The sequence below is a fragment of the Bartonella sp. AA83SXKL genome (assembly GCF_042196965.1).
Classification (GTDB): Bacteria; Pseudomonadota; Alphaproteobacteria; order Rhizobiales; family Rhizobiaceae; genus Bartonella.
Genome location: NZ_JBHIRG010000007.1, coordinates 1 through 115,320, shown reverse-complemented (window position 1 = coordinate 115,320; position 115,320 = coordinate 1). Strand labels below are relative to the sequence as shown.

The 115,320-nt window shown below is 35.9% G+C and carries 96 protein-coding genes, 4 tRNA genes and 2 pseudogenes; 35 read left to right on the top strand and 67 right to left on the bottom strand.

Features of this window, described 5'->3' with window-relative positions:
• On the bottom strand, window positions 1-794 hold a 794-nt coding region (locus tag ACFINO_RS05320; protein WP_375655196.1), incomplete at its 3' end, for a tyrosine-type recombinase/integrase.
• Window positions 795-1,048: 254 nt separating this feature from the next.
• Here ACFINO_RS05320 and ACFINO_RS05315 point away from each other — a divergent pair.
• Together ACFINO_RS05315 and ACFINO_RS05310 are read left to right on the top strand one after the other, a co-directional pair.
• Window positions 1,049-1,516, top strand: a complete 468-nt coding sequence (locus tag ACFINO_RS05315) for a hypothetical protein (RefSeq protein WP_375655195.1) — start codon at window positions 1,049-1,051, stop codon at window positions 1,514-1,516.
• A pseudogene (locus ACFINO_RS05310) lies at window positions 1,476-1,839 on the top strand (XRE family transcriptional regulator). Before ACFINO_RS05315 ends, ACFINO_RS05310 begins: the two are co-directional and overlap by 41 nt.
• 100 nt (window positions 1,840-1,939) lie before the next feature.
• Here ACFINO_RS05310 and ACFINO_RS05305 read toward each other — a convergent pair.
• The 4 genes from ACFINO_RS05305 to ACFINO_RS05290 all read right to left on the bottom strand — a co-directional run bounded on the left by ACFINO_RS05305 (window position 1,940) and on the right by ACFINO_RS05290 (window position 5,197).
• Window positions 1,940-2,015 (bottom strand) — tRNA-Thr (locus ACFINO_RS05305).
• 196 nt (window positions 2,016-2,211) lie between these two features.
• On the bottom strand, window positions 2,212-3,570 hold the full coding sequence (gene accC / locus ACFINO_RS05300; RefSeq protein ID WP_375606916.1) for an acetyl-CoA carboxylase biotin carboxylase subunit: 1,359 nt from the start codon (window positions 3,568-3,570) through the stop codon (window positions 2,212-2,214).
• 14 nt (window positions 3,571-3,584) lie between these two features.
• On the bottom strand, window positions 3,585-4,082 hold the full coding sequence (gene accB / locus ACFINO_RS05295; protein WP_375634155.1) for an acetyl-CoA carboxylase biotin carboxyl carrier protein: 498 nt from the start codon (window positions 4,080-4,082) through the stop codon (window positions 3,585-3,587).
• A gap of 242 nt (window positions 4,083-4,324) precedes the next feature.
• Window positions 4,325-5,197: a DsbA family protein gene (locus ACFINO_RS05290; RefSeq protein WP_375655194.1), complete on the bottom strand. Its 873-nt coding sequence runs from the start codon at window positions 5,195-5,197 to the stop codon at window positions 4,325-4,327.
• Between the two features lie 345 nt (window positions 5,198-5,542).
• On the opposite strand from ACFINO_RS05290, the gene glpD reads away from it, so the two are divergent.
• From glpD to cobT, 3 genes are all read left to right on the top strand, one after another.
• A complete protein-coding gene (glpD, locus tag ACFINO_RS05285) occupies window positions 5,543-7,072 on the top strand; it encodes a glycerol-3-phosphate dehydrogenase (protein ID WP_375655193.1) in 1,530 nt (509 codons plus the stop codon).
• Window positions 7,073-7,770: 698 nt separating this feature from the next.
• Complete coding sequence (gene dusA, locus ACFINO_RS05280; protein WP_375634149.1) at window positions 7,771-8,751, top strand: tRNA dihydrouridine(20/20a) synthase DusA; 981 nt, start codon at window positions 7,771-7,773, stop codon at window positions 8,749-8,751.
• A gap of 391 nt (window positions 8,752-9,142) precedes the next feature.
• Window positions 9,143-10,129 (top strand): nicotinate-nucleotide--dimethylbenzimidazole phosphoribosyltransferase, encoded by a 987-nt coding sequence (gene cobT, locus ACFINO_RS05275; RefSeq protein ID WP_375634147.1) that lies wholly within the window; start codon window positions 9,143-9,145, stop codon window positions 10,127-10,129.
• 48 nt (window positions 10,130-10,177) lie between these two features.
• Here cobT and ACFINO_RS05270 read toward each other — a convergent pair whose 3' ends face one another.
• From ACFINO_RS05270 to topA, 7 genes are all read right to left on the bottom strand, one after another.
• The gene (locus tag ACFINO_RS05270; protein ID WP_375608344.1) at window positions 10,178-10,669 is read right to left on the bottom strand and encodes an Lrp/AsnC family transcriptional regulator; all 492 of its coding nucleotides are present in this window, start codon (window positions 10,667-10,669) and stop codon (window positions 10,178-10,180) included.
• A 21-nt stretch (window positions 10,670-10,690) separates the two neighbouring features.
• Complete coding sequence (locus ACFINO_RS05265) at window positions 10,691-11,320, bottom strand: uracil-DNA glycosylase family protein (protein WP_375655192.1); 630 nt, start codon at window positions 11,318-11,320, stop codon at window positions 10,691-10,693.
• A gap of 28 nt (window positions 11,321-11,348) precedes the next feature.
• Entirely contained in the window at window positions 11,349-11,912 is a 564-nt protein-coding gene (locus ACFINO_RS05260) for a thermonuclease family protein (RefSeq protein ID WP_375655191.1), read from the bottom strand.
• Between the two features lie 332 nt (window positions 11,913-12,244).
• Window positions 12,245-12,412, bottom strand: a complete 168-nt coding sequence (rpmG, locus tag ACFINO_RS05255; RefSeq protein ID WP_004864083.1) for a 50S ribosomal protein L33 — start codon at window positions 12,410-12,412, stop codon at window positions 12,245-12,247.
• A gap of 102 nt (window positions 12,413-12,514) precedes the next feature.
• Window positions 12,515-13,687, bottom strand: coding sequence for an MFS transporter (locus ACFINO_RS05250; RefSeq protein WP_375655190.1), 1,173 nt, complete (start codon window positions 13,685-13,687; stop codon window positions 12,515-12,517).
• A gap of 276 nt (window positions 13,688-13,963) precedes the next feature.
• Window positions 13,964-16,240 carry a ribonuclease R gene (rnr, locus tag ACFINO_RS05245; RefSeq protein ID WP_375655189.1) on the bottom strand — a complete coding sequence of 759 codons (2,277 nt, stop codon included), beginning with the start codon at window positions 16,238-16,240 and terminating at the stop codon, window positions 13,964-13,966.
• A gap of 3 nt (window positions 16,241-16,243) precedes the next feature.
• Window positions 16,244-18,817 (bottom strand): type I DNA topoisomerase, encoded by a 2,574-nt coding sequence (topA, locus tag ACFINO_RS05240; protein WP_375634137.1) that lies wholly within the window; start codon window positions 18,815-18,817, stop codon window positions 16,244-16,246.
• 263 nt (window positions 18,818-19,080) lie between these two features.
• On the opposite strand from topA, the gene ACFINO_RS05235 reads away from it, so the two are divergent.
• Window positions 19,081-19,287, top strand: a complete 207-nt coding sequence (locus ACFINO_RS05235; protein WP_005773510.1) for a hypothetical protein — start codon at window positions 19,081-19,083, stop codon at window positions 19,285-19,287.
• Here the strand turns inward: ACFINO_RS05235 and dprA are convergent.
• Genes dprA through ACFINO_RS05215 form a run of 4 tightly spaced genes read right to left on the bottom strand, consistent with a single transcriptional unit; the run spans window position 19,217 to window position 23,316 of the window.
• Window positions 19,217-20,452: a DNA-processing protein DprA gene (gene dprA / locus ACFINO_RS05230; RefSeq protein ID WP_375655188.1), complete on the bottom strand. Its 1,236-nt coding sequence runs from the start codon at window positions 20,450-20,452 to the stop codon at window positions 19,217-19,219. The genes ACFINO_RS05235 and dprA overlap by 71 nt on opposite strands.
• Complete coding sequence (gene plsY, locus ACFINO_RS05225) at window positions 20,409-21,041, bottom strand: glycerol-3-phosphate 1-O-acyltransferase PlsY (RefSeq protein ID WP_375634134.1); 633 nt, start codon at window positions 21,039-21,041, stop codon at window positions 20,409-20,411. Before plsY ends, dprA begins: the two co-directional genes overlap by 44 nt.
• A gap of 11 nt (window positions 21,042-21,052) precedes the next feature.
• Window positions 21,053-22,354 (bottom strand): dihydroorotase, encoded by a 1,302-nt coding sequence (locus ACFINO_RS05220; RefSeq protein ID WP_375634132.1) that lies wholly within the window; start codon window positions 22,352-22,354, stop codon window positions 21,053-21,055.
• Window positions 22,351-23,316, bottom strand: coding sequence for an aspartate carbamoyltransferase catalytic subunit (locus ACFINO_RS05215; RefSeq protein ID WP_375655187.1), 966 nt, complete (start codon window positions 23,314-23,316; stop codon window positions 22,351-22,353). Before ACFINO_RS05215 ends, ACFINO_RS05220 begins: the two co-directional genes overlap by 4 nt.
• A gap of 125 nt (window positions 23,317-23,441) precedes the next feature.
• Between ACFINO_RS05215 and ACFINO_RS05210 the strand changes: the two genes are divergently transcribed.
• Window positions 23,442-25,061: an acyl-CoA dehydrogenase family protein gene (locus ACFINO_RS05210; RefSeq protein ID WP_375655186.1), complete on the top strand. Its 1,620-nt coding sequence runs from the start codon at window positions 23,442-23,444 to the stop codon at window positions 25,059-25,061.
• On the opposite strand, the gene ruvX is transcribed toward ACFINO_RS05210, so the two are convergent.
• Entirely contained in the window at window positions 25,046-25,525 is a 480-nt protein-coding gene (gene ruvX / locus ACFINO_RS05205) for a Holliday junction resolvase RuvX (RefSeq protein ID WP_375618120.1), read from the bottom strand. The genes ACFINO_RS05210 and ruvX overlap by 16 nt on opposite strands.
• A 147-nt stretch (window positions 25,526-25,672) precedes the next feature.
• On the opposite strand from ruvX, the gene gatC reads away from it, so the two are divergent.
• Together gatC and gatA are read left to right on the top strand one after the other, a co-directional pair.
• Window positions 25,673-25,960 carry an Asp-tRNA(Asn)/Glu-tRNA(Gln) amidotransferase subunit GatC gene (gene gatC / locus ACFINO_RS05200; RefSeq protein ID WP_375655185.1) on the top strand — a complete coding sequence of 96 codons (288 nt, stop codon included), beginning with the start codon at window positions 25,673-25,675 and terminating at the stop codon, window positions 25,958-25,960.
• Window positions 25,961-25,991: 31 nt separating this feature from the next.
• Window positions 25,992-27,476: an Asp-tRNA(Asn)/Glu-tRNA(Gln) amidotransferase subunit GatA gene (gene gatA / locus ACFINO_RS05195; protein WP_375655184.1), complete on the top strand. Its 1,485-nt coding sequence runs from the start codon at window positions 25,992-25,994 to the stop codon at window positions 27,474-27,476.
• A 94-nt stretch (window positions 27,477-27,570) separates the two neighbouring features.
• Here the strand turns inward: gatA and ACFINO_RS05190 are convergent, their stop codons facing one another.
• The 5 genes from ACFINO_RS05190 to ACFINO_RS05170 all read right to left on the bottom strand — a co-directional run bounded on the left by ACFINO_RS05190 (window position 27,571) and on the right by ACFINO_RS05170 (window position 32,427).
• Window positions 27,571-28,281, bottom strand: a complete 711-nt coding sequence (locus ACFINO_RS05190; RefSeq protein WP_273791026.1) for an ABC transporter ATP-binding protein — start codon at window positions 28,279-28,281, stop codon at window positions 27,571-27,573.
• Window positions 28,268-29,050 (bottom strand): ABC transporter ATP-binding protein, encoded by a 783-nt coding sequence (locus ACFINO_RS05185; RefSeq protein WP_375611930.1) that lies wholly within the window; start codon window positions 29,048-29,050, stop codon window positions 28,268-28,270. Before ACFINO_RS05185 ends, ACFINO_RS05190 begins: the two co-directional genes overlap by 14 nt.
• Complete coding sequence (locus tag ACFINO_RS05180; protein WP_375655183.1) at window positions 29,047-30,105, bottom strand: branched-chain amino acid ABC transporter permease; 1,059 nt, start codon at window positions 30,103-30,105, stop codon at window positions 29,047-29,049. The genes ACFINO_RS05185 and ACFINO_RS05180 overlap by 4 nt, the downstream gene beginning before the upstream one ends.
• On the bottom strand, window positions 30,105-31,181 hold the full coding sequence (locus tag ACFINO_RS05175) for a branched-chain amino acid ABC transporter permease (RefSeq protein WP_375655182.1): 1,077 nt from the start codon (window positions 31,179-31,181) through the stop codon (window positions 30,105-30,107). Before ACFINO_RS05175 ends, ACFINO_RS05180 begins: the two co-directional genes overlap by 1 nt.
• A gap of 112 nt (window positions 31,182-31,293) precedes the next feature.
• On the bottom strand, window positions 31,294-32,427 hold the full coding sequence (locus tag ACFINO_RS05170) for an ABC transporter substrate-binding protein (RefSeq protein WP_375655181.1): 1,134 nt from the start codon (window positions 32,425-32,427) through the stop codon (window positions 31,294-31,296).
• 323 nt (window positions 32,428-32,750) lie between these two features.
• Here ACFINO_RS05170 and ACFINO_RS05165 point away from each other — a divergent pair, with 323 nt between their 5' ends.
• The 4 genes from ACFINO_RS05165 (at window position 32,751) to ACFINO_RS05150 (ending at window position 35,691) form a co-directional block, all read left to right on the top strand.
• Entirely contained in the window at window positions 32,751-33,326 is a 576-nt protein-coding gene (locus ACFINO_RS05165) for a cold-shock protein (protein ID WP_273791031.1), read from the top strand.
• 251 nt (window positions 33,327-33,577) lie between these two features.
• Window positions 33,578-34,090: a DUF192 domain-containing protein gene (locus tag ACFINO_RS05160; RefSeq protein WP_375655180.1), complete on the top strand. Its 513-nt coding sequence runs from the start codon at window positions 33,578-33,580 to the stop codon at window positions 34,088-34,090.
• A complete protein-coding gene (locus ACFINO_RS05155; protein WP_375655179.1) occupies window positions 34,087-34,860 on the top strand; it encodes an alpha/beta fold hydrolase in 774 nt (257 codons plus the stop codon). The genes ACFINO_RS05160 and ACFINO_RS05155 overlap by 4 nt, the downstream gene beginning before the upstream one ends.
• 618 nt (window positions 34,861-35,478) lie before the next feature.
• Window positions 35,479-35,691 (top strand): DUF3126 family protein, encoded by a 213-nt coding sequence (locus ACFINO_RS05150; protein WP_375621268.1) that lies wholly within the window; start codon window positions 35,479-35,481, stop codon window positions 35,689-35,691.
• Window positions 35,692-35,735: 44 nt separating this feature from the next.
• Here ACFINO_RS05150 and radC read toward each other — a convergent pair whose 3' ends face one another.
• Genes radC through sfsA form a run of 3 tightly spaced genes read right to left on the bottom strand, consistent with a single transcriptional unit; the run spans window position 35,736 to window position 38,087 of the window.
• Complete coding sequence (gene radC, locus ACFINO_RS05145; protein ID WP_375613419.1) at window positions 35,736-36,530, bottom strand: DNA repair protein RadC; 795 nt, start codon at window positions 36,528-36,530, stop codon at window positions 35,736-35,738.
• Window positions 36,531-36,547: 17 nt separating this feature from the next.
• The gene (gene map / locus ACFINO_RS05140; protein WP_375655178.1) at window positions 36,548-37,378 is read right to left on the bottom strand and encodes a type I methionyl aminopeptidase; all 831 of its coding nucleotides are present in this window, start codon (window positions 37,376-37,378) and stop codon (window positions 36,548-36,550) included.
• Complete coding sequence (sfsA, locus tag ACFINO_RS05135; RefSeq protein ID WP_375655177.1) at window positions 37,371-38,087, bottom strand: DNA/RNA nuclease SfsA; 717 nt, start codon at window positions 38,085-38,087, stop codon at window positions 37,371-37,373. Before sfsA ends, map begins: the two co-directional genes overlap by 8 nt.
• A 302-nt stretch (window positions 38,088-38,389) precedes the next feature.
• Between sfsA and ACFINO_RS05130 the strand changes: the two genes are divergently transcribed.
• The 4 genes from ACFINO_RS05130 to ttcA all read left to right on the top strand — a co-directional run bounded on the left by ACFINO_RS05130 (window position 38,390) and on the right by ttcA (window position 41,977).
• Window positions 38,390-39,220 carry an RNA methyltransferase gene (locus tag ACFINO_RS05130; RefSeq protein ID WP_375655176.1) on the top strand — a complete coding sequence of 277 codons (831 nt, stop codon included), beginning with the start codon at window positions 38,390-38,392 and terminating at the stop codon, window positions 39,218-39,220.
• The gene (gene murI / locus ACFINO_RS05125) at window positions 39,220-40,047 is read left to right on the top strand and encodes a glutamate racemase (protein ID WP_375636756.1); all 828 of its coding nucleotides are present in this window, start codon (window positions 39,220-39,222) and stop codon (window positions 40,045-40,047) included. Before ACFINO_RS05130 ends, murI begins: the two co-directional genes overlap by 1 nt.
• Before the next feature lie 169 nt (window positions 40,048-40,216).
• The gene (gene rpsD / locus ACFINO_RS05120; RefSeq protein ID WP_273722651.1) at window positions 40,217-40,834 is read left to right on the top strand and encodes a 30S ribosomal protein S4; all 618 of its coding nucleotides are present in this window, start codon (window positions 40,217-40,219) and stop codon (window positions 40,832-40,834) included.
• Window positions 40,835-41,101: 267 nt separating this feature from the next.
• Window positions 41,102-41,977, top strand: a complete 876-nt coding sequence (gene ttcA / locus ACFINO_RS05115; protein WP_375634106.1) for a tRNA 2-thiocytidine(32) synthetase TtcA — start codon at window positions 41,102-41,104, stop codon at window positions 41,975-41,977.
• Between the two features lie 539 nt (window positions 41,978-42,516).
• Here the strand turns inward: ttcA and rimO are convergent.
• On the bottom strand, window positions 42,517-43,830 hold the full coding sequence (gene rimO / locus ACFINO_RS05110; protein WP_375655175.1) for a 30S ribosomal protein S12 methylthiotransferase RimO: 1,314 nt from the start codon (window positions 43,828-43,830) through the stop codon (window positions 42,517-42,519).
• Window positions 43,831-44,291: 461 nt separating this feature from the next.
• Window positions 44,292-44,996: a transcriptional repressor LexA gene (gene lexA / locus ACFINO_RS05105; protein WP_375655174.1), complete on the bottom strand. Its 705-nt coding sequence runs from the start codon at window positions 44,994-44,996 to the stop codon at window positions 44,292-44,294.
• 1,206 nt (window positions 44,997-46,202) lie between these two features.
• Here lexA and ACFINO_RS05100 point away from each other — a divergent pair.
• From ACFINO_RS05100 to ACFINO_RS05060, 9 genes are all read left to right on the top strand, one after another.
• Window positions 46,203-46,278 (top strand) — tRNA-Lys (locus ACFINO_RS05100).
• Between the two features lie 539 nt (window positions 46,279-46,817).
• A complete protein-coding gene (locus ACFINO_RS05095) occupies window positions 46,818-47,717 on the top strand; it encodes a septal ring lytic transglycosylase RlpA family protein (protein ID WP_375655173.1) in 900 nt (299 codons plus the stop codon).
• Window positions 47,718-48,805: 1,088 nt separating this feature from the next.
• A complete protein-coding gene (locus ACFINO_RS05090; RefSeq protein ID WP_375655172.1) occupies window positions 48,806-49,969 on the top strand; it encodes a D-alanyl-D-alanine carboxypeptidase family protein in 1,164 nt (387 codons plus the stop codon).
• A 28-nt stretch (window positions 49,970-49,997) separates the two neighbouring features.
• Window positions 49,998-50,642 (top strand): dTMP kinase, encoded by a 645-nt coding sequence (gene tmk / locus ACFINO_RS05085; protein ID WP_375634099.1) that lies wholly within the window; start codon window positions 49,998-50,000, stop codon window positions 50,640-50,642.
• A complete protein-coding gene (locus ACFINO_RS05080) occupies window positions 50,639-51,682 on the top strand; it encodes a DNA polymerase III subunit delta' (RefSeq protein WP_375655171.1) in 1,044 nt (347 codons plus the stop codon). The genes tmk and ACFINO_RS05080 overlap by 4 nt, the downstream gene beginning before the upstream one ends.
• A gap of 76 nt (window positions 51,683-51,758) precedes the next feature.
• Window positions 51,759-53,318 carry a methionine--tRNA ligase gene (metG, locus tag ACFINO_RS05075; protein ID WP_375655170.1) on the top strand — a complete coding sequence of 520 codons (1,560 nt, stop codon included), beginning with the start codon at window positions 51,759-51,761 and terminating at the stop codon, window positions 53,316-53,318.
• Window positions 53,308-54,081, top strand: coding sequence for a TatD family hydrolase (locus ACFINO_RS05070; RefSeq protein WP_375618142.1), 774 nt, complete (start codon window positions 53,308-53,310; stop codon window positions 54,079-54,081). The genes metG and ACFINO_RS05070 overlap by 11 nt, the downstream gene beginning before the upstream one ends.
• 10 nt (window positions 54,082-54,091) lie before the next feature.
• A complete protein-coding gene (locus tag ACFINO_RS05065; protein ID WP_375636739.1) occupies window positions 54,092-54,901 on the top strand; it encodes an MBL fold metallo-hydrolase in 810 nt (269 codons plus the stop codon).
• Window positions 54,902-55,009: 108 nt separating this feature from the next.
• Window positions 55,010-55,369 (top strand): hypothetical protein, encoded by a 360-nt coding sequence (locus ACFINO_RS05060; protein ID WP_375634657.1) that lies wholly within the window; start codon window positions 55,010-55,012, stop codon window positions 55,367-55,369.
• A gap of 258 nt (window positions 55,370-55,627) precedes the next feature.
• Here ACFINO_RS05060 and ACFINO_RS05055 read toward each other — a convergent pair whose 3' ends face one another.
• From ACFINO_RS05055 to pcsA, 3 genes are read right to left on the bottom strand one after another with little or no spacing between them, the layout of a single operon-like run.
• Complete coding sequence (locus tag ACFINO_RS05055; RefSeq protein ID WP_375634091.1) at window positions 55,628-56,041, bottom strand: DUF6163 family protein; 414 nt, start codon at window positions 56,039-56,041, stop codon at window positions 55,628-55,630.
• On the bottom strand, window positions 56,038-57,084 hold the full coding sequence (locus ACFINO_RS05050; protein WP_375634658.1) for an enoyl-CoA hydratase/isomerase family protein: 1,047 nt from the start codon (window positions 57,082-57,084) through the stop codon (window positions 56,038-56,040). Before ACFINO_RS05050 ends, ACFINO_RS05055 begins: the two co-directional genes overlap by 4 nt.
• A gap of 21 nt (window positions 57,085-57,105) precedes the next feature.
• Window positions 57,106-57,924: a phosphatidylcholine synthase gene (pcsA, locus tag ACFINO_RS05045; protein WP_375634087.1), complete on the bottom strand. Its 819-nt coding sequence runs from the start codon at window positions 57,922-57,924 to the stop codon at window positions 57,106-57,108.
• A 185-nt stretch (window positions 57,925-58,109) separates the two neighbouring features.
• Here pcsA and ACFINO_RS05040 point away from each other — a divergent pair, with 185 nt between their 5' ends.
• The 4 genes from ACFINO_RS05040 (at window position 58,110) to sodC (ending at window position 61,469) form a co-directional block, all read left to right on the top strand.
• Window positions 58,110-59,336: a UbiH/UbiF family hydroxylase gene (locus ACFINO_RS05040; protein WP_375655169.1), complete on the top strand. Its 1,227-nt coding sequence runs from the start codon at window positions 58,110-58,112 to the stop codon at window positions 59,334-59,336.
• Between the two features lie 509 nt (window positions 59,337-59,845).
• The gene (locus tag ACFINO_RS05035) at window positions 59,846-60,190 is read left to right on the top strand and encodes a hypothetical protein (protein WP_375611907.1); all 345 of its coding nucleotides are present in this window, start codon (window positions 59,846-59,848) and stop codon (window positions 60,188-60,190) included.
• Window positions 60,168-60,491, top strand: coding sequence for a hypothetical protein (locus ACFINO_RS05030; protein WP_375634660.1), 324 nt, complete (start codon window positions 60,168-60,170; stop codon window positions 60,489-60,491). Before ACFINO_RS05035 ends, ACFINO_RS05030 begins: the two co-directional genes overlap by 23 nt.
• Before the next feature lie 453 nt (window positions 60,492-60,944).
• Window positions 60,945-61,469: a superoxide dismutase [Cu-Zn] SodC gene (sodC, locus tag ACFINO_RS05025; RefSeq protein WP_375655168.1), complete on the top strand. Its 525-nt coding sequence runs from the start codon at window positions 60,945-60,947 to the stop codon at window positions 61,467-61,469.
• Between the two features lie 547 nt (window positions 61,470-62,016).
• Here the strand turns inward: sodC and ACFINO_RS05020 are convergent.
• The 9 genes from ACFINO_RS05020 to ACFINO_RS04980 all read right to left on the bottom strand — a co-directional run bounded on the left by ACFINO_RS05020 (window position 62,017) and on the right by ACFINO_RS04980 (window position 74,413).
• Window positions 62,017-62,955, bottom strand: a complete 939-nt coding sequence (locus tag ACFINO_RS05020; protein WP_375655167.1) for a COG2958 family protein — start codon at window positions 62,953-62,955, stop codon at window positions 62,017-62,019.
• 293 nt (window positions 62,956-63,248) lie between these two features.
• Window positions 63,249-66,002: a DEAD/DEAH box helicase gene (locus ACFINO_RS05015; protein ID WP_375655166.1), complete on the bottom strand. Its 2,754-nt coding sequence runs from the start codon at window positions 66,000-66,002 to the stop codon at window positions 63,249-63,251.
• Window positions 66,003-66,024: 22 nt separating this feature from the next.
• A complete protein-coding gene (locus ACFINO_RS05010; protein WP_375655165.1) occupies window positions 66,025-67,665 on the bottom strand; it encodes a site-specific DNA-methyltransferase in 1,641 nt (546 codons plus the stop codon).
• Between the two features lie 83 nt (window positions 67,666-67,748).
• Window positions 67,749-68,150 carry an SUF system Fe-S cluster assembly protein gene (locus ACFINO_RS05005; protein WP_273787976.1) on the bottom strand — a complete coding sequence of 134 codons (402 nt, stop codon included), beginning with the start codon at window positions 68,148-68,150 and terminating at the stop codon, window positions 67,749-67,751.
• On the bottom strand, window positions 68,143-69,387 hold the full coding sequence (locus ACFINO_RS05000) for a cysteine desulfurase (RefSeq protein ID WP_375643116.1): 1,245 nt from the start codon (window positions 69,385-69,387) through the stop codon (window positions 68,143-68,145). Before ACFINO_RS05000 ends, ACFINO_RS05005 begins: the two co-directional genes overlap by 8 nt.
• Window positions 69,388-69,397: 10 nt before the next feature.
• Entirely contained in the window at window positions 69,398-70,660 is a 1,263-nt protein-coding gene (gene sufD, locus ACFINO_RS04995) for a Fe-S cluster assembly protein SufD (protein ID WP_375655164.1), read from the bottom strand.
• Between the two features lie 11 nt (window positions 70,661-70,671).
• A complete protein-coding gene (sufC, locus tag ACFINO_RS04990) occupies window positions 70,672-71,427 on the bottom strand; it encodes a Fe-S cluster assembly ATPase SufC (RefSeq protein ID WP_375613438.1) in 756 nt (251 codons plus the stop codon).
• Between the two features lie 159 nt (window positions 71,428-71,586).
• Complete coding sequence (gene sufB / locus ACFINO_RS04985) at window positions 71,587-73,098, bottom strand: Fe-S cluster assembly protein SufB (RefSeq protein WP_375634078.1); 1,512 nt, start codon at window positions 73,096-73,098, stop codon at window positions 71,587-71,589.
• Between the two features lie 139 nt (window positions 73,099-73,237).
• Window positions 73,238-74,413, bottom strand: coding sequence for a cysteine desulfurase family protein (locus tag ACFINO_RS04980; protein WP_375634076.1), 1,176 nt, complete (start codon window positions 74,411-74,413; stop codon window positions 73,238-73,240).
• A gap of 160 nt (window positions 74,414-74,573) precedes the next feature.
• On the opposite strand from ACFINO_RS04980, the gene ACFINO_RS04975 reads away from it, so the two are divergent.
• The 3 genes from ACFINO_RS04975 to ACFINO_RS04965 all read left to right on the top strand — a co-directional run bounded on the left by ACFINO_RS04975 (window position 74,574) and on the right by ACFINO_RS04965 (window position 77,504).
• Entirely contained in the window at window positions 74,574-75,254 is a 681-nt protein-coding gene (locus ACFINO_RS04975) for an alpha/beta hydrolase (RefSeq protein ID WP_375613441.1), read from the top strand.
• Window positions 75,255-75,575: 321 nt separating this feature from the next.
• A complete protein-coding gene (gene tyrS, locus ACFINO_RS04970) occupies window positions 75,576-76,829 on the top strand; it encodes a tyrosine--tRNA ligase (RefSeq protein WP_375634074.1) in 1,254 nt (417 codons plus the stop codon).
• Window positions 76,830-77,018: 189 nt separating this feature from the next.
• Window positions 77,019-77,504 (top strand): peroxiredoxin, encoded by a 486-nt coding sequence (locus ACFINO_RS04965; protein ID WP_375643119.1) that lies wholly within the window; start codon window positions 77,019-77,021, stop codon window positions 77,502-77,504.
• A 338-nt stretch (window positions 77,505-77,842) separates the two neighbouring features.
• On the opposite strand, the gene prfB is transcribed toward ACFINO_RS04965, so the two are convergent.
• From prfB to ACFINO_RS04950, 3 genes are all read right to left on the bottom strand, one after another.
• Window positions 77,843-78,971, bottom strand: a protein-coding gene (gene prfB / locus ACFINO_RS04960) for a peptide chain release factor 2 (RefSeq protein ID WP_375634070.1) whose coding sequence is annotated in 2 segments (ribosomal slippage) — window positions 77,843-78,901 and window positions 78,903-78,971 — 1,128 coding nt in all. Because the reading frame shifts where the segments join, the coding sequence is not laid out codon by codon here.
• Window positions 78,972-79,141: 170 nt separating this feature from the next.
• Complete coding sequence (locus tag ACFINO_RS04955) at window positions 79,142-81,607, bottom strand: penicillin-binding protein 1A (protein ID WP_375634069.1); 2,466 nt, start codon at window positions 81,605-81,607, stop codon at window positions 79,142-79,144.
• 168 nt (window positions 81,608-81,775) lie between these two features.
• Window positions 81,776-83,005 carry an N-acetylmuramoyl-L-alanine amidase gene (locus tag ACFINO_RS04950; protein ID WP_375634067.1) on the bottom strand — a complete coding sequence of 410 codons (1,230 nt, stop codon included), beginning with the start codon at window positions 83,003-83,005 and terminating at the stop codon, window positions 81,776-81,778.
• 586 nt (window positions 83,006-83,591) lie between these two features.
• Between ACFINO_RS04950 and ACFINO_RS04945 the strand changes: the two genes are divergently transcribed.
• A complete protein-coding gene (locus ACFINO_RS04945) occupies window positions 83,592-86,222 on the top strand; it encodes a ribonuclease E/G (RefSeq protein WP_375636720.1) in 2,631 nt (876 codons plus the stop codon).
• Between the two features lie 88 nt (window positions 86,223-86,310).
• Here the strand turns inward: ACFINO_RS04945 and ACFINO_RS04940 are convergent, their stop codons facing one another.
• The 24 genes and pseudogenes from ACFINO_RS04940 to ACFINO_RS04825 form a co-directional block, all read right to left on the bottom strand.
• Window positions 86,311-86,922: an invasion associated locus B family protein gene (locus ACFINO_RS04940; protein ID WP_375634064.1), complete on the bottom strand. Its 612-nt coding sequence runs from the start codon at window positions 86,920-86,922 to the stop codon at window positions 86,311-86,313.
• 1,505 nt (window positions 86,923-88,427) lie between these two features.
• Window positions 88,428-89,267 (bottom strand): hypothetical protein, encoded by an 840-nt coding sequence (locus tag ACFINO_RS04935; RefSeq protein ID WP_375634063.1) that lies wholly within the window; start codon window positions 89,265-89,267, stop codon window positions 88,428-88,430.
• A 260-nt stretch (window positions 89,268-89,527) separates the two neighbouring features.
• A complete protein-coding gene (gene mfd / locus ACFINO_RS04930; protein WP_375655163.1) occupies window positions 89,528-93,028 on the bottom strand; it encodes a transcription-repair coupling factor in 3,501 nt (1,166 codons plus the stop codon).
• Between the two features lie 5 nt (window positions 93,029-93,033).
• Window positions 93,034-93,321: a succinate dehydrogenase assembly factor 2 gene (locus ACFINO_RS04925; protein WP_375655162.1), complete on the bottom strand. Its 288-nt coding sequence runs from the start codon at window positions 93,319-93,321 to the stop codon at window positions 93,034-93,036.
• A 65-nt stretch (window positions 93,322-93,386) separates the two neighbouring features.
• Window positions 93,387-94,067 (bottom strand): ABC transporter ATP-binding protein, encoded by a 681-nt coding sequence (locus tag ACFINO_RS04920; RefSeq protein WP_273791269.1) that lies wholly within the window; start codon window positions 94,065-94,067, stop codon window positions 93,387-93,389.
• Window positions 94,067-95,335 (bottom strand): lipoprotein-releasing ABC transporter permease subunit, encoded by a 1,269-nt coding sequence (locus tag ACFINO_RS04915; protein ID WP_375618168.1) that lies wholly within the window; start codon window positions 95,333-95,335, stop codon window positions 94,067-94,069. The genes ACFINO_RS04920 and ACFINO_RS04915 overlap by 1 nt, the downstream gene beginning before the upstream one ends.
• Before the next feature lie 11 nt (window positions 95,336-95,346).
• Window positions 95,347-96,672, bottom strand: coding sequence for a proline--tRNA ligase (gene proS / locus ACFINO_RS04910; protein ID WP_375655161.1), 1,326 nt, complete (start codon window positions 96,670-96,672; stop codon window positions 95,347-95,349).
• A gap of 202 nt (window positions 96,673-96,874) precedes the next feature.
• Window positions 96,875-98,551: a ribonuclease J gene (locus ACFINO_RS04905; protein WP_375618170.1), complete on the bottom strand. Its 1,677-nt coding sequence runs from the start codon at window positions 98,549-98,551 to the stop codon at window positions 96,875-96,877.
• 45 nt (window positions 98,552-98,596) lie between these two features.
• Window positions 98,597-99,406, bottom strand: coding sequence for a biotin--[acetyl-CoA-carboxylase] ligase (locus ACFINO_RS04900; RefSeq protein WP_375655160.1), 810 nt, complete (start codon window positions 99,404-99,406; stop codon window positions 98,597-98,599).
• On the bottom strand, window positions 99,406-100,860 hold the full coding sequence (gene nuoN / locus ACFINO_RS04895; protein WP_375643139.1) for an NADH-quinone oxidoreductase subunit NuoN: 1,455 nt from the start codon (window positions 100,858-100,860) through the stop codon (window positions 99,406-99,408). The genes ACFINO_RS04900 and nuoN overlap by 1 nt, the downstream gene beginning before the upstream one ends.
• Window positions 100,861-100,877: 17 nt before the next feature.
• Window positions 100,878-102,347, bottom strand: coding sequence for an NADH-quinone oxidoreductase subunit M (locus ACFINO_RS04890; RefSeq protein ID WP_375655159.1), 1,470 nt, complete (start codon window positions 102,345-102,347; stop codon window positions 100,878-100,880).
• On the bottom strand, window positions 102,347-104,311 hold the full coding sequence (gene nuoL / locus ACFINO_RS04885) for an NADH-quinone oxidoreductase subunit L (RefSeq protein ID WP_375655199.1): 1,965 nt from the start codon (window positions 104,309-104,311) through the stop codon (window positions 102,347-102,349). The genes ACFINO_RS04890 and nuoL overlap by 1 nt, the downstream gene beginning before the upstream one ends.
• Before the next feature lie 6 nt (window positions 104,312-104,317).
• On the bottom strand, window positions 104,318-104,626 hold the full coding sequence (gene nuoK / locus ACFINO_RS04880) for an NADH-quinone oxidoreductase subunit NuoK (protein ID WP_273791275.1): 309 nt from the start codon (window positions 104,624-104,626) through the stop codon (window positions 104,318-104,320).
• Between the two features lie 14 nt (window positions 104,627-104,640).
• Window positions 104,641-105,261 (bottom strand): NADH-quinone oxidoreductase subunit J, encoded by a 621-nt coding sequence (locus ACFINO_RS04875; protein ID WP_375611880.1) that lies wholly within the window; start codon window positions 105,259-105,261, stop codon window positions 104,641-104,643.
• A gap of 94 nt (window positions 105,262-105,355) precedes the next feature.
• Entirely contained in the window at window positions 105,356-105,847 is a 492-nt protein-coding gene (nuoI, locus tag ACFINO_RS04870) for an NADH-quinone oxidoreductase subunit NuoI (protein ID WP_375634047.1), read from the bottom strand.
• 14 nt (window positions 105,848-105,861) lie between these two features.
• Complete coding sequence (gene nuoH, locus ACFINO_RS04865) at window positions 105,862-106,908, bottom strand: NADH-quinone oxidoreductase subunit NuoH (RefSeq protein WP_375655198.1); 1,047 nt, start codon at window positions 106,906-106,908, stop codon at window positions 105,862-105,864.
• A 22-nt stretch (window positions 106,909-106,930) separates the two neighbouring features.
• Complete coding sequence (gene nuoG, locus ACFINO_RS04860; protein WP_375655197.1) at window positions 106,931-109,000, bottom strand: NADH-quinone oxidoreductase subunit NuoG; 2,070 nt, start codon at window positions 108,998-109,000, stop codon at window positions 106,931-106,933.
• A 68-nt stretch (window positions 109,001-109,068) separates the two neighbouring features.
• Window positions 109,069-110,373 (bottom strand): NADH-quinone oxidoreductase subunit NuoF, encoded by a 1,305-nt coding sequence (gene nuoF, locus ACFINO_RS04855; protein ID WP_375634679.1) that lies wholly within the window; start codon window positions 110,371-110,373, stop codon window positions 109,069-109,071.
• 129 nt (window positions 110,374-110,502) lie between these two features.
• Window positions 110,503-111,193: pseudogene (gene nuoE / locus ACFINO_RS04850) on the bottom strand (NADH-quinone oxidoreductase subunit NuoE).
• The gene (locus ACFINO_RS04845) at window positions 111,193-112,383 is read right to left on the bottom strand and encodes an NADH-quinone oxidoreductase subunit D (protein WP_375613457.1); all 1,191 of its coding nucleotides are present in this window, start codon (window positions 112,381-112,383) and stop codon (window positions 111,193-111,195) included. The pseudogene nuoE and the gene ACFINO_RS04845 overlap by 1 nt, the downstream one beginning before the upstream one ends.
• A gap of 120 nt (window positions 112,384-112,503) precedes the next feature.
• Entirely contained in the window at window positions 112,504-113,115 is a 612-nt protein-coding gene (locus ACFINO_RS04840) for an NADH-quinone oxidoreductase subunit C (RefSeq protein WP_375643143.1), read from the bottom strand.
• Window positions 113,116-113,129: 14 nt separating this feature from the next.
• The gene (locus tag ACFINO_RS04835) at window positions 113,130-113,711 is read right to left on the bottom strand and encodes a NuoB/complex I 20 kDa subunit family protein (RefSeq protein WP_375634040.1); all 582 of its coding nucleotides are present in this window, start codon (window positions 113,709-113,711) and stop codon (window positions 113,130-113,132) included.
• On the bottom strand, window positions 113,702-114,067 hold the full coding sequence (locus ACFINO_RS04830; RefSeq protein WP_005773599.1) for an NADH-quinone oxidoreductase subunit A: 366 nt from the start codon (window positions 114,065-114,067) through the stop codon (window positions 113,702-113,704). Before ACFINO_RS04830 ends, ACFINO_RS04835 begins: the two co-directional genes overlap by 10 nt.
• 294 nt (window positions 114,068-114,361) lie before the next feature.
• Window positions 114,362-114,438 (bottom strand) — tRNA-Asp (locus ACFINO_RS04825).
• 173 nt (window positions 114,439-114,611) lie between these two features.
• Between ACFINO_RS04825 and ACFINO_RS04820 the strand changes: the two genes are divergently transcribed.
• A tRNA-Val gene (locus tag ACFINO_RS04820) sits at window positions 114,612-114,687 on the top strand.
• A gap of 89 nt (window positions 114,688-114,776) precedes the next feature.
• Here the strand turns inward: ACFINO_RS04820 and ACFINO_RS04815 are convergent.
• Window positions 114,777-115,169, bottom strand: a complete 393-nt coding sequence (locus ACFINO_RS04815) for a helix-turn-helix domain-containing protein (RefSeq protein ID WP_375655158.1) — start codon at window positions 115,167-115,169, stop codon at window positions 114,777-114,779.
• Window positions 115,170-115,320 lie beyond the last annotated feature (151 nt).

Here is a 115,320-nt window from a genome sequence, read left to right as displayed (position 1 = left end):
ATATTCTCAGCAGGAATAGTCCATACATCATCTTCAATCTGATCTTCACGAATATGACGCAAAGGGTTGGTACGAACCCCTGTAAGGATAAGCAAACGCAAAGCCAGTTGTGTGGGGTTTGTTGTTTGGCAAAGCGTTTTATAAAAAGCGGGAACATCTTTCCAATCCATTGCAGGTAAGTTTTTGATTTTATGGCGTTGTTTGCCTAAGAGAGCGCGTGCTTTTTCTACTGCTTGTAAATCAACATCTAAACCCAAAGCAGCCGCATGTTTGAGACAAAGATTGAGACGAATGAGAGCTCTACGCGCTGTAACAGCTTTTGTATGCCAGATAGGGGCAATAGTGTTGCGTATCTCAGTTTGTGTAATCTCAGAAACCGGCAGACAACCTAATTTAGGGAGAATATGAAGGCGTAATGGTAAAAACCAATCTCCATCTTTACCATCATTCTTGAGTTCAGCTTTACGACTTTCAAAAGCATCTAAGGCAATGTCTTTTAGGTAATGGAGATTACTTATTGCCTCACGCTTTTGTTTCTCACGTTCTTTAATGGGATCACGCCCCTCATGCAAAACAGAACGCCATTGATTTGCTAATTCACGGGCTTTTTTTAAAGAAACATTTCGCAACGCCCCCAAGCCCATTTCACGACGGCGCCCATGAATGGTATAACGATAAATCCATTGAGCACCTCCATCTTTACGCTTATGAAGTAACAAGCCGGCACCATCATTATATTTACCAGCTCCCAATGTTGCGACAGCCCTTGCATTAAGACGATTCATAAGAACCATTTTTACTCCTTTCTGCTATAGTTTTTACCCACACATCAACCCCGCTTGTGACGTGCAAGCAAGTGATTTTGATTGATTCAAGATACACAGATTTAAGATGAGAGAATCTTACGTTATTCAGGGGTCTAATTCAATATGAACAGAGCTAGATTATCATTATAAATCAATATCTTGTATCGGGTTATCAAGCGGGGGATATTCTCCCTGATTCTGTTTGGTGTTTAAATCACTATCCGAGGAGTGATCCAGAGGGAATGCTTTACGATCCGTGGAAGAATATTTGGGTTGATATTTATCTTCAATCAGGGACAGATGAAAATACGAAGTCTGCCTATGGTGTTCCGATTACAACCAATCGTAGCTATTCTGACCATCACGTGGATTTTTCGTCTGTTAATAAGAGATTTTTGACGAGTGATGAGTTCGCGTCTTGCATGTATGGAATCAATTCGGGAACCAGTATTATAGGCAATAAAGCGCCTTCTCCCAAAACTTCTGGAGGACACGTTGATACAGAAAATCGTCGTATGATTTCGTATATCGGTTGTGAGGATGGTTGCGGTTATGTGTGGCAATTTTTGTCTGGTTGTTATCCCGTGACGAAATGGCATACAGGGGAACAAGGAAGCAGTTTACGTGTAGACGTAAATGTTATGTTGGGAGGAGGCGATTGGTCCGGTGATGCTAGTAATGGTGAATTTGCGCGGAATTTTGCGCATTGATCACTCCGAACGCCTCTTAGATATGGCTAAGAAATTAGACATATCTGTAGGATTTTTATCTTCTGTCGAGATTGGCAAAAAATCTGTTCCTGTAGGACTGGAGGAAAAGATCATAGAGCTTTATGGTTTATCAAGAGAAGGCTTTACTCTTAAGAAAAGCAGCCTATGCTTGTCGCAAAACTTTTACAATCAAGACTTCTGATCCGTTGAGGCGTGAAGCTGTTGGTGAGTTTGTTAGAAATTTAGAGAATTTTTCACAACAAAACTTAGCAGAATTAAAAGACCTTCTTGAGAAAGTTTGCAAAAAAAGAGGCGTCCTATAGAGATAGGTTGAAAAATCCTATTCCCTAACTTTTATTTACGCGTCCCTCACTGTAAAAAATATATGGAAAATCAATAAATTATTTTGGATAAAAAAGAGCATGGTGCCCCCAGAGAGACTCGAACTCCCGACCCCCTGATTACAAATCAGGTGCTCTACCAACTGAGCTATAAGGGCATAACCATGTAGGAGTTAGCACAAACTAACAAAAAGGAAAACAGAAAATTATTAAATTTTATGCATATTAAAAGAAAACTATATAAAAAATAACCAATTTATTTCCTTTTTTCCACTTTTTACAGCAAGGTTGGAACTATCCTTATGTTGATATCTTATAGAATCTTTTATAAGAATGCACCGTTTTGCTATCGAATTACGAATCTGAAGACTTTGATTGATGAGCAAGGTAATTTTCTAGCCAGTGAATATTATAATTACCATCAGCAACATCTTGATTATTAATAAGATCGCGAAAAAGAGGCAGTGTAGTTTTTATCCCATCGACGACAAATTCATCTAAAGCACGCCGTAAACGCATCATACATTCTAAACGGGTACGTCCATGAACAATCAGCTTTCCAATCATGCTATCATAGTAAGGAGGAATACGGTAACCTGAATAAGCGCCTGAATCAACACGAATCCCTAAACCTCCAGGTGTATGAAAATGTGTAATGGTTCCAGGTGATGGCGTAAAGTTAATAGGATCTTCTGCATTAATACGGCATTCAATGGCATGACCAGAAAAACAGACTTCATCTTGTGTCACTGAAAGCTTACAGCCTGATGCAATATGGATTTGTTCGTGGACTAAATCTATACCTGTAATTGCTTCAGTTACAGGATGCTCAACTTGTAAACGTGTATTCATTTCAATAAAATAAAATTCGCCATTTTCATAAAGAAATTCAATAGTACCAGCTCCACGATATCCAAGTTGGGCACAGGCATTTGCAACAATACTTCCAATTTTTTTCCGTTCAGTTTCATTAAGTGCAGGTGATGTAGCTTCTTCCCATACTTTTTGATGCCGTCGTTGAAGTGAACAATCGCGTTCTCCTAAATGAATAGCATTTCCCGCACCATCACCTATGACTTGAATTTCAATATGACGGGGTTTTTCTAAATATTTTTCTATGTAAACAGCGTCATCACCAAAAGCAGCTTTCGCTTCTGAACGCGTTGTTTTGAGAGCTATAGAAAATTCTTGTTCAGAATGAACGACTTTCATACCACGTCCACCACCACCTGCAGAAGCTTTTATAATAACTGGATAACCAATTTCACGAGCAGTGCGTAAAGCATCTGATTCTTCAGTGACTGCTCCGTCTGAACCGGGAACTACAGGAATACCAAGTTTTTTGGCGGTTTTCTTTGCTTCGATTTTATCGCCCATGATTCGGATGTGAGTAGCTGTTGGACCTATGAATGTAATATCATGGGCTTCTAGAACATCTGCAAATTTTGCATTTTCAGAAAGAAAGCCATAACCTGGATGAACAGCATCCGCTCCTGTAATTTCACAAGCAGCAATAATTTGCTGAATACTCAAATAAGAATCACGAGCGGGAGGAGGGCCAATACAAACACTTTCGTCAGCAAGACGAACATGCATTGCATCTGCATCAGCGGTAGAGTGAACAGCCACGGTTTTTATGCCAAGTTCTTTACATGCACGTAAAACGCGAAGAGCAATTTCTCCTCGATTAGCAATGAGGATTTTTCGAATCATGGTTGCCCCTCGCTTTATTCAACAATAATAAGTGGTTCACCAAATTCAACAGGTTGACCATCTTTGACAAGAACAGTGGTTACCGTACCTGAGCGCGGTGATGAAATTTGATTCATTGTTTTCATGGCTTCAATAATAAGTAATGTCTCCCCTTCAGAAACATTTTGCCCTACTTCTACAAAAGGTTGCGCGCCTGGTGAAGGTGCAAGATAAGCTGTTCCAACCATTGGAGAGGTTATTGTGTTTTTTGATCTATCTTCTTGGATAGATTGTATAGGAGATTCAGCTGTTGGAACTGGAGAAGATGTTACAGAAAAAGTAGGAGTAGAAACAGGAGCATAGATTGCTTGCTCAGAAGAAGTTAAGGTATTTTGGCGTGAGACACAAATACGAAGCTCCCCTTGTTCAACTTCAATGTTCGTTAAATTTGTATCATTCAAAATTTCAGCAAGATCACGAATAATTTTCGTATCAATTGCGTTTTTTGCCGAATCCATTTTTTTTGTTGCCATTTTATTTCTAACTCCTTGATCAATGAAGATCGTCATTATCTCATTTTATGACCGAATATCTCTAGATTAGGGATGACATCTTTTGAGGCTTTAAAGATTTTTATTTCCTTTAAATCATTATACTTTGCAATTTAAAACTTGTATCTGCTTTACGCAAAATTGCACTTATAAGCCTGTTATCAAAAAAGAGAAAGCATAAAATTACCTCATTTACAGTATTCTTCCTAAAACGGATCAGGTATTCACTGTGTATTATCTATCGCTTGTTTTAGAATATCCTGTTTGGCAGCGCCGATGAATATTTTATCACCAATGATGTAAGAAGGTGTTCCCGTAATATGAAGTGCAGAGGCAATTTGAATGTTTTCTTTAAAAGCGTTTTGCAGAGTGGGATCTTGTATTGCATTATGTAGTTTTTTTTCATCTGCTCCTAATGAAACAGCTACTTTAATAGCTTTAGCTTCATTTGCACGACCCTGATACATTAAAAGCGTTTTGTGAAACTGAGGATATTTCTCTGGAAATTGTTTTCGAAATGCGTAGGCAACAGTATGGGCTGCCATAGAATCAGAGCTTAAAATTGGTAAGTCCTTGATAATAACCTTTAAATCTGGATATTCTTTTATCAAGTCTTCTATATTTGAATAGGAAATTTTACAATATCCACAGTTGTAATCAAAAAAATTGACAAGCACTCTTTTACCATTTGGGTTTCCCAAAACAGCGTCATGAGGAGAATGAAAAATCTCTTTTTCTAATGAATGAATGACTGAAGTTTGTTTTTGGTTTTCGTATTCATTCTGTTTTTCCATCTTATCTTGAAGAATAAGCTGCATTTCAATCATAATTTCTGGATGAGTAAGAAGATACTCTCTGACGATTTGTTGAATATGATGAGAATCAGTATGTGGTATCATTTTTTCTTTAAGCTTAGATAAAAAGCTAGAATCTTCTAAAAGTTGTGATTTAAGCTTTTCTAAGCTTAAATCATTTGCTGTTTTTGAGCGTGACGTTGCGTTTGATAAAGAAGGTAAAAAGATTAAAATACTCGACATAACTATGACTAAAATTTTTGAAAGAAGTGTTATTTTCGAGTTTTGAGAGTGATAATTCATTTGGATACCTTCACATTTTCTAGGGTGTCATTGAGTGAACTATATGAAAAGTGCTATCTATGTGCAATGAAGCATTTAGTTATAGTGTATCTTTAAGAATGAGAAAAAACATCAATTTTTCTCTAAAAAGATTTCATATGATGAACCTTGGCTTGGCAAGGATTATGTTTTGTAAAAGATAAAAAAATTCTCTTTAATTTGTCAAATGTTGTTTTGATGTATAAGGATATCAAAAGCTTTTTGTGCGTGTTTATTTTAAGAAAAAGTACGTTGATAATACAATGAAGAACACTTGTATTATTTTTTCCTGTTGCTTTATTGAATACTGAGAAACAAAATTAAATAATGAAAAGTGAAATTATGAAAACTACAACACATTATGAGCTGTTTATCATTGGAGGAGGGATAAACGGCTGTGGATTGGCAAGAGATGCAGCAGGACGCGGATTTAAAGTGGGATTGGCTGAAATGAACGATCTTGCATCTGGGACCTCAAGTGCGTCAACAAAGCTTATTCATGGTGGGCTTCGTTATCTTGAACACTATGAGTTCAAACTTGTTCGTGAAGCATTGAAAGAACGCGAGATCATTTTACGTATGGCTCCACATATTGTGCGTCCTTTGCGTTTTCTCCTTCCTTATCATAAAGAATTGCGCCCTGCTTGGATGTTGCGTTTTGGACTTTTTATTTATGATTATTTAGGGAATTGGAATCAGAAATTGTGGCGCAGTAAAACGATTAATTTTTCACAAAAATTTTGCTCTACACTGAAGAAAGAATATCAGAGAGGTTTTGAATATTCTGATGCAAGAGTAGATGATGCGCGTTTAGTTATTGGCAATGCTCGTGATGCAGAAAAGTGGGGAGCTGATATAAAAGTACGAACAGAAGTTCTCTCTTTAAAAAAAGAAGACAATAAATGGCGTATATTTCTTCAAGACAAGTTAAGTAGCAAAGAATATAGTGTCACAGCTTCTTATATCGCGAATATGACAGGACCTTGGATTGATCATGTTTTGGCAAGCATATTAGATTGTAAAGAACATCCACCAGTACGGCTTGTTAGAGGTTCTCATATTTTGGTTCCCAAGCTTTATACTCATGATCGTGCTTATATTTTTCAAAATGGTGATGGGCGTATTATATTTGCTATTCCGTATCAAGAAGAGTTTACCTTACTTGGAACAACAGATTGTAATTATCAAGGAGATCCGGCTGACGTTCATATTACTGATACAGAAATTGATTATATTTGTGCAGCAGCCAGTGAATATTTCATACAACCAGTGTTGCCTGAAACGATTGTCTGGTCTTACTCTGGAGTTCGTCCACTCTATGATGATGGAGCTTCAAAAGCACAAAAAATTACGCGCGATTATGTTTTAAAAGAAATGGGAACAGGAACGACACCAAAGATACTTAATCTTTATGGTGGAAAGATTACAACTTATCGTAAGTTGGCTGAAGATGCGATGAAATTTGTTGAAAAAGAGCTTGGTAAAAAGGGAGCATCATGGACGGCTAAGGCAGTACTTCCAGGGGGTGATTTTCCCTATAACAAATTAGATACAATCGAAAATAGGATTGCTCTTTTAATGCCAGATTTAGATGCTTTTACACATCGCAGGCTTGCACGCTCCTACGGTACGGAAGCATTGGTGATCTTTGCACATGGTAAGGCAAATAAAGGAAAAAATTTTGGACATGGGCTTTATGAAGTAGAAGTAAAATGGTTGATGGAAAAAGAATGGGCTAAAGTATGTGAAGATGTGTTATGGCGTCGTTCAAAACTGGGGCTCCTATTTAATGAACAAGAGGTTGATACTCTTTCTTCCTATATGCAAAGCCAACAAGAGATTGAACAACGTTTATGATCATTTCATTTTACAAATTGTATCTGCAATATTGTAAAATATTTTCCTTCGAGAGATACTGATATTAGTTATAGATATTAAAAAGGCAATGGTTGTCTATACCCTGATTTTAGTTTTTTTTTTGCAAGAATCACAAAATGGCAAAATTAGATAGAATATTTAAGATGAAATTTGTCTATCTTATAAAGTGAAATCTAAGAATATCACCAAAAAGAACTCATTGATAAAAAATAATTTATAATTAGACTCGTGTGAAATAAGGTTTTTTCTTCTTTAGGAGAAGATAAAGCTACTTTCTGTATCGTTTATTTGCACAATGAGTTAAAAAAATCTAAAGAAAATTAAATCGATCATGAAAAATTGTATAATGTGTTAGTTTAGCATTTATTATCTTAAACGCTGTACTAAATCATGTAAGGGGAGAGGCTTGAAGAGCGTAAGAAGAACTTATAAATGAGTTTTTTATATTATAGTAAAAATCTTCTTTTTTCATGTTTATATACCTGAACACTAATCTATGAGAAATGCGATATTGTGTTTTGGCATGATTGATTGTAGTAAACCTTGATATCAATTGGAAATAATGAGCTGTTATTATACTCATGATAGTATAAGAGAATAAAATTTTCCGTAAACTAAAAGTAAGTATTTTTTTATGTATAAAGAGAGAGCTATAGGGACATGAGAGTAATACCCTCATGATATTTTACAACCTTCCATCGCCTATAAAATTTGCAGTAGCACCAATGTTGGACTGGACAGACCGACATTGCAGGTTTTTTTATCGTCTTTTAACGAAAAAAGCTCTCCTTTATACGGAAATGATGGTAGCAGATGCTGTCATTCATGGTGTTCGTGAACAATTGTTGGCTTTTAGCGACAAAGAACGTCCAGTTGCATTACAATTAGGGGGGGCAGATCCGAAAAAGTTAGCAGAAGCTGCACGAATTGCTGAGGATTTTGGCTACAACGAAATAAATCTCAATGTTGGTTGCCCATCAAATCGTGTTCAAGCAGGGGTCTTTGGAGCTTGTTTGATGCTACATCCAGACATTGTGGCAAATGCAGTAGAAGCAATGAAACGAGAGGTTACTATACCTGTAACTGTCAAATGTCGGATTGGAGTGGACGAACAAGATGAAGAGTTAGCGTTAGATCTTTTGGCTAATCAGGTTTGGAATGCTGGATGTGATGCGCTCTGGATACATGCACGCAAGGCATGGCTACAAGGATTGAGTCCGAAAGAAAATCGCAATATTCCGCCCCTTAATTATGAAAGGGTTTACAAATTAAAAGGTCAATATCCTCATAAATTCATTGGGATAAATGGTGGAATTAAATCGATTGATGAGATCAAAGAACACTTAACTTTCTGTGATGCTGTCATGGTTGGTCGCCAAGTTTATCATGATCCAACTTTGTTAAAACATATTGATTTTGAACTCTATGGTGAGTCGCAGAATAGTCTAAGTGAGAGTGATCTTATTGAGGTTATGTGTGATTATGCGGCTCGACATATTGCATCGGGGGGACGGCTTTCTCATGTGACGCGTCACATGATTGGTTTATTTCATGGGCGGGGTGGGGCACGTCGATGGCGGCAAATACTATCAAATGATGCGACAAAACCAAACGCAGATATATGTACTTTAAAAGAAGCTTTTTATGCTCTCATTTAATAACAGTCAGACAATTAACATATATTAAAGTTGAGATCCTTTGCGTTTTGATTTCTTTGCGATAATTTTGATCCCTTCAATTTTATAAGTTTTTGAAAGTTTATAACTTTTATTATGAATAAGAATGTTAGAATTTATATATTAAACGGCATGCTGATTATGCCTATTAAATAAAAAATAGCTTAAGGGTATCACTGTAAAGTAGTCATAAGATATTAATAACATTTTGAATCTTGCACGTTTGTTATTGGGGTAGAAAATAGAATGTAGAAATTATTGCTTTCATAGTATTTAACATTTTTAAAGCACTGTTAAAAAAACAATAAATTATTCATATCCTGTATATATGACGTGATTTTCATAAACATTGTAGATTTTAAAAGGTATCCTTATGATCGCTAGTCCATTTGATGATTTTCGTGCTTTGCTTACAAATTTACCTGTTGCTGATGAGTTTTCTATAATTTTGGCAAAAAAATGGCAAAAAAACTTAACAAAAGAGCAAGGAACATTGGGAAAACTAGGAGATATTGCTGTTTGGTATGCGGGGTGGAGGGGTACAGAAAAACCTATCGTAACGCGACCTTTGGTTGCTATTTTTTCTGGAAACCATGGTATTGTAGAGGAGAATATTACACCATTTCCACAATCTATGACACAAAAAATGGTAGAAAATTTTGCCTCTGGTGGAGCTGCTATCAATCAAATTTGTATTGCTTATGATCTTGGATTAAAAATTTTTGATTTAGCATTGGAATATCCAACAATGAATATTACGAAGGATGCCGCAATGGATGAGCGGAGTGCAGCTGCTACAATGGCATTTGGAATGGAATCCATTGCGGGTGGGACAGATCTTTTATGTATTGGAGAAATGGGAATTGGAAACACAACAATAGCTTCAGCTTTATGCTTAGCATTGTTTGGAGGGGAAGTGGAAGAATGGACAGGAAATGGTATGGAATCAGAAGGTGATTTTTATCAGCGTAAAATTGCAGCGGTTAAGACAGCCATTTCTTTGCATAAGGATTATTTTAATGATCCTTTTGAGATAATGCGTCGCTTAGGAGGACGTGAGATTGCTGCTATGGTTGGTGCTATTTTAGCAGCAAGAATAGAAAAAATACCCGTTATTTTAGATGGTTTTGTGGCAACAGCAGCAGCAGCGGTTCTTTATAAAATGCATCCAAAAGCTCTTGATCATACCCTTGTTGGACATGTTTCTTCTGAGACAGCTCATCGTAAACTTTTAAAAAAAATTGGCAAAGAACCACTTCTAGATTTGGGGATGCGTCTTGGTGAAGGGACAGGAGCAGCTATAGCAGCTGGTATTGTCAAAGCTGCTGTTTTAACACATGCACAAATGGTGGTTTTTTAACAAGAAAGTTTGAATGCCTAAAAGATCATAAGACGGATATAAAAAATCTTAAGAGCTTTGTTCATGCGTCTTGTCGTGTAATTTAATATAATTAAGTGGAAGTTCTGTTGTATATTTAATCTGTTCCATTGCGAAAGAAGAAGAGACATCACGGATGTCAATTTTAGAAATTAATTTTTTATAAAAAAGATCATAAGCTTCAATGTTGGGCACAACAACACGCAATAAATAGTCAATATCTCCACTCATTCGATAAAATTCAATGACTTCACGGAATTCTTGCACAATTTTTGAAAAACGCTTAAACCATTCATGACTATGTGTATTTGTGCGAATAGACACAAAAACAGTGACGTGTGCGTTTACTTTTTCTGGAGAAAGAACAGCAACACGACGTTGAATGACGCCATCTTCTTCAAGTTTTTGAATTCTACGCCAGCAAGGAGTGGTAGAAAGCCCCACTTTTTTAGCAATATCAGCAACAGAAAGTGTCGCATTTTCTTGCAAAAGATGTAAAATTTTTCGGTCAAGACGATCCATATTTTTTCTCAATATTTTAATTTATAAAAATTTACGCACTAAACGACGCAGATATACAATAAGCTCATCGTTAAACCATGGGTTTTTCTGTAACCAAGAAGTATTTCGCCATGACGGATGAGGCAAAGGCATAACATTATAGCCTCGAGGTTGAGGAATGGAAAGAATATTTCTCCAATCACCAACAGTTGCAGAAACGGTTTTATGTTTTAATTCTGTAATGTGCCACTTTTGCGCATAACTGCCAATAGCAAGAACAAGCTTTATTTGAGGCATTGCCTGAAATATCTTTTCATGCCATATTTCTCGACATTCCCGTCTTGGTGGTAAATCAGCTTTATTTTTGTCATAACCTGGAAAACAAAATCCCATAGGAACAATAGCAAAAAGAGATTTATTATAAAATTCTTCTTTCGTGACACCCAGCCAATTACGCAATTTTTCACCAGAGCGATCATTAAAAGGGATAGAAGTTTCATGGACACGCAACCCTGGTGCTTGTCCTGCAATTGCAATCGAAGCAGTATTGGATAAATAAACGACAGGGTTTGGTTCATGAGGAAGAGGAGGAAAATAATGGGGTTGTTGGACGCAAACACGACAGGAATAGATCTCTTTTTCAAGTTTGATAATTGGGCTACATTGTTTCATTAGTAAATAAAATTAAAAAATATTTTTCTTATTCTGTGCGAGGATTTGCTTTGCGCCATTCTTTTGGTCGTTGAAAACTTGATACCCATATTCCTTTCTTTTTCTTCCTAGCTTCTTGCTCTTCTTTGGGGTATTCATAATAATTTACAGCCCAACCATTATGTACAAGTGTTGCGTTGATATTGCTAACTTGTTTTGTTTTACATGTTGCAAGAATACGGCGATATTTATCTGTTTTTTGCCAGTGACATGTAACAATTTGATTTTTTAATAATTGTTCTAAATATTTCTTTGCTTCAAGCCCACAAGGGTAGCGTGCTTCCTTTTTTCCACAAAATTGGTGGAGTTCAGGAGCATCAATTCCAGCTAGTCGAATCTTAATTGAAGAAATCATAATGGTATCGCCATCAATGATTAAAGCATTTCCTTTAACAGAGTTTTGAGAAGAAAATTTTTCTTTTTGAGGCAACCGTTGAGTCTGCTTAAAATAAGTTGACATAATGATAAGAATGCTAGCAGCGACAAAAATACTGAAACCGATAAATTTTAGATTAAAGATTCTTAGATCAAAATGAGAAAAAGATTTTTTCATGAAATAAAGAAACTGCTAACATTACTATAACTCTATTTTAGTATTGTTTATAATTCATCCGAGAAGCTTTATTCATATGACGAAACAATGTCTCGTTTTAATGACAAAATTTTCGTTAGATATCACAATAATCAAATACTCATGCAAAATATATGTAAGCAACTTAAATAATAAATCAACTTATCCAAATCCGTACAAAACATACAAAGTTTAAAGTAAACTTTTTAAACTTAAGGAAATAAAAAAAACACCCCTCAAAAAATAACTTTGAAGAGCAATACTCCCACATTTCTTTTGGAGTATAAAATCTATCAATTTAATAATAATTTTATTTATTTAATTTTTGTTTCTTTAAATTCAACGTGCTTTTTTACAACTGGATCATATTTACGCTTGCTCATTTTATCTGTCATTGTACGGCTGTTTTTCTTTGTTACATAGAAAAAACCAGTATCTGCAGTTGATAAAAGCTTGATCTTAATGGTTGCTGCTTTAGCCATAATGTAAATACCCTATTTATACTGAAAAAATATTATTTCTGTCAAAATTTATTTCCGACATCATCAGATTTTCCGGCAACACTACGGATGTTCTCAAAAAAGTCAAGAGCTGATTAATTTTCTCATAAGTTGGACAAACACCAAAATGACATATAAACCGAAAAAAACAGCCATGGCTATTGAAAAACCAAAGGGTTTAAAGATATCCATGGATTTTCCGATAAAGGTCGGTCCGATGAGTATACCAATTCCATAACAAAAAATAAAAGCAGAATTAGCAGCAGCAAGTTCTTGCCCCTTGAGACGGGCTCCTAAATGTGCAAGACTAATTGTATAAAGGCTCGCTGATACACCACCCAGAAAAAACAAATCAAGCATCAGAATCCATGGATATTGAAGAATCCATGGTACTATAAAAGTTCCTATAAAACCTAGAATAGCGCAACTCATCAGTGGGTAGCGTCGATCTTTGGCGTAGTCGCTTATAATGCTGATAGGAATTAAGAGGAAAATATTCCCAAGTGCAAGGGTTGCCATAAAATGTGCTGCTTCATTCTCATTATAACCAATGGATAAACTAAAGGGTATTATAAGAGTTAATACGCCCATTTGAATGGCCCCGTAAACAAGGACCGCCATCATTGCACTTGGAACGTGAAAAAGATAACGAAAAAATGGCATATATTGATTTTTTTGAAATTCTGGACTTAATTTCCAAGCGGTAAGAATTGGTATAGTAGCAAGCATAATAAGGCTATATCCAACAGCAAAAGGAATAAATCCTTGTGTTCCCACTTTTGCTAGCAGCGTTAGACCTATTATAAACCCTAATCCTAAGACAATAGCATAAATAGAAAGGATCAAACCGCGTTTTTTGGGGGGAGCATAACTGTTGATCCAAAACTCTGACAGGATAAACATAACTGTCATGCTGAAATGTAATATAAACTTTAAAATAAACCAAACCCATATGGGATCAAAAAAATAGAATCCTAAAAAACTTAAAGATCCTATCGCCATCATAAACAATATTGTTTGAGCGATTCCTAAGCATAAGGCGATTCGAGACGTAAAAATAGCTGCAATAATTGTGGCGATTCCACCAACTGTTCCACTATAGCCGATTGTACTGTTGGAAAGTCCTTTCTCTGCCATAAGAAGAGAAACAAGTTGTGTTCCCATTGCCAATGCTGTTCCAACAGTGCCAATGGTTGCAATAGCGGCAATAATTGCACGCAAAGAATTATTTTGAGAGTCAAAAGGTTTTTTTTTCATGAGAATGGCTTAAGGTACTCTTGTTTATTTAAACAATGAAAAGATGAGCTGAAATGAAAGGAAGCCAAAACTATACTTTGCAGTTTCTCTCATTTTCTAAGTATAAAAAACTGCAAGATTTTTATATGGTTATTATAGACTTAATAATAAAATTTATCCTCTTGTATACTAGAGAAAGAAGATTGTATATATAAAATAATATAAATATTATATAATATAAGTCATTTCTTAAATTGAATTTATTATTCATATTCTATTTAATTGAGGGCAAGAAGCTTATTTTTTTCTTTTCCCATAAAGAGTATACTTTTGTTTTTTTAATTTGTTTTTATGGTAGGATGTCGGTGAAAATTTTATTGGACGAGGTTTTGTTAACAGTTCAAAGCATAAAGCGCCAGCAAAAGGTTGTACCGTTATAAGTTTTACTTCTACAACATCACTGAGCTGATAGCCTTTATGGCTACGCTGTCCTACAAGAACATGTTGTGCTTCATCAAAATGATAATAATCATTTTTAAGTGTAGAAATATGGACAAAACCATCTGTATTGAGTTTATCAAGTGAGATAAAAAGACCTGCTTTTGTAACTCCGGAAATGCGGCCTGTAAAAATACGACCGATTTTATTCGTTAAATAGTGAGCAACAAGCCGATCTATCGTTTCTCTTTCAGCCATCATTGCACGGCGTTCGTATAAAGAAACTTGCGTAGCAATTTCTGCAAGATTTTGTTCTTGTGTATCTGTTAATTGATCATTTCCTAATTTGAGAGCTTTAATGAGTGCTCGATGAATAATGAGATCAGCATAACGACGGATTGGTGATGTAAAATGTGTATAGTTCTGCAAATTCAAACCAAAATGGCCACTATTTTTAGGGTTGTACTCTGCTTGTGATTGTGAACGCAAAATAACTTGATTGACTAGTTCTTGTTGTTGAGTATGAGCGACCTTTTCTAAAATTCTATTAAGGCGCGCTGAGGTAAGTTCGCTTCCGCGGGAGAGTGGTATCCCCAAACTTTGAAGAAAGCTCCGAAGTATTTCTTGCTTAGCAAGAGAAGGTTTTTCATGAATACGATAAATGAGCGGCTGGTGATGTTGTTTTAATGTTTCAGAAGCTGCAATATTGGCTTGTATCATAAACTCTTCAATTAAACGATGCGCTTCTAATTGTGTTTCACTCACAACATCTTTTATGCATCCATTTTGATCAAGAATAATCTTTTTTTCTGCAATTTCTAATTCTAGTGGTTGGCGACGATTTCGCGCAGCTTTAAGGCATGCATAGGCTTCCCATAAGGGGTGCAAAATGCTCTCAAAAAGAGGGGCTATTTTTTCATTTATATTACCTTCAATTGCCAATTGTACTTCTTGATAAGAAAGTTTGGCTCTTACACGAATCATAGTACGATGAAAACTATGTTTTCGTTTATTACCGTTTGCATCAAAAATCATACGAACGGCTAAAGCTGGTCTTTCTTTTCCTTCACGCAGAGAACATAAATCATGAGAAAGGCGTTCAGGTAACATTGGCACAACGGTATCGGGAAAATAAACAGAATTTCCACGTTTCAATGCTTCTTTATCTAAAGCGCTTCCTGTTTTGATATAATAAGAAACATCTGCAATGGCTACAATAATAATCCAACCATCATTATTTGCTGGATCCTTATCCTTGGTTGCATAAACTGCATCATCATGGTCTTTTGCATCTGGTGGATCAATTGTAATAAAGGGTAATTGTTGCCAATCTTCACGATTATCCATATTGGCAGCTTTGATATGTTTGGCTTGCTCAAGAACACTTTCAGGAAAAATATAAGGAATTCCTTTCGAAAGAAGCGCTATCATTGAGAGTGTTTTCTCACTCTTAATGTGCCCTAAAACATTCTTTATTTTTGCGTTCTTTAATCCGTAACCAGTATTTTTTTTTATTTCGACTTCAACGAGATCACCAATTTGAATCTTCATTTCTGGAGACATTTCAACAATGAGTTCATTGGTTTTGCGGTCTATAGGATCAAGGCGCCATTGATTATTTTCCAATTTTCGTACAATAGCAAATGCGCTTTTGGGAGATACGTCAATTTTACGAATAATTCGTCCCGTATAAGGATGACTTGAGCTTTCAGAATTTTTATTTCGAAAAACTTTTACAAGAATATGATCTCCAACACCAATATTACTTCCTTTTATGTGATGAAAAGAGTGTATTTCAATATTGGGCTTTGGAGAATCTTCCCATTCAAGAGGTTGTGCAATAAAACTTCCATCTTTATCACGTCCACTAATTTTCACTAAAGTAACAGGGGGTAATTTTCCTTTGTTTATTGCTCTTTTTTGGTGTTTAGATATGAGATTTTGATCCTTTAACTCACGTAACATATCTCTAAGCCAGATACGAGAATCGCCTTTTAAGTTAAAAGCTTTAGCGATTTCTCGTTTACTTGAGTGGTTAGGATTCTCAATTATAAAGGAAAGGATTGCTTCCTTATTGGGAAAAGTTTTCCCCTTGAATGAAGAGAGATATTTTATGTTTTTTTCACCTTTAGCCAAAATTTATGTCTCTTTTATTTTTGCTTTTGTTTTAGAAGAAGCTCTTTTTGAAGTTGTTTTTTTACTCGATGCTTTAGCCGATATAAGTTCTAGTGCCTCTGGAAGAGTTACACTAATGGGATCTTTATCTTTTGGCAATGTTGCATTAATTTTACCCCAATTGACATAAGGACCATAACGCCCGTTGCGCACGGTAATGGTTCCTCCTTCGGGATGCTCTCCTAATGTTGCCAATGCTTCAGGTGTTGTTCTGCTTTGCCTGGTTTTGTTTTCTTGTTGTTCTGCTAATACTGTAACAGCGCGATTGATACCAATATCAAAAACTTCATCTGCATGAAGAAGGCGCGCAGATTTTCCGTTATGGCTAAGATAGGGACCATATCGTCCAATCGTAGCCGTGATTGTTTTTCCAGTTTCAGGATGAATGCCAATTTCACGGGGAAGGGATAGTAAAGCCAAGGCTTTATCAAGGGTTACATTTTCTGCCTGCCATTCTTTTGGTAATCCTGCACGCTTAACTTCTTTGCTTTCACCAAGTTGAATATAGGGACCAAACCGGCCATTACGAAGAGAGATCTCTTTTCCTGTTTCAGGGGCAATACCAAGTATGACAGGTTCATCATTGCGTACAGCTTCATTCTCTTCTCCAGTATCTGTACCAAGTTGGCGTGTGTATTTACATTCGGGATAATTGGAACAGCCAACAAAAGCACCATAACGCCCAAGTTTTAATGATAATTGACCATTTTTACAAAGAGGACAGGAACGTACATCACTTCCATCTTCGCGTTCAGGAAAGGCGAGAGGTGCTAATGTTACATTTAAAGCATCAAGAACATTAGTTATACGGAGTTCTTGAATATTGATAATAGATGCATTAAATCCATCCCAAAAATCTCGCAATACGTCTTTCCAAGAAAGTTTGCCATCAGAGATAAGATCCAGCTTTTCTTCAAGATCTGCTGTGAAACCATATTCTACATAGCGATTAAAAAAATTTTCAAGAAAGGCTGTAACAATACGTCCCTTGGCATCGGGAATAAGCTTTCGTTTATCAATGACAATATATCCACGGTCACACAATGTCGCCAATGTGGATGCATAAGTTGAAGGACGACCAATTCCTAACTCCTCAAGCTTTTTAATTAATGAAGCTTCAGAATAACGAGCAGGGGGCTCTGTGGTATGTTGTACAGATTCAACTTTTTCTTTTGTAAGTGCTTCACCAGTGTTTATTTGTGGTAAACGTGTTGTTTCATTTTCTTCATTATTTTCTTCGTCTCGTTGATCCGTGTAGACGGAAATAAAGCCATCAAAGCGAATAACAGATCCTGTTGCCCGTAGATTTGCACAGTTTTCTCCTGTCTGTGCTTCAATTTCAACAGTTGTACGTTCAATTTCAGCAGAGCGCATTTGGCTGGCAATAGCACGCTTCCATATCAGCTCATAGAGCTTTGCTTGATCGCTATCGAGAAAATTACGGACTTGACTAGGATTGCGTTGAAAATCTGTTGGACGGATCGCTTCGTGTGCTTCCTGTGCATTTTTTGCCTTTGTTGAATAAAAACGTGGCTTTTCAGGAATATAGTCTTTTCCGAAAGTTTCATGAATAACTTTTCTTGCTGAATCAATAGCCTCAGGTGCTATCTGCACACCATCGGTACGCATATAAGTAATAAGCCCTGCCGTTTCACCATTAATTTCAATGCCTTCATAAAGTTTTTGGGCAATTTGCATAGTGCGAGAAGCTGAAAATCCTAATTTTGAAGAAGCTGCTTGTTGTAGTGTGGAGGTTGTAAATGGAGGAAAAGGATTTCTCTTTGTAGGTTTTGCTTCAACACTGAGTGTATGGTATTGGGCTTGCTCCAACATAAAGCGAATTTGGTCTGCTTGTTCTTGAGATTGAATATCAAGCTTGCCTATTTTTCTTTGATTAAACATTGTCAATCTTGCTTGGAAACTATCATTTCGGATGGTTTTTAACTGTGTTGTAATGGACCAATAATCTTCTTTGATAAAATGTTCTATTTCTGATTCACGATCACAAATAATACGCAAAGCAACCGATTGAACGCGTCCTGCTGAACGCGCACCAGGGAGTTTACGCCATAAAACAGGTGAAAGTGTAAAACCAACGAGATAATCAAGAGCGCGACGTGCAAGATAAGCATCTACAAGTGATGTATCAATATCACGTGGATTGTTCATAGCATCAAGCACAGACTTTTTGGTGATGGCATTGAAGACAACTCTTTTAATAGGTTTATCTTTTAAAACTTTTTTTTGACGGAGAACATCCAGAATATGCCATGAAATAGCTTCCCCTTCACGATCAGGGTCTGTTGCTAATATAAGGCTATCAGCTTCTTTAACGGCTTTTGCTATTTCATTTAAACGTTTAGCGGCAGCAGAATCTATATCCCATTTCATAGAAAAATCTTGATCCGGTAAAACAGAACCATCTTTTGCAGGCAAATCACGAACATGTCCAAATGATGCGACAACTTTGTATTGAGACCCAAGATATTTATTAATTGTTTTTGCTTTTGCTGGAGATTCAACGATAACGATATTCATAATTTTACCCAAATATTGAAATAAATTTTTTTTATAAACGCCTTTTACGCGAATAGCTAATGCCAATTGCTTAAGAGCACATAAAAAAATATTAGCCATATAAAAAACATGAATATTGTACAACTTATGATTGTCATTATTAGAGTACACCCTATATAGAATTACACGATTTATTTTCCACTGTTATTACAAAAACATACGGCGAAATACTAAGATAACGTCTATTGAGAGGTAGGAGGGGAAATGCTCAAGGATAGAGGATTATGTTTATAAATCATTTAAAAGTTATCCAATATATTACAGACATGTCAAAGCAAATGAATCAGATGGCGCGTCAGGCGCACAGTCCGCTTTTAGCATTGCTTTTGGATATGGTTGCCAAAGAAGGGCAAAGCATTATTAATAGTGCTGAGGCTCTTGGGGAAGATCAAGATTCGACAATGACACACAACCACCAGAGTGTCGAATAAGCTTTCCAGCAAGCTCGAGTTCTACCAACAAGAGGTAGAGAGTTGGGAGTGAAACACCGGAGTGGATACTGAGTGTGTCTAAGTCGATTGGCGTTGTTGAAAGAGCGGAGAAAACTGCTGCACGTGCTGCATCATCATCATCTGCTAAAGAGAGGCTGCTGTTTTTTTCATCTGCTAAATTAAAATTCTCCTTTTCAAGTTGTAAAGAGGATGATTCCTCAAAAAAATTGAGTTGCGAATTTGGAAGCGGTAAAATTAATGGCGTAAGTGTTTCTATAATGTCAGAAGGATGTGTGGTGAGTAGAGCACCGTCTTTGATAAGATTGTTTGTACCAACAGATCTTGGATCAAGTGGAGAACCGGGAATGGCAAAAATTAACCGTCCCATTTCAGCTGCTTGACGTGCGGTAATTAAGGACCCTGAGCGCAGGGCTGCTTCTACAACCAAGAGACCAAGTGATAGAGCTGCAATAATACGGTTTCTTCTTGGAAAATCGATAGCACGCGGCTTCCAAGAAATGGGCATTTCGCTGATGATGGCTCCACCGTTGGCAATAATATCTTCATGCAACTTTTTATTTTCAGGAGGATAGATATGATCAATTCCTCCAGCCATGACTGCAACAGTTCCTGTTTTTAAACTTGCTTGATGCGCAACGCTATCAATTCCACGAGCGAGCCCAGAAATTGTTACAAAGTCTGCTTCTCCGAGAAAACGTGCAAATTGAGCCGTAAGCTTTTTTCCAGCAGCTGAAGCATTTCGAGAACCTATAATTCCAATAGAAGTTTTTTGAAAAATTGAAACATTACCTTTGATAGCAATAAGCGGCGGAGGGGCTTCTGTAACCTTAAGAAAAGATGGATAATCTGGTTCTCCCATACCGATAAACCGGACACCTAATTTTTTAGCTTTTTGTATTTCTTTTTCTGCATCTTCTAAGCTTGCTATTTTAATAGATGCAGAACCACCACCTTTTCTACTAAGCTCTGGCAGTGCTGCCAGAGCATTTTCTGCTGTTTTATAATGATCAATGAGATTGCGAAAACTAACAGCTCCAATATTTTCACTACGCAATAACCGTAACCAGCTTAGACGTTGACGATCAGTAAGCAGGATTCCTTTATTTATCTCCGTGTTGCGTACCAATCTTACTTTCTTCCCCAATTAATAATCTACCGATATTTGCAGAATGTTTTATAAACACAAATACGCTCATCACAATCAGCATACAATAGAAATAAGAAGCGGAAAAATAAAAAACAAATATCGGTGTGATCGTAACAGCAATAAGCGCAGATAATGAAGAATAACGCATGAGGAGAAAAATCGTTATCCATACAATAATAAAAATAATTGCTGCAGGCCAATAGATTCCTAAGCAGACTCCTAGATAGGTAGCAACACCTTTGCCACCTTTAAATTTAAGCCATACGGGGAAAAGATGTCCTAAGAAAACAAAAAAGCCTGCTAGAGAAACAAGGATACTATTGTCTAGCGGATCACTAAAAAACTTTATAACGAAAACAACGATAGTTCCTTTCAACATATCACAAAGAAGTGTTAGAGCAGCAAGCTTTTTATTTCCTGTTCTTAAAACATTTGTTGCTCCAATATTGCCGGAACCGATTGTTCTTATATCACCAATTTTGAACAATTTCGTTAAAAGAAGACCAAATGGAATCGAGCCAATGAGATAAGATATGAGGAAAATAAACCATGGAGTGGATTGAAAAAATATTTCTGCTTCATTCATTAAGAATCTCATTAAATTTGTTGATCAAGTTTAAAAACGTTTTTCCCTTTCACAAAGGTCTGGAGCACGCGTCCTTGAAAACGTGCATTCTCAAAAGGGGTATTTTTTGAACGTGAATAGAGCTTCTCTTTCGAAACAACCCATGGTTCTTCAAGATCAACCACAATAAGGTTTGCATGAGCCCCTTTTTTGAGTGTTCCTGCATTGAGTCCAAAGAGCTTTGCAGGCGCCGTTGACAAAAGTTCCGTTATCCGTAGAAGAGATAGGCTCTCATTATGATAAAGGCGTAAGGCTGCGCTCAATAAGGTCTCCATACCAATAGCGCCAACTGCCGCGTCATTAAATGGTAAATGTTTTGTGTCGATACTCTGAGGATCATGAGAAGAGACAATAACATCTATAATCCCATCCTTTATTGCTTCAATCATTGCTATACGGTCTTCTTCTGTACGCAATGGGGGCATTAAGCGAAAAGAGGTGCGATATTCACCAATGTCATTTTCATTGAAAGATAAATGATTAATAGATACACCCGCTGAAATTTTCTCACTGCGTTTTTTACCTAAACGAAGTGCATCAGCAGAGAGTGCTGTCGATATTTGAGCAGCATGATAGCGTGTTTGCGTTAATACTGCTAATCGCAGATCTCTTTCAAGAGGGATAACTTCTGCTTCGCGAGGGATGCCAGAAAGACCAAGCCAACTGGCAAGCAGTCCTTCATTCATCACACCTTGCCCTGTAAGATCTTTATCTTGCGTTTCATGTATCAATGGAACATCAAAATCACGTGCATAAGTCATTGCACGCCGCATAACAGATGAATTTTGAAGTGTTTTTTTCCCCTCACTAAAAGCAACGGCTCCTGCATCTTTGAGCAAACCAAATTCGGTTATTTCTTGTCCGTTGAAACCTTGTGTGATTGAAGCAACGGGATAAATATTGACCAATGACATTTCCTGTGCTGTATGCGTAATAAATTTAACGAGTGCTACATTATCAATAACTGGATGCGTGTTTGGCATCATAAGAAAGGAAGTAATACCACCTGCTGCGGCCGCGTAACTTGCTGATGTAATTGTTTCACAATGTTCATTCCCTAATTCTTCAACAAAAACGCGCGCATCAACAAGTCCAGGGAGAATTGCTTTGTTTTGTGCGTTAATAACTTCTGCTTCTTCAGGGAATCCCTGATTCAGAGCTTCTTTTCCAGCGGCTATAATTCGTCCATTTTTAACAATAACTGTACCAATTTCATCGATTGCGCGCGAAGGATCAATAATACGAGCATTCTGAAAAACAATTGGTTTTATCATTTTTTTTCTCCACTGATCTTTGCGCGTGAATCTAATAAAGCCTCCATGACAGCCATACGCACTGCAATTCCCATTTCTACTTGTGTCTGAATCATACTTTGTGGTCCATCTGCTATATCGGATGCAATCTCTACACCACGGTTTATTGGTCCAGGGTGCAGAATAATAGAATCATTTTTGGCATAGGCTAAATTTTCTTTATGTAAGCCAAAATAATGGAAATATTCACGCGTAGAAGGAATAAAAGAGCCTGTCATCCGTTCATGCTGTAAGCGCAACATCATGATAACGTCAGCATTTTTAAGACCTTCTTTCATCGTGTTAAAAACCTCAACACTCATATGAGCAATTTCTGCGGGTAAGAGTGTTGAGGGAGCAACAGCACGAACACGAGCACCCAAAGCATTGAGACACAGGATATTGGAACGGGCAACACGTGAGTGTAAGATATCTCCGCAAATCGCAACAGTTAATCCTTCAATACGACCTTTTGCCCTTTTAATGGTTAGAGCATCTAATAAAGCTTGGGTTGGATGTTCGTGGGCACCATCACCTGCATTAATAACACAACAATCAACTTTTTGCGCTAATAAAGCTGCCGCTCCTGCACTGTTATGGCGAAAAACCAATATATCTGGCTTCATCGCATTGAGAGTTGTAGCAGTATCAAGTAATGTTTCTCCCTTTTTTACAGATGAGTTGCCGATCGCAAGACTCATCACGTGTGCACCTAGCCTTTTACCCGCTAATTCAAAAGAAGATTGTGTTCGCGTAGAGGCTTCAAAAAAGAGATTAATTTGAGTCCGTCCATGCAAAGTAGATTTTATTTTATCAATTTTGTTAGAAAGGATAACATTTTCTTCTGCACGATCAAGCAATGTATTAAGATCTTGTACACTCAGATCTTTAATAGCTAAAAGATGTTGATGAGGGAAAAGTGGAAAAAAATTATTTTGCATCATAGCATTCTTCTTTATCTCTCTCTAAACAGGTTAAACAAGCATTTGTTTGAATATGATAAATGTTTCTTAACTCTAAAAAGACAAATAGTCTATGATATGAATGATTTGAATGTAGGAATATACCTATGAGTGCTGTATCTGCGCAAAATACTCGTCGAAAAAATACATTTCTTAGCGATACGCTTATGTTTCGTATTGCTTCTACTTTGCCTAAGTTTTTGTTAGCAAGTTTTGAAGAAATAGGGGATTTTGCCGCGAGTCGAGAAGCATGGAAACTTTCTTACTTAGCGAATCATTATAAGCCTTTACTATGCTATAATGATGAATGGGGGCAACCAACAGAAAGATTAGAGATCCATTCTTCCTATCAAGCTCTTCAACAATATTCTAGACAAGCAGGTTTGGTTACCTCGCTTTGGGAAAATACGAGCTCAGAAAATGGAGTACGCTATCAAGCGCGTGCGATTCGTTTAGCTTTATCTGCTGGTTTAGAAACAGGACATTTGAATGAAGTTATCATAACGAGTGCAGCTATTGCTGTTTTAATTAGTGATATTGAGCTCTTCAAAAAATGGCAAAATGTACTTTTATCACGCCAATATGATTCCTCATCAAAGCCTATTCATCATAAAAAGGCTGCTTCTCTAACTTGTGCATTTGACGATATTGAAAAATACGCTTTCAATTTTCCAAGTGTTAAGAAAATTTCTTTCGATGAAAGTATGGAACGTGATCTATATCGTTTAAATGTTGTAAAAACCAACGTTATTAATCCTACCGCTGACGGATATCTTGTTAGTGCAGATTTAGATGGTCATTTAAGTTGTTTTTTTATTCCACGCATACAAGAAAATGGCGCATTAAATGGATCTATATCGATTCGTCATTTAATTCAGCGTTCTGGAGAACTTTTAACACCAGAGGGGGTTGTCGACTTCCAAGGCAGTTATGGCTGGCTTTTGGGAAATGCTGGAGAAGGGCTTAAAGTTATTAAAGATATCGAGACGATGATGCGTTTCGATCAATCTGTCATATCGGCAGGTGTTTTACGAGCGGCTCTTCAATTTGGTATGGATTTTTTCCGGAAAAAAATGCCCAATCAGCCTTTACCTCCACTGACAGAACGTATTTTTGCAGATATTGCATTAGATATAGCTGCCTCACAAGCATTGGTTTTGCGTTTAGCGAGAGCATTTGACAATGCAGCAAATGACCGTTCTGAAGCAGCTTTTGCCCGCATTATGACACCTATTATTGCTTATCATGTAAGTCAATTGGTTGTGCCTATTATTGGTGAAATTATTGCACAACTTGGTATTGAAAGTTTTATAGAGAATAATCCATTATCACAAATGTTGCATAATGGGCCTGCGCGAATTGTGAGAAATAGTTCTGCTAATCAATTGGTAAAGGATGCCATTCTTATTGCTGAAAAAGCACCGGGATTGTTTCAGAAATTGTTGGAAAAAATTGCTCTTGATATTGGACCAGCGGGACCACGAGCAATTGAAATTATTAAGTCAGCAGGTGATATGGCATCAGCAAATGAAGGTGCAGGAAGATTTTTTGTTGAACAAGTAGCTTATGCAGCAGCAGCAGCAGCATTACGTTCTACAGACATAGAACATGTTGCGAATGCCTATATGGAAAGCCGCCTTGGGGGACAATGGAGATCTTCTTACGGGATGCTCATTGCACGATATAATGCAGGGCATTTGCTCAATGTCCTCTATCCTTCCATATGATGAAAGTTTTGAATTCTATTAAGAGCACCTTGCAATATAAAAGCGGCGGCTGCCGAATCAATACGGCTTGCTCGTTTAGCGCGCGATACATTCATTTCTAAAAGAGACCGTTCCGCAGCAATTGTTGATAAACGTTCGTCCCAAAAAACAAATGGAATTTTTGTATAAGCTTTCATATTGCTCACAAAAGCTCTGGTTGCTTGAACACGAGAGCCACTGCTTCCATTCATGTTAAGAGGTAAGCCAATGATAATAACGCCTACATTTTCACGGTCAAAAATTTTAATAAGTGTGTAAGCATCTTCTGTAAATTTTTTTCGCTGTAGTACAGGACGCGGATTTGAGACAATCAGCCCCCTATCAGAAATCGCAATTCCGATAGTTTTTGTCCCTAAATCTAAGCCTGCTATTGTTTGTCTAGGCAAAAGATGTGTTATAACTTCATCTATATTAATAACAGTCATAAAGGTATAATACGTTTTTTAATGTTTCAGATCTATAGTTATATTCTTTATTCATGTTATCTAATATTCTTGCACTTACAAGTGCAGCCTTGTATAGCCAGAATAAAGATCAATAAATAAACAAAAAAGCAGAAAGGCGTAAAGAGTATGTCTGTTGATCAAGAGACAGTCAAGCGGATAGCACATTTAGCAAGGATTGCCCTCCACGATGATGAGATAGAACCTGTGACAAAAAAAATCAATGCTATTTTAGGTTTTGTAGAGCAATTGAATGAAATTGATGTCAGTGGAGTTGAGCCATTAACATCTGTGATGCCGATGACACTACGAATGCGTGAAGATAGTGTTACAGATGGCGATAAAGCAGCAGATATTGTAGCTAATGCCCCTGTTACAGAAGAAAATTTTTTTCTTGTCTCAAAAATTGTTGAGTAACTTTTTATATTTTTGAAATTTGAGAACCAATATGACTGATTTAACAACTCTCACAATTGCGCAAGCTCGTGATGCTCTAACAAAGAAAAATCTCACAGCAACAGAATTAACGGAAGCTTATTTAAAAGCAATAGAGTTGGCAAATCCAACTTTGAATGCTTATGTAACAATAACAGCAGAACAGGCAATGAAAATGGCTGCTGAATCAGACAGTCGCTTAGCGAAAGGACAGGGAGGGCTTTTGGAAGGAATTCCCTTGGGGATTAAAGATCTTTTTGCAACCTATGGTGTTCATACTCAAGCCTGTTCAAATATCCTTGATGGTTTTAAACCGCACTATGAATCAACTGTCACGGCTAATTTATGGCAAGATGGTGCTGTGATGTTAGGAAAACTTAATATGGATGAGTTTGCTATGGGCTCATCCAACGAAACATCATATTATGGTCCCGTTATTAGTCCATGGAGAAAAAAAGGCTCAAATGAAAAACTCGTACCCGGTGGTTCTTCAGGGGGATCCGCAGCCGCTGTTGCTGCACAAATTTGTGCTGGTGCAACTGCAACCGATACAGGTGGCTCAATACGTCAACCAGCAGCTTTTACTGGAACTGTAGGAATAAAGCCAACTTATGGACGTTGTTCGCGATGGGGCGTTGTCGCGTTTGCTTCATCTCTTGATCAAGCTGGACCTGTTGCTAGAGATGTTCGTGATTGTGCTATCTTACTCAGATCAATGGCCTCTTTTGATGAAAAAGATTCTACTTCCGTCAATTTACCAGTTCCTGATTATGAAAGTTATCTTGGTCAATCAATCAAAGGAATGAAAATCGGTATTCCAAAAGAATATCATGTGGATGGAATGTCTCCAGAAATTATTGAGCTTTGGCAAAAAGGAATAAATTGGTTAAAAGAAGCAGGTGCTGAGATTAAAGATATTTCTTTGCCCCATACAAAATATGCTCTACCTTCTTATTACATTATAGCTCCTGCAGAAGCCTCTTCTAATTTAGCGCGTTATGATGGTGTGCGTTTTGGTTTGCGCATGCCTGGAAAAGACATCATTGAGATGTATGAAAATACGCGTTCTGTTGGTTTTGGTGATGAAGTCAAACGGCGCATTCTGGTTGGGACTTATGTTCTTTCATCAGGTTATTATGATGCCTGTTATTTAAGAGCTCAAAAAGTAAGAACACTCGTAAAACGTGATTTTGATCAATGTTTTGCTTCAGGCATTGATGCTATTTTGACACCAGCAACACCAACATCTGCTTTTGGTATTGCTGATGAAAAAATAAAAAATGATGCTGTAGCAATGTATCTTAATGATATTTTTACTGTACCAGTTAATATGGCTGGATTACCAGGAATTTCTGTTCCTGCTGGTCTGTCATCAAATGGTTTACCTCTAGGATTGCAATTGATTGGTAAACCTTTTTCTGAAGAAGTCATTTTTCAGATAGCGCACATTATTGAACAAGAAGCAGGAATATTCAGTGCAGAAAAATGGTGGATGTAATAGTCAAAATTCACAAAGGAGCATTTCTCATCCTTAATGAGAAATGCTTTTTTAAATGGTGGAGGGATGAGCTCTATTTCCTTAATTCGTAGTCTTACCCACCAAGATAGGCTTCTTTAACACGCGAATCAGAGAGCATAGTTTTTCCTTCACCGTGAAATAAAATATGTCCTACCTCTAAAATATAAGCATAGTCAGCTATGGAAAGTGCAGCAAATGCATTTTGTTCAATAAGAAGAACAGTTTTCCCCATATCATTAATTTTTCGAATAATCGAAAAAATTTCTCGAACGAGAAGTGGTGCTAACCCCAACGAGGGTTCATCTAATATGACCATATCAGGATTGCTCATAAGTGCACGGCCCACAGCAACCATCTGTTGTTCACCACCTGACATTGTTCCTCCCAACTGTTTTGCTCTTTCACGTAGGCGCGGAAAAAGATCAAATATCCATTCAATATCACGGGAAATTCCCTGCTTATCGTGACGAATATAAGCGCCTAGATGAAGATTCTCTAAAACAGTGAGATGGGGCATGATACGTCGTCCTTCAGGGCTTAGAGCAATCCCTAATCGCAAAATCTCTTCTGGTGATTTTTTAATAATAGATTTGCCATTATAGGTAATTTCTCCATAAACAGAGCGATTAAGCCCTGTAATAGAACGTACAATACTGCTTTTTCCTGCACCATTGGCTCCAATTAAAGTGACAATACTGCCCCGCTTTATGGACATAGAAAGATTTTGGACAGCTTTAATGGCGCCATAATGAACGTAAAGATTTTTTATTTTAAGAATATCCATAAACATCTCCGCCAAGATAAGCTTCAATAACTTTAGGGTTATTACGAATTTCATCTGGTGTACCACTGGCAATGCAACAGCCATATTCCATAACCAAAATATGTTGGCAAAGCCCCATAACCACTTTCATATCGTGCTCAATAAGAAGAATTGTAAGATCAAAGTCTTTTTGCACTTTTGCTATGAATTTTCTAAGATCTTCACTTTCTTGTGGATTCATGCCAGCAACAGGTTCATCAAGAAGAAGCAATTTGGGCTTTGTGGCTAACGCACGTGCAATTTCTAGACGTCGTTGCACACCATAAGGTAAAGCTGTTGCCGATTGATTGGCAAGATGATCAAGTTGTAGCTGTTCAAGGAGCTCCAAGGAATTTTTATAAACTTCCTTCTTTTCTTTTATTGCTTTTGAAAAAAAGAGAGCTGAAGAAAACCAAGGATATTTTTGTCGAACATGCGCTCCTACCATAACATTCTGCAAAACCGTTAACCCTGAGAAAAGACGAATATTTTGAAATGTTCTGGCAATATGGCTTCTACAGATAATATAAGGAGACGCTCCAGAAATTTTTTTCTCATCAAAAAGAATAATGCCGCTTGTAGGAGCATAAAATCCAGAAATCATATTGAAAACTGTTGTTTTTCCAGCACCATTGGGACCAATTAATCCAGTAATACTTCCTCGTTTAATTGCCATATTAACATTATTTACAGCAACTAATCCGCCAAAACGCATTACAATATTATTGAGTGAAAGGATATTGTCGTTCATAGCTTTCCCTCAGTATTAGAAAGCTTTTTGCGTGTCAAAAAGCTATAAATTCCATTCCATGAAAACTCTCGTTGTCCCATTAACCCTTTTCTCCAAAACAAGATAATTACCAGCAATAAAAGAGAAAAAACAACCATACGAAGCCCTGGGGTTTCTGGAATATGTATAAAACCTAAGTCAAATGGACTTTCAATAATACGAAGCCATTCAAGCATGACTGTAATAATAATGCTGCCAATAATGCTCCCTGTAATTGAACCGAGACCACCAGCAACAACAATCATTAAAATATTAAAAGTCAGAAGAAAATTAAACATTTTTGGATCAATGGTTGAAATAAGAGCCGCCATTAATGCGCCACCTATACCTGCAAAAAACGCTCCAACAGTAAAGGAAAAACTACGGTAGAAAAAAGCATTAATTCCCATAGTTTTCGCAGCTATTTCATCATCACGAATAGCACGTAATACGTTACCAGTATTACTTTGCAGTAAGAGGACAATAAAGAGAACTGTAATTGCTAGCCAACCATAGTTCCACCATAATGTTGCATTTTGAGGTATTCCTTTGATTCCCAAAGAGCCATTTGTGAGCGATGTTGCGTTCGTAATGACAATGCGAATAATTTCCGCAAAACCTAATGTTGCAATTCCAAGATAATCGCCACCAAGACGCAATATTGGTAAAGCAATTAATAAACCTATAACAGCAGCACACAAACCACTTACAACAACAGCGATAAAAAAAGGTAACTGCAAATGATATAATGGTTCAGCAATAGGCTCAAGAATCCACATCATTTCTTTTTGTTCAGGGGAAAGAAGTAAAATTGCGCAAACATAAGCACCAATAGCCATAAATCCAGCATGTCCAAGAGAAAACATACCTGTGAAACCGTAAATCAAATTAAGCGAAATTGCCAATATCGCATTAATAGCAATCAGATTGATGATACGAAGCGTATAGTCATTAAAATGGCTATCAGCATAAAATAAAAAACCTATGAGAACTAAAACACTTATACACGATAAAACAGTTGTCGCTGACTTTGCCATTAGATTTTCTCCTGATTTCTTTTACCCATTAATCCTGTGGGCAATATCAATAGAATCAGAATCAATAAAATGAAAGCGAAGGCATCTCGATATCCAGATAGCGCGGGGAAAAATGCGATAATCATAATTTCAATAAACCCTAATAACAATCCTCCCAACATTGCTCCTGGTATCGAACCAATACCTCCGATAACAGCAGCAATAAATGCTTTGAGACCAGGAAGAACACCCATATAAGGCTGAATTTGAGGATAACGTAAAGACCACATAATGCCAGCTATGGCGGCAAGAGCTGAGCCTATTCCAAATGTAAACGCAATAACTTTATTGACAGACACACCCATCAAACGTGTTGTTTCAATATCATGGGAGATTGCGCGCATAGCAAGACCCGGTTTTGTTTTATGGATAATCCATAATAGTAATAAAATAAGAATTAATGACACAAAGGGAACGATCAGAGACATGGGAGCAATTCTGATGATACCATCTGCTCCTGATCCTAGATGCCATAAAAATGGTGTTACAAGAAAGTCTGGCTGTTGTACACCTTTCGGAACACCACTAAAGAGTACAGTAGCAAGATTTTCAATAAAAAAAGAAACACCAATTGCACCGATAAGTGCCGAAATACGCGGAGCATGGCGTAGAGGTTTATAAGCAAATTGATCAACAGCAACACCCACAGCACTTGTAATAAAAATGGAAAAACAAAGAGCTAAAACCCAAATCGGTGTAAAGTCTTGCGGGGAAATTTTAAAATAATAAACAAATCCTAGCGCAAGAATTAAAAAAGCAGCAATCCAATAAATTGGAGGACGCCTTTTAAAGCCTATAAAGACCGAATAATAAACAAGAGCAACAAGGAACAAAAGAAGAAAAGCTGCCCAAGCAGGCATAAAGCCAATTGTGGAAAAGAAAACAAAATATGCTCCCAGCATAAAGATATCACCGTGAGCAAAATTAATGAGTCTCAGTATACCGTAGACCATGGTGTAGCCAATAGCAATAAGCCCATAAAGAGATCCCAATGCCAGTGCATTAAAAAAGTACTGGATGAACATTTCAGTGCTCATCTCTCATCCTTCCACATTTGTTAATTTACATAGGACAATAAGAAATTTCTAAATTTGGTTGAGAAAAAAATCCTCAACCAATTCTTGCATTTTAGTAAGTAAAACTTTTTAATTAAAAAGCAGGTTTAACTTCTTCTAAATAAACACGTTTTCCATCCTGTATTTTAATGATACCAATAGGAATTTTAGGGTTATGATTTTCATCCATTGACATATCCCCAAAGGGGGTAGGAAAATCTTTTAATTGGCTAAGTGCGATAGTAATTTTTTCACGATCAGTGCTACCAGCATTTTCAATAGCCTTCATGAACATCATATAACTCGTGTATCCCAAAACAGAATTGATATTTGGCTCTTTGTCTGGGTAAGCTTTTTTCCATTCTTTTGTGAATTCTTGCGCAGCTACTGACATATTTGGCATATCCTCACTATAGGGAAGTGTCGTATGTAAGAAACCTTCTGCAGCTTTTCCTGCAATCGTAATGGTTTCTGGATTATCCATAGCATCTCCACCCATAATTTGAAACTTAGCCCCTAATTCTCGTGCTTGTTTCATGATGATAGCACCTTCAGAAAAGTAAGATGGAATGAATAAGATATCAGGTTTCTGGGCGATAATTTGCGTGAGAACAGCTGAAAAGTCCTGATCTCCAGAATTATAATTTAAATTTGAGATAACTTCACCACCTAATTTTTTGAAAGCACGCGTAAAATAACTTGCAAGACCAATAGCATAATCGCTTGAAATATCTTTAAGGATAGCAGCCTTTTTTGCGTGTAAAGTTTGGCTTACATAAGTTGCGATTCCTACTCCTTGATAGGAATCAATAAAGCAAGCACGAAAGTAATATTTTTTACCCTGTGTAACAAGGGGACTTGTTGAGGACGTTGTAATGGTTGGAGTCTTTGCCTTTTCAGATATTTCACCACCTGCTAACGAGAGTGAAGAACCATAGCTACCAATGATTCCACTCACTTTTTCACTTGCTGTTAAACGCATAACAGCATTAGCCGCTTCTACTTTATCAGATTTGTTATCAATAATAACAAGTTCCACTTTACGTCCTAAAATTTCTGGAACTTTTTTATGGGCTAATTCTATACCTCTAATTTCAAGCTGACCTCCAAATGCATTTTGACCACTTAATGGAAGATAAACACCAATCTTAATAGGTTCACTCGCATAAACATTTGCTGTAAATGCCATAAATGCTGCGATTATCGTAAGGATTTTCTTCAATTGCATTGCGCATTTTCCTTAATTGAATTGTCGTTTTTTCACCTTATATTGAACTTCTTCATCATGCAAGTTACACATTAATCAAAATATCATTATGTAAAAAAACTTTTATATGACCTCTTTTGTAGGGCACCCCTTGTAAGGTATGTAAAGTGTACAATCAAATAGTTTTATAAATATTCATGTTGATATTCTCTGACATTAACATAGAAGATACGACAATGTGGGGAAATCTTATCTTGGGGCTTGCGTGTTGATACAAGAGCAATGTTTACTTAAACTTAGAGAATCAATATCGTACAATTTATAAGCTACAGGATCACGTTATTATGACGAGTAAGGATGCATTAAAGGATTGTTCCCCATCTGAGGATAGTATAGGTGCTTGTGGGGAGATTATCGAAATCAGTGGTGTCATTAAGTGGTTTGATGGTAGTAAGGGGTATGGATTTATTGTACCTGATTTACCTCATTTTCCCGATATATTATTGCATGTTACGGTAATGCGAAGGGATGGTTTTCAAACAGCTTTAGAGGGAGCTAAAGTCATTTGTGCTGTGGAAAAAACTGAACGAGGGTTAAAGTGCGTTCAGGTGAAATCCATAGATTGTTCTTCAGCAATTCATCCATCAGAAGTTCCTGCCCGTACCCATGTTGTTGTTACTCCAGAAAGTGGACTAGAACGAGCAATTGTTAAATGGTTTAATCGTGACAAAGGATACGGTTTTCTTAGCCGTGGGCAAGGAACAGAAGATATTTTTATTCATATGGAAACATTGCGCCGTTTTGGTTTAGCAGAGCTTCGTTCTGGCCAAGTTGTTCTTGTACGTTTTGGTAAAGGAGAAAAAGGTTTAATGACAGCAGAGATTTATCCGGACATAGGCATTCCTTTAGCTACGCATTGAATTTCACGAGTGAAATCAGTATGTTTTCTATATTTTTAAAGATGGTTATTCCGTAAATTGCTATAGAGGTAGATTTTTAAAGAAAATATGGCTCTCGTGAATCCATAAACCAAATGAAGAAAATTTCGCATATTACGTTGAAAGAAACTAGAAAATAACAAGGAAGCAATCCTCTTTTTTTTTGACTTTTAAACTCTGGTACCTTTTATTTTAGAAACAAAATTTAAAATTTTTCTGTGGTGGAGACAAGAATGTTAAAGCCTTTTAAAAAGGGGCATATTGTTTTATTGGTGATGCTTTTTATGTTAGATATGCGTGTTGTTGTAGCAAAGGAGCCCATAGAGATTCCTGTGCATCCAATTCCTTTAGAAATACATACAAAGCAAGGTTCGGTTTTTTATAAGGTAGAGATTGCTTTTACGCCATCTCAAGCAGCAGCTGGTTTAATGTATCGAACTGATTTTCCACGCGATCGTGCAATGCTCTTTAAGCAGCTAAAAAGTTCTCGATCGGGAGATGAGCAGAAAATTTTTATGTGGATGGCAAATACGCCTTTACCTTTAGATATGATTTTCTTAAACTCTGAGGGAATTATTGTATCGATTATTGAAAATACTTCTCCACTTTCAACAAAGACCATTTCATCAGAAGTTCCTGCAGCTTTTGCACTTGAAATTAACGCTGGTGAAGTTTCTAAAAAAAAGATACAAAAAGGACAACGTGTTATTCATCCTGTACTTTGTGGAAAGTGCAATAAAAAATGACCGCTGAAGATATTCGTTTTTTTGAATATAATGGTTTGCAATTTGCTTATCGAGAAGAAGGGCAGGGCGCGCCTATTTTGTTGATCCATGGTTTTGGATCTTCTGCACGGGTGAATTGGTATGCAACGGGTTGGTTTCGTATTCTCACTGAAGCAGGATATCGTGTTATTGCTCTTGATAATCGCGGTCACGGAGATTCAGTTAAAAGTTATGATCCTGTCTTTTATACACCTCAAGCTATGGCTGGCGACGCAGTAAAGTTACTGCAGCATTTAGAGTTATCTAAAGCCCATGTTATGGGATATTCTATGGGGGCTCGTATTAGTGCTTTCATGGCTCTTTTGCATCCAACATATGTACACAGTGTTATTTTTGGTGGTTTAGGTATTGGTATGGTGACGGGAGCAGGAAATTGGGAGCCTGTTGCTGAGGCCCTTTTAGCAGAAGATATTTCCACTATTACCAATACGCGCGGTTTAATGTTCCGTAAATTTGCAGATCAAACGAAAAGCGATAGGCGTGCTCTTGCTGCTTGTATCATTACATCAAAACAGGAGTTAACGGTGTCTGAAGTTTACAAAATCAAACAACCAGCACTTGTTGCCGTTGGTTCATTAGATGAAATTGGCGGTGATGCAGAGCCATTGGCAGCCTTGTTGCCTTGTGGTGAAGTTTTATCAATTCCTGATCGAGATCATATGCTTGCTGTAGGCGATAAAGTTTATAAAAAAGGCGTTATCGATTTTCTTTCTCGTTATCCTATAAAATAAGAACTCTTCATAGCTTTTAGAATTTACAGAAATACCCAATATTTTTATTTCGTATAAATTGAAAAAAGCTTATTAAAAAATCTTTCTGTTGTGACATAAGTTTTTATAAAAAATGAAAAGAAAAATAAACTCTTATTAGCTTATTTTGTATATTTTCCAGAGACGTAATTCTTCTAAGATTAGATAATTATAATTTAAAGGTTATTAAAAAGAATTATTTTCGAATGATGTAATAAATATTTTTTGCTAAAAAATGTAGTTTTAAATAAAAAAATATTTTTATTTGTATTTTTTATAAAATAAACAAAATTATAAATCATTGATCAATTTATTTTTACGAATATGCGTTTTAAATACAGATGCTAAAATTGGAGATAAAGTAAAATTATTAAAAATATACAGTTTTTTTGCCATTTTTTAATCTATACGGGTATATTTAATAATGATAGACTCCTTTTGTAAACGTTCTTTATGAATGTATAAAGAACGTTGTGAATATATGTAATATTAAGTAAATATTCAGATTATGCTTTTTTACTGACTTTACAGAATCATAAGAGTGTCTTATTTGCACGACACGCAATTATTTTAATCGTTTCAAAAAAACAGGAGAGCATAGTGAATGCTGATGAAATAAAAAAACTTGATAATTATTTTAAAAATATATTCCAAAACTCAGCATTGCAAGTCAGAGCACGGCCTAAAAAGAGTGATTCTTGTGAGGTTTATATGGGAGATGAGTTTTTAGGCATTATCTATCGAGATGAAGATGAAGATGAGCTCTCCTATAATTTCTCAATGGCTATATTAGATATTGATTTAGAAAATTGATTCGTTATTCATAGTTGAATGAAGTCTTTTTTATCCCATAAGATTTATATAAGTTTTAACGCTTTAAAACTCGTATGGTTATTTCGTGCAATAATAAGATGGTCATGGATAATAATTCCTAATGCATTTGCGGCATCTTTTAATCTATATGTCATTGTTATATCTGCATTAGAGGGGGTGGAATCGCCAGAAGGGTGATTGTGGACTAAGATAAGTCCTGATGCGGATAACTCTAAAGCTCGAGAAATAACTTCACGAGGATAAACAGGGGTATGATCAATGGTTCCAGTTTGTTGTACCTCATCAGCAAGTAAGCCGTTTTTCTTATCAAGAAACAAAATACGAAATTGTTCACGTGTTTCGTGAGCCATAACAGCTTTACAATACGCTAACACTTTATCCCATGATGAAAAAATATCGCGCTTAAACAATTGCGCACGAGCAAGACGTCCAGCAACATCTGAAATAATTTTTAAATCAACTGCAGTGGCGGGACCACATCCTGGAATTTCTTGAAGTCGGTGAATATCCGCTCCCAACACATCAGCTAATGAACCAAAACGTGCTATCAAATTTTTAGCTATGGGTTTTGTGTTTGCACGGGGTATTGTGCGAAAAAGCAATAATTCAAGATATTCATAATCTTCAATTGCATTTCCTTTTGACTTTAAATAGCGCTTCCGAAGACGTTCACGATGGCCTTGATAATGTTTATGAAGCTGTGCGTTTTTCTGAGGCTCTTCACTTTTTCTTTCTGATACTGGGGTGAGTGGAGAACTCGATGTTAATGCAAAGTGATTACTTTGAGTATCTTCCTTTTGATTTAATTTTTTAGCCATAACATCTCTACATTGCGTTAGGTATGCGAATTTGGAATATAAAAAATATTTTTAGGAGATTGTGTAAATATTTCATACCCTTCATTTGTAACACCAATTGTATGTTCATATTGTGCTGTCAGAGAGCGGTCACGGGTAACAGCAGTCCAACCGTCAGATAAAATCTTAACTTGTGGTTTACCAAGGTTAATCATAGGCTCAATTGTAAACATCATACCTTGTTTTAATTCAACTCCTTCTCCAGGATTTCCATAATGGAGGATATTGGGAGCATCATGAAAAAGCTGGCCGATACCATGTCCGCAAAAATCTCTCACAATTGAACAGCGTTCAGATTCAGCATACTGTTGAATGGCTGCCCCAATATCACCTGTCGTTACTCCAGGCTTAACGACAGCGATTCCTTGCATAAGACTTTCATAGGTTATTTTTAGCAAGCGTTCTGCTGCACGCCTAATTTTTCCAACAGGATACATTCGGCTTGAATCCCCATGCCAACCATCAAGGATAAAGGTTACATCAACATTTACAATATCACCTTCTTGCAAAGGTCTTTTATTGGGAATGCCATGGCAGACAACGTGATTGATAGATGTACAGCATGAATGGCTGTATCCATGATAATTTAGATCAGCAGGAAGTGCTCCTCGCTTAGCTCCAAAAATAAATACAAAATCATCTATTTCTTGCGTAGTAACGCCCGGCTTAATAATATCTGTAAGCGCATCAAGGCATTCTGCAGCAATACGACCAACTTCACGCATTTTAGCAAAAGCATAATCATCGAAAATGCGGATTTTTCCATTAAATTTTAAAGGGATTTTATTATATTCGATATACTCAGTCATTGTTTCTTCTATTTTCTATTTTTACTCTCTGAATCGGAAAAATGCCTTCTACACTTACATGACACTTTACAGCATAACATTCTACTCCTGATTTTAATGCTAAATCAAACTTACGTCCATAGAGTGGATCAAGATCATGACAAATTGTAAAAGCTGAGCAATCTTCTCGTTGAATAATATAAAGCATAGCAGCTCGTTTTCCTTGTTGTACAACTCCTACGAGCTCATCAAGGTGACGTGCACCACGTTTTGTTTCGCTATCAGGAAATTCTGCTAATCCTTTCTGACGAATAAAATGAACATTTTTGACTTCTAGGTAACAATCAGGAAGAATGTCATCACGTAAAAGAAAGTCAATTCGTGATTGTGTCCCATAGCGTTGTTCTTTTAAAATTGTTTTATATCCACTTAATTCTGGTAGTAATCCGTTTTGAATTGCTTCTAACGCAAGTTTATTGGGTAAAGAAGTATTAATGCCAACCAAAGTATTATCGGCTTCAATAATTTCTAATTGATAGGCATATTTTCGTTTGATGTTGTTATGATAAGAAAGCCAAATATTGGTGTTGAAAGCTGTTAATCCAAGCATTGATCCTGTATTAGGTACAGACACGGTGAGGACATGCTGATCATCTTGTTGAACATCCGCAAGAAAACGTTTATAACGACGGATAAGCTTTGCAGGAAAAAGTTTGGGAATAAAGTGCATATCCCTTTTTTAGGATTTATGATTTCATAATTCAACTGAGATTATGATTTACAGGGGCTGTTCCCTATTAAAAAAGATAAAATTGATGTAAAAAACGCTACGATATCTTATATAAATTGTTATAAATTCCATCGTTCACTTTAATGGCTTTTAAAATTTATTATTAGGTTTAGAAACTATTATCTTTGAATGAAAAGATAGATTATCTATAATTTATTATTAAACAGCATTAGAGTATTGTGAAAAAGGTTTCGTAAAAATAGTGGAGAGGGAGATAGTTTAAGTGAAACTAGGTAAAATTGATGGCAGGAACGAATAGGAATCGTGAAAATTTAACAAATGGTCCCATTATTATTTTAGTTGAACCGCAGCTTCCTGAAAACATTGGTATGGTCGCAAGGGCAATGGCAAATTTTGGGCTTTCTAAGCTTCGATTAGTCAAACCTCGAGAAATGTTTCCAAATGAAAAAGCTAGAGCTGCTGCAAGTAAAGCTGATCATGTCATTAACAATGCTGTAATTTTTAACACATTGCGTGATTCAATTGCAGATTTACACTATGTTTTTGCCACAACAGCACGTGAAAGATGTGGATTTAAAACTGTAAAAAGTGCTGTCGAAGCAGCAAGCGTATTACGTCAGCGTGAAAGTATCGGACATAAGACCGGGATTGTCTTTGGAAGAGAGAGATGGGGACTAGAAAATGATGAAATCAGCCTTGTTGATGAAATTATTACTTTTCCAGTTAATCCTGCTTTTGCGTCACTTAATATTGCGCAAGCGGTTCTTTTAATGTCTTACGAATGGATGAAAACTGGTTTAGAGAATGTCAGCGATACGGCATTTCGTGCAGCAGAGATGGAACCTGCAAATAAAACAATTTTCCATGGTTTTTTATCTCAGTTAGAAGAGGCTTTGAATATCCGTGGGTATTTTAGACCACCAGAACGTAAAGAAGTAATGCTTGCAAATTTGCGCTCTGTTTTTACGCGCGCTAACTTTAGTGAACCTGAGGTTCGTTTATTGCGAGGCATTATATCTTCTTTGGATCATTTTTCGCCACAATATCCACGGGGGAGTAGAACACCGGAAGAGCGTGATCGTAAAAAAATTAAAAATAAGTGTGGAAACTAATGGATGAACGACCTGTTCTTTTTTTTGATAGCGGTATTGGTGGTTTAACAGTGTTCAGGGAAGCGCGTGTTCTTATCCCTGACATGCAATTTATCTATGTTGCTGATGATGCAGGATTTCCTTATGGAAATTGGAAAGAAAATATTTTGAAAGAGCGTATTTTGAAGATTTTTACAAATCTTTTAACACGTTACAATCCAGCTTTATGTGTGATTGCTTGCAACACTGTTTCTACACTGATGATAGCAGATTTACGACAGAATTTTCCTCATATCCCTTTTGTAGGAACGGTTCCTGCAATTAAATCAGCTGCTGAACAAACAAAATCTGGTTTTATTTCCGTATTAGCGACTCCTGGAACAGTTAAACGTGCTTATACAAATGAATTAATTAACTCTTTTGCTAGACAGTGTCATGTTCAGCTTGTGGGAAGTAAAAAGCTGGCTGGACTTGCTGAAGATTATTTACGGGGAAAATCTATCGATTCAGAAGAGTTAAGAAAAGAAATCCTGCCATGTTTTGTGGAAAAAAATGGACAATATACGGATGTTATTGTTTTAGCCTGCACACATTATCCTTTTTTGATTAATTTCTTTCGTGAACATGCTTTATGGTCCGTTGAGTGGATTGATCCGGCGAAAGCGATCGCCAAACATATCAGATCTTTATTACCATTGTCGGGAAAGATACACCATCAATATATAAAGAAATATCAAGATTTTGCGTTGTTGACATCGAAAAATATCACTTCTTTAACGGAGAATTTGTTTAAAGGATTTGGCTTAAAACTCATGAAAGGAGTTGACTTTGGGTTACGAGACCAATAATGATGATCTAGCTATTTTTTCAAGAAAATAGCATTAATTGACGTGTCCCGTGGATAACTTTGCATATTGATATGTTAAGGTATTCTGTCAGTCTTTAGTATTTAAAGGCAGAGGAGGGCGCGTTTCCTTGGGGTCTTAAGATCTCGTGTTTTATTTATAAGGAAATGCGATGAGTAAACGCGAAACAACAAAGTATAAAATTGACCGTCGTATGGGAGAAAATATTTGGGGGCGTCCAAAATCTCCTGTCAATCGTCGTGATTATGGTCCAGGTCAGCATGGACAGCGTCGTAAAGGAAAACTTTCTGACTATGGGGTTCAGTTGCGCGCTAAACAGAAATTGAAAGGGTTTTATGGAGATATTTCAGAAAAACAATTTCATAAAACCTATGAAGAGGCAGCTCGTCGACGGGGCGATACTGGCGAAAATCTTATCGGTCTGTTAGAATCACGTTTGGATGCTGTTGTTTATCGTGCAAAATTCGTACCTACGATTTTTGCTTCTCGCCAATTTATCAATCACGGTCATGTTAATGTCAATGGGCGGCGCACAAACATTCAATCTTATCGTTGTAAACCAGGTGATGTTATTGAGGTTCGGGAAAAATCGAAACAACTTGTTTTAGTGTTAGAATCAGTGCAATTGGCAGAACGTGATGTCCCTGATTATATTGAAGCAGATCATAAACAGATGAAAGCAACCTTTACACGTATTCCTGCTTTTGCAGATGTTCCTTATGCTGTGCAAATGGAACCTAATTTGGTTGTTGAATTTTATTCTCGATAATTTTTCTGTAAGAGAAATTGTTTCTCTCTTCTATTATAATAACTTCAAAATATTGTGTTATTCTTACAATATTTGAAGTTAATAAGTTCTTTTTGTAAATGGTTCTATATTAAGTTTATTGCTATGTTTTATAGTCATAAATTTGTATAGTTCCATTTCTTTTTTGTGTATCTAATTTATAAATTCAAAAAACATAAATATAAGCTTGCTTTAATATTTGTTTTTATCTTTGCAAAACGAGCCGTTTATTGTGCAGGATATAGTATTATGAATGATGTTTCAGTTGAATATCAGGCAATAGAAGAAAACAAAGGGAGAGATGATCCTTTAATAAGCGAAGCAGATAATTGTCATCCAATGTTTCGTGTTGCTCCTTCAAGCGTAGAATTTAATAAATTGCGCAAACGACTTTTACGTCATATGCGACAAGCTTTGGATGATTTTTCTATGCTCTCTACAGGGAAAAAATGGCTTGTTGCTTTATCGGGTGGAAAAGACTCTTATGGTTTATTAGCGCTTCTTTTAGACTTAAAGTGGCGAGGTCTTTTATCCGTTGAAATTCTTGCCTGTAATCTTGATCAAGGGCAACCAGGATTTCCTAAGCATATTCTTCCAGATTTTTTAAGTTCTTATAAAATTCCATATCGTATTGAATATCAGGATACTTATTCCATTGTTACAGATAAATTGGCAGAGTCGCAGACATATTGTTCACTTTGTTCTCGATTACGACGTGGTAATCTCTATCGTATTGCACGTGAAGAGGGATGTTCTGCATTAGTTTTAGGTCATCATCGTGATGATGTTTTAGAAACATTTTTTATGAATTTGTTTCATGGTGGCCGATTAGCTGCTATGCCTGGAAAACTTAAAAATGATGAAGGAGATCTTTTTGTGTTACGTCCTCTTGTTTATGCTGCTGAGGAAGATATGGAAAAATTTTCTCAAGAAATGCAATTTCCAATTATTCCTTGTAATCTTTGCGGTAGTCAAGATGGATTACAACGTAATGCAATGAAAGAAATGCTGAAAAATATAGAAAGACAAATGCCAGGACGTAAAGATACGATGATTCGCGCTTTAACAAATGTACGCCCAAGTCATTTGCTTGATAAGAAATTCTTTGATTTTAAAACGTGTTAATAAAAATTAGATATTTTAAAAAATAAGTTCAAAGAATTTACGATAAGATACTTATTTATAATGATAATTTATTGTTTTTTAATTTAAATACCGTCAGATTGTTTTGTTTCAAATTCTCTTATATTGCATCTATAAAAAACATCTGCCTGCATATCACAAAGGAAATTCTTGTGTGCATAAAACACTCTTGAAAAAAGTTTCCTTTCACTAACCAATGACTGTCGTAATATGAAAAATGGGAAAATAGTACGGTTGTCGATTTGCTCTTTTGTTAATTAAAGATGGTGAACCTTGTGGATTTTATTCTTTTGCGCCGCTGTCACCGCCATTTAAAGCTCATTTAAGGCATTAAATTAAGAGAATATATAACTGCTTGGTATTTGGGGAGTGTATAGCAAACATTCAGAGCAAGGATTGCTCGTAAATTCTCATGAAGTGAGCTATATAAGTGATCAAGTTCGATTGTGAGTAGCTGATCTTTTTATAAACCGATGCTAATAGAAATCTTCATCATTGAGGACAGGGAAGGAGTTAAATTTTTAAACTGCTATACCATAAAGGTCATAGGCATCCGATTGTTCGATTTTAACGGTGACAAATTCACCAACACGCAGTGGGCGTCGTGATGATATATGGACAACACCATCTATTTCTGGAGCATCGTACTGACTACGTCCTTTGGCAACTTTTCCTTGACTTTCATCGATAAGCACTCGGAGTCTTTTTCCAATTTTTTTCTTTAAAAGATGTGTAGAAATTTGTTGTTGTCTTGCCATAAAACGATGCCAGCGGTTTTCTTTCACCTCTTCAGGAATATTTTCTAATCCCAAATCATTTGCGGCAGCTCCTTTTACTTTTTCATATTTAAAGCACCCCGCGCGTTCAATTTTTGCTTCTTCTAGCCATTCTAGAAGTATATTAAAATCTTCATTCGTTTCACCAGGAAAACCAACGATAAATGTTGATCGCAAAGTAAGATCTGGACATATTTTCCGCCATTTTTCAATTCTACGGTTTGTTTTTTCCATAAGTGCGGGACGCTTCATGTGATGCAAAACAGTCGGTGATGCATGCTGAAAAGGTATATCCAGATAAGGAAGAATTTTTTTTGCAGCCATAAGTTCGATAACTTCATCAACATGGGGATAAGGATAAACGTAATGCATACGTATCCAAATACCCATATCGCCTAGTTCACGACAAAGATCAAAGAATTTCGTTTTGATTGTACGATCTTTCCAAGAATTTTCGAGATATTTAAGATCAACACCATAAGCACTCGTATCTTGTGAAATAACCAAAAGTTCTTTTACACCCGCTTGCACGAGTTTTTCAGCTTCACGAAGAACATCGCTGATGGGACGTGAAGTGAGATCACCACGCAAAGTAGGGATGATACAAAAACTACACCGATTAGAGCATCCTTCAGAAATCTTTAAGTAGGCGTAATGGCGAGGTGTTAAACGAATACCTTGGGGAGGAACTAAATCAAGAAAAGGATCATGAACAGGAGGAATTGCTGTATGAACAGCTTCTATAACGCTTTCATAAGCTTGCGGTTTTGTAATAGCCAATACATTAGGATATGTTTGGCGAATAGCATCAGGATCAGCACCAAGACACCCTGTTACAATAACTTTTCCATTTTTTTTAAGAGCTTCATCAATATTGGCTAATGATTCTCTCCTTGCCGAGTCAAGAAAACCACAGGTATTCACAATAACGACATCAGCTCCTTGATGTTGACGTGAAATATCATACCCTTCAGAGCGAAGGCGTGTAATAATTCGCTCAGAATCTACGAGTGCTTTTGGGCATCCGAGGGAGACAAAACTAATACGAGGTGCTACCATAATGATCCTACAATTACTATGAATGATTGAGTTACGCTTTTATTAACTTAAAAATAATGTTCTTTATTTTTATACCTATGCAATACAATCTGTTACAAAGTTATTTGATTTTTTTCTACAAAATTTTATATGTTTTTATGCATGCATACAATTTTGTCTTATTATATCGTAAAATTCCGTCATTGAGGATGATGATATAAGGCTGCTTCCTTCAAAGCATTTAAGTTCTTTTCAAAGTACGTGGTGAATATTTTAAAACTTACTTGTCAAGCCTTGCGTAAGAGAAGGACATGGAGGGGAAGGGGAAAGTGAAACCCGCTCGATAAGGATCTGGATTGTTTATAAACCTAATTGGGGGCATCCTTTGGCTGTGGAGAAGAAGTCAATTGCGTGTGGCACAATAAAAAAATGCTCAACAGTTTCTTACTGCGATATCTATCGCGTACTATAAGGTTCATTTTTTAATATTTTCGAATAAGACCGGTAAGTTTGCCTTGTATTTCTACACGCTCGGATTCGTATGTCCGTACTTCATAATGAGGATTTGCAGCTTCTAATGCAATAGAAGCTCCTTTGCGTCGATAACGTTTTAATGTGGCTTCTTTTTTATCAATAAACGCAACAATAATTTCACCTGTTATTGCTGTATTTTGACGTTTCACAATGATCGTATCTTTATCAAGGATACCAGCCTCCATCATAGAATCATCTTTAACTTCTAATGCGTAGTGCTCACCTGTATTAACCATATCGAGTGGAAGAGAAAGGCTGTTTATTTGTTGCAGTATAGCAGAGGCGGGTACGCTTGCAGAAATACGTCCCATAATAGGAATGGTGATATTTTTTTCTTCTTCTTCATCAAAGGGACGCAAGCTTTTTGATATTTCTCTTTTCTTTCTTTCTATCATACTGGGAGAAATTTTACGTGCTAAAGAAAGGTTAAATGTTATTTTTTCAGGGAGTCGAATCACCTCCACAGCACGAGCACGATTGGGCAAGCGACGTATAAAACCTCGTTGTTCTAAGGCTATAATGAGCTTATGAATACCAGACTTTGAAGAAAGTTCTAATGCATTTTTCATTTCTTCAAAAGAAGGAGGAACACCAGTTTCTTTTATATGGTTATGAATAAACAAGAGTAGCTCATATTGTTTACATGTTAACATTCAATATTCCAATCAAAATAATAAAAATTAGTAAAGTAAAAATACATTTATATATAGCACTTTTACAATTTTTATCGCCAAATCAAAATTATTTTCTTTGTTTTTGATCTTATATTTAATAAATAAATATTTTTATTTATAGATATATTTAAATTATTATTTATATACTGTATATATACATTAATATTAAATAATGTATAAATATACTTTATAGTTCTGACTGAATTATCCAATACTAAATTTTGTGACTAGTATTATCCTTTTCTTCTAAAAATATATCTACGTATTTTGTAAATTTTAATATAAAAAAGTTAACTAGAAGGCATTCTATATATTCAGAACACTTAAAATCAGTTTGCATACTGCATATTATTTCTGCTTTTTTATTCTTAGTAAAATTATCTACAGCTCTAATAGTGAGCATAATTTATAGTCATTCGGGATATTTTCAATGAGACTAAATTTTGCTTCATATCTAATTTATTCTATAGGATAAATTGGCTTTTGTTATTATTCATTATACATGAACAAAAATCATACTCTCAAAGCCATTGTTGCTCATTGTTCCATTTTCAAGTCTAACGTGTCAACCGCTATATACTATTTTCATAACCCCTAATGTTGCGATAATTTTTGGTTATTAAAAGGAGGCATAAAAGGTATTTTCATTTCTTTTTTATAGTTTTATTCTCTCACTTATATCGGTCAAGAAAATGCTTTTTATTGTTTCAATATAAAAAAGATTTGAAATGAGAAAAACTTACAATATTTGAGACTTTTCACTCAAGTGAAAAATGATAAGTTATTATAAATCAATATATTATCTTATAAAGCTGTATTCATATTTGAAAATTGAACACTAAAATATAAAGATATAAAAATAATATTATAATAAAAGGTATTTTTTCTTCTCTACCCATTATGCTCAACAACCCATGTGAGGGGAAGGGGGTATTTCTCATAATTTTAACGCTTCGAATCTATGCAATATTTTGCAGTGAAATTTTTCCTTTATTGAAACTTCAAAAAGAAGATTAAAGAGTACTTATACAATGATGAAGTAAAGGGGCGAAAACGGAAAATTATTGATAACTGAAGAAAATAATAATATTTTTTCCAAAAGGTGTTGACCAAATGGAAAGTCAACCGTATGTTCCCTTCACTTTCTGCAAACTAGATAGTATGCAAACTAGATAGCTTGTGTGAGAGCGCGTAGCTCAGCTGGTAGAGCAACTGACTTTTAATCAGTAGGTCCAGGGTTCGAATCCCTGCGCGCTCACCAAATTTAAGTAATATCAATAGGCTATAAAAAATTTAAGAATCTTTCTTGTTTTGATTCTTTTTGAAGTTTTTATTGATTCTATTTTTATCAGCTGTTTTGGAATAGAGCGATGTTATGCTTTCTCCTTTCCAACAAAAAAGAGCTTTAAGCTTACGGATAGGGTTGTACCTGCGTTGGCAGCATATGTGGTTTCTAATTTTCTCAATCCATAGGTGTTTTTTTTAATACCCACTGCATTACATGATTCGCAAAACAGTTGCTAAAATCACCACTTATTCACATTTATATTATGAAATGAATTTTCTATAAGATGTTGATTTGTTTAACTTTTAATCTTTTTAACATCTACTAGACTACATTTATTTCGTATGAAAACCATAAAAAGGTTAACAATACGTTAATTTTTTGATAAAAGGGGACAATTCAAGAGTGGTATATACGCGAGGGGATCATTTAAAAACGTAAATTCTTCCGTTGCGTACAAAAAGCGTGACGTGGTTTTTACAGTAGTACTTAACAGAAATAAGTGGACTGAATAGATGCCTTCAAATAGAAAAAAGAAAATTACTTTTATGACTAAACCAACACTTCAATTGTTTTCTATGATTGTCATTTCTCAGTCACTTGTATCTTGTTGCGCAAGCCAAACTATGAATTTTTCAATAAAAGATTCCTATCACAATAAACCAATTAACGTAAACACTTCTATACTACCTCAACAAGTCTCCAATAAGAAGAATCAATCGGAAGAAAAAAAGCGTGGACGAGCGATTGTTGGTAAACCTTATCAAATAAAAGGAAAGTGGTATTATCCTCAAAGTGATCCAACTTATAAACGTGTTGGCGAAGCATCTTGGTATGGTTCAGATTTTCATGGACGTTTAACTGCCAATGGTGAAATTTATGACATGAATCTTTTGACTGCTGCTCATCCTACAATGCCTTTACCTAGCTATGCTCGTGTTACTAATTTGAAAAATGGATCTTCAATCGTTGTTAGAGTGAATGATCGCGGACCTTTTATGAAAGACAGAATCATTGATTTATCAAGGCAAGCTGCGACAATACTGGGGTATGTAGATAGGGGGATCGCAGATGTTAAAGTAGAATATGTTGCTGAAGCACCTGTTGGATATTATGATGGTGCATATTTAATGTCCTCTTATACTCCTGGAAATGCTGCCCCATATTCATTAGCGTCGGAAAATGTTGCGAAAAAAAGAGAAACTGTTTTGTTAAAAGAGCAGCGCAATACAGGGAACAAAAAAGAATTAGCTAAAGCAGCTGCTGTTGAACAAGAACAACGTAATAAAACTGTTGCAGTTAAATTGCCAGAAATTGGTCCTATCATGGTTGATAAGCCGATACCATTCGATCAAGTTGCTTCTATAAATAAGCTAAACAAAAAAACAAAGGTTAATTGGCTACAACTGTTTTAAGAAAAAATGCATTGATTTTTTATCTATATAATTTTCTAGTAAAAAAGGTAAGAAATTACGGATTTAGTGTAGGATTTTTATCTTAAAGCGCGTTGTCCTTTTCAAAAAGCGTGGTTGGGTGCTATTATTATAAATTCAGTACGGACTTTCCACTCCATTGCTGGTCTATTCGTTGTTTTATGATATTGCTTGCTTAATAAAGCGTGTACTTTTCTTGCTGTAATAGCTTTTGCTGGACGAAGGTAGATTATTGTATAAGTCTGTTTTTGTAATCTCTAAAACAACTGTACAATCGATTTGAGAGGAATAAAAAGCTTAACAAGTAAAAAAATATTTTCTTTTGATTCGTCCTTGCATCTTTCTAAAGTATCTACAGTAATATCTTATGAAAAGATTATGCATTATCTCATGCTTTTGTTTATCATGTTCTTTAATGGAGTAAGTTCCCTCACGAAAAACAGAGCGTCTCAAACAAAATACACTTACATTGCCAATTCATGGACTTATTTAAAAGAGACATACTTTAACACGCTACAAGCCTATTTTACGACAGCGCCTGTGAATGGTATAACTGTTAACGCCTTTAGACATCAGCATCTTTACACTTATGAAGATATAAATCGACACCATCATACACTTTGCAAGTCCCCAATGTTTTGTGCGATAATTCTTAACACTTGAGAGGTTGATAAGAAGTATTTTTACTCTCTTTTTTAATAATTTTTATCCATATACGAACCCTACTTATGACCCATAAGTAAGCGATTTTTAATGAATTCAATATGAGAAGAGGGGATGAGAGAATCTTACACTATTTTGAGTTAGCTTCAATTTTAAAATGATAATTTATCATAACAAATCAAAATACTATCAATAAAAATAGGAAAAAATCTTTTGTCTCTCATACATTTAAAATGTTAAAGTGAACCTACATGGAAGATAAAAAACGTGTCATATTATTTTTTCTAAAGCTAAATGAAAATAAAATCTTTTTATGAGTTGTAAATAATTCCTCAATTTTCAGAAATCAAAAAGTTTTTTCCTATATAAGATTCTTTATGTTGATCTTTGGGATGGGAGGAGCAGCTATGTATACAGCATTAAGGATCTTATTGATATTATGGGGAGTATTGGCATTTGATAAGTGGGGGAGAGCACAAGATTTTCAAACTCCCACATCCCAATTGTTATTACTCGATGATGATACAGAGACAGTACTCTATGAAAAACAAAGTGCTATTCCTTTTTTTCCTGCTTCATTAGTAAAATTGATGACAGCAGAAGTTGTATTTCATCAATTAAAAAAAGGATTATTAAAAAGTACGCAGAAATTTAAGGTCAGTGAAAATGCTTGGCGCAAGGGTGGAGCACCTTCTGGTACAACCACTATGTTTGCAAAAATAAAAACAGAAATCAGTGTTTCTGATCTGTTGCGTGGTTTAATTATTGTCAATGGAAATGATGCTGCTATTATTCTTGCTGAAGGAATATCAGGACATGAAGATCATTTTGTAAAACTGATGAATCAGCGCGCAAAAATGATTGGATTATCTCAGAGTCATTTTGTTAATGCAACAGGGCTACCCGAAGAGGGACAATTTGTAACTGTGCGTGATATGATTATATTAGCACGTCATATTGTTCAGGAATATCCGGATTATTATGCACTTTATTGTGAGTCTCATTTTACATGGAATAATATTTTTCAACGTAACAAAAACCCTCTTATTTCTAAGGAAATTGGTGTAGAAGGATTTGGTTTTGGTTACAGTGAAAAAGAAGGTTTTTCAATGGTTGCCACTATTTCTAAAAATCATCGACGTCTTTTTTTAGCAATCAATGGTTTGCAAGATGGTAAAAAATATACAAAAGAAATAGAACGCATTCTTCAATGGGGAATGACGGCTTTTGATCTCAAAACGATTTTCACAAAAGGAGAAATAGTTGGTCGTGCTGCTGTTTATGGTGGTAAGAAAAATTTTGTTCCACTCATTGTTAAAACACCAATAAGTTTTATGCTTTCGAATGAAAAAAAAGTAAATGTTAAAGCAAAAATTAAATATCATGGTCCATTGAAAGCTCCCATCGTTTCTGGGCAATCAGTTGGCGTTATTCAAATTTTAGAAGATAAAAAGGTTCTTCTGGAAAAACCAGTTTTTGCCGGAATGAATGTTTGGGAAGGAAGTTTCTTTGCAAAAGTAAAAAATGCATTCTATGAAATAACAATTGGATGGTTACGGAAATATTTATAGTTACGCGCTAATAAGGTTAAGATCATACGTGTCAGGTTATTTTATTACATTCGAAGGAGGGGACGGGGTAGGGAAAACGGTGCAGATTTCTTTACTTGCTGAGTCTCTCTCTCACCAAGGTTATGATGTTGTCACAACACGAGAACCAGGAGGAACGCCAGGAGCAGAAGCAATCCGGCATATTTTGTTGTCGGGGCAGGCGCGACAGTATGGACCGTTGATTGAAGCTGTTTTGTTTACAGCTGCACGTGTCGACCATGTTACTGAGGTTATCGCACCTTCTTTGCAAAAAGGTAAAATCGTTTTATGTGACCGCTTTATTGATTCTACACGCGTTTATCAAGGACTCAATAATAGAGTCAGTTCTTCTTTTCTTTCTGTTTTAGAGTGTATTGCGCTCAATGGTATTTTGCCTCATTTAACATTTTTATTAGATATGCCAGCAATGTGTGGTATGAAGCGTGCAAATTTGCGAAGAAAAAAAACAGAAGAAATTGATTATTTTGAAAAAGATCAGTTGGAAATTCAAGAACAAAGGCGTCAGGCTTTTCTTCAATTGGCCAAACAAGAACCCCATAGATTTCGAGTCATTGATGCCACTGGCTCAGTAGAAGCTATTGCTCATCAAATAAAAAATATTTGTCATCAGGTATTGTTGGATCAGCTTTCATGAGTAATTTAAATACCTTACGCCAATATGATGATATTGATACAATTTTATCACCATCCCAGAACAATGTTATCTTTGGTCATGAGGATGTGCGTCATTTTTTGACACAAATGCTTAAAGAAGAGCGTTTGCATCATGCATTATTATTTGAAGGAGAATATGGGATTGGAAAGGCTACATTAGCCTTTCATCTTGCTTGGAACATTTTAAGTTTTCAACAGAGTGCTTTCTTGAAACCCGATCCTTATTCTACCCCATGGCGCCAAATTACACAAGGAAGTCACCCTGGTCTTTTGTATATTTCACGTCGATTTGATGTGAAAACGCAAAAGTTTAAAACAGGAATACTCGTTGATGATATCCGTGATATTATGCATTTTTTAAGCCGAACATCACAAGATAATGGATGGCGTATTGTTATTATTGATTCTGCAGATGATATGAATAGAAATGCAGCGAATGCAATTCTCAAAATACTTGAAGAACCACCTACAAAAACGTTATTTGTTATTATCGCACATTCTTCAGGAAAATTGCTTCCAACAATCCATTCACGGTGTCAAAAAATTTCTTTTCGTCCGTTGAATAACGATGAAATGAAAAAAGTTATTACACATATTTTCGCCCATCAGGATTTACCTGATGAAAAAACAATTGAAATGATTATTAAAAAATCTAAAGGAAGCCCTCGAAAAGCCGCTTTACTTATTTGCCATGGCGGTCTTGAAATTATTAAAACAATTGATGCTCTCCTAGAGAAACCTGTTTGTAACGCAACAATTGTACATACTCTTGCACAAACATTTTTATCTACTTCTTCTACATTCCAATTTCAACAATTTTGTGATGAAATTCTTAATAAAATTCAAAAAAAAGCTATCATGCTCGTTGAAAAGGGAGACTTATTTCTCTCAAAAAAATATGCGGAAAAATGGCAGGAGATTCATCAAGAAATAGAGGAAATACAACTGTTTAATCTCGATAAAAAGCAGTTTGTTATTAACTTACTTTTTAAAGTTCATAAGATCATTCATGAGAATTAGTTTTTCCGTGACAATGCGATGAACAAGCGTTATGTCATTATATCTTCTATTTATAGCGTTTTACAACGAGTATGACATGCGTGACACATATTACATAACAACTCCCATTTTTTATCCTAATGGTGCTCCACATATTGGACATGCTTATAGTGCCATTGCAAGCGATGTTTTAGCCCGCTTTCAACGGTTAAACGGAAAAAATGTATTTTTTCTTTCTGGTACAGATGAGCATGGTCTCAAGATGCAACAAACAGCAGCAGCATTAGGCATGACACCTCAGCAACTTGCAGATCGTAATAGTGCGGTGTTTCAAAAAATGCTTGCAGTATTAAATTGTTCTAACGATGATTTTATCCGTACGACAGAAGAACGCCATTATCAAGCTTGTCAAGAAATTTGGAAAAAGATGGAAGCAAATGGCGATATTTATCTCGGTCGTTATACGGGGTGGTATTCGGTTCGCCAAGAAGCCTATTATGAAGAAAAAGATACGGAAATTGGAGCAGACAACATCCGTCGTGAGAAAGAATTAGGCTCTCCAGTTGAATGGAATGAAGAAGAAAGTTATTTTTTTAGACTTTCTCATTATGAAAAGGCTCTTCTTGAATATTATGAAAAACATCCTGATTTTATTGCTCCATTTGAGCGGCGTAATGAAATTATAAGTTTTATCAAATCAGGTTTAAAAGATATCTCTATTTCACGCGCAAGTTTTAACTGGGGAATTGCTGTTCCTGAGAATCCAAAGCACGTGATGTATGTCTGGGTTGATGCGCTTACAAATTATCTATCAGCAATAGGTTTTTTCAATGAAAATTCAAAAAAACGTGATTTTTGGCCTGCAAATACGCATATTATTGGTAAGGATATTATTCGTTTTCATGCAGTCTATTGGCCGGCATTTTTAATGTCTGCTGGAATTGAATTGCCTAAAAATATTTTTGCACATGGTTTTTTACTTAATCGTGGTGCAAAAATGTCAAAATCTATTGGAAATGTCGTTGATCCTTTTGAAATGGTTGATCATTATGGTCTTGATCAGGTCCGTTATTTCCTTCTCCGTGAAGTGCCATTCGGACAAGATGGTAGTTATAGTCATGAAAGCCTTGTGAACCGTATTAATGCTGATCTTGCTAACGATCTTGGTAATTTAGCACAGCGCTGTTTGTCTATGATTGCCAAAAATTGTAATGCACAAGTCCCGAAACCAGCTTCATTTTTAGCTCAAGATAAACAGCTTTTAGAACAATCTCTTCAAGTACTTGAAACTGTACACCAAGCTATGTCTTCTTATAGTATGCATTTAGCACTTTCAGCTATTTTTTCAATTGTAGCAGATGCCAATCGCTATTTTGCCAACGAACAACCTTGGAGTTTACGTAAAAACGATCGAGAGCGATTTTCTACAGTTCTTTATATAACTGTAGAAATCTTGCGGAGAATAGGAATTATGCTTTTGCCTTTCATCCCCCAATCAGCAGCGAAACTTCTTGATAGCCTTGCGGTTGCTGAAGATAATCGGTTATTGTATCATATAAGTCATTCAAAAATTCAAGAAGGGCTTGATCTTCCACCACCAGAACCAATTTTTCCTCGTTATATCTTGAAGAAAGAAGACACTCATCATGTTGATTGATACACATTGTCATCTTGATTTTGAAGACTTTTCACAAGATTTGGATAATGTTATCCAACGGGCTTTAGATGCTGACGTTAAACGTATGATAACAATTTCAACCCATGTTCATAAGTTAGATAAACTGTTAGCCATTGCGCAAAGCTATGATCAAGTCTTTTGTTCCGTTGGAACACACCCCAATCACGCGCATGAAGAACAAAATATTACAGCGGAAGAGCTTATACAGCTTTCGAATCACCCTAAAATTGTTGCGTTTGGGGAAGGGGGACTTGATTATCATTATGATTACTCTACACCAGAAGAGCAAAAGAAAGTTTTTCAAGAACATATCATTGCTTCTCGAGAAACACAGATTCCTCTTGTTATACATTCACGCAATGCCGATATCGATATGGAGAAAATATTACGTGAACAGATAAAAGAAGGAGCTTTTCCCTTTATCCTTCATTGTTATTCGTCTGGAATGCAACTTGCTCGTGCTGGAATTGAACTTGGTGGTTATATTTCTTTTTCGGGTATTCTTACTTTTAAAAACGCACTTGAAATCCGTGAAATAGCAAAAATTGTGCCCCATGAGCATTTGTTAGTGGAAACAGATGCTCCATTCTTAGCACCTAGTCCCCATCGGGGCAAAACAAATGAACCATCTTTTGTATGTTATACAGCAGCTGTTTTGGCTGAAACAATTGGCTTAAGCATTGAAGAAATAGCTCAAATAACAACGCGTAATGCTTTTCGTCTATTTAGCAAAATGAAATAAGGCAAAAGATATGTGTGATCAATACCGATTTACAATATTAGGTTGTGGTCCTTCTCCAGGAGTGCCAAGACCTAATGGTGATTGGGGAACATGTGATCCGAATAACCCTAAAAATAAACGCTACAGAAGTTCTTTATTAGTTGAACGTATTAAACCTTCTGGAGACAAAACAACGATCGTTATTGATACAGGTCCAGATTTTCGCTCACAAATGATCGATGCGCGTGTAAGCCATCTTGATGCTGCTCTTTACACGCATTCTCATGCAGACCATATCCACGGTATTGATGATTTACGCAGCTATGCACTTGCACAAAAATGTTTAATAGATATCTATGCCGACAGATTTACACTAGAGCATCTCAAAAGTGCTTTTGGATATTGTTTTCAAACTCTAAAAGATTCATCTTATTCTCCCATTTTAAAAGAACATCTTATCAATGAAGATAGCCAATTTATTATTCAGGGGCAGGGCGGAGAAATAAGTGTCAATACACATTTACAACACCACGGAAACATTCATTCCTTAGGTTTTCGGATTGGGAATGTTGCCTATTGTACGGATGTTAGTAAATTTCCTGAAAAAACTTTATCCAAATTAATGGATTTAGATGTTCTCATCATTGAAGCTCTTCAATTTAAATCCCATCCGAGTCATTTTTCTGTTGATCAAGCATTACAGTGGATAGAATATTTAAAGCCAAAACAAGCAATACTCACACATATGGACAGATCGCTGGATTACAATAAGGTAATAAATTACGTTCCATCCTATGTAAAACCTGCATATCAAGGTCTTACTTTTGAAACAGATGCGTAAGCTTATTATGCGCAATATTTTAAGTTAAATAAAACACTTTTAAATTTATCCTTTATTTTATTTCATTTTTGACATCTTTAGTGTTTTTATGTCAAAAATGAGGCTTTTATGTATAAGAATTTTAAGCGGGGTGTATGTATTGTGGTTTTAGCGGTTTCCTTGACAGCATGTGGGGGGCGTTTAGAAAAAAATATTGCAACGACAACATTACATGACGGATCAATGAGTTGTGCCGATATTCAACGGGAGTTTTTTGCTAATAAACGTCAGATTAATGATACAATTACAGAGCGTTCTAAAGCAAGAAATAAAAACGTGGCTTTAGCAGCGGTAAGTGTTGTATTTGTACCTGCTTTGTTTTTTATGGATACTAAATCCAGTGAAAGTAATGAAATTTCGGCTTTAAATAATCGTAATGCTGTTTTAAGTGATCTTGCACGTATGAAGCGTTGTAAAATAGTACAGTAATTTTTCTTAATTTTTGGTCTTTAAGGTATATACCTTAAAGACCAAATTTTATTTTAAAAGTAAATTGTATGATATAAATATTATGATGATATTTTAAAGTAGGGTTTTCTATATCATATTATCGCATAATATATATTATGGAACTTTATGAGGAAGTATAACTAGCATCAGCGTTTTGAGGAACGAAGCTTTAAAATGAGCTACTTAAGTTAACTAAGATCGAAAATCGAGCCTGTTATTCTGGCTCGAAAATTTTAATCACAATGTTTTTTTATTTTTTACTCTTTTAAAAAAAATAATTACAATTTGTAGTACTATAAAAGCTAAAAACAATATTCCATGAAATAATGGTACAAATGGCTGATAAATAAAATCGGAATAATATATTGTTATTGCTTCAATCAACGCTGCAATACACCACACAATGATACCCCATAGTGAATACATCCAAAGTCCAACTAAGGCAATAGGATAGAGAATAGCCAATATAGCTGATGTAAATTGCCACTGCCAAGGCATAAGATCAAAACGCCATAGAATACCTGGAAAAACACCAACAAGGCGTATCCAATAACAAATACCTAGAACTAAGCAAATAAGTGCCAAAAAACGTAAGTAACAGTTATAGATTAAATTGATTTTTGAAATCTGTTTGTGAGAATTATTTTTCACAATAATAACTCTTGTTCAACAGGTTGGAAGTAAGAATCTACCATTTCATCTGTCACATTTGAAAGTTTATCTGGTTGCCATTGAGGTCTTTTATCCTTATCGATTAACATAGCACGTATACCTTCATAAAAATCATGTGAATGAAGCATATGATACGCTATGCGGTTTTCAATTTTCATACAATCTTCCAACGTTTGAGATGAATTTTGTTTCATTTGTTTCCAGATAACTTTTAAACTTGTCGGAGAACGTGACTGCAAAATATCATAACATTCTTTAGCAAATAAAACATCTTCATTGCTTTTTTTATGTAGCAACTCAAGACATTCTTCTAAGGTATGGGCACTAAAACAAGTGTTAATAATACAACGTATTTCATGACTTGTTTCATAGTCTTTTGTAATTGCTCGCTCGTTTAAAGCTAAAGTAGGATCTCCTTGCTCAATAACAGCTTTTCTAATCATATCGAATTCAGTTTCAGCAACGGCGTGTGTTGCTAATCCTAAATTTAAGCAATCTCCCCACTTTATACATGCGCCCGTTAATGCAAGATAGATACCAAAATGATTGGGAAGAGATGGTAAGAAAAAACTTGCACCTACATCTGGAAAAAATCCAATCGCACCTTCTGGCATAGCAAAAACTGTATTTTCTGTAACAATTCGATGCGAGCCATAGAGAGAAATACCTACCCCACCTCCCATCCAAATACCGTTTAAGAAAGAAATGTAGGGCTTTGAAAAATGTTTGATATAAGCATTTAAACTATATTCATTCCTAAAGTATTGACAAGAAGCAGTACTTTTCCCCATATGATAGATTTCTACAACATCTCCACCAGCACAAAAAGCACGCCCCTCCCCTTCAATTAAGACACAAAAAACATTATCATCTATTTCCCATGTTCTGAGAGCTTTTTTTAAAGCTGAAACCATTCGTTGATTAAGAGCGTTTAATGCTGAAGGACGTGTGAGCTTTATAATACCAGCACGCCCTTCTTTCGTAAAAGAAATATCATCATCTGCTCCAAAATTAATTTGCATCTCACACCCTTCTTAAAACAATTATTTCATTGTTTTTTTTATACTTTTTTCCCCAAGTTTAGGAAATGTTTGCATGATTGCGCCAATACAATATATATAAATTCCTGTTACCGAAATTCCTATTTTAACCCAATAGGGAGCCTCTAGTTGATAAAAGAAGGCAGAAACACCAAAAAAACACCATAAGAGAAAAATGGGAAAATTAATTCTACGTAAACGAAGGACTCTTACTGGATGAATAAAATAAATTGGCAAAAAAGATATAATCGCCGATAAAACAATAATGATAAAAGTAATCCACTCTCCTGGTCTGACGACAAAAAGCGTAAAAATCATCATATTCCAAACAACAGGAAATCCTTTAAAAAAGTTTTCTTTGGTTTTCATACTAGTATCTGCATAATAAATAGCAGATGAAATAACAATAATTGCACTCAATGAAAATGATAACCCTACACCCATGAAACCACTTTGATAGAGTGCAAAGGCAGGAATTAAGACATAAGTCACGTAATCAATAATATTATCTAACAGCTCTCCAGACCATGTTGGAAGAACGTACTTAACATCAAGTTTGCGTGCAATTGGTCCATCTATACCATCAACGAGAAGAGCAAGCCCAAGCCAACAGAACATAGCTGTCCATTCTTTTTGAGAGGCTGATATAAGAGAAAGAAACGCTAAAAATGATCCCGAAGCTGTTAGTAAATGAACGGAAAAGGCCTTTGCTTGTGGCATTGTTACTTTTTTATGGCGTAATAATTTAGCATTTGTTTTGATTTTCTTTGTTAATTTACGTTTCAAGGTTTTCTTATCCTCGTTTTTAAAGTCTTCAACCATCTATCAATACGCCATTTTTTAACGATGATATAACTCAGCATTTAAAAAAATCATAAAAAGGTTACTTTTTTATATCGCATTATTTATTACATACTATAATAATAGAAGAGATTCATATAATAAAAAGAGAGAGATCATTTGGAAATGTTAAAATATTTTCTCAATGAATAAAGGTTCAAATCGTTGTGATATTTGAAAAGGAAGAGCATAAAGATATTGCTGTTATTGGTGCAGGTCCTGTCGGAATGTTAGCCGCGCTGAGTCTTGCACAGAAGGGGCTTTCTGTTTTTCTTGTTGGTCCCCCTGCTCATACAGATGAGTTACGGACAACGGCTCTTATGATGCCTGCAATACGCATGCTTCAAAAACTCAATATTTGGGATAATCTTCAAAAACATGCAGCTGCTTTATCGTCCATGAGAATTATAGATATAACTTCTAGAATTGTGCATGCTCCTACGGTGCATTTTTTTTCTACTGAAATTGGCGAAAAAGCTTTTGGCTATAATATACCTAATGTAAAATTGAACAGTGCTTTAGTCGACGCTGTTACACATACGCCCAATATTACAAGATTTGTTTCTGCAGCCAAATCTGTTCATCACACAAAAAACCATGTATGCATTACTCTTGCTGATCATAGAATCATTCAAGCACCACTTGTTGTTGCAGCTGATGGACGTCATTCTCTTACACGTGCCGCAGCAGGGATAAGTGTCAAACAGTGGAATTATCCACAAAAAGCACTTGTTCTCAACTTTTCTCATGAGTTTTCTCATCAAAATACATCAACTGAATTCCATACAGAACACGGTCCATTTACACAGGTTCCACTACCAGGACGAAGATCTAGTCTTGTATGGGTTGTTCATCCTTCCCGCGCTGAGGAATTATTAAATATAGAACCAAAAACAATTGCAAAAATGATCGAAAACCAAATGCAATCAATGCTTGGAAAGCTAAGCTTAGAAACATCAATTCAAGCATGGCCGCTTTTCGGACTTCTTTCTCATCATTTTGCTGCTAATCGAACAATTTTAGTGGGTGAAGCCGCTCATGTTTTTCCCCCTATTGGGGCACAGGGATTGAATTTAGGATTCCGTGATGTCCAAACTTTAATTGATATTTTACCCAATAAAATATCCAATTCTAACTCTGAAATGATTGTTGCACATTACAACAAATGCCGCAAACCAGATATATTAATCCGAAGTGGAGCTGTTCATACACTGAACTCTGCCCTACTTTCTCATATGTTGCCTGTTCATATCATACGAAGCATTGGGCTTGGTTTGTTGCATAGTTTCCCACCATTACGTAATTTATTTATGCGCGAAGGAATGTATCCCGGTTATGGATTTAAGGAAATTATGCAAATATTTCCAACAAAATCATCAAAACAGCTCTACTAAGCAATAATGGATAATAACGTAAAATAATAAATTGCATTTTGCAATTATATCTATTACTGATATAAAAAATATTTTTGTTCTTTATAAGAAGTAACAAATTATATTAAAATAATTAATTATATTTATTTTATTTATTTATAATAATAACATGTTATAATTAATATAACTGTAAATTATTTTTTATTAAAAATTATTATATATATTTAGTATGTTGATATGAAATAAGAGAAAACTGAATTATATAATACAAATTAAATTATAAAGATATCTTGCTAAATCATAGCTTTTAAATTTAGAACTATAAATAAAATGAAAAATAATACCGTTTTGAAAAATTTATTTTAAATTAATTATTAATAAGAAAATAAATAATAAAAAAACAGTTTTATTTAATCAATATATTTTTAAAAATTTTTATTGTTAAGTATAATATTAAAAATAAAATCATCTTTGGAACCTGTTAGTAACACAGAGGTTAATGAAGTGTTGTTTCAACAAATGGTAACAAGATGACACTAAATAATTTTTTGAAATTAAGTACTTTTTTTATAATGATTGCATGTGTCTCGTTGATAGTCACGACTTCAATAAGTGAAGTTTTTCACCTTCCTTATTGTCAAACCTTTACCTATAGCTCTACTCAAAAGGTCACTAAAATAGGTCAGAACTCATTTACTGCCTCACAAGTTAAAAATTGTCTTATGCAAAATGGTTTTGAGAATATTAAACGATTGCGCTTAGATGACAATGGTATCTGGCGTGCTTTAGTAAAATTTAAAAAGTCCCATTTTTTCGTATCCGTTGACTATTCAGGAACAGTTAGCATTCAAAATGAAAGAAAAGAATATGATTGATTTAAAAACTTACAGCAACGTTTCTTTTCACAGCTGTAAGAAAAAAAAATTAAAAAAGTACTGCCATTCTATTAAAGAATTTGCTTTCATTGGCGGTTTAAATGGTAGCATATCAGGAGCTATCGCGGCAATTCTTGCAGCTTATGGTTATATTGCTCTTCCTGGATTTGGTCCAGTTATCGCAATGGGTATAGGAGTAGCACTTTCTTCTGGAATAATAATAGGAGCACTGATAGGATCAGGAATGGGAGGGAGTGTCGGTATATGCTGTATTTTATTGGGAAATTTATATGAATCATAATAATTTTTTCTCTTATAAATTACATAATGCATAGAAATTTCTCGTCATTTTTTCTATGAAAAACAATTAAATCATCAACAAATTATATGTTCTTTTTTTGATGAAACGATTATCATATTATAAATGAAATAACATCTAACTTACTAAAATTCCTTATTTAATTTCTTATTATACCTCAAAAAGTAGATTTTTTAAAAACATCTCTTGAAGAAATGTAAGTGAGATATAATTATCCATCCATAAAAGCTGTATTTTTTATAGATCAAAAAATAAAAGTTATGTTCAGAAATATATATAAACATACTTTAATTTATTTGCTCTTTATAAAAACTAATATTTCTATGTAAATTATTTTTCTTAAATTTCAATTTAAGACACTTATATAACATATAATTAGTATAGATTATTATTTATAGATAATAATCTATTTAAAGATAAGTATAAAGGTATTTCATGAAAAAAATATTATTATTATTGTTTTTTATGGCATTTTTAATTCATAAAAATTCTGCATTAGCACTATCAAAACAAGTAAATATTTATAAATTAGAAGATAACAATTCCAAAAAGGCTATTGGTAGCATTAAAATTGAAGAAACCACATACGGTTTGATTTTCATCCCTAATTTATCTACTTTATCAGAAGGAATGCATGGTTTTCATGTACATGTAAATCCTTTATGTGATACAAAAGATGGTATAATTGGTGGAAGCGCAGGTGGACATTATGATCCGGAACATACCGGAAAACATTTAGGACCTTATAATGTCAATGGTCATCTTGGTGATTTACCAGCACTTTATGTTGATAAGCAGGGATATGCCATAATGAGCGTTCTTGCTCCACGATTAAAAAAAATCTCTGAAATTAAAGGGCGCTCTTTAGTCATTCATTTAGGGGCTGATAATCAATCAGATAAACCATTACCGCTTGGCGGAGGTGGAGCACGTTTAGCGTGCGGTATTATTGAAAAATAAAGAGAGTATTGTGGCAGACTGCGACAGTACACACTCCCTTTACCATAAGGTGTGAGAGAAATTTATTTTTTTAATCTATTTCAAGAAATTGAGTAAACTATGTGAATATTTTATAAAATTAATGTTTTTTTGAATGTTTACTTCGGATAACAAAAAGCTTAATAATCATCAAAATGAACAGTAATGGAAATTAAAGAAATAGTAGTGTAAATTCTCCGTAAGAAGACTTCAATATGAGGAAGTAATATTTTCTATGCTTGATGTAAACAAAGCAAAAAAGTCGAATTTCACCCTCTATAATAGCAAATTTATAATAAATTATAATCATTAAGTCTAGTATCTAATGGAATCACGCTCAATGCACAAAATAGAACAGGACTAAAACAGAATTTTTACTCTTCCCCTACTCAACCCTACTCATGAGGTACGTGAGAAAAATTTTAATTGATACAATATCAATATAATAAGTCAAACAAAATAGTTAGAGTAATTTTTCATCACTCTGAAAAAAGGCTTTTAAACAATAGAGTCTTTTTAAAAATACCCCTTATAGATACATATGATCCCAATCTAGTGGACGCATCTCACCAGTTTGATAAAATTGACGAATGAGCTTAATATAATCAAGAAAATCTTTGTTTTCCTCCACTAATCTATTAGCAGTATCCCAATCAATATCACTACGTTCTTTGGCAGGAATTAAGATCTCACTCTCGGAAGAGTTTTCCTTATTAAGTCTTATAAATCCAATTCCATGCAAACTTGAAAGCATCCGAAGCTCTTTTAATGTATCAACTCCTTCAATTTCACTAGCAACTAAATAACTCAAATTAGCCCATGAAGAATTACTAACTGTTTGAAAAAATGCTTTTCGTAAATTTGAACGATTGATGAGAATTTTTACTTCAAAAGACCAAAGCTTTGTCTTTTTATCAAAATATTGCAAAACACAGTCTTTGATTTCACGATTCCATTCCTTGCTTAAATCTTGCATCCCTACGAGATCTGGATAAAGCCATTTATTTCCGCCTGCACCATGTTTATTACGAGAACATTTCTCATTAATGCGTTTGCTATAAACTGCAAGTTCTGACCATAAAAATTTAGATAATAACGGATAAAGATCATGCTCTTTAACAGAGCCATCTTCTGTTCTACTCTTTGCTTTGTCCTCTATTGCATCAATTTCAGCACTATCTGTTTGTTTAGTAAAATAATATTGTCGCGGTCGTCCTTCAGTGGTTTTAATTTCTGGATAACGCTTTTGTAATTGAGGGCGCTGCGATCCTATTTCAGCAACAATTTGCTGAATAAGAGCTGCATCACTATTAAGGGGATTGATTATCGCCGTTGAATGCTTTTGTTTTTGACGGCATTTTTCTGGGTAATTTTCAAATATCCATTGAGCAATTTCTCGAGCTGTAAACTTTTTTGTCGGGTTTTTCTTTAAAAAATTAAAAACAGTGTTTGTTAAATTTAAAGTCATATGAAAAACTCCCCCTTTTATCCTCTGGGTATTTCATTATATTCAGGCGTTTTAAATGAAAGAACAATAAACTGTTTAAGTTTTTTAAAAAAAGAACATTTATTAAATTACTCAATAAAATTAAAATATTTTTTTAATTTATAACTATAACTCAAAGATCTTTTCACATAACGAAAATAAGATTGTACTTTTATAAAAAATTGTAAATGTACTACAAATCACCATAAAAAAGCATAATCTTGTGTAACTTTTCTATACATTTTTCCTTTTATTTTAACGTCGTTAGAAAAAAGTTAAGAGCTCTCAAGTATAGATTCTGAAATGGTAAACTCCGCACACAAACCTTCAAAACTACTATTTGCTTTAATAACATCATGGGGAATAAGAACATAATACCATTTTTTATCGCCATAAGTCGCCGCATAGCGCGTTGCATGACAACACCATTGAACTGCAGCTTCTCTCTTTTTTAAAACAATAGGATTTTGCATTTCAGAGGCTTTTTTAGGCTCACAAAGATATTTGGCATCCTTCGTTTCTACAACAAAGTCTGGTTCATAGATTGATCCTTTATCATATTCTATCTTGAAAAAACCTCGAGCGGGTTTCATCCATTTCAAGACTTGTGCATCATCCTCTAATATTTGAGCAAATCGTAATTCCCCTTCTACTGAATCAAACTTTTGTAAAGGATAACAGCATTTTCTAAAGCCGCTGAATACAAGTTTTTTAATATCGCTTTTAATGGCAGGAATATTACGAAAATCAAGAGGAGACGTCCCTTGCGGTAACACATAATGGATAGGTGATAAAGCTGTAAAACCTCGTGTAACTTTAACCGCATAATCTTTTTGCGTTTCCCATTGATGTTCTCTTAATTGCGCAACAATAAAACTAGTAAGCTTGTGCTGATAGTGAATTAATACGTTCTCAACAGCTGTATCATTGGGTAAATAAGATCGGAAATGTTCTACCATCTGACTAGCTAATTTTCGTAATAAGAGCGTATGGTTATCATAATCGACAAAGTCATTATCAATCAAACCACGAATGATGTAGTTTTCAAGATAAGGCTCTTTGACATATTCATTCTTAGATGTGAGAAAAATGCTTTTATGGGTACGCAATTCTCGAATTAAAAGTTCTTTACTAACAGGTTGAAAATTTAAGCTTTCTAGATTTTTTAAATCAAAATCATAAAAACCATAAGTAACATCACGCGAAGGTATGAGTATAATATTTGGAATATCTATTATCAGTTCTGTTAATTGTTTTGTCAGAATTGTCACCACTTTTGATACAAGAGACTTTTGTGATGAAGGCTTAATATTCATAACTTTATTAGCAATTTTTTCTTGTATCTGTGCAGAACAAAGCATTTGAGAACTTGGCAATTTATCATTCTCTTTGATAAGATCCCACGCGATCGCTGCAATATCTTGCTCTTCAGGTGTTAATGTAGGGGAATCTGTATGACGTAATATGATACCTTGTAAATCAGAAGATGCTCCATTTATATCGGAATTACGTATTACCATCGTTTGCATCAATAAAGCTTCTACTTGACTTGGAACTGTCACTATATCGGTCTTTTCAAAGGGGATATTCCCTCCTGTTCCAATCTCAATATGCTTTTTTATAATTGAGTTTGGATCGTTTGCACGATCAATAATATCTTGAAAACGATCATGCGCAATAATTGTTAAACGATCAATAGCTTCCACGCTTGTTCTATACCCATAAGGCAAACGCAATCCACGCCCAATTGTTTGCTCTGTTAAAATTTCTGAAGCCGATGCACGCAACGGTACAATAGTATAGAGATTCGTAACATCCCACCCCTCCTTTAATTTATTAACGTGAATAACAATTTCTGTTGGGTCATGAGAATCTTCAATTGCAATCAGCTTTTGAATATTTTGATCTTCTTCTATATTCGACTGTTTTGTATGAATCTCTATAACTTTTCCCTTATAAGCTCCTGCAAAAAAATCATCTGATTCCAATAAATCACACAATTTCTGTGCATGATTTGTATCTTGAGCGACAACTAAAATAAAAGGCTTAACAAACTTTTTGTTATAATCTTTGGCATAGGCAATTAAATCTGCTTTCACGTTTTCATGGGCATGAATTGCATCTTGTAATTTGATATGTTCTAATTGTTCAGATGTATAATTTTGAGGTTGAAAATCTTTACGTGTAGCAACAGCAGGCTCTTTTACAAAACCATCTCTCATAGCCTCTGCAAGTGAATAACTATAGACAACATTTTTAAAATCTACGGGTTTTGCACCTATTGTTTTTGGTGTCGCTGTAAGCTCTATTCCTAAAACAGGTTTTAACTCATTAATTGCTGCCGCACCAGCAGAAGCTCGATAACGATGTGCTTCATCCATTAACAAAACTAAATCAGGAAGATTTGCGAGATAATCAAAATAACTTTCACCAATCGTTTCTTGTAAGCGTTTAATTCGCGGAATACTAGATTTTAGTGCGCCTTTTTTATTATCTGTTGTATTAATTTTAGAAATATTAAAAATATTGATAAAAGCCGTATCTCTATTCTCAAACAAACGCTTTTGTCCTTGAAAATGGTGTTCATCAACGCGAATACCTTTACCACTTTCATAATCTTCACCTGTAATAATAATGGGTCTATTGGCAATAAATTCACTCATTCCACTGAAAACATACTTCGGACTTTGGGGACTAAAATCCTGTTTTAACTTTTCATAAATAGTCAAATTTGGCGCTAAAACAAAAAAATGGTGACTGCGACCTGTTAAATAAAGATAGCTGATAAAAGCCCCCATAAGTCGCGTTTTCCCAACACCCGTTGCTAAGGCAAAACAAAAAGAGGGAAAGTTTCGTTCAAAATCTTGTACAGAAGGATAAAGATTTTTTATCACTTCTAACTCTGCAACCAAATCAGCATTTTTAGAAAGCTCTATATTTTCTAAGATTTTTACCAAAATATTTAAAGATTCACGTTGAGGATTACGTAACGATAAGCGAGCAGAAATCCTTTTTTCAACAGTGTTCATGAAAAACTCCGCTTTTTATATATTATTCAAATAGATCTAATTCTGCTTGCGCAATATCTTTATTTTTGTTGTTTTCTTTTACCACAATCACTGGTTCAAGATTGGCTACATTTAAACTGTAATCGTCCCTTCCCCATTCGCATTTTTCTAATATTGCACGGGGGATTTTAGTGAGTGTCAGATTTTCAAAGGATGCTGATTTTGTATCAAAGGCTGTACCACAAATCAGCAACGTGCGATGAGAGCCTACCTCTTCACTCATTATACGGAGTTGTTCATGGGTCATAGCGCTTGTTGTGACATAAATATAATCTGTTTCGGTTGAATACCCTTGCATCCAATAATGATTTTCATCAGGTGCATAGGTAAATCCCATATGTTTGCACATTGCTTCTGAAAGCATCGCAGCATTATATTCGCGACCGATAATCCATTGTCCCCATGGATCTTTTTGCAACAGAGAAGGTGCAAGGCGATAATAACGGAATCCACCACCACCTTGCCAATTGACACTTTTGGAAATTCCCCCTTGATCAGTTCCATCAATGACTTGTTTTAAACGAGGGATAATGTGGGTGTGACAATGCTCACCAAGTTCAATCATAATCCACTTCCTTCCCATTTTATGGGCAACAGCACCGGTTGTGCCAGAACCAGCAAAAGAATCCAGTACAAGATCACCGGGATTAGTGGCAAGTTGAATAATGCGTTCCATTAAACGTTCCGGTTTAGGAGTTGTAAAGACACTATCAGAATTGAAGACTTTGGCTTCTTTTTTTGCATCTTGATTATGGCCAACTTCCTGATAAGGCCAAATGGTCATTGAAACCATACCATTTTTTACCTCTGATAAAAAACGTTTCATAGAAGGAACATTACTTCCTGTTGGACCAAACCAAATACGATTATCATTCAATAATTCAAAGAATTTTTTTTTATTCATAGCCCAACTTCTACCATTAGGAGGCATTACCTTGCGTCCAGAAGGTGTGATGATTTCATAAATATCCTTAGGTGTTACTCTTTTTACAGATAAATCTCCAGATTTCCAAGGACCGCGAGGATCATTATCAGGATTTTTATAGCGCGCATCCATATCGTTTGAACGAGGAAGCAATTGAGGGCGCCAAATCGTTTTGTCTTTGGCATAAACCATTATAAAATCATGATTATCAGAAAGCCATTTTGTATCATTTTGTGGAGCATATTTCTTTTGCCAAATAATATTGTTGATGAAATTTTGGCGACCAAAAATTTCATCCATCATCACTTTAAGATAGGCTTGTTCATCATCATCAATTGATATCCAGATACTTCCATCATCCGCCAGTAAATGATGTAACAATTCTAGCCTGTCTCTCATAAGGCTTAGCCATAGGGAATGCTCCAAACCATCTTCATAATGTTCAAAGGCATTGCCTGTATTATAAGGTGGATCGATATAGATACATTTTACTTTTCCCGTATATTCTTGCTCAAGTGCTTTGAGTGCGAGTAAATTATCACCAAAAATGAGTTTATTATCAAAAATATCTTGGGTAGATACTTGGTGCGGAGCGTGATAAGATTTTTCAAGATCTTCCAATAAAATACGAGGCTCTAGTTTTGGGCGTTTTTCTTTTCCAATCCAAGTGAGTTCTAGTTTTTGTTTATTATAACTCATGCGATCGTCCTTAAATTTAAACGCTTATGAAAAGTAAACAGCTTATTCATGAATGGCTAAATTAGAGTCTCTTAACAATACTTTTAGTACCATCCGACAGCAATTTGAGCTTCTTCTGACATACAATCAGGTGTCCATGGTGGATCAAAAGTCATAGTGACTTCAACATACGAAACCCCTTCAACTGCACTGACTGCATTTTCTACCCACCCCGGCATTTCACCTGCAACAGGACATCCCGGTGCTGTAAGAGTCATTTCAATTTTTACTGAACGATCATCTTCAATATCAATACGATAAATCAATCCTAGCTCATAAATATCAGCAGGAATCTCTGGGTCATAAACTGTTTTAAGAGCAGCAATAATATCATTTGTCATACGATCAATTTCGTCTGCTGGAATTGCTGATATGTAAGATTTTTTATTTTCGCTTACAGTTTCAACGGATTCTGTAGAATGACGCTCTTCAATTGATTCAGCCATTAAAAAATGTCCTTGTTTCTTGCAATGCTTCTACTAATTGATCTATATCCTCTTGAGTGTTATACATGGCTAACGATGCGCGGCAAATAGATGTTAGACCAAAGCGCTGTAATAAAGGCTGTGCACAATGGGTTCCCGCACGTATCGCAACCCCTTTTCTATCAATAAACATAGCGATATCATGGGCGTGAATCCCTTCAATTGTAAATGATATAATAGCTCCTTTATTGGGAGAATGACCATAAATACGCAATGACTCAACCATTTTAAGTTTTTCCTGCGCATAAGCTAAAAGGGACCTCTCATGGGCATGAATCGTGCTACGACCTTTCTCTTGTATATAATCAATAGCCGCAGTTAATCCAATAGCTTCAACGATAGGAGGAGTGCCTGCTTCAAAACGGTAAGGAGGAGCATTATAAAAAACCTTATCGGTTGTTACCTCCTCGATCATTTCCCCTCCCCCTTGAAAAGGACGCATTTCTTCTAATCTATCTTCTTTACCATACAAAACACCAATACCAGTGGGACCATAAAGCTTATGACCTGTAAAGACATACCAATCACAATCGAGATCTTGTACATCAACGGTTAAATGTACTGCTCCTTGAGAACCATCAACAAGAACCGGAATAGAATTTTGATGTGCTAGTTTAATAATCTCTTTAACAGGAGGCACAGTTCCTAATATATTGGACATATGCGTTATAGCAACAAGCCGCGTTTTTTCGCTTAAAGCCTTTTGGAAATCTTCAATGTGCAGAACACCATTTTCATCGACAGGAACAAAAATAAGTTTAACACCTTTTTGTTCACGGAGAAAATGCCAAGGAATAATATTTGAATGATGTTCCATGATCGTTAGAACAATCTCATCACCTTCCTTGAGTTTGGGCATAGCCCAACCATAAGCAACAGTATTAATAGCTTCTGTTGCATTTTTTGTAAAAACAATTTCTTCAGTTTTTTGAGCATTTAGAAAAACACGAACGGTTTCACGAGAATTTTCATATGATTGTGTTGCTATATTGGCTAAAAAATACATTCCCCTATGCACATTAGCATAACTATAGTGATAATAATTATTCATTGCATTGAGTACTGACATTGGTTTTTGGGCAGAAGCACTACTATCAAGATATGCTAATCGCTTTCCATAAACTTGATGGTGCAAAATAGGAAAATCACGCCGAATTTCTTCGACATTATAAGTAAATGTTTGTACGTTATTTTCCATTTTTTCTACCTTAAACATTTTTTTCAAGCCATTTACTAATGATATTCTCCAAAACGATTTGAATATTATCTTGCTTGATGTCATCAATGAGCTCAGAGATAAATCCTTTAATCAAAAGCGCACGAGCCGTTTTAAAAGGGATACCACGTGTCATAAGATAAAAAAGATAATCATGATTAATATTAGCAACTGTTGCACCATGACCACATGCAACATCATCAGCAAAAATCTCCAGTTCAGGCTTTGCATTAAATTCTGCATCATCTGAAAGAATAAGGCTATTACAATCCATGCGTGCATCTGTTTTTTGCGCTTTTTGAGAAACACGTATTATTCCTTGGAAAACACCAACAGCCTTATCTGTAACCACATTGCGTATAATTTCGGTTGATGTTGATTTTTCTTCCACATGACGAACAGTCATTGTAAGATCACTATGTGTTTGTCCTGATAATAAATTTATGACGCGTAATTGAAAATCAGATTCTTCTCCCTGTAATTCAATATCGATTTCTTGGCGATTTAATTGACTCCCTATATTAATGACATAAAGCGATAACTTCGCTCTTTGATCAAGAACAGCACAAAATCGACCAAATTGTGTAGAATTAAAATCACGATTGCGAATGAGAATCCACGTAACATCACTATCAGCAGCAACATTTAATGAAAATATTGAACTGACAAAGGTATCTTTATCATTGCCAACCTGATGTTCAATAAACATAACTTGACTATTTTTATCAACTTTTATATCCGAAAAAATATGAGATTGTCCCCCCATTTGTATATTTTGTAATTCAATGGGGATATTTAACTTTGTATTTTCAGGGATGTGAAAAAGCCAACCATCTGTAACAAAAGCTGTATTTAACTGTCCAATAAAATCTTCATCAGAAATGTTTTGATTTATCTGTACAGAATTATCTTCTAATGCGTCTGAAAGGCGTTTTACTGTAATATTGTCTACCTTTGACTCTATCGATGTTTTTCCATTGTTTATGGAGAAAACAGCACTTTCTGAAAGCAATGCATCAACCAATTGATTGTCTTGAACTTTTGAAAAATTGCTAATAGACTTCAGTAAGGTACGCAGATTGGTATAATGCCAACTTTCTATTTTACGGGAAGGAAGCCGTGTCGTTTGAAACTGCTCAATAGTTTTCTTGCGGATTTCCTGTACAGCTTTATCACCAGGTAAGTCGTTTACATACTGATTAAAATTACTGAGGATATTTTCTTCAACCGCTAACAAGTTTTGCTGTGCATTCATATTTAATAACCTCAAACCGCTTCCCTGATAAGATCAGCATACCCATTTTCCTCTAAATAAAGCGCTAAGGATTTATCACCGCTTTTGATAATTTGTCCTTTATAAAGAACATGTACCGTATCAGGAATAATATAATTAAGCAGCCGTTGATAATGGGTAATCACCAAAAATGAACGTTTTGAATCCCGAAGTTTATTAACACCATCTGCAACAATTTTTAGTGCATCAATATCTAAACCAGAATCCGTTTCATCTAAAATGCAAAGTGTAGGTTCAAGAAGTGCCATTTGTAAAATTTCAGCGCGTTTTTTTTCTCCACCTGAAAAACCTACATTTAATGGACGCTTTAGCATATCCATATCTATTTCAAGTTTGGCTGAAACTTCTTTAACACATTTTATAAATTCAGGAATTTTAAGTTCTTCGTCACCTCGCGCTTTGCGTTGAGAATTCATCGCAACTTTTAAAAATTCCATTGTTGCTACCCCTGGTATTTCCATTGGGTATTGAAATGCAAGAAAAACACCATATGCAGCACGTTCTGCTGGATCCATTTCTAAAAGTGATTGTCCATTATAGAGAATATCTCCTTCTGTTATTTCATAATCATCACGACCAGCAAGCAAATAAGATAAAGTTGATTTTCCGGCTCCATTTTGTCCCATGATAGCAGCAACTTCTCCATCTTGAACTGTCAAGTTTAAACCACGAATAATTTCTGTATCGGTTTCAGCAATACGGGCGTGCAAATTTTTGATCTCTAACATAATTTAATCCTGTTTTGGCTGTTTTTCAGATATCAATGCGTATTATTTTACCTTAGCATCCATCTACTTTTGTAATTACCATAGAGGTCATTTTTAGCATTATGTGCTACCGTTACAGCCTTTTTACATAAAGTCTTCTATTTATCTAATTAAATAAAATTATCCAACACTACCTTCAAGGCTAATACTAATAAGCTTTTGTGCTTCGACAGCAAATTCCATGGGAAGTTTTTGAATGACCTCTTTTACAAAACCATTTACAATTAATGCGATAGCTTCTTCTTCGGGAATTCCTCTTTGCATAACATAAAAAAGTTGGTCATCAGAAATTTTTGATGTTGTGGCTTCATGTTCAAACTGAGCTGTTGCATTTTTTGCTTCAATATAAGGAACTGTATGCGCACCACAATCATTTCCGATTAACAAACTATCACATTGCGTAAAGTTACGCGCATTTTGTGCTTTTCGATGAGCTGTGACTTGTCCCCGATAAGTGTTATTTGAAAAACCTGCAGAAATACCTTTGGAAATAATGCGACTGGATGTATTCTTTCCCAAATGAATCATTTTTGTACCAGAATCAATTTGTTGATAACCGTTTGCAACAGCAATAGAATAAAATTCTCCACGCGCATTATCACCACGGAGTAAGCAGGATGGATATTTCCAAGTAATCGCAGAACCAGTCTCAACTTGTGTCCATGAAATTTTAGAGCTATCACCTCGACAATCTCCACGCTTCGTCACAAAATTATAAATACCACCCTTTCCATCTTTATCGCCAGGATACCAGTTTTGTACTGTAGAATATTTAATCTCTGCATTTTCAAGGGCAATAAGCTCAACAACAGCAGCATGAAGTTGGTTTTCATCACGTTGGGGTGCTGTACACCCTTCAAGATAAGAAACATAGGAATCTTCAGCGGCGATAATCAATGTTCGTTCAAATTGGCCAGTGTTGCGTTCATTAATCCTAAAATAAGTTGAAAGCTCCATAGGACAACGAACCCCTTTGGGAATATAAACAAATGAACCATCTGTAAAGACAGCTGCATTTAAGGCCGCATAATAATTATCACTTATAGGTACAACTGTTCCTAAATATTCTTTAATAAGCTCAGAATGTTCAATAATTGCCTCTGAAATAGAACAAAAAATCACACCAGCACGTGCCAGCTCTTTTTTGAATGTTGTTACAACAGAAACAGAATCAAAGACTGCATCAACAGCCACCTGCCCCGATACAGACATACTGTCATCAAAAGTGGAGGGATCAGACTGTTTTCTTACTCCTGCCAAAATCTCTTGTTCTTTAAGGGGAATGCCAAGTTTTTCGTACGTTGCTAATAACTCAGGATCCACTTCATCCAAAGATTTTGGTCCTGTATGATTTTTGGGAGCAGCATAATAATAAAGCTCCTGAAAATCAATTTTAGGATATTCAAGACGCGCCCAATGAGGCTCTTGCATTGTCAGCCAACGGCGGTAAGCTTTTAAGCGCCATGTTAGCATCCATTCAGGCTCATTTTTTTTAGCGGAAATAAATTTGATAATATCCTCATTTAAGCCTTTTGGAGCTTTATCGGTTTCAATATTGGTTTCAAAACCATATTTATATTGGTCAACATCTATTTCACGTACTTGGCGTATCGTTTCTTGTACTGCCGGCATAAATTTTCTCCATTTTTTGGCGTCAAAAACCGGTAACTAAAGTCTTGTTTTTTACAAGATTAAAGTAAGCAAGTTATCTCCTAGGCTATAGGTAAAGTGCAAAAATTTCAATCAAACTTATTTTATTTTTAAAATAATTCTAATTTTTATAACTTTCTGATGATAAATCTTCCCCTTTTTTCCTGCTTATAATTTGAGAAAAAAACGACAGAAAATCATCAATATCTTCAGAAGTTGTGCCACGCCCTAGCGAAATGCGAATGGCACCATTTGGAACATGATACCCCATTGCCTCCAACACTTTGCTTTGTTTTACTTTTCCCGAAGAACAGGCAGAGCCGGATGATAAAGAAAACCCTTCTAAATCAAAAGCAATTTGCATCGTTTCAGCTTTTAGATTTTTCACGGTAAAGTAAGTTGTATTTGGCAAACGTTGAACTCTTTTGCCAAAAATCTCAACATTTTTACTTATTTTTTGTAGTCCATCTTCTAATTTATTGCGTAAATATATTAACTGTTTTATTTCCTCCTGTGTGAAGCAATCAGCCATTGCTGCCCCAAAAGCAGCAATAAGGGGCAATGCTTCTGTTCCTCCACGGAGACCTTTTTCTTGTCCTCCTCCAATAATAAGAGGGTGTGGCATGAGAAGATTACCACATGAAACAAAAGCACCAATTCCTTTAGGACCGCCAATTTTATGGGCAGACAGTATAAAAAAGTCTCCTCCTAACTGATGAATATCCACAAAATTTTTATCTACATATTGTGTCAAATCAACTATAAGAGTGCCTCCTAAATCCCGAACAATAGCGGCGATTTCTGTTAACGGTTGAATAACACCCGTTTCACTATTTGCAGCTTGAATAGCAACAAGAGGTAAACCTTTTGTTTTATCGTGAACCGTTAAGAGTGATGTTAATTTATCTTGTTGTATGAGCCCATCTTGATCAACATCAATGACGCTTATCAATTCTTTAGAAAAACGTCCTCCCTCTGCAACAGAGGGATGTTCAGTCGCTCCAAGGTAAAGATGAGAAAATTTAACTTTTGCTTTCCCCATATTGTAAAAAGGTGTTAACAAAGTCATTGCGGCTTCACTCGCACCAGAGGTAAATACCACGTGATCTGGATCTGTTTTAAGATTTTCAGCGATTTGCCGACGGGACTTTTGCAACAAAGTTTTAGCAGCACGCCCTTCCTTATGAACCGATGATGGATTACCAAATATCTCTAAAGATTCCAGTAACGCTATCCGTGCCACTTTTTTGAGCGGTGTTGTTGCGTTATGATCAAAATATCGGCGTTTTATAACCATTTTACATCGCAATCATTAATCTTATGAATTGATTGAAAAAATAGCGCATTTTTCTTGAAAAGTGCACTAAAAAAAGAATATCTAATAATTATTTAAGAGATTCTATGGTAAAAGTCGACCAGGGTCAAAGAGAGCCTTTTATTGCATTAAGGAGCATTTTATGCCAGAAATTATTTTTAACGGTCCCGCGGGGCGGCTCGAAGGGCGTTATCAACCTTCACAACAAAAAAATGCACCCATTGCGATCATTTTGCATCCTCATCCCCAATTTGGTGGAACTATGAATCATAAAATTGTCTATGACCTCTTTTATATGTTCCAACAACGTGGCTTTACAACTTTACGTTTTAACTTTCGTGGTATTGGTCGTAGTCAGGGTGAATTTGATTATGGAATAGGAGAACTTTCAGATGCTGCTGCTGCTCTCGATTGGGTGCAAACACAACATCCAGACTCTAAAAATTGTTGGGTAGCAGGATACTCATTTGGAGCATGGATTGGTATGCAGCTTTTAATGCGCCGACCGGAAATTGAGGGATTTATCTCAGTTGCCCCTCAGCCTAATGTTTATGACTTTTCATTTCTTGCACCTTGTCCCTCTTCTGGACTTATCATTCATGGCGGTATCGATAAAGTTGCCCCTCCAAAAGATGTTCAAATACTTGTCGATAAATTAAAAACACAAAAAGGTATCATCATTACACAAGAAATATTGGAAGAGGCTAATCACTTTTTCAGTGGATGTCATGAAAAACTTATTGAACGATGTGCCCACTATTTGGATAACCATATCTCCAATGAACTTCTCGCTCCTCCTCCTGAAATACTTTCACTAACTTAGGAAAATACGATAGATTTATAAAAAATTAGCAAAAGCCGTTTCTGATCATAACAAAGTAATTTTTTCAGTTTGCATTTAAAATTTTTCTAAATTTTATTTCAGGATAGAAATGAGAATAACAGCATACCTGTTTTCTATCACTGAAAAGTCTCTTTTTAGCGTAAAAAGGAAATAATACCTGTATTATTATCTTTATATTACCAATATGTCTCTTTCTCTTGTGAGGTGTGTGTCAGTTATGATAGATAACGCATTAATAATTCATTATATAATCGCCTATTATATAAAATAATGCACTCTTATAATTAGGAAATTAAATCTGTGTTTGCCTTTAAATCTGATTTTTTACACATTATGAGCGAACGTGGTTTTATCCACCAAATTTCAGATGAAAAAGGCTTAGATGATCTTTTTTCAAAAGAAACTGTAAGCGCTTATACTGGATTTGACCCAACAGCATCGAGTTTACATGCTGGAAGTCTTCTTCAGATTATGATGCTTTATTGGTTACAAAAAACGGGTCATCGCCCCATTGCTTTAATGGGCGGAGGGACCGGATTGATTGGTGATCCTTCCTTCAAAGACGAAGCGCGACGCCTTCTGACACAAGATGATATTGCTGCAAATATTGATGGTATTAAAAAGGTATTTGCTAACTATTTGACATTCGGTGACCGAGAAACCGATGCTTGTATTGTGAATAATGCTGAATGGTTATGCAATTTAAACTACTTAGAATTTTTGCGTGATGTAGGAAAGCATTTTTCTGTCAACCGTATGTTGTCATTTGATTCTGTCAGACTCAGACTTGAGCGTGAGCACTCTTTGTCATTCTTAGAGTTTAATTATATGATTCTGCAAGCTTATGACTTTGTTGAACTTTATAAACGTTATGGGGTGCGTATGCAAATGGGGGGCTCTGATCAGTGGGGCAACATTATTAACGGAATCGAATTAGGACATCGTTTAGGAACACCGCAATTATATGCGTTAACATCACCATTGCTGACAACCTCTTCCGGTGCCAAAATGGGTAAATCATTGAATGGGGCTGTATGGCTGAATGCGGATAAGCTTTCACCTTATCAATTTTGGCAATACTGGCGCAATACAGAAGATGCTGATGTAACACGATTTCTAAAGCTCTATACTCCATTGCCGATGGATGAGATTCTTAAACTTTCTCTATTACAAGGAACTGAAATTAACGAAGCAAAAAAAATTCTTGCAACAGAAATTACAGCAATGTTGCATGGACGTGTTCTTGCTGATGCAGCAGCAGAAACGGCTCGCAAGACGTTTGAAGAAAAAACTCTGGGAGAAAATCTTCCAACTGTTGAAATTAATGCCTCAGAATTAAAAAAAGGTGTTGGATTGCTCACTCTTTTAGTACAAGCAGGACTCGCTAGATCTAATAGTGAAGCACGCCGACACATTCAAGGTGGAGGTGTCCGTGTAAATGATCAAATTATTGAGGATGAAACACATCTTATTATTGAAGGGGATGTCAGTGCAGAAGGAACCATTAAACTTTCTTTTGGTAAGAAAAAACATGTTGTGATGAAACCAGTATAATCTTTTGCTGTTTTGTTTATGTTGTTCACGTCGAGCTTGTTCTTTCAATTCAATCGTTGTGATAGGGCGAGTTTTGTTAGGAAAATAAAGGTCTCTTCAAAACAATAATATTTCGAGAGTTGAATAGTTCTTTTCTTCTGTGTACTCTGATATCTTATACCTGTTACACAAAAAAGAAAGATGAAAACAATGACAAGACCAATGAAAGGTGCTCTTGCTCCTGATTTTACTTTGCCGCGCGATGGAGGAGAGACAGTGTGTCTTTCTGACTTTAAAGGAAAGCCTGTTGTTTTATATTTTTATCCAAAAGATGACACCAGTGGTTGCACAAGTGAAGCACTTGATTTCACAAAATTAAAGATGAAATTTGATGAAATCGGTGTTGCTGTTATTGGAATCTCTCCAGATAATGTAAAAAAACATGATAAATTTAAAATAAAACATGAACTTGATGTCATCTTGGTTTCTGATGAAGAAAAAACGACCCTCGAAGCTTATGGTGTTTGGGTTGAGAAAAGCATGTATGGACGCAAATATATGGGAGTTGAACGGAGCACTTTTTTAATTGATGTAAATGGAATAATAGTAGAAGAATGGCGCAAAGTAAGCGTATCTGGGCATGCTGAAAATGTTTTAGCTACTGCAACACTTTTATATCATAATGGTAACTTGTAAATTGAGTGTTTGATTTACCTTCAAAAGCAAAAGTTATTCCCCCTAATTGATTTTAGTTTTTCAATGGATTCAATTTTTACAATATATTGATTTATAAGGATAATGAATTGTTTTACATTTATATTAGTCCCCTGAATATCGCAAAATTTTCTTATTTCAGATTCTTCCTATCACTTGCAATATCATAAGCAGAATTAGCGTGTGAGAAAAAATTGAAGAAAGAAACAAGAAAATCCTCCTTTAAACCTTTAAAGTATCAAAGGCTATATAACATCACAGCATCAATAAAACGAACAGCTTAAGAAAAAATCTATATGGCTTGAAGGAAGGATATATAATTAACGAATATCCTCAATTTTTTTGTCTTGTCCATAAATGCGCCGTGCGAGTGCTGCCTCTATAAATGCATCTAAATTACCATTAAGTACGGATTGTGGATCCGTATTTTCAATTCCTGTACGCAAATCTTTGACAAGCTGATAGGGTTGAAGAACATAAGATCTAATTTGATGTCCCCATCCGATTTCTGTTTTAGAAGATTCAGCAGCATTGGTTTCTTCTTCTCTTTTTTTAAGCTCTTCTTCATAAAGCCGTGCACGCAACATCGACCAAGCCGTAGCGCGATTTTTATGTTGAGAACGTTCTGTTTGACATTGAACAACAATACCCGTTTTTATATGTGTGATGCGAACAGCAGAATCTGTCGTGTTAACATGTTGTCCTCCTGCTCCAGATGCACGATATGTATCAATACGCACATCTGCCTCTGAAACATCAACTTCAATATTGTCATCAATAACTGGATAAACCCAAATGCTCGCAAAAGAAGTATGGCGCTTTGCATTCGAATCAAATGGAGAAATCCGCACTAAGCGATGAACGCCTGATTCTGTTTTTAACATTCCATAAGCATTATGCCCTTTTACAAGAATAGTCGCTGACTTTATTCCTGCTTCTTCTCCATCATGAATTTCTAAAATTTCAACCTTCATTTCATGCTGTTCAGCCCATCGCATATACATACGTAAGAGCATAGAAGCCCAATCTTGGCTTTCTGTTCCCCCTGCTCCAGCATGAACTTCTAAATAGGTATCATTCGGATCTGCCTCTCCTGAAAGAAGTACGTCAATTTGCCTTTTATCTATCTCATTTTTAAGATTACGTATTGATCTTTCTGCATCAGCGATAATTTCAATATCACTTTCTTCTTCGCCCATCGCAATAAGCTCAATGCATTCTTCAAGTGTTTTTGTAAATGATAAAAGACCATTGATTGAATCATCGAGACGTTGACGCTCACGCATCATATCCTGTGCTCGTTGTGCATCATCCCATAATGATGGATCTTCCGCTTTTTGATTAAGATATTCAAGACGCTTTAGTGATTGATCCCAGTCAAAGATGCCCCCTTAGCAATTGTATTGCTTTCTGGATTTCATCAACTAATGTTTCTATTTCTGCTCGCATAATTTAACACCGTATTTTAAAAAACTCTTTTTGGTTGTGTCTCTTAGCATTTTATACAAATTTAATAGCTGCTATCAGAAAATGGTACAATTCTATCACTCTATTTACAGAACTGACATTGTAAAAAAGAGATAAAAACCATGTCTCATGGTGAAAGGAGATTTTGTTGATTAATACAGCCCACCTGTCCCACTTTCAAGGGCTTTATTGACTTGTGGAGAAGTCGTTACTGCAGGAACACCTTCTTGAAAAGAATTTGTACTCCCAATAACTTGATATATATCAGCAGGACCAGTCCCTGGTTTAAATGCTTCTATAATGACATCTTGATCTCCTCTTTCCGCAAGCATTCCTGTTTTCCGATTAATTGGCATTAAAATCATACCCTTTGGCATCTTAAAGGGAACATCTGGCTTTCCTTTAAGAGCATCTGCCATAAACTCACCAAAAATAGGTGCAGCTAATGAACTTCCTGTTCCATTATATCCTAACGGAGCTGGTTGATCATAACCGACAAAAATACCAACGACAATGTCAGGAGTAAATCCCATAAACCAGACATCCTTAGAGTCATTGGTTGTTCCTGTCTTAGCGGCAATATGTCGATTAAGATAACGTAAACGTGCTGCAGTACCACGCTGAACAACCCCTTCCATCATGGAGGTAATCTGATAAGCTGTCATAGGGTCAAGAACTTGATCTCGCTCATCAATCAATGTGGGTTCACGTTGATTATTCCATGAATTCGTATTACAATTTTCACAAATACGATCATCATGACGATAAATTGTCTTTCCATAACGATCTTGAATTCTGTCTATCAGAGAAGGCTTAATAGAGCGTCCCCCATTGGCAATAACTGAATAAGCTGTAACCATTCGTAATACTGTTGTTTCACCAGCCCCTAAAGCCATGGGAAGATAAGGCTGCAATTTATCTACGATCCCAAAGCGTTCTGCATATTCAGCGACAAGAGGCATTCCCATATCATTGGCAAGCCGTATTGTCATAAGATTACGAGAACGCTCAATACCATAACGCAACGTTGAAGGTCCTGCAAAGGTACCTCCATAATTTTTGGGTTGCCAAACTTCACCATTATATTGACGAACTTCAATGGGACCATCTAAAACAACGGATGCTGGTGTATATCCGTTATCAAGAGCTGCTGCATAAACAAAAGGCTTAAAAGCAGATCCCGGTTGGCGATAAGCTTGGGTTGCACGATTGAATTCAGATGCGGCAAAAGAAAATCCTCCCACCATAGCAAGAACGCGCCCTGTATGAGGTTCCATAGCAACAATTGCACCTTCAACCTTTGGAATTTGTTGTAAACGATAAGTGTTATTTGTATTGGATAGTTTTTCAACAAAAATGACATCCCCAACTTGCAGAACATGAGATAAGCTCTGAACAGTTTTTCGATAACCATTTTCTTTTACAACATGGAGTGCCCATTTTGAATCAGCTTCAGATAAAACAGCAATTTCCCGTTTTTTTGATAATATACCTGAAGCTTCGCGCTGTGGCTGTAAACCAATCTCTACTTTGTTGGGATTAGTAGAAAGAACAACAGCTAAACGCCATTCAGGAACATCACTTAGCCCTGTGATATCTGCAAGTTCTGTCCCCCAATCCCCTTTCTCATCAATATGCGCATAAGCTCCACGCCATCCTTGCGCATGATCAAATCTAATTAATCCATCGTGTAAAGCACGTCGCGCAATAAGTTGTAAATGCGGATCAAGCGTTGTACGAATGGAAAGCCCACCTTCATAAAGTGTTTTAGCCCCATAGCGATGTATTAAACGACGCCGCACTTCTTCAGTAAAATAATCAGCCGCAAAAACATAGCTATCACTCCCACGGATTGTCGCTCCTAAAGGTTTAGCTTTCGCTTTTTCACCTTGTTCACGCGTTACATATCCATTTGCAATCATCCGGTCTATAACCCAATTACGCCGATCAATAGCACGTTGTGTATTCTTAAATGGATCATAATTTGCTGGTCCTTTTGGAAGAGCAGCCAAATAAGCACATTGTTCTAGCGTCAGATCATTGACGGATTTATTGAAATAGGTCAAAGAAGCAGCTGCTATACCATAAGTGCCACGCCCCAGATAAATTTCATTGAGATAAAGTTCGAGAATATGATCTTTTGAATAAGTTTTCTCAATACGCATTGCTAAAATAGCTTCCTTAAATTTACGTTCTAACGTTGTTTCTGAACTTAAAAGGAAGTTTTTAGCGACTTGTTGCGTTATAGTTGATGCACCCTCTGGACGTCTTCCAGAAGCAATATTACGAATATTATTGATCAAAGCTCGAGAAAGTCCTTCAGGATCTAAACCAAAATGATGATAAAAGTTTTTGTCTTCAGCCGAAATAAAAGCATTTATAACAAGCTTTGGTATTGATTGAATCGGTAAATAGAGGCGATGTTTTGTTGCAAACTCTGCCATAAGACGGCCATCAGAAGCATGGACGCGGGTCATTACCGGCGGCTCATAAAGTGAAAGAACTTCATAATCAGGGAGTGCATTTGCTTGACCACTGGTCATAACACCCCACGTTATTGCACCACAAAGTCCAATAGCAATAAAAAAACGAAGAAGATATCTTAAAAAAATCATCATAAAAACGGCTATCGCTTTCTTAAGAATTAATTAAAGAAAAAATACGTTACTTCAAACACACCAAGTGGATATCACCACAAGATTGAGATCAAGAGAAATCGTTTTCTATCTTTTATTTATACTAGGGTACACTAGAAGCCCATATAGATACTCTATTTTCTCACAAATTTAAAGAGGCTGTATCATTTTCTGCCTATAATCAGCAAATTGACGAATAGAATGAGCAATAGAGGCTGCCATTTGTTTTCTCCAATGAGGATCATTTAATAACTTTTCATCCTCTTTATTGGATAAATAACCTATCTCTATCAAGACTGAGGGTATATCTGAAGCTCTTAAAACTTGAAAATTAGCATAACGATGTGGGTTATTAATCAAGTTAATATGATTCTTTGATAAACTTGAAATAACACTATTTGCAAAATTAACCGAAAATGTATGTGTCTCACGTCGTGTAAGATCCATCAAAATATCTGTAACTTCGAGCGTTTCATCTGCAGGCAAACCATCAAGCAAATCAACTTTATTTTCATTTTCAGCTAAAGATTTTGCAATGGCATCAGAGGCTTTGTCTGATATGGTATACACTGTGGCACCGCGAAGAGAATGTAGATCAATCGTATCCGCGTGAATAGATATAAAAAGATCAGCATCAAACTCTTGCGCTTTTTTAACTCTTTCACTTAGTCTTAAAAAAATATTGGAATCTCGTGTTAAAGCAACGGTAATATGAGAATCCTTTTGTAATTCGTCTCGCAATGCACGCGCAAAGTCTAAAGTCACATCTTTTTCTAAAATTCCAGTAACCCCCCGCGCACCACCATCAATACCACCATGACCAGGATCAAGAACAACACGGAAATTATATGCTGGCATTAACTGTGTTTTTGTATCAAAATTGATCCTTTGCTGTTTTTTTAATATCTCATCAAATTTTTCTTGTGTACTTTTACGAATATCAATCAGCAACTGCCATAAACCATTATTTAAATTTTTTACGACATTTTTTTCAACTACAAAAGCCGTTTTACTTGTCAAAACAATGCGTGAAGTCTGTATGTCAGAGAAAGCATAACGCACATCTGAAAGCATAACGGATAATGTATTCCTTTTCTTTAAAGGCGTATTTTGCATCGAAAAGTCAATTGTAGGTAAATTGATAACCAAACGTGCTGGCCTGTCCAAAATCTGTAAACGAACATTTGGTTTTGAATTAAAAACCGCAATAATACGCGTATGAACACTATCACCAATGGTTCGAAAATTAATAAGTCTCAGAGGATCTGCGGCTTGAAGACTGGTTTGGAGTAGCAAAAAAGATAATAAAAAGTATGTGACGAACACAATAACATCCCCATAAGCTGTTTTCAGCTTTTTGGTAAAAAAAACTCTTATCATAAGCAAAATACTCTACATTACCTTTGTAATAATTTATCTTGGTTACATAAAACGATACACCAATTTATTATCTATTTTTCAATAAAAGCTAAATAAACACCTCAAAACGAAATTAAGGTCATAAAGATATTATAATTATACATGATTTACATTGTTACTTGCCAAACGCATGATATCAACATAAAAGAATATTTATGCTTCCTAGCTGATAATAGTCATCTAAATTATCTGTAACTCATATTAAGTTGTCTTTAGAAGTTTTTTGTCTATTATGCGTTGAGACTTTTTTATGGATGAAAAATTTCTATGTTGTAACATTAGGATTGCATTACTTAAGATTCGTTGGTTCGGATATCCGAACTGTTTTAAAGATTATTTTACCGGAGACTTTTAAGAAATATGAGTCATAAAAAACAGATGGAAATAATGATGAGAAATGGTGTAAATGCAGTCATGCCTTTGCACGTGGTGTTCCGTCCTGTTTTTCTGGTACCTCCCTTTTATGGCAGACAGCCTTTTATATTTACGAATAGTTATAGCATTCGTTTGAATAAAATTGTGCATGTCGCCTTCAGGATATTAACTTATGTCAAACAAAATGCTTATAGATGCCTCCCATCCGGAGGAAACACGTGTTGTTGTTGTTCACGGCAACAAAATTGAAGAACTTGATTTTGAATCAGAACATAGAAAACAGCTCAAGGGGAATATTTATCTCGCACGTATTACGCGTGTAGAACCGTCTCTCCAAGCGGCTTTTGTTGAATATGGTGGAAACCGGCATGGTTTTTTAACATTTTCTGAAATTCATCCTGATTATTATCAAATTCCTATTGCTGATCGCCTTGCTCTTCTTGAAGAAGAAGAAAAAGAAGCTGTAGGAGAAAATTCTGTAGATACCTTTACGGAAGAAGCAACTAAAAATAAAAAACGCTCCAGAAGAACAAAAAAAAGTGAAAAAAACAATGTTATAGCAGCCGATATTGAAAATGATATCACATCTGAAGCGATAATAATTGATAATACAGAAGAATCATTAAATGCCAATATCTCTTATGATGAGATTGAAATGGTCGGTGCTGAGGACATCCGTGAAGAGCTCCCGATTTATCAAAGAAAACAAGGGCGCCAGTATAAAATTCAAGAAGTCATTAAACGACGTCAAATTTTGTTGGTACAAGTTATCAAAGAAGAGCGTGGTAATAAAGGTGCTGCCCTTACAACATATCTATCTCTAGCTGGTCGTTACTCTGTTCTAATGCCCAACACAGCACGTGGTGGTGGTATTTCACGAAAAATTACGAACGTACAAGACCGTAAGCGTCTTAAAGAAATCGTAAAAGAATTAGCCGTTCCAAAAGGTATGGGCGTTATCTTACGAACCGCTGGTGCCAATAGAACAAAAGCTGAAATTAAACGTGATTATGAATATCTTATGCGGTTATGGGATACTATTCGCACTTTGACACTCGAGTCAACGGCGCCATGCCTTGTCCATGAAGAAAGCAATCTCATCAAGCGTTCTATACGAGATCTTTACAATAAGAACATTAGTGAAATTCTTGTCTCTGGAGACCAAGGATATCGTGAAGCGAAAGACTTTATGCGTATGCTCATGCCAAGTCATGCAAAAGTTGTGCAACCTTACCGTGATCCTACGCCCATTTTCGCAAGAAATAATATTGAAATTCAACTTGATAAAATGTTGCAACCACAGGTTTCTTTAAAATCTGGTGGTTATCTTGTTATTAATCAAACAGAAGCACTTGTTGCTATTGACGTAAATTCTGGCCGCTCTACGAAAGAATTCTCTGTCGAAAAGACAGCCTTACAAACTAACCTTGAAGCTGCTGAAGAAGTAGCGCGTCAATTACGCTTGCGTGACCTTGCTGGTTTAATTGTGATTGATTTTATTGATATGCTTGAAGAACGCAATGTGAAGCTGGTCGAAAAAAAATTAAAAGATTGTTTAAAAAATGATCGTGCTCGTATTCAAGTAGGTCATATTTCACACTTCGGCCTTTTAGAAATGAGTCGTCAACGTATTCGCATATCGGTTTTAGAAAGTACGACACAGCCCTGCCCACATTGCGCAGGAACAGGAAATATACGTTCTGAATCATCAATTGCGTTACATGTCATGCGCTCAATTGAAGAATATCTTCTTCATAATTCGCAACATAATATTATCGTGCGCACCCCCGTAGCAACAGCGCTTTATGTATTAAATCATAAACGCAATATTCTTGTTAATTTAGAAGCTCGCTTTAAACTTAATATTAGTATTGAAGCAGATGATAGTATTGGAACACAACATCTTGTTATTTCTAAAGGCTCAATAGCAGAGAGAATTTTTCAATCTTCATTGGAAGATGACAATAAGCAAGAAATTGAAGATTCTGTTTTCATAAAAAGTGAATCTATTGAAAATCCTTCTCCCATTGAAACAAACCAAAAGCGTCGGCGCAAAAATCGTCACGGTGAAATTACTGATCATTCTCTCTCCAACGTTCATAAAAAAGAAGATACCTTGAATGATGATTCTTATCGTCGAGGACGTCGTCGAGGACGTCGTGGTGGTCGACGCAATCAAGATAATAGTTTTCATCAGATTCGCGTTCCTTATGCAGAACCAGTGGGAGATTTTGCTAAGCAAGCTTTAGCAGAAATTAAAGCAGCGCATCGCAAACGTCGTGTTTCACCTGCTAAATCTTTTGAACTTGAAGAAACAAAGAATAATACACAAGCTCTAGATATACAACAACAGAGTGAATCTGAAAAAAATGATACAAGTATTAAACCTAAAAAACGTAAAACACGTTCTTCAAAAGTAGTAGAAAATCAACTTTTTTTAGAGAATGATCAAAATATTGCAGAACAAAAATCTCTTGAAGAAAAACCTACAACCAGTTCGGTGCATAAAACTAAAACAAAAAAAGCAGACAAAGCTGTTCATGAGGTAGAAGATAAAGCTCTTGAAAAGAGTAAAAAATCAACACGTGGAACACGTAAAAAATCATCTTCTAAAGAGACAACGCAAATACAAAAAATATTAGAGCAAGAAACTGTAATCGAGATGGAGAAAGTTATCGAAACCTCTCCTTCCCAAATTGAAGAAACAATTAATCAACCCGTTGTTATTTCATCAACGCCTAATGATTCTTCCAAAACTGAACGTATTGGTTGGTGGAAACGCAGAATTCTTTCGAAAAATTAAGGATTAAAAAAACCGCCACAGAAAATTGTGGCGGTTCAAATAAACAATTATAGAAGACGTTTTGACCAACTTCTATGGTGTGGGTTTATTACTTTTGTTTTGCTTTTTCTTGCTCATCCCGCATACGCTCTTCAATTTCTTTTTGCTTTGATTGAATGGCTTGCTGCAGCTTTATTTGTTCTTGTTGAAAATCTTTTTCCTCCATACCAGGACCGGTATAGGCTGCTGTAAACCCATTAAGAGAAAACTCAATAGGATTAGCTGAACCACGGAAATTAACTGTGGTTACAACCATTTTTGTACCACTTTTCATAGCTGCTATAAGCTTATCATCTAAGACATCATTAGCAATACAACTTGGTCCATTACAAATAATATAAGGAATTTTTTTAGAGAACTCGTCACCAATTTTAATGTGAACACCTTCTGGCAAAAAACGACCTGTAGGTACTTGAATACCTATACGTTTCTCATTTTGCTTCCCTTTTATTTCAACAAGATTAAAAGCCGTTAAAGGTTGTCCCGTATTCGATAATACAGTATTCATTGTATTACAAATATCAACATCATGCTGCTTACTGCAAACTTTGTACCAACCTTGTGATAAAGTTTGCGCATTTGCAGAAATACCAGCTATAAGAAAAAGGGCAGCAGCTCCAACTAATACTGAAACAGCAGAATAAACATTTTTATGCGACATGATTAAGTTAATCCTTTCAACGCGCTCTTAAGTAACTTCAAAAAAATATTAAATATAATTCCAACTTAATTTATTAAATTATAATGAAATAACAATTAATTTTACTATTTTTACTTCAATATAAAAAAAAGTTAAATTTAGAGAAAAAATACGACGAGCCATTCTAATTTTTATACACTCATATCATTTCCCCTCTTCATCACATTGGTATTTGATGCAATCTATCCATAAAACACCTCTGTGCATTTAAACTAAGATTACACAAACGAATCAATATTGCAATGTTAATTAAAATAAACTCTGATACTACTCTAAAAAACTTACTAATTAAAATTTTTACATTTATTACTCTTCATGTTAAGCTTATAGAACATTAGCAACAGGTGTTGCAATGCATTAAGCTCCAAAATATCAGATAAGTTTTACAGTTTTCCTTATGTGCCTCGTGTGATACACAAAAACAAAATCATCTACGGTATTATTGAAACATTTGATGAATTAAAACCATTGATTGTCTAAAATTTCTGCCCTTGTTTACAAAACAATGGTGATACGCTTTTGTAATAAAAATTTTATATTCTATAGCGTTTAACTAAACAGTTTAGTTTAAAAATACGCTACTAAAGAAGTGCTTTTTTCTTAATTAAACAACACATTTTCTTAGAGAGAAAATCTATAACTGCTGAAAATATTTTATTTATAATAAACTTTCTTAAAATATAATAACATATTAATTTATAATAATAATTTATCTTTTTTCTATTTCTATATTGTATGAAAGATCCTAATAGCGCAAACCTCTCTTATATTGAATCAATAAAATTTATCCACTTGTACATCACAAGCAGAGTTAGTTTTATAGATAAAACTACTGAACAAAGGGATTCCCCCTATGAATCATCTCACGTGCCTAAAGCCATAATAAATTTATGCTCATATATTATACATCTATTATTGCACTTCTGTACAAATATCATCTCTCAGCTTTATAACATGAATAAAAAATATAGCTTTTATCAATTTATTTTAAGTTATTTCTCAAATAAAATAATTTACTAAAATGATAAATTCTTTTCATCTTTTACAACATCAAAGATATAAATCGTTAATGATTTAAGTTTTAAGAAAAAATGAATTCAAAATATCATTTTGTTTTCCTATATAACACAACTTAGAGCTATAAAACATCTCTCTTATCGTATTAATAAAACAAGATTTAAGATATGAAATGTATCGTCATTAAAATAATTAAACAGATAAAAATAAAAAACTACAAGCACAAAAAATCATGCATAAAAAGAAAACATAAAAAAGATATATGAGTTTATTATTTAATATATATATTAAAGCTTATATGATAAGAATAATAGATAATATCTTATGTGTATAAATTACTTTATTATAAATAATGATAAAAACAAAAAATTAAAATATATTTTACTAACATATTTAAACTATTATTTAGTATATTATCTTAATTTCTCTGTATTTGTATAATTAATTTTTTAATTGAATAATTCTTCAACATGAGAACGCATACGATCTATAATATTCTTTTTCTTGTTTGGAAGCATTATATTATGTACTTCTTTAATGGTATTACAAAGCTTAGGTGCACTTTTTACAAACCAATTATCTTCTGTAAGACTATTTTTTATATCGTCAAATATTTGTTTTTCATAACTATAAGAGCCATCTGTTAGTAATTCTTTAATATCCCTGACTAAACTAGGACTTATTGAATTATTTGCGCCTTTAGCCCAACTAAAATCTTTATCTTTCCAATCAAAATCTTTGCGCAAAATAGCACCTATATCACTTTGCAATATATCCGCTAACGTATTGCAAGCAATAATAAATATGAGATAATTTTTCATTATCTCATCATCACCTCCACTTTTCTCATTCATTCCCCATTCATTAAACGTTTGAGTTTTTTTTAAATAATCTTTTGCTTTAATCAACTTTTCTTCATACTCCCCTACTTCATACTCTCTCGCTATATGTATTCTAGAGATAATTTTTTGTTTTTTTTCAGCTAGATCCTGTAATTTCGAACCAAGATTATAATATTCATCCTTCAGAGTTTTCAGTTTTTTATATAACTTATTCCGTTCCTGTAAACGCTCATAGTATTCTGCTTTAGAAATATTTTTTTCCCAAATATCCAAATGAGATATACTTTCTTCAATAAATTGTATGCTCTCTTTAATATTCTTTCTTTTGTTTTTTAAATGTTGGTATTGTTCATCAGAAGATAACTCAGCATAAGCGTTTTTTACGCCATATATTAAAGTGAGTAACAAAAAAACGATAGTTAGACACTTTTGTAATGAAGAAAGCATGCTATCTTTACCTAAATTCTTTCTAAAAAATTTACAGGAGCTTATTAGCTTATTATATTGAAAGTGCTATTTAATGCGGTTAAACCGTCTAATCTATTTCCTTCATTATATCAATACGTATATAATAAAAACCAAATAAATATATAATGGCTCTTTATTATAAACTTAAATTTTATTCTTATACAAAATCAATAACTTTTTGTTTTTATAGAATAATTTTATAAAAATAAGTAATAGTTCTGAAATAATAAAGATATTTTTTAAACAGAATGTTGTTCTGCCATTTCGACAAGCTGTGTCATAATATTCGCTGCTCCAACAAGCCTTTCATCCGCTGTGGACCAATTACGAATAAGAGCGATACTTTGATCTGGACGAATTTTTGCCATCGAACCTTGTTTTCCAACCCACTGAACAAGAGCAACACTATTTGCGAAATAGTTATTACGAAACTGTATAACAATCCCCTTTGGTCCTGTATCTAATTTCTCTACATGCGCTTTTCGACATAATGTTTTGATATAAAAGACTTTAAGAAGGTGTTGAACCTCAAGGGGTAAAGGACCAAAGCGATCAATTAACTCCGCTGCAAATTCATCAATTTGTTCTAAATCATCAAGTTCTGTTAAACGACGATAAAGTCCCATACGTAATGATAAGTCAGGCACGAAACTTTCTGGTATCATCACTGTTGTACCAAGTGAAATTTGAGGAGACCATTGATTATCTTCATTTAGCTCTCCATCTTTTAATTCAGCAACAGCTTCTTCAAGCATTTTTTGATAGAGTTCAAATCCAACTTCTTTGATATGCCCCGATTGCTGTTCACCTAAAAAATTTCCTGAACCGCGGATATCCATGTCATGGCTTGCCAATTGAAACCCGGCCCCTAAGGTATCAAGAGATTGTAAAACTTTAAGACGGCGATCGGCAGCAGCTGTTAAGACTTTACCAGCAGGAAATGTAAAGAGAGCATAAGCACGTTGTTTTGAACGCCCTACCCTACCACGTAACTGATAAAGGGCAGAAAGGCCAAACATCTCAGCACGATGCACAATTAGGGTATTGGCTGTTGGAATATCAAGCCCCGATTCAATAATGGTTGTTGAGAGCAGCACATCATATTGTCCATCATAAAATGCATTCATGATATCATCAAGTTGTCCAGCCGGCATTTGTCCATGAGCCACAACGAATTTCAGTTCTGGCACATGTGTTTTGAGATATTCTTCTACAAAAGCCAGATCAGAAATACGAGGACAAACATAGAAACTTTGTCCACCACGATAATATTCTCGAAGCAGGGTCTCTCGTATAACAAGTGCATCAAAGGGTGAAATAAAAGTACGAACCGCCATTCTATCAATGGGGGGTGTTGTTATCAATGAAAGTTCACGTACACCCGATAAAGCTAACCCTAAAGTGCGTGGTATGGGAGTTGCTGAAAGTGTGAGAACATGAATATCACTTTTAAGCTCTTTTAAACGCTCTTTATGTTTGACACCAAAATGTTGTTCCTCATCAATGATAAGAAGGCCTAATCGTAAAAAATTAACTGCACCACTTAATAATGCATGGGTTCCAATGACAATATCGATTGTACCATCTGAAACACCTTTTTTTACTCGTGCAAGTTCTTTCGCTTTTACAAGCCTCGAAGCATGTCCAATTTTAACCGGTAATCCTTGAAAACGTGAAATAAATGTTTTGTAATGTTGACGTGAAAGCAAAGTTGTCGGTACAACAACAGCAACCTGATATCCATTTAATGCTGCAACAAAAGCACTTCGAATGGCTACTTCAGTTTTTCCAAAACCAACATCACCGCATATCAAGCGATCCATCGGCTTTCCTGAGGCTAGATCGTCCAAAACAGCATCAATTGCATTCATTTGATCTTCCGTTTCTTCATAGGGAAAGCAAGCAACAAACTCATCAAATGGTCCAATTGGTGGAAGTAAAGCAGGCGCAGCACGAGTCATACGCTCTGCAGCTATACGGATTAATTGCCCTGCCATTTCCAATAAATGTTTTTTAAGCCGAGCTTTACGTGCTTGCCAAGCAACACCTCCTAATTTATCTAAAGTTACCTCTGTTCCTTCTGAGCCATAACGTGAGAGAAGCTCAATATTTTCAACAGGTAAAAAAAGTAAATCACCTCCAGCATATCTAATTTCAAGGCAGTCTCGTAAAATTCCAGTGGTTCTGATGGTTTTAAGACCAACAAATTGGCCAATACCGTGGTCGATATGCACAACAATATCACCAGAATTTAAAGCAGAAACTTCAGAAATAAAATTTGTATTATTCTTACGCCGCTTTGGTGATCTGATGAAGCGATCACCTAGGATATCCTGCTCTGCTATAATAGCTAAATCTTCAGCCTCAAAACCATGTTCTATCATGATAACGGCTGCTAATATATGATCTCGTGGTGTTGCTTTGACAGTTTGCAAAGATTTTACAACATCTATTTTTTTTAATCCATGCTCGTCGAGAACTTGTACTAAACGATTCAGAGATCCTTCACTCCAACACGCTAAAAGCACTTTTTTGCCCGCAGAGCGTAAAGATGCGATGTGATCAATAACACTTGAAAAAACGTTTTTTTCCTGCGCATTACGCTCTTTTACAAAATCATATCCTTGTTGAACATTGGTGTGAATAACAGTTTGTTCCAAACTTTGTGGAATATTAAAAGGCGAAAAATCAATACGCTGTGAAGATTGTTGCACACATTCTAAAACACGCTCTGGCGTTAAATAGAGAAGACTAGTGTCTATTGGATGATAAGAAGTAGAATTTTCTTTGTCATTTTCGCGCTCTTTGCGCGCGTTATAATAGTCTTCAATAAGACGATAGCGCTCAATGAAAACTTCTTCTATAAGATGCTCAAAAACAAGCGGTAGGTTGCCACAATGGTCAAAAAAAGTGTCAAGCTCTTCATAAAAAAATGGAAGCCAATGTTCCATACCAACAAAACGCCGACCTTGAGAAATTGCTTCATAAAGCATGTTATTTTTTTGTGATACACCAAATGTACGGGTATAATTGCTTTTAAAACGGCTGATGCGTTCTGGTGTAAGAACAATCTCACTCATTGCCTGTAATAAAAGTTCAGTTTTTTGGCCTGTTGTCCTTTGACTTTCTGGATCAAATACGCGGATACTTTCTAGGGTATCTCCAAAAAAATCAAGGCGTAAAGGTTCAACATCCATCGGAGAAAAGATATCAAGTATTCCTCCTCTTACAGCAAACTCACCAACATCTCGGACAACCGTAACGCGTTCAAAACCATTAGTTTCTAGAAATTGAATAAGATTTCCCATGTTATTGCGCTGGCCAACACGTGCGTGAATAAGCTGAGCTTCTATCATTTCACGAGGAGGCAACTTTTGCATAATTGCATTTGCTGTTGTTAATATAATTGCAGAATATGGATCTTTCCGTAAATTTGCTATATGTGCCAATGTTGATAGTCGACGTGCCATAACAGCAATTCCTGGTGATACGCGATCATAAGGCAAACAATCCCATGCAGGAAATTGAAGTACGGGTAAATTGGGTTCAATAAAATTTAAAACTTGTTGTAAATGCGCAATTTTTGTTCCGTCACGGACAACATAGATGAGCGGTTTATCTTGTGCAATTTCTGAACTTAATTTAGCAAGCGCAAAGGCTTCAAATCCATCAGTAACGCCATCTAAAATCATACGAACAGAATTATTTTTGGGAATAACAATTTTTTTAAATATAGGCATCGGGATTAATAAATTAAGCAAGTACGATAATTGGCAATATCACGGAAAAGTGGACTATCAACTTCAGAGGGGGGCAAAATTTCTCCAGTAATCCATGTGAGTAAATCACGATCATCAAAAGACATAATATACTCAAGCTCAGAGAGCGTTTTATCATTCATCTTAGTGATATGAGCATCAACATAATGTCCAAAAATGAGATCCATTTCACGAATACCGCGATGCCATGCACGAAAAATCAATCGACGACGACGAGCATCTAATTGATTTTTGTCAACGACAAAAACTGTCATAAAAAATCTCCTTGAATAAAGTAATATAAACTATTCAATTAGTCGTATAAAGTTTTTACCTTGCTTTAAGGAAGTTCTATAATCTTTTGTTCTTTAAGTGTAATTCGACGATGCATTTGCTTAGCCAAAGCGTAATTATGTGTTGCAATAAGAGCAGAAAGACCAGACTGACGAACAAGGATAGATAAAGCTTGAAAGACATAAGCTGAAGTTACTGGATCAAGATTTCCTGTAGGTTCATCAGCCAAAAGAACCGAAGGGCCATTTGCTACTGCACGTGCAATAGCAACACGTTGTTGTTCTCCTCCCGATAACTCTGAGGGACGATGGTTCGCACGATGAGAAACACGCAGATACGTTAATAATTTGCGCGCACGATCTTCTGCTATGGATTTTTTTAATCCTGCTATCATTTGCGGTATCATGACATTTTCTAACGCTGTAAACTCTGGAAGTAAATGATGAAATTGATAAACAAAACCAATATCATTTCGTCTTATAGCTGTTCGCTCACTATCAGAACGCTTTGCACAAGAAACACCCCGTAACATCACATCACCAGCGGTTGGTTTTTCTAATAATCCAGCAATATGAAGAAGTGTTGATTTTCCAGCACCAGATGGTGCAACAAGTGCGACAAGCTCTCCACGATTAAGAATAAAATTCGCTTTATCTAAAACAATGAGAGGCTTATGACTCTCGAAAAAGTGTCTTTCAATCTCTACAAGCTCTAAAATAGCTGTCATTATTCATACCTCAAAGCTTGTACCGGATCTAGCTTAGCAGCACGCCATGCCGGAATGAGAGCAGCAAGAAACGACAAGAATAAAGCCATCATAGCAACCAAGATGGTCTGTTTCCACTCAATTTGTGCAGGCAATTTTGTTAAAAAATAAAGTTGAGGATTAAAAACGTCGACATTAAATAACCAAGATATAAAATCTTGGATATGATTAATATTCGCGGTCGCGATAACACCTAAAACTAACCCCAATATAGTTCCAATAAAACCAATCATCATTCCTGTAATGATAAATATACGCAAAATCGTACTCTGTTGAGCCCCCATCGTGCGTAAAATTGCAATATCATGACTTTTATCTTTTACAAGCATAATCAGCCCTGAAATAATATTTAAAGCAGCAACAAGAACGATCAGAGAAAGAATGAAAAACATAACATTTCGTTCAATCTGTAAGGCTGAAAAAAAAGCCTGATTGCGTGTACGCCAATCAATTAAATAGACCTGTTGATCAACAGCTTTTTCTACAACAGGTTTTATTTGATCAACAGCATCAGGATCATTTAGAAATAATTCTAAAGACTGAACCTTATCTCCCAAATTAAAAAACATTTGTGCTTCATGGAGAGGCATAAAGATAAATATTGAATCATATTCAGACATACCAACTTCAAAAATAGCAACGACTTTATAAGCTTTCACACGTGGGGTAACGCCAAAAGGAGTCTCATCACCATCTGGAGTAATAATACGAATATCTCTTCCAACTGTCAGTCCTAATTTTTCTGCTAAGCCACTTCCAATTGCAACACCTTCTTCTTGATCAAACCGAGAAATCGATCCTAATTTAATATTTTGAGAGACTGTTTTAAGCTTTTCTAGATCTTGTTTGCGCATACCACGAACTAACGCGCCAGAGCCACCTTGAACTTCACCTTGAACAAGCGCTTGACCTTCAATAACAGGTAAAGCAAACTTCACACCATTTGTAGTTTCTAAAGAAGAAATAAGAGTCTTATAATCAGAAAAACCAGAATCAACTGTTTGAATAATAAGATGCCCATTCATACCAAGAATACGATTGAGAAGTTCTGTACGAAAGCCATTCATCACCGCCATAACAACAACCAGAGCAAATACGCCCAACATAATCCCAATAAGAGAAATAATTGAAATAACAGATGCAACGACATGTTTTTTATTGGGAATCATATAACGAAAAGCGATCATCCACTCATAAGATGAAAAGCATTTGTTTTTCAGCCTCTTCATAATATTTCCTATTAAATTATAGAAAGTTGGCTGAGCACATCTTCAACCTTTAGAGATTTTTTTATTCCTGTTTTTCGATCTTTAATTTCAACTTCATTTTGTGCAATGCTGTTAGGACCAACAATGATTTGCGTTGGCAAACCAATCAAATCCATTGTTGCAAATTTTGATCCAGGACGTTCATTTCTATCATCTAATAACGGATCAAAACCAACCTTCTTTAATCCCTGATAGAGAAACTCACATACCTGTGTGCATTTTTCATCATCGGGCTTCATATTGATAATCCCAAAATCAAACGGTGCCATCGACTTTGGCCAAATAATACCATTTTCATCATGAGAAGCCTCAATAGCGGCCGCAACAAGACGCGAAGGCCCAATACCATAAGATCCCATAGAGACCACATGCTCTTTTCCATCTTGTCCCATAACTTTTGCTCCCATTGGAGCGGAATATTTAGTACCAAAGTGGAAAATATGCCCTACTTCAATACCACGCGCTGAAAGACGATTATGATCAGAAACTTTAGCCCACTCCTCTTCATTATGCATTTCTTCCGTTGCTGCATAAAAAGATGTCCATTGCTTAACAATATCATCTAAAACAGCTTTATCACTAAAATCGATTGAACTATCTGGAACGGTAAGTTCAAGAAATTGTTTATCACAGAAGATAGCACTCTCTCCTGTTTCAGCCAAAATGATAAATTCATGACTGAGTTCCCCCCCTATTGGACCTGTATCTGCACGCATAGGAATTGCTTTTAAGCCAAGGCGAGAAAAAGTGCGTAAATAAGCAACAAACATACGATTATAAGATGTTTCAGAGCCTTCATAATCAAGATCAAAAGAATAAGCATCTTTCATTAAAAATTCTCGTGCTCGCATCACACCAAAACGTGGACGAATTTCATCACGAAATTTCCATTGAATATGATATAAATTAAGCGGAAGATCTTTATAAGAACGAACATAAGAGCGAAAAATATCTGTTACCATCTCTTCATTGGTTGGACCATAAAGTAAACCACGCTTTTGACGATCTTTAATGCGGAGCATTTCCAAACCATAATCATCATAACGACCGCTTTCACGCCAAAGATCAGCAGACTGAATTGTAGGCATCAATATTTCTATTGCACCCGCACGTTCTTGCTCTTCACGAATAATTTTACAAACTTTATCAAGCACTTTTTTTCCCAAAGGAAGCCAAGAATAAATCCCTGATGTTTGTTGTCGAATCATTCCAGCGCGCAACATGAAGCGATGAGAAACAATTTCTGCTTCTTTAGGATTCTCTTTTAAAAGTGGAAGGAAATATTGAGAAAGACGCATTGAAATAATTAACTCCTAATCAGATCTATCATATCGGACAATTTATCACACCCTCTATTCATCTATAGCCGCATTCTGAATACTTGCAAATATAACGATCTTATCATTTAAAAATTTATTGTGCTTTATTCTCTATTTTTCTTATTTAGCAATAAAATAAAAATGCTCTTCTCTTTTTAAATAACGTAATAGGAAAGTTCTTTTATTTTGACCGATGTAAAAAAACTGTACAGATAGGTTTTTTTTGCCAAATTTCATGAACAGCCGCTCTTACTGCACGTCGTGTTGCCTCTCGAATAAGTTCATTATCTTTCTGTTTCATGCGTGGGATATTATAAACTGTATTTTCTACGATATCTAAAAGAATATCTTTTAAACTTTCCCCCTTTCCATTACTTTCAGGTAACCCGAATGTTGTTAGACCTATATCCCCTAATAATTCATGCTTACTATTTATATGGAGAGAAATAGTAACATGACCAGCATAACTTAGTTTGCGGCGTTCACGAATCCCTAATTCATCTTCATCTCCAATTAGGCAACCATCCTTATAGATGCGTCCAACAGGAACTTGATCAACAACCTTCACAGGCTCTGGTGCAAGACGTAACATATGGCCATTTCTGATATCCATAACAGTTTTAATACCCGCTTGACGTGCTAAAGTTGCCTGAGCCTTAAGATGCATTGCTTCCCCATGTACAGGGACAAGTATTTGTGGCTTTATCCAATCATACATCTGTAAAAGTTCTGAACGACGGGGATGACCTGAAACATGAACAAGTGCATCTTCATTCGTAATAATTTTAATACCCAAATCAATGAAACGATTTTGTACCTCAATAATCGCTTTTTCGTTTCCTGGAATACTTCGTGATGAATAAATAACGGTATCACCAGCGGAAAGTGCAATATTTTTCATTCCATCACGTGACAGTTTAGCTAAAGCAGCACATGGCTCACCTTGGCTCCCTGTGACAATTAAAACAAGATCTTTTCGCGAGATGTAGCCATAATCATCTTCCGTTACAAATGGTGCTAAACCATTCATATAACCAAGCTCTTGTGCAACCATAATACTTCGCTTAAGGGAACGCCCAATGACAAGCACTTTACGTCCAGCAGCTTCAGCTGCAAGAGCAATAGAACGTATCCGACCAATATTAGAAGAAAAAGTTGCTATCGCAACGCGCCCTTCAGCTTTGGAAATAATCTCTGAAAGACTGGCTTGAACTTGCTGTTCTGAAGGAGAGATACCATCCCGACATGCATTTGTAGAATCACAAAGTAATGCTAAAACACCTTTTTTGCCTAAAGCACGAAATCTTTTTTCATCGGTTACAGCCCCGAGTGGAGGAGTATGATCAATTTTCCAATCACCAGTATGAATCACAGTCCCCAAAGAAGTTGTAATTGTTAAAGATACAGATTCTGGTATTGAATGGTTAACGGCTATAGCCTCTATAGCAAAGGAACCTACCTGAAAACAATCACCAGCTTGAAAAATATTGAGTAAAATTTTTTGAGATTCAAAATCTAATTGTTTTTTAGTTTCCAATAATCCTGCCGTAAAAGGCGTACAGTAAATTGGCACTTGTAACTTTGGACATAAATCAAGAACGGCCCCATAATGATCTTCATGTGCATGTGTTAAAACAAGACCCCGTATATTATGTTTTTCACTTTCTAGAAAACGAATATCAGGAAAAACAAGATCGACACCTGGTAATTCAGAACCAGCAAAACTAATCCCCATATCAACTAGCAGCCATTCACGAAGATTTTGGGGACCAAATCCGTAAGCAGCTAAATTCATCCCTATTTCACCTACACCTCCCAGAGGTAAAAAAACAAATTCACATCTATTGGCTGCAACCATAAACATCTCCCAAATCATTAAGGTATCTGATGATAAAATAATTTTTTAATAACGACCTGCATTAACAGAAGCAGCCGAACCAAAATGAACATCTCCAGCTGTTATAATGGCTGTCTGACCATTTTTTTGCTTTATGATGCAGTTAAAATCACTATCAAGACCATCAAAAACACCCTCAATGACTTTTTCATCATTCACCACTTTGACATGTTTCCCAAGATGAGCGGAATATAAAAGCCATTTTTTTCGGATTATTTCACATCCTTTTGGTTGTTTCCAAAGAAGGTAATTTTTAGAAAAACACTCCGTCAAAACCGTAAATAATTGTTCTGCATCAATACGCAAACCGATATTCTTTAAGCTTGAAGTGGAATAGGGTGCATCTTCATAATTATATTTCACATTTATTCCAATACCAATAACCAAGGCATATTGTTGTGATGACAATTTAAAAATCTCAAGCAAAACTCCAGAGCTTTTTTCTCCTCTGAGCAAAATATCGTTTGGCCATTTTAAGCTCACAATATTGTTTGTCTGCTTTTCCTCTTTTATCAATTGTTTTATTGCCTCTGCCACACTTACTCCAGCAACAAAACCAAGTTGAGCTGCAGTTTGATGAACAATATCATCAATTAATAAAAGACTAGAATAAAGGTTCCCTTTTGGACTAGACCAAGTCCTCCCTCTTCTTGCTCTTCCCTGTGATTGTTCTTGTGCAACAATCCAAAGATTACCTTGATGACCAGTTTGCGCTTTTCGTTGCGCAATGAGATTTGTTGAATCAACACTATCGTACGCTTCAATAGTGTATCCCTGTTTTTGTGCAAAATCTGATAAAGTATAAACCATATTCATTAAAACAATACTGTTGCTGCTTTTTCTGCTAGCTCAGCGAACCAAACTCCAAAAAGCGCGTAAAATAAAATAAAGAATACAGAAAGACCAAGACAAAATTGAAGCTCTTTCGATAAAGCAACAAAATGCGCTTTTGCATCATCAAACCACATAATTTTAATGACTCGCAAATAGTAAAAAGCCCCAACAACAGACGCTATCATCCCAACGACAGCAAGTGGCGTAAGTCCAGCGTGGACAGCAGCAGAAAATGTATACCACTTTCCAAAAAAACCAGCCATAGGAGGTATGCTTGCTAAAGAAAAAAGCTGTATTGTCATCACAACAGCCATAAACGGATTCGTCTTTGCTAACCCTGAAAGATCATAAATATTTTCAACATTTCCATTCTGAGAGCGCATTCCAAGAATAAAGGCAAATGAACCAATCGTCATTCCAAGATAAATAGTCATATAAAGGATAACGCTTTTTATCCCAAGCATATCTCCAGCAGATAAACCAACAAGTGCATAACCCATATGACTGATCGACGAATAAGCCATTAAGCGCTTAATATTATTCTGACCGATTGCAGCAAAAGCACCCAGTATCATTGATGCAATCGCCATGAACACCAAAATTTGTTGCCATGCAGGCATCACGTTATCAACACGCCCTAGGGGAATAAAGGTCACCACAATAATACGGATGATTAAAGCCATTGCAGCAACTTTAGGGGCACCAGCAAAAAATGCTGTAATCGGTGTGGGCGCTCCTTCATAAACATCAGGTGTCCACATATGAAACGGAACAGCAGAAATTTTGAAAGCCAAACCAGCTAAAATAAAGACAATTCCAAAAATAACCCCCAATTGTACATTTTTATCTTTTAAAGCAAGAGCAATTTCGTGAAAACCAATTTGACCGGTAAAACCATAAAGCAAAGAAATACCATAAAGAAGCAACCCTGAAGATAATGCTCCTAAAACAAAGTATTTTATACCGGCTTCAGAAGATTTTACATTATTACGATTAATCGCTGCTAAAACATATAAAGCTAAAGATTGCAGCTCTAACCCCATATAAAGCGACAGCATATTACCCGCTGAAATCATAAACATCATTCCAAGGGTTGCTAAAAGAACAAGTACTGGAAACTCAAATATATTAAACTTTTGTGCATTGGCAAAACCAACAGACATGATAAGAGAAAAGAGTGCACCAATAAGCATTAAAATTTTCATATAACGACTAAAGGAATCGATAACGAGCGCATTGGTTTGAAATGAACCATTTTTCGGAAAAATTATAAGAATAATAATGGTTGCCACAAGAAGTGCTATGGCTAAACCTGTCACTGTTAAAGAAGCACGTGTATTGGAATAAACACCAATCATAAGCAGCACGACAGCTCCTAATGCAATTAAAAGCTCTGGAAGAATTAAGACTAATTGCGCTATTATTTCAGTTTGCATGTGCATTCTTCCCTTATCTAGTGCAGTTTATTGATGAGGGTTTCTACAGAAAACGCCGTTGCCTTAAGAATAGGCGTTGGATAGATACCAAAGAATATTGTAAGAATAACCATTGGATAAAGGAGGAATTTTTCTCTTAAAGAAAGATCTATTAATACTTTTAAATTCTCTTTATCCAAGGAACCAAAAACCACACGCCGATAAAGATAAAGGGCATAGGCTGCCGATAAGATAACACCTGTTGTTGCTAAAACAACAACCAATTTATTTACTTGAAAAACACCTATTAAGGTTAAAAATTCACCCAAAAATCCTGAGCTTCCAGGTAAACCAACATTTGCCATGGTGAAAATTAAGAAAACAACAGCATATTTAGGCATATTATTCACTAAACCACCAAACGCTGAAATTTCACGTGTATGCAAGCGATCATAGATAACCCCAACACAAAGAAACAATGCTGCTGAAACAATTCCATGGGATAGCATCTGATAAATAGCCCCTTGTATCCCCTGTTCATTCGCAGCAAAAATACCCATCGTTACATATCCCATATGCGCTATTGAGGAATATGCAATAAGTTTTTTGATGTCACTTTGAACAAGTGCAACCAGTGATGTATAAATAATAGCGATAAGCGATAATGTGAAAACAAAAGGCGCAAAATCTGCTGAAGCGATAGGAAACATAGGCAAAGAAAAACGAAGAAAACCATACCCACCTAATTTAAGTAAGACACCAGCTAAAATAACAGAACCCGCTGTCGGTGCTTCTACGTGAGCATCAGGGAGCCATGTATGAACTGGCCACATTGGCATTTTAACTGCGAAAGAAGCAAAAAATGCAAGCCATAACCATATTTGCATATGAGCAGGAAACTGATAATTGAGTAAAGTTGGTATATCAAGTGTCCCAGCCTCCCAATACATAACCATAAGAGCAACCAGCATAAGCACTGAACCAAGTAGAGTATATAAGAAAAACTTTATACTTGCATAAACACGACGTTCTCCTCCCCATACACCTATAATGATAAACATTGGAATGAGGCTGCCTTCAAAAAAAACATAGAATAGCATTGCATCAAGAGCACAAAAAACACCAATAATCGCAACTTCTAGAAGAAGAAACGCAATCATATAGGCTTTTAATCTCTCTTTAACATTCTCCCAACTTGCTAAAATACAGAAAGGCAAAAGAAAAGCCGCGAGAACAACAAAAAGAATAGAAATACCATCGACCCCCATATGATAGCTAATACCACCCCCTAACCAACTGGATTTTTCAACCATTTGAAAATTTTGGTTGCTAGAATCAAATCCTATCCAAATAATTAAAGAAATAATAAAAACAAATAGAGTCGTAAAAAATGCGACATTACGTATATTATGGCGTGCTACTTCACTATCATCTTTGATAAACAAAATCAGAAGAACACCAACAAGCGGCAAAAATGTAACCGTAGAAAGAATAGGCCAATCGGTCATTAGTTTACGCCCCCGATCATCATCCATGTAATGAGCAATGCAACGCCGATAAGCATTGCAAATGCATAGTGGTAAAGATAGCCTGTTTGCATTCGAACAACTCTATTTGTAATATCAACAACACGCGCTGCAATACCATTGGGACCTAGACCATCAATAATCTTACCGTCTCCCACTTTCCAAAAAAAAGAACCAATTCTAAAGGTAGGACGAACAAATAAAAAGTTATATAATTGATCGAAATACCACTTTTGGTAAAGAAAGTGATACACTCCTGGCATAATACGCGCCATTTTCTTGGGAAGAGAGGGAGCCGCAATATAAAATAAATAAGCCAACATAAACCCAAGAATCATTGCTATAAAAGGCGACCATTTTACCCAATTAAAAACATGGTGGGCATCATGAAGAATGTGATTATGGCTGCTTGTAAACAATGCTCCCTTCCAAAAAGCATTATACAAGTCACCAAAAAAGTAAGGTTGGAAAACGACACCAGAAAATATTGCTCCAATAGATAAAAGAAAGAGTGGAATCAACATAACTGGAGGCGATTCATGAACATGATGCATCACATCAACTGTTGCCCGTGGTTTACCATGGAATGTCATAAAGATAAGTCGCCATGAATAGAAACTTGTTAAAAAAGCAGCAAAAACAAGAAGATAAAAAGCATATCCTGAAGCAATATTATGAGATGCAAAAGCAGACTCTATAATCGCATCTTTTGAGAAAAAACCTGCAGTTCCGAAAAGTGTTCCTGGAATTCCAACTCCGGTCAAGGCAATGGTCCCGACCATCATCATCCAATAGGTGACCTTTATATGTTTGCGTAACCCACCCATTTTTCGCATATCTTGTTCATCAGATACAGCATGAATCACAGAACCTGCACCAAGAAACAATAAGGCTTTAAAAAAAGCATGCGTAAAAAGATGAAAGACAGCAGCGCCATAAGCTCCAACACCTAATGCCACAAACATGTAACCAAGTTGAGAGCATGTAGAATAAGCAATAACACGCTTAATATCATTCTGCACCAACCCCACAGTTGCTGCAAAAAACGCTGTTGTTGCACCAACAATAATAATCACGGTCAAAGCAGTCGAAGAAAGTTCAAAAATTGGCGACATACGCGCAACCATAAAAACACCAGCCGTTACCATTGTAGCGGCATGAATAAGCGCTGATACAGGAGTTGGCCCTTCCATTGCATCAGGCAGCCAAGTATGTAAAAGAAATTGTGCGGATTTTCCCATCGCACCAATAAATAATAAAAAACATGTAATGGTAATTGCCGTCTGCCCATCAAATTGCCAATCTAAAAATGTCATATTTTGTATAAAGCTCTTGTCGGCAGCTTTTACAAAAATAGAGGCAAAATCAACCGATTGGAACAAAACAAAAATACTAAAGATTCCTAAGAGAAAACCAAAGTCTCCAACACGGTTAACTACAAAAGCTTTCATTGCGGCCTTATTAGCAGAATCGCGCTGAAACCAAAAACCAATGAGTAAATAAGAAGCAAGTCCGACACCTTCCCATCCAAAAAACATCTGAATTAAATTATTGGATGTGACCAACATAAGCATCATAAATGTAAACAAAGAAAGATAAGAAAAAAAACGAGACCTTGAAGGGTCATGGTGCATATAACCAATTGAATAAATATGCACCAATGCCGAAACACTGTTTACAACAATAAGCATGACAGCTGTTAATGCATCAACATGTAAAGCCCAATTAAAGCTTAAGTCACCAACAGTCATCCAATGTAATACCAATACATCAATCGCTGGAATATGACCAAGTGCAATACTGAAAAAGGCTATCCACGATAATATGGCAATAACAACCATAAAGCTACATGTTATCAATTCACTCGCACGATCTCCTATCGTTTTTCCACCTAGTGCAGCAATTAAAAAACCCAAAAGCGGAAGAAAGACAATCGTATAATACATCACTGGTTAGCCTTTCATTACATTAACATCTTCAACCGCAATGGAACCACGATTACGGAAAAAAACGACCAGAATTGCTAAACCAATGGCAGCTTCAGCAGCTGCTACAGTTAAGACAAATAAAGCGAATACCTGACCAACGAGATCATGAAGAAATGCTGAAAATGCAACAAAATTGAGATTAACTGAAAGCAATATAAGCTCAATGGACATCAAGATAATAATCACATTTTTTCTGTTGAGAAAAATTCCAGCAATACCAATTGTAAACATTAAAGCAGAAACAGTGAGATAATGTGTAATATCAATATACATCTGCATAGCCCCCCTTACATACCTTTGCCTGATTCAACTTGTTTGATTTCAATGGCACTTTCTACCGTTCTAGAAACTTGCTCCGCAATAGATTGCCGCTTTACTCCTAATTTATGACGAAGTGTTAAAACAATAGCTCCAATCATTGCAACCAATAAAATCATTCCAGCAATTTGAAAATAGAAAACATAATCCGTATAGAGAATATCACCTAATGCTTGTGTATTTGTTCGCTGCGCTAAATCTGGCATTGGTTGCGTAACATGCGTTCTCAAGACTGGAGAAAAATAGCTACTCATAAAAACAACAATCAATTCTACAGCGATAATAACACCAATAAGAGCTCCAATAGGAGCATACCGAAGAGTTCCACTCTTTAACTCAGCAAAATCAACGTCAAGCATCATAACGACAAATAAAAATAAAACAGCGACAGCTCCAACATACACAACAAGCAGAATAAGCCCTAAAAACTCTGCTCCTGCAAGTAAAAACAAAGCTGCTGCATTAAAAAATGCGAGGATTAAAAACAAAACAGAATGCACTGGATTGCGTGCTGTAATAACAATAACTGCACTTGTTAGCATAATAAAAGCAAACAAATAGAAAAATGCCGCCGCTAGATCTGTTAGCATAGGCTTCTCCTTAATTATTCAAACAATTGGTATAAACTTCATACCAGATTACAATTTATCGGAAAAATATCCGACACCTCATTTAACGATACACTTAACGATAAGGCGCATCCATCAATATATTTCGAGCAATTTCTCGCTCCCATCGATCTCCATTCAATAAAAGTTTTTCTTTATCATAATAAAGTTCTTCACGTGTTTCCGTCGCAAACTCAAAATTTGGACCTTCGACAATAGCCTCAACCGGACAGGCTTCTTGACAAAAACCACAGTAAATACATTTAACCATGTCTATATCATAACGGATAGTTCTACGTGTACCATCATTGCGCCGTGGCCCAGCTTCAATTGTAATCGCTTGAGCAGGACAAATCGCTTCACATAATTTACAAGCAATACACCGTTCTTCACCATTTGGATAGCGACGCAATGCATGCTCACCGCGAAAACGCTGAGATACAAAACCTTTTTCATAAGGATAATTAATCGTGGGTTTTGGTGAAAAAAATTGACGCATAGCTAAGAAAAAAGCACTCACAAATTCCAATAGAAGAAGTGACTTTGCAGCCTGAATAAAACCTGACATCGTAACATCTCCTCTTAAACGAAATCCGTAAACTTTAAAAAAGCAGCAGTTATCACAACCATTGCTAGTGAGAGAGGAAGAAAAACCTTCCAACCAAGCCGCATAAGCTGATCATAGCGATAACGTGGAACAAATGCTTTGACCATAGCAAACCAAAAAAATACAAAACAGACTTTTAAAACAAACCAAATGATACCAGGAACCCAATTAAGCCACCAAACATCTAAAGGAGGCAGCCAACCGCCTAAAAATAGAATAGTTGTTAATGCGCACATTAAAACAATCGCAACATATTCACCAAGAAAAAAGAGCATGTAAGGCGTTGAAGAATATTCAACCATATGACCAGCAACAAGTTCAGATTCTGCTTCCACCAAATCGAATGGAGGACGGTTTGTCTCTGCGAGCGCAGAAATAAAAAATATAATAAACATTGGAAAAAGGACCAACCAATTCCAATCGAGAAAGCTGTTAAAAGGAAAACCAAGAGTTGTACCAATTCCAGAACTTTGTTTATGAACAATTGTTGTGAGATCCAACGAACCACTTATTAAAATGACAGTCACAAGCACAAAACCAATGGAAACTTCATAAGAAACCATTTGTGCCGCCGAACGAAGAGCTCCTAAGAAAGGATATTTTGAATTTGATGCCCATCCTCCCATAATAACACCATAAACTTCAAGAGATGAAATGGCTAAAATATAAAGCAAGCCAACATTAATCTTTGCAACCTCCCAACCCTCATTGACAGGAATAACAGCCCAAGTTGATAAAGCAAGTGTCGCTGAAACAAAAGGAGCTAAAAGAAAAACACCCTTATTTGCACCTGCAGGGATAATAGGCTCCTTAACAACAAATTTAATTAAATCTGCAAAAGACTGTAACAAACCCCATGGTCCAACAACGTTTGGTCCACGACGCAATTGTACCGCTGCCCAAATTTTTCTATCTGCATAAAGAAGATAAGCAACTAAGACCAAAAGAACGACCAAAAGAAGAAGTGTTTTTCCGATTATAATGAGTAATGGCAACAGCCAAGTCATAAAGAAATCATACATCATTATTCCTTTTCCTTTGCCCTTACTTTACTGTTTGTGTAGCATGGTTTTTTGCAAGAGATGAACATTCAGCCATAACAGCAGAAGCACGTGCTATCGGATTTGTTAAATAAAAATCTTTAACCATAGAAGTAAATTCTTGACTCTCGAGAGAAACCATTTTTGAACCAAGCGCCTTAAGACCACTTATATCAGAAGGCACTATATCATCAACAGCACAAAGGTGTGGATAATCGTTAAACAAGCATTTCCTTAATTGAGAGAGAGAATCAAAAGGGAGCTTTTGTCCTAAAATATCCGATAAAGCACGCAAAATAGCCCAATCTTCTTTTGCTTCACCTGGAGCAAAACCAGCCCGATTTGTCATTTGAACACGTCCTTCTGTATTCACATAAAGCCCTGATTTTTCAGTGTAAGCAGATGCAGGCAAAATAACGTCAGCAGCATGTGCACCATTATCACCATGGCTCCCAATATAAACTGTAAAAGCTTTTGTATTGGCTAATTCTACTTCATCAGCACCAAGCAAAAATAGAACTTCACAGGTTTTAAGTATATTTGCAACCCCAAGCTTAGAAGTAAAGCCTATGTCCAACCCTCCAACAATCGATGCTGCATTATGAAGAACCCCAAACCCATTCCATGTCTCACTAAGAGCACCAATATTATCAGCTAATTTAGCAAGACTTTTTAAAACAGATAAACCTTCATTTCCTGAAACCGCTCCCTCTCCGATAAGAATAAGGGGCCTCTTCGCTTCTTTTAAGACATTAAAAAAAACATCCTCTCCACGAATAAGTGTCGTTAATGTATCACTCCCAGATCCAAGGTAAGAATAAGGATAACGTAAATCGACTTTCTCTCCAATTAATGCAATAGGAAAATTGCCCATCCGTTGGCGCTTTAAAATACGCGCATTTAAAACAGCTGCTTCATGACGTGGATTAGATCCCACAATAAGCAGTGCATCAGCCTGTTCAATACCTACAATTGTAGGATTAAAAATATAACTCGAGCGCCCAAACTCTGGCGATAAAGCCCCCCCTCTTTGACGACAATCAAAAAGCGTTGAGCCCAAAGAGCTCAATAATGCTTTAAGGGCATACATTTCTTCAACAGAAGCAAGATCCCCCGCAATGGCTCCAATTTTTTCTGGAAAAATTTTAGAGATTACCGTTTTGATTTTTGCAAAAGCTTCTGTCCAACTGACAGGTTGAAGCTTTCCATCTTTGCGTACATATGGCTTATCAAGCCGCTGAGTCCGTAATCCATCCCAAATAAAACGCGTTTTATCAGAGATCCATTCCTCATTTACATCTTCATTTGTACGCGGCATAATCCGCATAACTTCACGGCCGCGGCTATCAATACGGATAGCACTACCAAGCGCATCCATCACATCAATCGATTCCGTTTTTACCAATTCCCATGGACGGGCATGAAACGCATAAGGTTTTGAAGTTAAAGCTCCCACTGGACAAAGATCAATAACATTTCCCTGTAATTCAGATGTCATAGCTTTTTCAAGATACGTCGTAATTTCAGCATCTTCACCACGACCAATCAAACCAAGCTCAGAAATACCTGCAACTTCCGTTGTAAAACGAACACACCGTGTACAATGAATACATCGTGTCATAACAGTTTTGACAAGAGGTCCAATATATTTATCTTCTACAGCACGTTTATTTTCTGTATAACGAGAACAATCTCGTCCATAAAGCATTGCTTGATCTTGAAGATCACACTCTCCCCCTTGATCACACACTGGACAATCCAAAGGATGATTAATGAGAAGAAATTCCATAACACCTTCACGTGCTTTTTTTACCATCGCCGTATTGGTAAAAATCTCAGGTACCTCACCGTTAGTCCCTAATCGTAAATCACGAACCCCCATAGCACAAGAAGCCTGAGGTTTTGGAGGACCACCCTTAACCTCAACTAAACACATACGACAATTTCCAGCAATTGACAAAGATTCATGAAAACAAAAACGTGGAATTTCTACCCCAGCCGCCTCAGCAGCCTGAAGCAACGTGTAGTAATCAGGAACTTCAATCTCTTTGCCATCAACTTTGATATTTATCATCACCCATCCAACCTGCGGATAACCCACTTAAAATTTGCATTCGGTTGCTCTTAAAACAAAATCCTTTATTAAACCGCTTCTAAAGCAATATTTTTGCTTTGGACTACATTTCGCGTGTATTCATCAATTCTACGCTCAATTTCCGGACGAAAATTACGTATCAACCCCTGTACAGGCCATGCGGCAGCATCACCAAGCGCACAAATAGTGTGTCCTTCAACCTGTTTAGACACTTCAAACAAAAGATCAATCTCGCGTTTTTGCGCTCTTCCCTCAACCATACGCCCTAAAAGACGCATCATCCATCCCGTCCCCTCACGACACGGTGTACACTGACCACAACTCTCGTGCTTGAAAAAAGCAGCTATACGCCAAATTGCCTTGATAATATCGGTTGATTTATCCATAACAATCATTCCCCCTGTGCCAAAAGAAGACCCGACATCTCGCATCCCATCAAAATCCATGATCGCATCGATCATATCCTCACCACGAACGACTGGACAAGAAGCCCCCCCTGGAATAACTGCTAAAAGATTATTCCATCCACCACGAACACCACTCGTATGTTTTTCAATTAATTCACGGAATGAAACACCAAGAGCGTCTTCAAATGTACAAGGTGCATTAACATGCCCTGAAACCATAAATAATTTCGTTCCAACATTATTTGCTCGTCCGATTGATGAAAACCACGAAGCCCCCCGCCGCAAAATCGTTGGAACAACGGCAATAGACTCTACATTATTTACTGTTGTTGGACAGCCATAAATCCCCATATTGGCAGGAAATGGCGGTTTAAGCCGAGGTTGTCCCTTTTTCCCCTCAAGACTTTCAAGAAGAGCCGTTTCTTCACCACAAATATAAGCACCAGCTCCATGATGAATAACAATATCACAAGCATGCCCATATTTCGTTTTTTTACCAAGTAAACCCGCATCATAGCATTCATCAACGGCAGCTTGAAGCGCTTCACGTTCACGAATATATTCACCACGAATATAAATAAAAGCAACATTGGCTCCCATAGCAAAAGTAGCGATTGCACATCCTTCAATCAAAGTATGGGGGTCATGACGTAAAATATCACGGTCTTTACAAGTTCCAGGTTCAGATTCATCGGCATTGACAACCAAATAATGAGGACGCCCATCACTCTGCTTTGGCATAAAGGACCACTTCATTCCAGTAGGAAAACCAGCACCACCACGACCGCGTAAACCCGATGCCTTCACTTCATCAATGATCCAATCACGACCTTTGTCAATCATTTCTTTCAGACCATTCCAATGCCCACGCAACATCGCAGCCTTTAATGATTTGTCTTTTAAACCATAAATATTGGTGAAGATACGATCTTTATCAGCTAGCATACCCCACCTTTTTTTCTATTACCCATAGCATTTTCCGCTTTTCCTCAAATGCAATTTTTAAATATCTTTTCAAGACTTCTTACTTTTCGTTAAATGTTGCCATCATGGGTAGAATAATAAAATATTTTCTCAAGAAAAATACTTAATTATGTTCCCCATTCTTTCCTTATCCTTTTTTGGTGAAGACTTGAGAGATCTTTTTTTCTTTCTCATCATCAATAAGAGAAGTTAAACCACTAATCGGTTCCGACGATTTACGACTATTTTGCGGACCAACCGCTATCTCAGAACCCTTCCCTGCTTCAAATGCATCAATAATTTCTTCAAGGCGTTCAGCTGTAAGATCTTCATAAGTATCTTTAAAAATCATAACCATCGGAGCATTCACACAAGCACCAAGACACTCTACTTCTTCCCATGATAAGGTTCCATCCTGATTGGTCGCAAAAGGTTCATGATGAATTTTTTTCTGACAAACTTTAATCAATTCATCAGAACCACGTAACATACAAGGCGTTGTACCACAAACTTGAATATGCGCTTTTGTTCCAACAGGCTTAAGCTGAAACTGAGTATAAAAAGTCGCAACTTCTAAGACACGGATATAAGCCATGGAAAGAATCTGAGCAATATGCTCAATTGCAGCACGTGTCACCCAACCATCTTGCTCTTGAGCACGCATTAATAATGGAATTACAGCAGACTGCTGACGCCCTGCAGGATATTTTTTTATGGTATTTTTTACCCATATCTGATTTTCTTTTGTAAAAGAAAACTCCGCAGGCTGATAAACATCATCTGCAAGACGGCGTACGGACATTAGCGATCAACCTCCCCAAAAACAATATCAATCGAACCCAAAATAGCTGTAGCATCTGCTAACATATGACCTCTGGTTAAAAAATCCATAGCTTGGAGATGAGCAAACCCAGGAGCACGCAACTTGACACGATAAGGCTTATTGGTTCCATCAGAAACAAGATAAACACCAAACTCACCCTTCGGAGCTTCCACAGCAACATATACTTCTCCAGGAGGTGTATGAAAACCTTCCGTATAGAGTTTAAAGTGATGAATCAGTGCTTCCATCGAGCTTTTCATTTCACTCCGCGTCGGTGGTACAATTTTGCGATCCAAGCTCGAAACCGGTCCATTTTTTTCAGTACTCAGTAAACGCTCCACACATTGGCGCATAATTTTCGCTGATTGACGCATTTCTTCCATACGAATAAGATAGCGATCATAACAATCGCTATTTTTACCTATAGGAATATCGAATTCCATTTCATCGTAACATTCATAAGGCTGACTTTTACGCAAATCCCATGGAACACCAGCTCCACGAATCATAACCCCAGAAAAACCGCGTGCCCAAGCTTCATCAATACTTACAACGCCAATATCCACATTACGCTGCTTAAAAATCCGATTTGGGGTCACAAGCGCATCAAGTTTTCCGAGAGAAACAAGAAATGGATCAATAAAATCACCAATATCCTCAACTAAAGATTCTGGTAAATCTTGATGCACGCCACCAGGACGAAAATAATTTGCATGAAGACGAGCACCACAGGCACGCTCATAAAAAATCATCAATCTTTCACGTTGCTCAAATCCCCAAAGCGGTGGTGTTAAAGCACCAACATCCATTGCCTGTGTCGTTACATTAAGCAAATGATTAAGAATACGCCCAATTTCAGAAAACAAAACACGTATTAATTGCCCTCTTTTAGGAACTTTTATATCTAATAACTTTTCAATAGCAAGAACAAAAGCATGTTCCTGATTCATAGGAGCAACATAATCCAAACGATCTAGATAAGGACCAGCTTGGAGATAAGTCTTTGTTTCCATTAATTTTTCAGTACCGCGATGCAACAACCCAATATGTGGATCTACACGCTCAACAACTTCACCGTCCAGCTCCAGAACCATGCGCAAAACCCCATGCGCGGCAGGGTGTTGCGGACCAAAATTGATATTAAAGTTTCGAACATTGACCTCAGCCACAATCAACCCCTTGCTTTTTAAAAAACTTCATATCAAATATCAAAAAATCTATCACGCTAAAAAATATTTAATTATTTAAGAAATACAGTACTCTAATATAATGCCTTATCAAAACCAATATTATTTTTTTTCATCTGCTTTCCCATCACATGGCAAAGTATACTGTCCTCCTTCCCAAGGAGAAAGAAAATCAAAATTACGCATCTCTTGGCGCAAAACAACAGGCTCATAAACCACCCTCTTTGCTTCATTATCATAACGGCATTCAACAAATCCTGTCACAGGAAAGTCTTTGCGTAAAGGATATCCTTCAAACCCATAATCTGTTAAAATCCGTCTCAAATCCGGATGTCCTGAAAATAAAATCCCATACATATCATACGTTTCACGTTCATACCACTCTGCGCCAGGATAAACCGTGCAAGCTGAAGCAACAGGAGTATTTTCATCTGTACGAACTTTTATACGTAAGCGTAAATTCTCACGAGGAGATAACAATTGGTAAGAAACATCAAAGCGCTTATCGCGAGAAGGATAATCCACACCACTAATGTCTGTAAGATTAATAAATTGACAGCGAGAATCATCACGAACAAACATTAAAACATCGATAATTGCATCAAGACGTGCCACAATGGTCAATTCACCAAAAGCAAGAACAGTCTCTTCAAGCTTATTTTTTAATTTGTTTTCCAAATAAGCAGCAAGCTCAACCAATGTTTCATCCACCATGACAAGAAAACTCTCTATCGCTCTATGGATCCGGTACGACGGATTTTTTTCTGTAGCAACAATATGCCGTATAATAATGCCTCTGCTGTAGGTGGACACCCTGGGACATATATATCGACAGGCACGATACGATCACATCCCCGCACTACTGAATAGGAATAATGATAATATCCCCCACCGTTTGCACATGATCCCATAGAAATCACATAACGTGGCTCTGGCATCTGATCGTACACTTTTCTTAAAGCAGGAGCCATCTTATTTGTTAGAGTACCTGCCACCACCATCACATCTGACTGGCGGGGTGAAGCTCGTGGTGCATATCCAAAACGCTCATTATCATAATGAGGCATTGAACATTGCATCATTTCGATAGCACAACAAGCCAAACCAAAACTCATCCACATTAAAGAACCGGTACGTGCCCAAGTAATCAAAGCATCTGCCGAGGTAACTAAAAAACCCTTATCTGACAATTCAGCATTGATATCACGAAAAAACTCATCGTCAGATCCTATCAGCCCACCAGTATTTGGATCAATGATTCCTTTTGGTTTTGGAGCCTCAATCGTTGAATTATTAGATCTTAATTCCATTCAAGGGCTCCTTTTTTCCATTCATATATAAATCCAATAGTCAAAATCGCTAAAAACACAATCATCGACCAAAAGCCAAACATACCTATTGATTCGAATGAAACAGCCCAAGGAAAAAGAAATGCAACTTCAAGATCAAAAATAATAAATAAAATTGATACCAAATAGAAACGAATATCAAACTTCATGCGTGCATCACTAAATGAATTAAACCCACATTCATAAGCCGATAATTTTTCAGGATCGGGGGAACGATATGCTACAATATAAGGTGTAATCAACAAAACTCCAGCAATAACCGCTGACACAATAATGAAAATTAAGACTGGCAAATAAGAGCTCAATAAATAAGCCATAACCCTCTTCCATCGTAACGAAATGCCTGAGTTTAACACAATGATTCAATATTGCGTGACCAAACAGACAAATTTAACAATCGCTCTATTAACTCTATTCATACTGCTTCAAAGGCATACAGAGCGATACTTTTCTTATCGGCATAGGTAACGCAGAGCAAAGAAAGACGCAAGCCCTATTCTTATAAACCATATAAAAAGAAAGAAAATATTTATTCCCCAATCAAACACTCCACCACATTACTCATAGCATATGGATATTTTAAAAAGGAAATTTTATAAGGAATCACGAAATGGCGCGAGTGACGGGGCTCGAACCCGCGACCTCCGGCGTGACAGGCCAGCACTCTAACCAACTGAGCTACACCCGCGCATTTTTTTCGAACCAATTTAATTGGGTACAAGCGGTCGTGTAAGGGGTTCATGCGTTTATGTCAAGAAGGATTATGCATTTTTAAAAAAAATTATCAAATCCTATCTTTATTCTTGCGTTTAGAAAAATTTTTCCTTAAAGAGTTTCCATTCAATTGCTGATCATTGCATTGGGCGATTAGCTCAGCTGGTAGAGCGCCTCGTTTACACCGAGGATGTCGGGAGTTCGAGTCTCTCATCGCCCACCATATAGCTTTATATTCCTATTAAGCTGTTGATTCTTCATATGTTTTTTTAAGTGAGGGACGCGTAAATAAAAGTTAGGGAATAGGATTTTCTAACATTTGTCTACAACAGTAGCATTTTCTTTTCTTTGCGCTTCGCTAATCATCTCTAATAATGTTTTGAATGCTTCTAAATCCTCTTGTGAAAAATCTTTTAAAGTTCTAAAAAACATGCCAACAGCTTCACCTCTCAACGGATCAGAAGTCTTGATTGTAAAACTTTTGCGACAAGCATCCGATTCTCTTCTCAAAATTTCTGCTACCTCTTGATCTAAAGCATAGAGTTCAATTATCTTTTCCTCCAGTCCTACAGGAACAGATTTTTTGCCAATCTCGACAGAAGATAAAAATGCTACAGATATGTCTAATTTCTTAGCCATATCTAAGAGGCGTTCGGAGTGATCAATGCGAAGTTTCCGTAAAATTTTACCAAAAGATGTAACCATATAAAAAGTCCTATTAGAGAAGAAATATTTCTTCTGATTCTAACAAATCTTTTTATGATTTTCTTCAATTATTACGAATCAAGAGTTCTTTTCGGGGTGGTTTTTTAGCAAAACCAGAGGTCCAAAGGGTCTCTAATTCTAAAAAGTCAAA

Excerpts from the sequence above, each read along its gene's own strand:
- ACFINO_RS05315 (WP_375655195.1), top strand. The coding sequence starts at position 1,049 with ATGCTTTACGATCCGTGGAAGAATATTTGGGTTGATATTTATCTTCAA.
- accC (WP_375606916.1), bottom strand. The coding sequence starts at position 3,570 with ATGATTCGAAAAATCCTCATTGCTAATCGAGGAGAAATTGCTCTTCGC.
- accB (WP_375634155.1), bottom strand. The coding sequence starts at position 4,082 with ATGGCAACAAAAAAAATGGATTCGGCAAAAAACGCAATTGATACGAAA.
- ACFINO_RS05290 (WP_375655194.1), bottom strand. The coding sequence starts at position 5,197 with ATGAATTATCACTCTCAAAACTCGAAAATAACACTTCTTTCAAAAATT.
- glpD (WP_375655193.1), top strand. The coding sequence starts at position 5,543 with ATGAAAAGTGAAATTATGAAAACTACAACACATTATGAGCTGTTTATC.
- dusA (WP_375634149.1), top strand. The coding sequence starts at position 7,771 with ATGATATTTTACAACCTTCCATCGCCTATAAAATTTGCAGTAGCACCA.
- cobT (WP_375634147.1), top strand. The coding sequence starts at position 9,143 with ATGATCGCTAGTCCATTTGATGATTTTCGTGCTTTGCTTACAAATTTA.
- ACFINO_RS05270 (WP_375608344.1), bottom strand. The coding sequence starts at position 10,669 with ATGGATCGTCTTGACCGAAAAATTTTACATCTTTTGCAAGAAAATGCG.
- ACFINO_RS05265 (WP_375655192.1), bottom strand. The coding sequence starts at position 11,320 with ATGAAACAATGTAGCCCAATTATCAAACTTGAAAAAGAGATCTATTCC.
- ACFINO_RS05260 (WP_375655191.1), bottom strand. The coding sequence starts at position 11,912 with ATGAAAAAATCTTTTTCTCATTTTGATCTAAGAATCTTTAATCTAAAA.
- rpmG (WP_004864083.1), bottom strand. The coding sequence starts at position 12,412 with ATGGCTAAAGCAGCAACCATTAAGATCAAGCTTTTATCAACTGCAGAT.
- ACFINO_RS05250 (WP_375655190.1), bottom strand. The coding sequence starts at position 13,687 with ATGAAAAAAAAACCTTTTGACTCTCAAAATAATTCTTTGCGTGCAATT.
- topA (WP_375634137.1), bottom strand. The coding sequence starts at position 18,817 with ATGAATATCGTTATCGTTGAATCTCCAGCAAAAGCAAAAACAATTAAT.
- ACFINO_RS05235 (WP_005773510.1), top strand. The coding sequence starts at position 19,081 with ATGTTTATAAATCATTTAAAAGTTATCCAATATATTACAGACATGTCA.
- plsY (WP_375634134.1), bottom strand. The coding sequence starts at position 21,041 with ATGAATGAAGCAGAAATATTTTTTCAATCCACTCCATGGTTTATTTTC.
- ACFINO_RS05220 (WP_375634132.1), bottom strand. The coding sequence starts at position 22,354 with ATGATAAAACCAATTGTTTTTCAGAATGCTCGTATTATTGATCCTTCG.
- ACFINO_RS05215 (WP_375655187.1), bottom strand. The coding sequence starts at position 23,316 with ATGATGCAAAATAATTTTTTTCCACTTTTCCCTCATCAACATCTTTTA.
- ACFINO_RS05210 (WP_375655186.1), top strand. The coding sequence starts at position 23,442 with ATGAGTGCTGTATCTGCGCAAAATACTCGTCGAAAAAATACATTTCTT.
- ruvX (WP_375618120.1), bottom strand. The coding sequence starts at position 25,525 with ATGACTGTTATTAATATAGATGAAGTTATAACACATCTTTTGCCTAGA.
- gatC (WP_375655185.1), top strand. The coding sequence starts at position 25,673 with ATGTCTGTTGATCAAGAGACAGTCAAGCGGATAGCACATTTAGCAAGG.
- gatA (WP_375655184.1), top strand. The coding sequence starts at position 25,992 with ATGACTGATTTAACAACTCTCACAATTGCGCAAGCTCGTGATGCTCTA.
- ACFINO_RS05190 (WP_273791026.1), bottom strand. The coding sequence starts at position 28,281 with ATGGATATTCTTAAAATAAAAAATCTTTACGTTCATTATGGCGCCATT.
- ACFINO_RS05185 (WP_375611930.1), bottom strand. The coding sequence starts at position 29,050 with ATGAACGACAATATCCTTTCACTCAATAATATTGTAATGCGTTTTGGC.
- ACFINO_RS05180 (WP_375655183.1), bottom strand. The coding sequence starts at position 30,105 with ATGGCAAAGTCAGCGACAACTGTTTTATCGTGTATAAGTGTTTTAGTT.
- ACFINO_RS05175 (WP_375655182.1), bottom strand. The coding sequence starts at position 31,181 with ATGAGCACTGAAATGTTCATCCAGTACTTTTTTAATGCACTGGCATTG.
- ACFINO_RS05170 (WP_375655181.1), bottom strand. The coding sequence starts at position 32,427 with ATGCAATTGAAGAAAATCCTTACGATAATCGCAGCATTTATGGCATTT.
- ACFINO_RS05165 (WP_273791031.1), top strand. The coding sequence starts at position 32,751 with ATGACGAGTAAGGATGCATTAAAGGATTGTTCCCCATCTGAGGATAGT.
- ACFINO_RS05160 (WP_375655180.1), top strand. The coding sequence starts at position 33,578 with ATGTTAAAGCCTTTTAAAAAGGGGCATATTGTTTTATTGGTGATGCTT.
- ACFINO_RS05155 (WP_375655179.1), top strand. The coding sequence starts at position 34,087 with ATGACCGCTGAAGATATTCGTTTTTTTGAATATAATGGTTTGCAATTT.
- radC (WP_375613419.1), bottom strand. The coding sequence starts at position 36,530 with ATGGCTAAAAAATTAAATCAAAAGGAAGATACTCAAAGTAATCACTTT.
- map (WP_375655178.1), bottom strand. The coding sequence starts at position 37,378 with ATGACTGAGTATATCGAATATAATAAAATCCCTTTAAAATTTAATGGA.
- sfsA (WP_375655177.1), bottom strand. The coding sequence starts at position 38,087 with ATGCACTTTATTCCCAAACTTTTTCCTGCAAAGCTTATCCGTCGTTAT.
- ACFINO_RS05130 (WP_375655176.1), top strand. The coding sequence starts at position 38,390 with ATGGCAGGAACGAATAGGAATCGTGAAAATTTAACAAATGGTCCCATT.
- murI (WP_375636756.1), top strand. The coding sequence starts at position 39,220 with ATGGATGAACGACCTGTTCTTTTTTTTGATAGCGGTATTGGTGGTTTA.
- rpsD (WP_273722651.1), top strand. The coding sequence starts at position 40,217 with ATGAGTAAACGCGAAACAACAAAGTATAAAATTGACCGTCGTATGGGA.
- ttcA (WP_375634106.1), top strand. The coding sequence starts at position 41,102 with ATGAATGATGTTTCAGTTGAATATCAGGCAATAGAAGAAAACAAAGGG.
- rimO (WP_375655175.1), bottom strand. The coding sequence starts at position 43,830 with ATGGTAGCACCTCGTATTAGTTTTGTCTCCCTCGGATGCCCAAAAGCA.
- lexA (WP_375655174.1), bottom strand. The coding sequence starts at position 44,996 with ATGTTAACATGTAAACAATATGAGCTACTCTTGTTTATTCATAACCAT.
- ACFINO_RS05095 (WP_375655173.1), top strand. The coding sequence starts at position 46,818 with ATGCCTTCAAATAGAAAAAAGAAAATTACTTTTATGACTAAACCAACA.
- ACFINO_RS05090 (WP_375655172.1), top strand. The coding sequence starts at position 48,806 with ATGTATACAGCATTAAGGATCTTATTGATATTATGGGGAGTATTGGCA.
- ACFINO_RS05080 (WP_375655171.1), top strand. The coding sequence starts at position 50,639 with ATGAGTAATTTAAATACCTTACGCCAATATGATGATATTGATACAATT.
- metG (WP_375655170.1), top strand. The coding sequence starts at position 51,759 with ATGCGTGACACATATTACATAACAACTCCCATTTTTTATCCTAATGGT.
- ACFINO_RS05070 (WP_375618142.1), top strand. The coding sequence starts at position 53,308 with ATGTTGATTGATACACATTGTCATCTTGATTTTGAAGACTTTTCACAA.
- ACFINO_RS05065 (WP_375636739.1), top strand. The coding sequence starts at position 54,092 with ATGTGTGATCAATACCGATTTACAATATTAGGTTGTGGTCCTTCTCCA.
- ACFINO_RS05060 (WP_375634657.1), top strand. The coding sequence starts at position 55,010 with ATGTATAAGAATTTTAAGCGGGGTGTATGTATTGTGGTTTTAGCGGTT.
- ACFINO_RS05050 (WP_375634658.1), bottom strand. The coding sequence starts at position 57,084 with ATGCAAATTAATTTTGGAGCAGATGATGATATTTCTTTTACGAAAGAA.
- pcsA (WP_375634087.1), bottom strand. The coding sequence starts at position 57,924 with ATGGTTGAAGACTTTAAAAACGAGGATAAGAAAACCTTGAAACGTAAA.
- ACFINO_RS05035 (WP_375611907.1), top strand. The coding sequence starts at position 59,846 with ATGACACTAAATAATTTTTTGAAATTAAGTACTTTTTTTATAATGATT.
- ACFINO_RS05030 (WP_375634660.1), top strand. The coding sequence starts at position 60,168 with ATGAAAGAAAAGAATATGATTGATTTAAAAACTTACAGCAACGTTTCT.
- sodC (WP_375655168.1), top strand. The coding sequence starts at position 60,945 with ATGAAAAAAATATTATTATTATTGTTTTTTATGGCATTTTTAATTCAT.
- ACFINO_RS05020 (WP_375655167.1), bottom strand. The coding sequence starts at position 62,955 with ATGACTTTAAATTTAACAAACACTGTTTTTAATTTTTTAAAGAAAAAC.
- ACFINO_RS05015 (WP_375655166.1), bottom strand. The coding sequence starts at position 66,002 with ATGAACACTGTTGAAAAAAGGATTTCTGCTCGCTTATCGTTACGTAAT.
- ACFINO_RS05010 (WP_375655165.1), bottom strand. The coding sequence starts at position 67,665 with ATGAGTTATAATAAACAAAAACTAGAACTCACTTGGATTGGAAAAGAA.
- ACFINO_RS05005 (WP_273787976.1), bottom strand. The coding sequence starts at position 68,150 with ATGGCTGAATCAATTGAAGAGCGTCATTCTACAGAATCCGTTGAAACT.
- ACFINO_RS05000 (WP_375643116.1), bottom strand. The coding sequence starts at position 69,387 with ATGGAAAATAACGTACAAACATTTACTTATAATGTCGAAGAAATTCGG.
- sufD (WP_375655164.1), bottom strand. The coding sequence starts at position 70,660 with ATGAATGCACAGCAAAACTTGTTAGCGGTTGAAGAAAATATCCTCAGT.
- sufC (WP_375613438.1), bottom strand. The coding sequence starts at position 71,427 with ATGTTAGAGATCAAAAATTTGCACGCCCGTATTGCTGAAACCGATACA.
- sufB (WP_375634078.1), bottom strand. The coding sequence starts at position 73,098 with ATGCCGGCAGTACAAGAAACGATACGCCAAGTACGTGAAATAGATGTT.
- ACFINO_RS04980 (WP_375634076.1), bottom strand. The coding sequence starts at position 74,413 with ATGGTTATAAAACGCCGATATTTTGATCATAACGCAACAACACCGCTC.
- ACFINO_RS04975 (WP_375613441.1), top strand. The coding sequence starts at position 74,574 with ATGCCAGAAATTATTTTTAACGGTCCCGCGGGGCGGCTCGAAGGGCGT.
- ACFINO_RS04965 (WP_375643119.1), top strand. The coding sequence starts at position 77,019 with ATGACAAGACCAATGAAAGGTGCTCTTGCTCCTGATTTTACTTTGCCG.
- ACFINO_RS04955 (WP_375634069.1), bottom strand. The coding sequence starts at position 81,607 with ATGATGATTTTTTTAAGATATCTTCTTCGTTTTTTTATTGCTATTGGA.
- ACFINO_RS04950 (WP_375634067.1), bottom strand. The coding sequence starts at position 83,005 with ATGATAAGAGTTTTTTTTACCAAAAAGCTGAAAACAGCTTATGGGGAT.
- ACFINO_RS04945 (WP_375636720.1), top strand. The coding sequence starts at position 83,592 with ATGTCAAACAAAATGCTTATAGATGCCTCCCATCCGGAGGAAACACGT.
- ACFINO_RS04940 (WP_375634064.1), bottom strand. The coding sequence starts at position 86,922 with ATGTCGCATAAAAATGTTTATTCTGCTGTTTCAGTATTAGTTGGAGCT.
- ACFINO_RS04935 (WP_375634063.1), bottom strand. The coding sequence starts at position 89,267 with ATGCTTTCTTCATTACAAAAGTGTCTAACTATCGTTTTTTTGTTACTC.
- mfd (WP_375655163.1), bottom strand. The coding sequence starts at position 93,028 with ATGCCTATATTTAAAAAAATTGTTATTCCCAAAAATAATTCTGTTCGT.
- ACFINO_RS04925 (WP_375655162.1), bottom strand. The coding sequence starts at position 93,321 with ATGACAGTTTTTGTCGTTGACAAAAATCAATTAGATGCTCGTCGTCGT.
- ACFINO_RS04920 (WP_273791269.1), bottom strand. The coding sequence starts at position 94,067 with ATGACAGCTATTTTAGAGCTTGTAGAGATTGAAAGACACTTTTTCGAG.
- ACFINO_RS04915 (WP_375618168.1), bottom strand. The coding sequence starts at position 95,335 with ATGAAGAGGCTGAAAAACAAATGCTTTTCATCTTATGAGTGGATGATC.
- proS (WP_375655161.1), bottom strand. The coding sequence starts at position 96,672 with ATGCGTCTTTCTCAATATTTCCTTCCACTTTTAAAAGAGAATCCTAAA.
- ACFINO_RS04905 (WP_375618170.1), bottom strand. The coding sequence starts at position 98,551 with ATGGTTGCAGCCAATAGATGTGAATTTGTTTTTTTACCTCTGGGAGGT.
- ACFINO_RS04900 (WP_375655160.1), bottom strand. The coding sequence starts at position 99,406 with ATGAATATGGTTTATACTTTATCAGATTTTGCACAAAAACAGGGATAC.
- nuoN (WP_375643139.1), bottom strand. The coding sequence starts at position 100,860 with ATGCAAACTGAAATAATAGCGCAATTAGTCTTAATTCTTCCAGAGCTT.
- ACFINO_RS04890 (WP_375655159.1), bottom strand. The coding sequence starts at position 102,347 with ATGACCGATTGGCCTATTCTTTCTACGGTTACATTTTTGCCGCTTGTT.
- nuoL (WP_375655199.1), bottom strand. The coding sequence starts at position 104,311 with ATGTATTATACGATTGTCTTTCTTCCGCTTTTGGGTTTTTTAATTGCT.
- nuoK (WP_273791275.1), bottom strand. The coding sequence starts at position 104,626 with ATGTATATTGATATTACACATTATCTCACTGTTTCTGCTTTAATGTTT.
- ACFINO_RS04875 (WP_375611880.1), bottom strand. The coding sequence starts at position 105,261 with ATGCTAACAGATCTAGCGGCGGCATTTTTCTATTTGTTTGCTTTTATT.
- nuoI (WP_375634047.1), bottom strand. The coding sequence starts at position 105,847 with ATGTCAGGTTTTATTCAGGCTGCAAAGTCACTTCTTCTATTGGAATTT.
- nuoH (WP_375655198.1), bottom strand. The coding sequence starts at position 106,908 with ATGTATGATTTCTTTATGACTTGGCTGTTGCCATTACTCATTATAATC.
- nuoG (WP_375655197.1), bottom strand. The coding sequence starts at position 109,000 with ATGATAAATATCAAAGTTGATGGCAAAGAGATTGAAGTTCCTGATTAC.
- nuoF (WP_375634679.1), bottom strand. The coding sequence starts at position 110,373 with ATGCTAGCTGATAAAGATCGTATCTTCACCAATATTTATGGTTTAAAA.
- ACFINO_RS04840 (WP_375643143.1), bottom strand. The coding sequence starts at position 113,115 with ATGGTGGATGAAACATTGGTTGAGCTTGCTGCTTATTTGGAAAACAAA.
- ACFINO_RS04835 (WP_375634040.1), bottom strand. The coding sequence starts at position 113,711 with ATGGAATTAAGATCTAATAATTCAACGATTGAGGCTCCAAAACCAAAA.
- ACFINO_RS04830 (WP_005773599.1), bottom strand. The coding sequence starts at position 114,067 with ATGGCTTATTTATTGAGCTCTTATTTGCCAGTCTTAATTTTCATTATT.
- ACFINO_RS04815 (WP_375655158.1), bottom strand. The coding sequence starts at position 115,169 with ATGGTTACATCTTTTGGTAAAATTTTACGGAAACTTCGCATTGATCAC.